The following is a 115,343-nucleotide window of genomic DNA, read 5'->3' as shown; positions in this document are numbered from 1 at the left end:
CCCGGTGACCGGGCTGGACCGCCTCGCCGGCACCCAGCTCGTCGGCCAGGTCGACGACCGGCTCCAGCTGGAGGTCGACCCCGCCCACCTGGACGAGCTGCTCGGTCACCTGGTCCGGTTCGGTGTGCGGTCGCTGACCAGCGCCCCGCCCACCCTGGAGGAGCTGTTCCTGGCCCACTACGGCGACCGGATCACCCCGGCCGCGACCGTGCCGGCGGGGCAGCGGTGAGCGCCCTCACCGGCACCGGCCGCCTGGTCCGGTTGGTGCTGCGCCGCGACCGGGTCCGGCTGGCGCTCTGGGTGCTCGGCACACCGCTGCTGACCGCCGCGCTGGCCGCCAGCGTCGCCGGCCTCTACGCCGGGGAACGGGACCGGATCACGTACGCCACCACCGCGGCGGCCAGTCTGGTCGCCCGCGCGTTCAACGGCCCGGTCGCCGGACCGAGCATGGGCTCGGTGGTCTTCGCCGAGTCGTACCTGACCCTCGCCGTGCTCACCGCGCTGCTGAGCACCTTCACCGTGGTCCGGCACACCCGGCAGAACGAGGAGACCGGGCGGGCCGAACTGCTCGGCGCCTCCGTGCTCGGCCGGTACGCCCCACTCACCGCCGCCCTGCTGGTCACCGTCGTGGCCAACCTGCTCACCGCCGCGCTGGTCGCCGTCGCCCTGGTGGGCGCGGACCTGCCGGCCGGCGGATCGGTCGCCACCGCCGCCGCGATCGCCACCGTCGGGGTCTCCTTCGCGGCGGTCGCCGCGGTGACCGCCCAGCTCTCCGGCACCTCCCGGGGCGCGAACGCCCTGGCCGCGGCGACGGTCGGGGTGGCGTTCGTGCTCCGTGCCGCCGGTGACGTGTTCGGCGACGCCACCCCGGACGGGCAGCGCGTGGTCAGCGCCTGGCCCGCCTGGCTCTCCCCGCTCGGCTGGGCGACCCAGGTCCGCCCGTACGGCGGCGAGCGGTGGTGGGTGCTCGTACTGCCCGTGGCGCTGCTGGTCGCGGCGGCCGTGGCGGCGTACCTGCTGACGAACCGGCGGGACCTCGGGGCCGGTCTGCTCGCCAGCCGGCGTGGGCCGGCGCGGGCGCCCCGGGCCCTGCTCAGCCCGGTCGGTCTGGCGTGGCGGTTGCAGCGCGCGGCCCTGCTCGGCTGGGCGGTCGGTGTCGCGGTGCTCGGCTTCGGCATGGGGCTCGCCGCCGACGAGGTCGAGAACATGGTCGGCGAGAACGCGGCGGCGGCCGAGGCGATCAGCCAAATCGGTGGTGGGGCGAACCTGGTCGACGCGTACCTGACCGCGATGATCGGCATCTTCGCGTTGACGATCGGCGCGTACGTCGTGCAGGCCGTGCTGCGGACCCGTGCCGAGGAGTCCGACGGGACCCTGGAGGTGGCGCTCGCCGCCGCCGTCAGCCGGCGACGCTGGCTGGCCGGGCACCTGTCCACCGCCGTGCTCGGCGCCACCGGCCTGATGCTCCTGGCCGGGGTGACCACCGGACTCGGGTACGCCACCGTCGCCGGTGACCCGCTCGGCCGGGTCGGTGAGCTGACCGGGGCGGCCCTGGTCCGGGTGCCGGCACTGCTGGTGCTGGCCGGGGTGGTGGTGCTGTTCTTCGGGCTGGTGCCCCGCGCGGCGACGGGCCTGTCCTGGGCGACGCTGATCGTGTTCCTGCTGTTCGGGCAGCTCGGGGCGGTGCTGGACCTGCCGCAGGCGGTGCTGGACCTCTCCCCGTACACGCACGTGCCGGCCCTGCCGGCGGCCCGGTTCGCCGTGCTGCCGCTGGCCGTGCTCACCGGGGTGGCGGTGCTGCTGCTCGCCGCCGGTGCGACCGGCTTCCGTCGCCGCGACGTCCCGAGCTGAGCGGACGCGGGCCCGGACCGGGTGGGAGGCGGCCCGCCGCCGGAAACCCGGTCGGCGGTCAGTGGGTGTGGGCGGGGTCGTCCAGGATCGCCCGGAAGCGCTCCTCGGCGAGGTCGAGCTGGGCGAAGATGTGCTCCTTGACGGCGGGCGCGAGCGGCGTGTCGGGCCGGGCGATCAGTTCCCGCAGGATCGGGACCAGCGGGCGGTACTTGCGGGCCGACGAGAGCACCTTTGGCCCGGTCGTGTGGATCACTCCGACGCCGTTGTCGGTGAAGTCGGAGATCTTGATGACCCGCGCCCACGGGTCCCGGTCCAGGCTGGCCGCGACGTGCTCCCGGTACTGGACGTGGCGGTCCCGGTCCGGGTCCCAGGTCGGGTTGGTGACCGCCGCGACCAGCCGGGCGACCCGGTGACCGAACCGGTCGGCCAGCACGGCGAGGGCAGCCGGGACCGGATCGACACCGTCGCCGACCTCGCCGGCCAGGTCGGCCGGATGGTCCTCCACGGCATCGTGCAGCAGACCCGCGACGATCACGTCGACGTCGCGGACCTGGTAGTGGTGCATCAGGCGGATGGCCACCCGCAGCAGGTGGTTCAGGTACGGTTCGCGCACCCGCCGGTCGTCGCGGTGCAGGTCGGCGGCGAGGTCGAGGGCCTCGGTCAGGCGCCGTCGCGCGTTGGCGTCGAATGCGCCGATCTCCAGCCGGAAGCGTTCCAGCAGGCCGGGCTCGCCGTGGATCTCCGTGATCGCGTGCATCGGCATCGTGCCCAGGTACGAGGGGAAATCCATCCGTCACTTATAGCCGATCACCCACCGTCCGTACCGCCCTGACTGTGCGTCCCCGGCCTGCGGGCACGGTGCTCAGCGTCGCCACTCCGGGAGTTGCCGCTCGGACATGCGACGCCAGAACTGGCGCAGCTGCGAGCGGGACGTGTTCTGCCAGGGCGACCGGGCGCTGAGCAGGTAGCGCGGTGAGGTGAGGTCCGCCTGCCGCGCACAGAAGTTCTGGTCCAGCTCGTGCGGCTGCGGTTCACCTTCGGCCGGCAGCGGGCAGAGCCGGAACGGGCAGTCGTCCAGGCAGGTGGCCCCCGGAGAGCAGGACTCGGAGGACTCCAGCGTGCGGTCGGGCCGCAGCGGGCGACGGTCGTTGGTCAGGCAGGGCGGCAGGTCGGCGCGGTCCGCGCGGGTCAGCCGGTCCTCCCGGTCGATGAGCAGGTCGCCCCGGTCGGCGAGGTTCAGCAGCAGCATGACGTCGGCCAGGAGGCGCTGGGCATGCGGGGTGAGGACACTCCAGCCGCTCGAGTCGGGGATCCACAGGGACTGTTCCCGGCGCACCTCCGCCACCGTGCTGCTCGACCCGACCCGGCTGGAGGTCTCACGCTCGTCGATCCAGCAGTACCGTTCCGGCCGGCGACTGAGCAGGGCGCGCACGCAGAGTCGGCCAGCCTCCATCAGGAAGGGGTGCGGCGGACCGGGCGGTCGTCCCCGCACCGCCTGACCGGCGATCCGCAACCAGTGCCGCACCAGGCCGTACGGGTTCGCGCCGTGTTCCCGGCGGGGCAGCGGTTCGGCCGGGTCGACGGGCAGGGAGAAGAGCGTCAGTGCCTGGAGCAGCACCAGTTGGCTGTACCAGAACCGGGAGTGGGCCAACGTCCGCTCCGCCTTCTCGACGAGAAAGCTACGGTTGGACGGGGTGCGACCGACCAGGGGCCGGCGGATGTTCGCGGCCAGCCGGAAACCCTGGGCGAACGCGATCTCCGACGTGATCGGGAAGTAGTGCTCCGGCCGCGCGGGGTGGTACCCCTCCAACGCGCGGAGCCACTTCCGCAGGTCACCCCCCACCTGGGTGATCTCCGGGGTCGGTCCGAGCGGGGTCTCCTCGGTGTCCTGGTGGGCGGACTGGTAGAGCAACGGCAGGATCCAGCCCCGTAGCTGCTGCTCCCAGTAGGTGACATGTTCCGACCGGCGGTCGGCGGTGGTACTGCGCGGCATCTCCTCGGGGCCCAGGCCGCCGACCTGACGCAGGCAGCGCACCGCCTCCCGGCCGCCCAGGCCGATCTCCCGCGCCGCGGCGAGCCGGACCCGGTACGAACCCTCCCGACTGGCCAGTCGGAAGAAGGCGGCGTAGTTGGGTTCGGGACCGGCCCGGTCGGCCCGGACACCCCGTTCGGTCCGGCACGTCCGTGCGCGGTCGACGATCAGTCGCGCGGCGTCCCCGATCCGGCGGACGAGCTGGAGCCGGGCCTGGTTGGCCGGTCGGTTGGGAACGTGCCCGCTCCCGGTGCCCTCCCACTGTTCCGCGATCTCCCGGAGCAGATCGGCGTGCACCGGCCGGCGGGCGCTGGTGTCGCTCTCCACTGCTGCGGCGTACAACTCGAACCGCCAGCAGAGGTCCTTCTCCGACCTCGCCTTCTCCCGCAGGTGCCGGACCAGCCGGGCGACCGGTTCCTCGCGCGGGGCGAGCGGAAGGCGTTCGGCCAGGGGCGGCCGGTCGCTCCGCTGGGCCGCCAGGTGGCGGGAGAGGAGGGTCAACGCGATCAGTGCCTCCGGGTTGCGTCGTGACGTGATCAGGCTCCCCAGCAGCCGGCCCAGCAGTTTCGGGTCGGTGAGGTACCGCATGCCCAGGTAGGCCTGGACGACGCCGTGCAGGAACTGGGCCTCGGTCCGGCGGACGTCCACGACCGCCCACTCCGCGCCCTCGACGAAGGCGTGCGTGATGTGGTCCAGGACGTTGGTCTGCACACGGTTGCCGAGTCCGTCGTGCAGCCGGTCCAGGATCGCCTGATGTTCCGCGTCGTGGCCCCGGGTCATCTCCTGGTACTCCAGGTGACTGGTACCGCGCACCAGGGCCAGACACGCGAAGGCGGACAGCACTTCCAGGGTGACCGCCCGGTCGTCGCGGCTCCGGCTGACGTCCCTCTTGAGGGTGCCGTCGAGCAGTGCGGCACGCCAGGCGTCGAGCAACTGCCACCGGGCCTCGTACCGGTCCATCGGCCGGACCACCCCGCCGGTCTCGGCCCGGGACAGCCGTGGCAACCGGTCGCTGCGGTGCAGGGCGCGGATGACGGTCAGGAAGAACGGGGAGTCGGTGACGTCCGCCGCCTTGATCAGGGCGACGATCCTCGCCCAGGAGGACGGAGCCGCTCCCGGCGTGCCGTCGAGCCCGTGTTCCAGCGCGGCCCCCTCGCCCAGCGGCTCCAACCCGACCAGGATCGCGCGCATGCCCCGCAGCGGGTCGTACGGACGGGAGGTCACGATCAGTGGTAGTCGTGCCTCGGCGGCCTGGCTGATCGCCTCCCGCAGCACGTTCTCCTCCCGCTGTTCCTCGTCCCGGCCGAACGGCTCGTGCAGTCCGTCGGCGAGCACCGCGATCCGGTTGCTCATCCGCAGGTGCCGCCAGATCCGGGTCCCGGAGCCGTCGCTGAACAACTGGGCGTCCACCAGTTCCTGAAACCGTCTCCTGGCCAGTTCCTCGAAGGTGAGGTCCTCGGCGAGCCGGGCGTCGCGCATCCGCACCGGTACCGGCACGATCCCGCGGCGGGCGAGCTGCCGGGTCAACTCGACGATGATCGCGGTCTTCCCGGACCCGACCCCACCGACGAGCACGACGGGCGAGCGCACCTGCGGGTCCCGGATCCGCTCGATGAGCACCTCGCAGAGCTCGTCGCGGCCGACCACCCGGTCGACGCTGGGATCGGCGGTCGCCACCAGAGCGGTCGCCGACGCCCGGGCCCGGCGGTTGTACCAGCGGTGGACCCGTTGCTTGCTGAGCACGTAGAAGAGGGCCAGACCGAGGGCGGCGCCGATCAGGGGACTGAAGAACTGCGCGAGGGTCGTGCAGGGTGTCTGCCGCTCCCCGGCGCAGGGGTTCCCGAGTTCCGGCAGTCGTTCACCGAGCCACCGGCGTCCCTGGGGCGGGAAGAACAGGTGGTAGAGGGGGTTGAGGACCTGGGCGACGAGACAGACGGCGACGACGAGCACGACCACCACGGCCAGGGCGGTCCACCAGGGGTGCCGCGGCCACCGGCGGGAGCGGGTCGGCAGCCTGTCGGCTCGGACGCGCTGCCATTGCTGTTCCTCGCCACTGACCCGGGTTTCGACCGTGCGGGTCAACTTCGCCACCGACATCCGTGGGCTCCACAGGCGTCTGCGCCAGAGCGGACCGCGCATGCCCGTACCCCCGTCAGTCACGGCGAGCGGCTGGTGAGATTTCGTCACGTACCGGTCAAAATTAGGGTAACGCTGATCAGACGGACCTCTGGTGCGGATCGGCGAAAGAGCCCGGCCGGGACACGGAGTGGCCGGGGCCACCGGCGAGCAGGTCGCCGGTGGCCCCGGTGGGGCGGGATGGGGGACGGGAGACCCACCCCGCCGGCGGTCAGACGGTGATCCGTCCGGCGCCCGCGCCGGCCGTGACCGACGCCTTGATCCCGTTGGGGTTCTCCACGGTGTACGGGTACGGGATGGCCGCGACGTCCCCGGCGCTCTCCGGCGTGCCGGAGTTGACGAAGACGTTGTTGCGCTGGACCAGGTCACCCGGGCCCGAGTCGGCGTAGCCCACGGCGGTCGGCCGGGTCACGTTCTCGAAGTAGTTCCCCTCGACCAGCACGCCGGCCCCCATGGTGGAGGCGACGCCGTAGTCCGCGCCGTTGTAGTAGTTGTTGAACACGTGCACCGGGTCGCCGAAGCGCACCCGGGGGTGGCGCTCCTTGCTCCCGTCGAACCAGTTGTGGTGGTAGGTCACCCGCAGGTGGCCCCGGTCGGCGGTGTGCCCGTCGTCGTGACCGAGCAGCATGCTCTTGGTGTGGTTGACGACTCGGTTCCAGGAGATGGTGACGAAGTCGGACTCCCGCTTCACGTCGACCGCGCCGTCGTAGCCGCCATCGAAGGTGTTGTGGTCGATCCAGACGTTCGTCGAGCCCTGGACGTTGATCGCGTCGTCGTCCCAGCCCCGGAAGGTGAGGTTGCGGATGATGACGTTGCGGGCCCCGCTGACGTTGAGCCCGTTGTCGAGCGTGGCGCTGCCGACCCCGAGGACGGTCTTGTTCGACCGGACGTCGTTCATCGCGTCCGGCATGGTGAGCGAGCCCTGCACCCGGATGATCAGCGGGGACGACGACTCCAGCGCGTCGGCCAGGGCCTGGCCGCTGGTGACGGTCACCGTCTGACCGCCGGCCCCGCCGGTGGTGCCGCCGTTCTGGGTGGCCCAACCGACCAGGTCGCCGGTCGGCGGGTTGGTCGGCGGGGGCGTGGTGGCCGGGGGAGTGGTGGGCGGGGGAGTGGTCGGCGGCGTGGTGGTGGGCGGGTTGCTCGGGTCGCCGGGCAGCCCGACCCGGCCCACGCCGGCCTGGGCGGTGACCACGGCCTTCTGGTCGCAGGCCGTGCCGACGGTGTACTGGTACGTCGGGTTGCTGACGCTGCCGCCGGTCTGCCCCTCGTTGGAGTTGACCAGGCAGTTGTTCCGGGCCACCAGGCGGCCGTCGCTGGAGGAGCCCTCGGCCAGGTGGTACGGGTCGTCGACGTTCTCGAAGTAGTTGCCCTCGACGATGACCCCGGCGTTCTCCGTGGAGGCGACGCCGTAGTCCCCGGTGTTCAGGTAGTAGTTGTTGTAGACGTGCACCTGGTCGCCGAAGCGGACCCGGGGGTTGCGCTGGCGGGTGTTGTCGAAGAAGTTGTGGTGGTAGGTGACCTTGAGCCGGCCGACGTCCTGGGCGGCGTTGCCGTCGTCGTGGCCGAGCAGCATGTTCTTGTCGGTGCCGTCGGCGTGGTTGTAGGAGACCGTCACGTACGACGAACCGCGCTTGATGTCCACGCCGCCGTCCGTGCCGGTGGTCCAGGTGTTGTGGTCGATCCAGATGTGGTGGGAGAACATCTGCACGTTGATCGCGTCGTCCGCCCAGCTCCGGAAGTTGAGGTTCCGGATGATCACGTTGTGCACGGCGTTGGCCGGCGGCGAGGTGACCGCGTTGTCGATCGGCAGGCCGATGTTGAGACCGCCGCCGGTGAAGCCGGAGTTCGCCCCGACGCCGACGATGGTCTTGTCCGAGGTGACCTCGTGCATCGGGCCGGGCAGGGCGATCATCCCGCTGACCTGGATGATCTTCGGCCCGGTCGAGGCGGCCTCCGCGATGAACTGCGTCGCGGTGGTCACCGTGACGGTCGGCCCGCCGGCCCCGCCGGTGGTGCCGTTCTGGCCCCAGGCGTCCACGGACGCCCAGCCGTCGGCGACGTTCGTGCCCGGGTTGCCGGTCGGGCCGGGGGTCGGCGTGGTCGGCGTCGGGGTCGGGGTGACGCCGCCCGAGGTGACCTGTACGTTGTCGAACTCGGCGCTGGAGTAGAAGGTGGCCACGCCGATCCGACCGCTGGCGTAGCGGGTGTCGGACGCCTCGGTGAGCAGGTTGCCGTTGACGTAGCCCTTGAGCGAGCTGCCGGCCACGTCCAGCCGGAGGGTGTAGCTGGTCCCGGCGGAGACCGGGACGCTGGCGGTGTCCAGGGTGGTGGAGGAGCCACCGGCCAGGCTCTTCAGCTCGACGGTGTTGTTGCTGCGCAACGCCAGGTAGTAGTAGCTGGTGCTGCTCTGCGCCCGGGCCAGCAGCGCGACGAAGCGGTTGGTGCCGTTGAACGCGGTCGGCTTCACCGTCGCCTGTACGGAGTAGTCGGTCCAGCTCGACGAGCCGGCCAGCGACCGGGCGTCGCTGCTGGTGCCGGTCTGCCGGTAGACCTGCGACGCCACCGACCAGCTCCCGCCGGAGGGGGTCCAGCCGGTGGAGTTGCCGTCGGCGAAGTCGTCGGAGAAGAGGGTGTCGGCGTAGGCGGTGGCGCCCATGCCGAGGGCGAGGGTGACCGCGCCGAGCGCGGACCCGATCGCGAGCAGGAGACCGCGGCGTCGTCTGCGCCGCGTGTCGGTCCGGTTCACGGAACCTCCTAGTGGTGGTGTGACTGCCCAGGACGGGCTATTCATCGATCAAGATCGATGCTTCGGGGTGGGGTGGCCCCGGGTCCGACGGGGGACCGCCGGGGTGGTGCGCCGAGGCCGGGTGCGCCGGGACGGGCGCGGTGGGTCGGATGCGCCGGGCGGGCGCGTGGTGCCGGTGCGCCGGGACGGGCGCACCGGATCCCTAGAAGTTGATTTTTCCGGTGCCGGCGCCGGCCATGACGACCGACTTCACGCTGGCCGGGTCGGTGAGCTGGTACGGGTAGAAGGTGCGCGGCTCGGTCACCGTGCCACCGGCGTCCCCCGGCTCACTGGTGCCGGCCAGGACGTTGTCCCGGGCGACCAGTCGCCCCCGGGAACCGGAGTAGCTGATCGACCAGGGCACCTCGACGTCCTCGAAGTAGTTCCCCTCGACCAGGCAGCCCGAGTTGAGCTGGCAGGCCACCCCGACGTCGGTGTTGTAGACGAAGTAGTTGTTGAACACGTGCACCGGGTCGCCGAACCGTACCCGCGGGTTGCGCTGCGGCGTCCGGTCGTACCAGTTGTGGTGGTAGGTGACCCGGAGATGCCCGGTGTCCTGCGCCCCGTTGTTGTCGTCGTGGCCGAGCAGCATGTTCTTGGTGTGGTGGTGGGTGTGGTTCCACGACACGGTCACGTACGACGACCCGCGCTTGATGTCGATCAGCCCGTCGTAGCCGCTCGACAGGTCGTTGTGGTCGATCCAGACGTGGTGGGAGAACATCTGGACGTTGATCGCGTCGTCGACGGTGTTCCGGAAGTTCAGGTTCCGGATGATCACGTTGTGCACGGCGTCGGCCGGCGGGGTGGTCACGTTGCTGACCGGTAGGCCGATGTTGAACCCACCGCCGGTGATCCCCGAGGTCGCGCCGACCCCGATGATGGTCTTGTCCGAGGTGACGTCGTGCATCGGGCCGGGCAGGGCGATCATCCCGCTGACCTTGATGGTCAACGGTCCGGGCGTGGCGATCGCGGTGAGCAGCTCACCGGCGGTGTCCACGGTGACGGTCGGGCCGCCGGCCCCGCCGGTGGTGCCGTTCTGCCCCAGGGCGTTGACCGAGGCGAAGCCGATCGGCGGTGCGCCCGGGTCGATCGGGGGCTCGGTCGGCGGGAGCGTCGGCGTCGGCCCGCCGGTCGGGGTGCCGGTCGGCGGGGCCCCGGTGGCGGTGGCCACCTCCACGTCGTCGAACGTGGCGCTGGCGTACGCGGTGGCCAGGCCGGCCCGGCCGGCGGCGAACCCGGCGTCGGTGGCCTGCACCACCAGCGCGCCGTTGACGTAGCCGCGCAGCGAGCTGCCGACCGCCTCCAGCCGCAGCGTCGACCAGGAACCCACGGTCACGCCGGCGGTGGCCGAGCCGAGCACCACCGGGTCGCCACCGGCGCGCTTGACCAGTTGCACGCCTCCGCTGGCGGTGGCGACCAGGGCGTAGTAACTGCTGCTGCTCTGCGCCCGCGCGATCACCCCGACGTGCCGGGTGGAGGCGGCGAACGCGGTCGGCTTGACCCGGGCCTGCACCCCGTAGTCGGTCCAGGTGGACTGGCCGACCAGGGCGCGGGCGTCGCTGCTGGTGCCGGACTGCCGGAACGCGGGCGAACCGTCGGTGACCACCGACCAGGTCCCGCCCGAGCGCGACCAGCCGTTGGCGTCACCGTCGTCGAAGGTGTCGGTGAGCAGGGTGTCGGCCCACGCCGACGAGGTGGTGACCAGCACCGTGCCGGCGACCAGGGCACCGGCGGCGAGCGCCGTCGCGAGGCGTCCGGCCGGACGACCCCGGATCGGAAGTCGGTTCATCGGGAACCTCCTGTGGTGGTAGGGGAAGGGTTGCGGTGGGTCGCCTCGTGAGCGCGGACGTGGCGACCCACCTTCCGCAGGCGGCGCGCGGGGACGGACGCGCGCCACCCGTGGCTTCTACAGCGGCAGCCGGTCTGCGCCGGCCAGCGCGCCGACCACGATCGGGACCACCGGGGCCGGCAACGGCCGACCGGTACGCAGCGTCGGCGTCCAGCCCGCGTCGGCGCCCAGGTCAGGGTCGTGGGTGGCGTTGTACGCGGCGACCAGGTCGACCGGGCCGGGCGGAGACCGGTGGGCGTGCACCCAGTTGCCGCGGGCCGTGATCGAGGTGCCGCCCCAGTCGTGGAGCAGGTCCGCGGCGGCGATCCCGGCGCCGAGGGTGAAGTGGTTGTTCTCCGCGTACACCGCGGACTGCACGCCGACGCCGATCGCGTAGTCGAAGCCCGTACCGAGCCGGTACCAGTTGTTGTGGATGTCGACCTGGCCGAAGCGGACCCGGGGCAGCCGCTGGAGCACCTGGTCGAAGAGGTTGTGGTGCAGGGTCACCCTGAGCCGGCCGACGTCCGGGCCGACCGTGTTCGACGAGCCGATCAGCATCAGCTTGTCCCGACCGGTGAACCGGTTGTACGAGGCGGTGACCAGGCTCGCGGTGTGCGTGACGTCCAGCGACCCGTCGTGCACCTGGTAGGGGCGTCCGAAGTGGACGGGCTGGGCCCTGTCCGGGTTGTCGCCGTCGGTGAACGTGTTGTGGTCGATCCAGACGTTCTCGCTACGCCGCACCGAGATCTGGTCGTACTGCGAGTTCCAGTTGCCGGCCGCGCCGTCCGTCGGCGACCACGCCGGGAAGCAGTCCCGGGCGTCGTCGAAGGTCAGGTTCCGGACGATGACGTTGCTGGCCGTGTCGACCATCAGGGTCAGTCCGGTCAGCGTGGCCCCGCGCAGGCCCACGATTGTGGTGTTCGGGCCGACGTTGATCTGCGTCTGCTTCGTCTGGTTGGTCACCGAGCGGACCCGGGCGGCCTCCAGCGGCCCGGTCGGCGGCACCATGCCCCACACCGCCGGGTCGTACGCGGCCAGGTACGCCGGCAGCGAGTACTCCGGGTCGGCCAGGTCGGCGCAGTCGAGCAGGTCGCCGTCGGGGCCCTCGAAGCCGTCGACGACCCCGTCGACCACGATCACCTTGGGGGTGGCGTTGGTGCGGTTGGTGGCGTTGTCCCCGCCGAGCGCGCGGACCAGGTCGGCGCGGCTGCGCACCAGATGCACCTGCTCGGCGGTGGCGGCCGACCCGCCGGTGGTGCCGGGCCCGGCGGCGGCCCAGCCGTCGCCGGCCGGCAGGGTCTGGCGGGCGAACCGCTCCACGTGTCGGGGGACGGAGGTTCCATCCGGTGCGGCGGAGACCACCGCGCCGGGGACGAGGATCAGGGAGAGGGCGACCAGGGCCGCCCCGGTTATGCGAATGCGCATGGGACTCTCCGAAGTGGTCTGTCGTGCGACGGATTCCGCGTCACGTGCGGAATACCGATGATTCGACAGTAAGGAAAATCACTCAAGAGAGTCAATGAATAGAATATGCAGCTATTTTGCAGTTAATTGCGGCAAGCGGTATTCACCCGACCGCTCGTCGTCGGGAACGCGGAGGTCACGCCCATTTTTCGGGTAACCCGGTCACCCCTCGTTTGCAGTCGATTGCGGCTGGGCCCTGCTCCGGGGCACCCGCCTCAGCCGCCCTCCCTCTCCGCCAGCGTGGTCCGCGTCGGCGCGACCGCCCACGGCACCGCCAGCTCCGACAGCAGCGCACCCGTCTCGGCCGCCCGCCGCAGAGCCGCGTTCACCCCACGGATGGTGACCACCCGGTCCGGGCCCGCCCCGGTGGCGGTCACCAGGTCGCCGTCGAGCAACGCCGGCTCCGGGGCGTGCTGGATCACCTCCAGCACCGCGGTGAACGGCGCGGTCCGGGCCAGTGGCGCGATCAGCGGCGCGCCGGTCGCCCGGTGGTCGAGCAGGTTCTCCAGCAGGCCGACCCGGCCGGGCACGGTGCGCGGTGCGCTCTCCCCGGGCAGCAGCAGCCGGTCGGTCGGGTACTCCAGTACCGCCCGGCCGGCGGTGCCCTCCACCAGCACCTCGCCCCGGACGAAGTCCTCCCCGGCCAGGGTCACCGCCGCGACGACGGGCGGCGCGCCCCGGGACTCCACCCGCATCGCGGCGGTGTCGTCCACCTCGATCGGGCGGACCCGGTACCGCTCCAGTTCCACCGCCGTCGGGGTCACCGGCCGCCCGGCGATCGCCTCGGCCACCGCCAGGCACTGCATCCACGCGTGCGCGATCGGGTTGGCCAGCACCCCGTCCAGCACCGGTCGGCCGTGCAGCGTCCGCCGACCGGCCCACGGCGCGCGGGCGTAGTAGCCGTCCGACCGTTGCCAGGCCGCCACCGTCGAGATGCCGAGGACGGTGCCCAGCCGCCCCTCGGCCACCGCCTGGACCAACCGGGCCAGCGCGACCGAACCCAACGCCTGGAAACCGACCTGACAGGCCCGACCGGTTTCGGCGAGCACCGCGCTCAACGCGTCGTGCTCGGCCGGGGAGAGCACCGGCGGCTTCTCCAGCAGGACGTCCGCACCGGCGGTCAGCACGTCCCGGGCGATCGGCAGGTGGGTGTGCGGGGGCGTGCAGACCACCACCACGTCCGGCCGGGTCGCGCGCAGCATCTCCCGGTGGTCGGTGAAGACGCCCGTGCCGTCCGGCACCGGCGCGTCCGGGTCGGGCTCCACCGGGCGGACGTCGACCAGGGCGACCAGCCGCAGCCGCCCCGCCGCGTGCAGCGGGGCGATCACCCGCCGGTGCCAGCGTCCGTGCCCGTTCGCGCCGATCACCGCCACCCGGGGTACGGGGCGGTCCGCGCCGTCCGCCGTGGCTCCGGGCGCGGGGCGGTCCGCGCCGTCCGTGGCGGCCCCGGGCGCGGGGCGGTGCGCAGCGGTCACGCCGCACCCGCCAGGGTCGCCGCCACCCCGTATCGATCCAGGTCGGTCAGCCAACCGGTCACCGCCGTCCGGACCTCCTCGTCGCCGCCCAGCTCGGCCGGGAACACCTCGGTCAGCCCGAACAGCGCGTCGGCCACCCCGGCGGGGGTGTCCGGGTGCGCGGCGAGCGCGGCCCGGATCCGGTCGGCCAGCGGGTCGTCCAGCGGCAGCGCCGCACCGTCGTCGGCCCGACCCCGGACGAACCGCATCCAGGCGGCCACCACGAGCGTCGCCCAGCGGGCGTCCCGCCCGGCCGCGCGCAGGTCACCGATGGTGTGCAGGACGCGCTGCGGCAGCTTCTGCGACCCGTCCATCGCCACCTGGAGGGTGCGGTACCGGATCGCCGGGTTGGCGAACCGGTCGAGCACCTGGTCGCCGTAGTCGACCACCGAGACGTCGTCCGGCGGCGTGAAGCTGGCCGCCACGTCCTCGGCGACCAGCCGGCGCAGCACCGGCTCCAGGTGCGGCAGGGCGAGCGCGTCGGCGATGGTCTCCCGCCCGGCCAGCGCGCCGAGGTACGCGGCAGCCGAGTGCACCCCGTTGAGCGCCCGCAGCTTCAGCCGCTCCCACGACCCGGCGTCGTCGGTGAGCACCGCGCCGGCCGCGCCCCAGTCCGGCCGGCCGCCGGGGAAGACGTCCTCGATCACCCACTGCCGGTACGGCTCGGCGGCGACCGCCGCGAGGTCGGCCACGCCCAGCGCCCGGCGTGCCTCGGCGAGGGTCGCCTCGGTGCTGGCCGGCACGATCCGGTCCACCATCGTGCCCGGGAAGGTGACACACGCGGCGACCCACGCCACCGCCCGCTCCGGCACCCGGGCGTACGCCAGCGACTGCTCCACCAGGCCGCGCAGCCGGTGGCCGTTGGCGGGCAGGTTGTCGCAGCTCACCAGGGCCAGCGGCCCGGCGTCGGCGGCGGCCCGGGCGAGCAGGCCGCGCACCAGCAGCCCCGGCACGGTGCACGGCGGCCGGTCGGTGGTCAGGTCGGCGACCACCTCCGGGTCCGGCCGCAGCCGCCCGCTGACCGGGTCGAGCTGGTACGCCTTCTCGGTCACGGTGAGCGTGACCACCCGGATCCGGGGGTCGGCGAGCAGGGCGACCACCGCGTCCGGGTCGCTGGCCGCGTGCCGTACCCCGGCGAACGCGCCGACCACCTGGGTGTGGCTGCCCTCGGCGGAGGTGGTGGTCACGCTGAACAGCCCGTCCTGCGCGGCCAGGGTGGTGACCAGCCCGGTGCTGCGCGGGGCGACGCCGACGATGCCCCAGTCGCCGCCGGAGTGCGCCACCGCCGCCTCGGTGTAGACCGCCTGGTGGGCCCGGTGGAACGCGCCGAGCCCCAGGTGGACGATGCCGGCCGGGACCGTCCCGGGACGCACCAGGGGCCGGCTCGCCTCGGGCACCCGGCGCAGCGTGCCCAGCCCCAGCTGGGACGTTCCCAGGGTCATTTCCACACCGGGCCTTCCGGGAAGCGGAACTCGGCGATCGACGCCGGCTTCATGGTGGCGCTGTAGCCGGGCTCGGTGGGCAGCAGGTAGCGCCCGCCACGGGTGCGGACCGGGTCGACGAAGTGCTCGTGCAGGTGGTCGACGTACTCGACCATCCGGCCGTCCAGGCTGGTGCCGACCCGCAGGTAGTCGAAGACCGCCAGGTGCTGCACGTACTCGCAGAGGCCGACGCCGCCTGCGTGCGGGCAGATCGGCACCCCGAACTTGGCGGCCATCAGGATCTCGGCCAGCACCTCGTTGACCCCGCCGACCCGGCACGAGTCGATCTGCATCACGCCGATCGCCTCGGCCTGGAGCAGCTGCTTGAAGATGACCCGGTTGGCGGCCACCTCGCCGGTGGCGACCCGGCACCGGCCGCCGGTCAGCTCGGTCACCGCGCGGGCGATCCGGGCGTGGCCGAGGATGTCGTCGGCGTGCGTCGGCTCCTCGATCCAGTACGGGTCCACCTCGGCCAGCGCGGCCATGTTGGTGATCGCCTCGTCGACGTCCCAGACCTGGTTGGCGTCCATCATCAGCAGCGCGTCCGGGCCGATCTCCGCCCGGATGATCCGGGCCCGGCGCAGGTCGTCGGCGGGCGGGCCGCCGACCTTCATCTTCATCGCCCGCCAGCCGGCCGCGTACGCCTCGCGGGTCAGCGCCCGCACCTTGTCGTCGGGGTAGCCCAGCCAGCCGACCGAGGTGGTGTACGAGGGGAAACCGTCCCGTTCCAGCAGGGCGATCCGGTCGGCCATCCCGTCGCGGCCCTTGTCCAGGATGGTGGCCGCCTCGTCCGGGGTGAGCGCGTCGGTGATGTGGTGGAAGTCGACGCTGCCGACCAGCTCCTCGGTCGACATCTCGGCCAGGAACCGCCACATCGGCTTGCCGGCGAGTTTGGCGCGCAGGTCCCACACCGCGTTGACCACCGCGCCGGTGGCCATGTGGATGACGCCCTTCTCCGGCCCGAGCCAGCGCAGCTGCACGTCGGCGCTGAGCGACCGCCAGAAGGTCACCTGGTCGGCGGCGATCTCCTCGACCGTCCTCCCCTCGACGTGGTGCGCGAGCGCGCGCACCGCCGCGCAGGTGATCTCGTTGCCCCGGCCGTTGGTGAAGGTGAACCCGGCCCCGGTGACACCGGCGTCGGTGCGCAGCTCCACGTACGTGGCGGAGTAGTCGCCCTTGTTGATCGCGTCCGAGCCGTCGCCGGTGCGCGCGGTGGGGAACCGCACGTCGTGCACGTCGACGCCGGTGATGGTGACCGTCATGAGTTGACCCCGATCTTGAAGACCTTCTTCGGCAGCCGGTACGCCAGGTCGACGATCGTCTCGGCCGCCTCGTCCTCGGCCAGCCGGTGTTCGGCGACCAGCCGGGCCAGGAAGGCCGCGTCGACCCGACGGGCCACGTCGTGGCGTACCGGGATGGAGCAGAACGCGCGGGTGTCGTCGACGAACCCGGCCGTGTTGTAGAAGCCGGCCGACTCGGTGACCGACTCGCGGAAGCGGCGCAGCACCTCGGGGGAGTCCAGGAACCACCAGGGTGCGCCGAGGTAGAGGGCGGCGTACCCGCCGGCGAGCGGGGCCAGTTCCCGGCTGAAGGTGTACTCGTCGAGGGTGTAGACCACCAGGGTCAGCCGGGGGTCGTTGCCGTACGCGTCCAGCAGCGGCGTCAGCGCGTGCAGGTACTCGGTGGCCTGCGGGATGTCGCCGCCGACGTCCCGGCCGTGGGTGGCGTACAGCCACTTGTTGTGGTTGCGCACCGAGCCGGGGTGCAGCTGCATGACCAGGCCATCCTCCAGCGACATCCGGGCGAACTCCACCAGCATGTGCGCCCGGAACGCCTCCGCGTCGGCCGCGTCGGCCTCGCCGCGTCGGCCCCGGTCGTACAGCGCCGCCGCCTCCGCCTCGCTGAGGTTGAGGGTCAGGGCGGTCGGGTGGCCGTGGTCGGAGGAGGTGGCGCCGGCCGCGATGAAGGCCGCCCGCCGCTGGCGCAGGGCGCGCAGGAACCCGGCGTACGTGCCGGTGTCCTCACCGGAGACCTCGGCGAGCTGGTCGACGTTGGCCGACCAGTTGTCGAACTCCATGTCCACCACGTTGTCCGGGCGGAAGGTGGTGATCACCCGACCGCCCGGTCCGCCCCAGCCGTCGGCGGCGAGCTTGGCGTGCCGGCCCAGGTCGTCCAGGGGCGACTCGGTGGTGGCGAGCACCTCGATGTTGAACCGCTCGAACAGCGCCCGGGGGCGGAATCCCGGCTCGGTCAGCCGGGCGGCGACCGCGTCGTAGACCTCGTCGGCGGTGGCCGGGGAGAGGGTGGTGTGCACGTCGAACACCTCGCGGAAGGTCTGCTCCAGCCAGAGCCGCGACGGGGTGCCCCGGAACAGGTGCCAGTGGTCGGTGAAGCGCCGCCAGATCGTCCGGCCGTCGGTCTCCACCGGGCTGCCGTCGACCGTCGGAACGCCCAGCTCGGCCGGGCGCACCCCCTGGCTGAGCAGCATCCGGGTGAGGTAGTGGTCCGGGACGATCAGCAGCCGCGCCGGGTCACCGAAGGGCTGGTCGTCGGCGAGCAGCGCCGGGTCCACGTGCCCGTGCGGCGAGATGATCGGCTGTCGCGCCGCCAGGGCGTACAGCTCCCGGGCCAGGGCGCGTTGCCCCGGCTCGGCGGGGAAGAGCAGGTCGGTGCGGTTCGTCGGCACGGGTGTCGCTCCTCGGGCGTTCGGCGGGGCGGGTCAGGGCAGGGTCAGCAGGTCGGCGACCCGGACCGGCTGCCCGGTGTCGAAGGATCGGTTGGCGGCCAGGCCGGTGAGCAGCGCCAACGCGCCGTCGTGGGCGGTCGCCGCCCGGCCCATCGGGTCGGGCTCGCCGCCGAACAGGACCCGGTTCATCCGGGCGTCCGCGCCACCGTGTCCCTCCCGGGTGTACCCCTCGACGGGCACCTGCTGCGGCGGGGACCAGAACGGACGCAGGGTGAGGGTGGCCGCCCCCTCCTCGACCGCCGCCTCCGCGCCGTGCAGCGCGGCGCCCTTGAGCGCCCCGGCCGCCGCCGGGCTGACGAAGTGGCTCTCCACGACCTCCAGCTCCAGTCGGCCCCGGCTGCCGTTGACCATCACCCGGTAGCCCTCCCACGGTGCGTAGGCGGTGAGGTGGTAGGTCATGGTCGCGCCGCTGGAGTAGCGGGCCAGCACCGCCATGTCGTCCTCGATGGTGACGCCGGGAGCGAAGACGTTGCGGTCGCGGTGGTAGCCGTCCTCGCCCTCGGCGTCGAGGTACAGCTCGCGCAGCCGGGGATGCTCGGCCAGGTGCAGGGCGAACGGGTCGTCGGACGCGGTGGGGGAGCCGTGCACCCGGTCGTAGTCGCGGGCGTAGCCGTGCCGGCGGCCGTGCTCGCCGTAGAAGAACAGCCGGCCGGCGGCGTAGACCTCGACCGGGGTGGCGTCCAGCCACCAGTTGACCAGGTCGAAGTGGTGACTGGCCTTGTGCACCATCAGCCCGCCGGAGTTGGCCCGGTCGCGGTGCCAGCGGCGGAAGTAGTCGGCCCCGTGCCGGACGTCGAGCAGCCACTCGAAGTGCACCGACCCGATCTCGCCGACCGCCCCGTCCGCGAGCAGTTGCCGGACCTTCTCGTGCAAAGGGTTGTAGCGATAGTTGAAGGCCACCCGCACCTGCCGGCCGGTCCGCGCCACCGCGTCGAGGATCCGCTGGCAGCGGGGTGCGTCGACGGTCATCGGCTTCTCGGTGACCACGTCGCAGCCGGCGTGCAGCGCGGCCACGACGTACTCGTCGTGGGTGACGTCGACGCTGGTCACCAGCACCACGTCGACCCGCTCCTTCACGAGCATCGCGGCGAAGTCGTCGGCGTGGTACGTCGGCACCGTGGGGTGGCCGAGTTCGGCCAGCCAGCGGTTGTGCGCGTCCATCCTGGCCTGGTTGACGTCGGCGAAGGCGACCAGCTCGGCGGTGTCGGCGTGGTCGAGCACCAGCGCCCGGACGAACATCTCGGCTCGGGCGCCGGTGCCCACCAGGGCGTGCCGAACCCGCGTTCCGGTTCCGGATGACATCACGATCGCCTCCCGGCGGCTGCAAAGGTTTGCAGCGAAGTAACCACGCCGGTTACGCCTGCGTCAACGGTCGATGTCAAAGCGGTGTTTTACATCCGTATTTGTCCGTAGATGGGCGGGGGATGGGAGCGCGGCCGAAACAGAACCGACATCGAGGAACCCGTTGACAGCAACACAACCGTTTGCATTAATTGGCGACACCCACGTGACCACAGCCACACACACCCGCAACCAAGGGGTCGCCGTGCCAGCCACCATCCGAGACGTTGCGCGGGCCTCCGGCGTGCACATCTCCACGGTCTCCCGCACGTTCTCGGCCCCGCACCTGGTCAATCCCGAGACCCGGGTCCGGGTCCTCGCCTGCGCCGAGGAGCTCGGCTACCGGCCGAACCGGGCCGCCCGTGCCCTGATCACCGGACGGACCCACAACATCGGGCTGATCATCGCCGACATCGCCAACCCGTTCTTCCCACCCCTGATCAAGGCGGCGGAGAGCCAGGCCCGCCACCGCGACTACCACGTCTTCGTCGCCGACACCAACGAGGACCCGGTCGCCGAGGAGGAGCTGGTCCACGCCCTGGCCAAGCAGGTGGACGGCGTCCTGTTGTGCAGCCCCCGGATGAGCAACAGCCTGATCGAGCAGCTCAGCCGGGAGGTGCCGCTGGTGGTGATAAACCGGCAGGTCGCCGGGCTGCCCTGCGTGATGATGGACGTGGGCCAGGGCGCCCGCGCCGCGATCGAGCACCTGCTCGACCTCGGCCACCGGAAACTGGCCCTGCTCAGTGGTCCGCGTGGCTCGTGGACCAGCCGCGAGATCCGCCGGTCCGCCGTCGCGGCGGCCCGGACCGGGGGCGCCGAGCTGACCGTCCTCGGCCCCAACCCGCCCACCGAGACCGGCGGTGCCGGACTGGCCGACCAGGTCCGTCGCAGCGGGGTCTCGGCGGTGCTCGCCTACAACGACCTGATGGCGATCGGGCTCATCGAAGGGCTCGACGCGTGCGGGATCCGGGTGCCGCAGGACGTCAGCGTCGTCGGGATCGACGACATCGCGCTGAGCCGGCTCACCCGCCCCAAGTTGACGACGGTGGCCACGCCTACCTCGGCCGCCGGCCGGACGGCCGTGGACATGCTCCTGCAACACGACACCGGCGTTCGCGCGCGCGGTGTCCGCAGCGGCACGTCCGACGACCGTCGCACCACCGCACAGGTACTGCTCCAGACCGAACTGGTCATCCGCGACTCGACCGCACCCGCAACCCCGGACGGTCGAAGCCGTTCCGGTGCCGTCGCCGACCCGGACCCGCACTGTCCTGCGGGCCCGGGTCACCCGGTGGCGGCCGCCGGTGGCGTCGTCGCCTCCTAACGCCAAGGAGTGAGCGCACATGCACCCCGCAACCGTCCCCACCGCCGGCCCGCCCCCCGGGCCTGCCCACCGTACCCCGCGCCGTCGGCTGCTCCGCGGGCTGCTCGCGGCGGTCGTCGCCGCGCCGCTGGTGCTCGGCGCCGCGGCCTGCGGCGACGACGAGGCCGCCAGCTCCGACCCGAACGCGCCGGTCAAGCTCTCCATCTTCTGGTGGGGCGGCGAGGCCCGGGCGAAGCTGACCGAGGAGGCGCTCGCCCTCTACACCAAGAAGCACCCGAACGTCACGTTCGAGAAGACCTGGCAGGCCAACCAGGGCTACTTCGACAAGCTGGCGACTCTCACCGCGGGCGGCAACCCGCCGGACATCTTCCAGATCGACGACAACTACCTCTCCGAGTACGCCTCCCGCAACACCACGCTCGACCTGACGAAGTACAAGGACGGCGGGGACCTCGACGTGTCGAAGTTCCCGGAGAGCCTCTGGCAGTACGGGGTCGTCGACGGCAAGCTGGCCGGCGTGGCCGCCGGGGAGAACACCCAGGGTCTGGTCTACAACAAGACCCTGCTCCAGCGCCACGGCCTCCCCGAGCCGACCACCGGCCAGAGCTGGGAGGAGCACATCGCCTGGGCCGAGCAGGTGGCGAAGAAGACCAAGCTCGGCACCCAGGACCCGAGCGCCGACTACAAGGCGTTCTGGGTGTGGCTGCGCCAGCAGGGCAAGGACCTCTACAACGGCTCCGACCTGGGCTTCACCGTCGAGGACGTGACGAAGTGGTTCGAGCTGTGGAAGGGCGCCCGGGACCGGAAGGCGACCCCGAGCGCGGACGTCATCCACGAGGGCAACGCCACCGACATCACCAAGCAGCTCGTGGTGACCGGCAAGGCGGCGACATCCTGGGTGTGGGTCAACCAGATGCCCGAGCTGAAGAAGAACACCAAGGACGAGCTCGGCGTGATCGCGTACCCGGGTGACCCGAGCGCCCAGTGGGCGCGCGCCTCGATGTACTGGTCGGTGTTCCGGGGCAGCAAGCACAAGGACATCGCCGTCGACGTGCTCAACTTCCTGGCCAACGACCCGGAGGCGGTCAAGATCCTCGGCACCGACCGAGGGCTGCCCTCCAACCTCGACCTGCGCAAGCAGGTCAGCGACGCGGTCTCCGACCCGGCCATGAAGCAGTCCATCCAGGTCGAGTCGGAGCTGGCACAGAAGTTCGGCGCGGCGCCGCAGGTGCCGATCAAGGGGCACAGCAAGGTCCGGTCCGAGCTGACCAAGGCCGCCGAGAACGCGCAGTACGGTCGGGCCACCCCGGCCGAGGCGGCGAAGCAGTTCGTCGACGCCTGCAAGTCCGCCATCGCCTGACCCGCCAACGCTCGGAAGGAGTCGGCCCGTGGCCCTGACCACCGCGCCCGACCCGACCCGCCGCGGCACCGGATCCGTCCCGCCCCGCGCCAACCGCCGCGGGGCGGGCGGACTCCGGCACAGCGAAGGTCTGGCCGGATACGTCTTCCTGTCACCCTGGCTCATCGGCCTGATGGCCGTCACGGCGATCCCCATGCTCCTGTCGCTCTACCTCAGCTTCACCAACTACGACATCCTGACCCCCTGGTCGGAGGTCGAGTGGGTGGGCTTCGCCAACTACGAGCGGATGTTCACCAGCGACCCGTCCTACTGGCACGCGGTCCAGGTGACGCTGAAGTTCGCCCTGATCGCGGTGCCACTCAAGCTGGCCGCCGCGCTCGGGGTGGCCCTGCTGCTCAACCACGCCTGGCGTGGGGTCGGGCTGTTCCGGGGCCTGTTCTACCTGCCGTCGCTGCTCGGCGGAAGCGTCGCGCTCGCCATCGTCTGGGTGAACATGTTCAACCGCGACGGCGCGTTCAACTCGCTGCTCGGTCTCTTCGGCATCGAGGGCAAGCCCTGGGTCAACGACCCCGACTGGGCGCTGGAGACCCTGATGGTCCTGGCGATCTGGCAGTTCGGCGCGCCCATGGTGATCTTCCTGGCCGGGCTCAAGCAGGTCCCGACCGAGCTGTACGAGGCCGCCTCGGTCGACGGCGCCGGGAAGTTCCGGCAGTTCCGCAACGTCACCCTGCCGATGCTCTCCCCGGTGATCTTCTTCAACCTGGTGCTGGAGACGATCAACGGCTTCCAGGGCTTCACCGCCGCGTTCGTGCTCAGCAACGGCACCGGTGGCCCGGTCGACTCGACCCTGATGTACACGCTCAACCTGTACATCGCCGGCTTCACCGACCTGGAGATGGGCTACGCCTCCGCGATGGCCTGGGTCTTCCTGCTCGCCATCGCCATCATCACCGCGGTCTTCTTCAGCACCGGGCGGTTCTGGGTGCACTATTCCGACGGGGAGGACCGGTGACGGCCATCGCAACCCCGGCGACCGTCCGGCGGCGCGGTGGCGCCGGCCGGCAGACGGTACGCCTGCTCGTGCTGGTCGCGATCCTGGGGGTGGTGCTCTACCCGCTGTTCTGGATGCTCGGCACCTCGGTCAAGTCCCAGGAGGAGATCGTCAGCAACATCGGCCTCCTGCCGGACGTCTTCACACCGGGCAACTACCGCGACGGGTGGACCAACTTCGACATCAGCTTCGGCCGGTTCTTCCTGAACAGTGCCATGGTCAGCCTGCTCTCGGTGGTCGGCAACGCGGTCTCCTGCCTACTGGCCGCGTACGCCTTCGCGCGGCTGCGGTTCCGGCTGCGGGGCGTCTGGTTCGCCGTGATGATCGGGACGCTGCTGCTCCCCGGCCACGTGCTGATCGTCCCGCAGTACATCCTGTTCCGGAGCATGGGCATGGTCGGCGGTGACTGGCCGTACCTGCCCCTGCTGGTGCCGCAGTTCCTGGCCACCGAGGCGTTCTTCGTCTTCCTGATGGTGCAGTTCATGCGCGGCATCCCGCGCGAGCTGGACGAGGCCGCCAAGATCGACGGGGCCAGCTCGTTCGGCATCTTCCGGCACGTGATCCTGCCGCTGAGCCGGCCGGCGCTGGTCACCACCGCGATCTTCTCGTTCATCTGGACCTGGAACGACTTCTTCCGGCAGCTGGTGTTCCTCTCCGAACTCGGGGACTACACCGTCCCGGTGGCGCTGACCCTGTTCATCGACTCCACCAGCCAGAGCGCGGTCGGACCGATGTTCGCCATGTCGGTGCTCTCCCTGCTGCCGGTGTTCCTGTTCTTCGTCGCCTTCCAACGGATGCTGGTCGAAGGCATCAACACCAGCGGTCTGAAGGGGTGACGTGATGAGCGTCGACGCGCCCGCCCGGCGGGACTGGCGGGACACCGCCCGCGACGCCAGCGACCTGGCGGTGCTCGGCTTCGCCCTGGTCCTGGCCGCGCTGCCGGTGCTGACCGCCGGGGCGGCCGTCGCAGGCGCCAGCGCGGCGGTGCACGACTGGTTGACCACGGGAACGTGGCCGTCGGCGCGGGACAACCTGCGCCGGTACGGCCGGGCGGTGCTGCCCGGCGTGCCGGCGACGCTGCTGGCCCTGGCCGTCGCCGCGCTGGTCGTGGTGGACCTCACCGCCCTGGCCCGGGGCACGGTGCCCGGCGGCACGCCGATGGTGCTGGTCACCGCCGTGGTGGTGGCCGCGGCCCTCGGCTACGCCGCGGTGGCCGTGGTCGAGGTCGGCCGGACGGGCGGCCGGGGCTGGCGGGCGGCGGCCCGGACCGCCGCCCGCGCCTGCCTCGACCGGCCGGCGCTGTGGGCCGGCACCGGGGTGGTGGCTGCGATCGTCGTGCTGCTCACCGCCCTGGTCCACCCGGTCGCGGTGCCGATCCTCGCCGGGTACGCCGTGGCCGCCCTGCACGCCGTGAGCCGACGCCTCCCGGTGACCCGAGGGGAGCACCCGTGACCGAACCGACCGCCGCGCCGGTGACCGACCACCCGTCCGAGCCTGCCCACGCCGGTGTCGACCCGGGGAGCCCGGACGACCCGCGACTGCGGGTGGGGGAGCGGGAGGTGGCCCGGTACGTCCTCGCCCCCGACCTGGACGCCCGGCACGGCCCCCGTCCCTACCTGCACCCGGTGCGGACCCTGGCCGGCACGGCGGTCACCGACGCGCTTCCCGCCGACCACGTCTGGCACCTCGGCGCGTCCCTGACCGTGCAGGACGTCAACGGCACCAACCTGTGGGGCGGGCGCACCTACGTCCGGGACGCCGGCTACACCTGGCGCCACGACCACGGCCGGATCCGCCACGTCGACTGGGAGCGGCGCGACCCCGGCCGGCTGGCGCACCGGCTGCACTGGTGCGACCGCGACGGCGGGATCCTGCTCACCGAGGGACGCCGGTTGGCCGCGCGGGCCCTCGACGACGGTGGCTGGGTGCTCGACCTCGACTACACCCTGACCGCCCCCGACGACACGGACGTCACCCTCGGCAGCCCGGCCACCAACGGCCGTCCCGGTGGCGCCGGCTACGGCGGGTTCTTCTGGCGGGCCGTCGCCGCCACCCCGCCCCGGGTCTTCACCGCCGGTGCGGAGGGGGAGGAGCGGGTCAACGGCAGCGCCGAGCCCTGGGTCGTGCTGGCCGGCACCACGGCGGCGGGAGCGGCGTACACCCTGCTCTTCGCCGGCCTCGCCGACGGCGACCGGTGGTTCGTGCGCAGCAGCATGTATCCCGGGGTGTGCGCGGCGTTCGCCTTCGACACCCCCCGGGTGATCCCGGCCGGTACGTCCCGGTCGGGCCGGCACCGGATCGCGGTGCTCGACGGCCACCTCGACCGGGACGCCGCGACCGCGTTGGCTGCCCGGCTGGACCGGCCGTGACCGGCGGGCCGCCCGGTCCCGAGGCGGTCACCGTCGGGGAGACCATGGTGGTGTTCAGTCCCGACGGGTCGGTCCCGCTGGACCGGGCCGAGCGGATGACGGTGCACGTCGGCGGCGCGGAGTCCAACGTCGCCATGTACCTCGCCGCGCTCGGTCACCGGGCGGCCTGGGCCAGCCGGGTCGGGAACGACCCGTTCGGCCGGATGGTGCTGCGGCACGTCGCCGACGCCGGGGTCGACGTCACCGGGGTCACCGTCGACCCGGACGCGCCGACCGGCGTCTACGTCAAGGATCCGGCCCCCGACGGGACGCGCGTCCACTACTACCGGGCCGGCTCGGCGGCGTCCCGGCTCGACCCGGCGTCGCTCGCCGGTGCCGCCGGTGCCCGGCTGCTGCACCTCAGCGGCATCACCCCGGTGCTCTCCGGATCGTGCCGGGCGCTGGTCGAGGCGGCACTCGTCGCGCGACCGCTGGCCGGCGTCACGGTCAGCTTCGACGTCAACTACCGGCCCCGCCTGTGGCCCGTCGAGCGGGCCGCGCCGGTCCTGCGGCACCTCGCCGACCACGCCGACGTGGTGTTCGTCGGCCTGGACGAGGCGTGGTCGCTGTGGCGGACCCCCGACCCGGCGGCGGTGCGCCGGCTGCTGCCCGGACCGTCCGTGGTGGTGGTGAAGGACGGGGCGGTGGGCGCGACCGCGCTGGCCCGCGAGGGCCGGGTGAGCTTCGTGCCGGCGCTGCGTGTCCCGGTGGTCGAGCCGGTCGGCGCGGGCGACGCGTTCGCCGCCGGCTACCTGTCCGCCCTGCTGCGCGACCTCGGCCCGGTGGCCGCCCTGCGCTGGGGCCACCTGGTCGCCGCGCACGCCCTCCGGGTGCCCGGCGACCACGCCCCGCTGTCTCCGCGGGCCGACCTCGACGACCTGGCGGGCGTGCCGGCCGACCGCTGGCCGACGGTGCGCCTGCCCGACCCCCGCCCCGAAGGGACCTGACCATGACTCCGCACGACTTTGCCCCGGTCTTCGGCCGCGCCCGGGTGATGGTGATCCTGCGCGACCTGCCCGCGGACGAGACCGTCCGGCTCGCCGGCCGGGCCTGGGACCTGGGCATCGAGGTGGTGGAGGTGCCGGTGCGCACCCCGGACGCGCTGCCCGCCCTGCGGGCCGCGGTGCAGGCCGGCGAGGAGCGGGACCGCCGGGTGGGGGCGGGCACCGTCTACTCCGTCGAGCAGGTACGCGCGGCCGCCGACGCGGGGGCGGCGTTCACCGTCGCGCCGGGTTTCGACCCGGCGGTGGTCGACGCCGCCGCCGGGTGCGGCCTGCCGCACCTGCCCGGGGTGGCGACCCCCACCGAGGCGCAGCGGGCCCGGGACCACGGGCTGCGGTGGCTCAAGGCGTTCCCCGCCGTCAGCCTCGGTCCGCAGTGGTTCCGCGCGGTCGCCGGCCCGCTGCCCGAACTGCGGTTCGTGGCCACCGGCGGAATCGACGCCGGCAACGCCGGTGACTTCCTCGCCGCCGGGGTGCGGGTGGTGGCGGTCGGCTCCGCGTTGGCCGACCCGGCGCAGATCGACCGGCTCGCCGAGCTGGCCCGGGGCTGACCGGAACCGGTGGACGGAAACGACGGCCCGCCCGACGCTGTCGGAGCGGGCCGGGGTGGCGGGGCGCGGTGGCCGGTCAGGCCGGGGCGGGGCCGGTGCTGTCGCGCAGGACCACCCCGGCGTCGAGCACCTCGATCCGGTCGCCGGCGGCCTCCGGCTCCAGCGCGAGGGTCATCGCCCGTGCCCCCATCTCGACCAGCGGCAGCCGGACGGTGGTCAGGGTCGGCGTGACGTCGCGGGCGATCGGCATGTCGTCGAAGCCGGTGACCGAGACCTGGCCGGGCACGGCCACCCCCCGGGCCCGCAGCAGCGACAGCGCGCCGATGGCCATGGAGTCGTTGAGCGCCACGATCGCCGTCACGCCGGGCACCTCGTCGAGGAGGGCGGCCGTCGCCCCGGCCCCGCTGTCCCGGTCGAACTCGGCGTAGCGGACGTGCTCCTCGGGCAGGGTCAGCTCCTGCTCGGCGAGGGCGCGGCGCAGCCCGGCCAACCGGTCGGTGGTCGTGGTGAGCAGCCGGGGGCCGGCCACCACCCCGATCCGCCGGTGACCGAGCGCGAGCAGCTCCCGGGCCAGGAGGTACGCGCCGTTCTCGTTCGCCGGCATCACCGCGTCGCCGGCGTGCTCGTGCCGCCCGATGACCGCGACCCGGCCGCCGGTCGCCTCGTACGCGGCGAGCTGTTCGTTGAGCCGGGTGGTGAAGCTGTCGTCGTGGTAGCCGGAGCCGGCCAGGATCATCGCCGCGACCTGTTGGCCGCGCAGCAGGTCGACGTACTCCAGTTCCCGTTCCGGGTCCCGGTAGCTGTTGCAGATGATGAGCAACTTGCCGCGCGCGGTCGCCACCCGTTGCAGCCCTCGGGTGATCTCGGCGAAGTACGGGTCGGAGACGTCGTGCACGATGACGCCGACCACGCTGCGGTGGGGACGGGCCAGGAGCTGGGCGTGGGCGTTCGGGACGTAGCGCAGGTCGGCCACGGCCCGCAGCACCCGGTCGCGCAGCTCCTCGGTGACGGTCTTGCTGCTGCCGTTGATAACCCGCGACGCGGTCGCGGGGGAGACCCCGGCCCGTCGGGCGACGTCGGCCAGCGTCGCCATGGCCACCCCCGAGTGTTCTGCTGATGTGGGCGCGCCGTCGGGCGCGGCCTCAGGCTACCGCAGCGGGCAGGGCGGTCCCAGCCGCCGTGCGGTCCGGCACGCCGGGCGAACAGGCGCAGGAAAGGCCTTGCCCGGCGGGTCGCCGGCCCATACTCTGCTTGGGAAAGCGCTTGCCTGAGGTGGAAGGAAGACCATGACCCGCAGGCCGATCGGCATCATCCTCAACGGCGTCACCGGCCGCATGGGGTACCGGCAGCATCTCGTCCGCTCCCTGCTCGCCATCCGCGAGCAGGGCGGCGTTCCGCTGGACGACGGCACCACCATCTGGCCGGAGCCCGTGCTCGTCGGCCGCAGCGAGACCCGGCTCCGCGACATCGCGGAACGGCACGGTCTGACCGACTGGACCACCGACCTGAGCGCCGTCCTGGCCCGCGACGACGTCCGGATCTACTTCGACTCGCAGGTGACCCAGCAGCGCGAGAAGGCGATCCGCCAGGCCATCGAGGCCGGCAAGCACATCTACACCGAGAAGCCGATGGCCGAGACGAGCGCCGCCGCGCTCGACCTGGCCCGCGCCGCGACCGCCGCCGGCCTGCGGACCGGCGTGGTGCAGGACAAGCTCTTCCTGCCGGGCCTGCGCAAGCTCAAGCGCCTCATCGACGGCGGGTTCTTCGGCCGGATCCTCTCCGTCCGCGGCGAGTTCGGCTACTGGGTCTTCGAGGGCGACTGGCAGCCTGCCCAGCGTCCCTCCTGGAACTACCGCGCCGAGGACGGCGGCGGCATCGTCGTCGACATGTTCCCGCACTGGCAGTACGTGCTCGAGGAACTCTTCGGGCAGGTCAAGGCGGTCACCTGTGTCACCGCCACGCACATCCCCCGTCGGGTCGACGAGGCCGGCAACGCCTACCCGGCCACCGCCGACGACGCCGCCTACGGCATCTTCGAACTGGCCGGCGGGATCGTCGCCCAGCTCAACTCCTCCTGGTGCGTCCGCGTCAACCGGGACGAACTCGTCGAGTTCCAGGTCGACGGCACCGAAGGCAGCGCCGTCGCCGGCCTGCGCGGCTGCCGGGTCCAGCACCGGGCGGTCACCCCCAAGCCGGTGTGGAACCCGGACCTGCCGGTGACCGAGGACTTCCGGTCCCAGTGGACCGAGGTGCCGGACAACGAGGAGTTCGACAACGGCTTCAAGGTGCAGTGGGAGGCGTTCCTGCGGCACGTCGTCGCCGGTGAGCCGTTCGGCTGGGACTTCCTCGCCGGCGCCCGGGGCGTGCAGCTCGCCGAGCTCGGTCTGCTCTCCGCCCGGGAGGGCTGCCGCGTCGAGGTGCCGGAGCTGGACCGGTGACCGCCGAGGTCCGCCTACCCGGCGGGGAGACCTACCGGCTGACCGGCGGCGCCGGCTTCGCCCGGCCGGCCGGCCCGCCCACCGCCCGGATCGCGTACGCCGCCGCGCACGTGGTCGCCGACCCGCGCGCGGAGAACGTCCCCGGTGCCCCGGCCGCCCTGGACTGGGACACCACCCTGGCCTTCCGCCACCACCTCTGGGCCCACGGCTTCGGCGTCGCCGAGGCGATGGACACCGCCCAGCGGGGCATGGGGCTCGACCACACCGCCACCCGGGAGCTGATCCGTCGTAGCGCCGCCGAGGCCCGTAGCGTCGGTGGGCGCATCGTCGCCGGGGTCAACACCGACCACCTCGCCCCGGGGGAGTACCCGGTCGCCGACCTGGTCGTCGCGTACCGCACGCAGTTGGAGGAGGTGCTGACCAGCGGCGCCCGGCCGGTGCTGATGTGCAGCCGCCACCTGGCGGCGGTCGCCTCGGGGCCGGAGGACTACCTCGCCGTCTACTCCGACCTCCTCGCCGCCAGCGACGAACCCGTCGTCCTGCACTGGCTCGGTGACATGTTCGACCCGGCGCTGACCGGCTACTGGGGCTCGACCGACCTGGACCTGGCCGCCGACACGGTGGTCCAGCTGGTCAAGGACCACGCCGACCGGGTCGACGGGATCAAGGTCTCCCTGCTCGACGCCGACCGGGAGATCGCCCTGCGTCGCCGGCTGCCGGCCGGGGTGCGTCTCTACACCGGGGACGACTTCCACTACCCGGAGCTGATCCGCGGCGACGAGCAGGGCCACTCCGACGCGCTGCTCGGCGTCTTCGCCGCCATCGCCCCGGCTGCCGGCGCGGCACTGGCCGCCCTCGACGACGGCGACCTGGCGGCGTACGACCGGATCATGGCGCCGACCGTGCCGCTGGCCCGGCACCTCTTCACCGCGCCGACCTGGCACTACAAGACCGGGATCGTCTTCCTGGCCTGGCTCACCGGCCACCAGGAGCACTTCACCATGGTCGGCGGCCAGCAGGCCGGCCGGTCCCCGGCCCACCTGGCCCGGCTGCTCGTCCTCGCCGATGCCGCCGGGCTGCTGGCCGACCCCGACCTGGCCGCCGCCCGGGCCCGCGCGTACCTCACCGTCGCCGGGGTGGCCCAGTGACCGCCCCCCGGGTCGACCGGTCGGCCGGGCTGGCCCGGTTCTCCTTCAACCAGGCCACCTCGATGAACTGGCCGTTGGAGGAGGCCGTCGCGGCCTGCGCCGACGCGGGCGTGCCGGGCATCGGGCTGTGGCGCGAGCCGGTCGGGGCGTACGGCGTCGAGCGGGCAGCCCGGCTGGTCCGCGCCGCCGGGCTCACCGTCACCTCACTCTGCCGGGGCGGCTTCTTCACCGCCGACGACTGGCGGGCGGAGAACCTGCGGGCCATCGAGGAGGCCGCCACCCTCGACTGCCCGGTGCTGGTGCTGGTCTCCGGCGGCCTGCCCGCCGGCAGCCGGGACCTCGACGGGGCCCGGCAGCGGGTCGCCGACGCCATCGCCGAGCTGGCGCCGCACGCCACGGCGGCCGGGGTGCGGCTGGCCATCGAGCCGCTGCACCCGATGTTCTGCTCCGACCGGTGCGTGATCTCCACCCTCGGGCAGGCCCTCGACATCGCCGAGCGGTTCGAAACGGAGGCCGTCGGCGTGGTGGTCGACGCCTACCACGTGTGGTGGGACGACACGGTCCACCAGCAGATCGCCCGCGCCGGGGAGCGGATCGCGGCCTTCCAGGTCTGCGACTGGATCACCCCGCTGCCCGAGGGGGTGCTGCTCGGTCGGGGCCTGCCCGGCGAGGGCTGCATCGACCTGCGCGGGCTCCGGAGCGCGGTGGACACCACCGGCTACACCGGACCGATCGAGGTGGAGGTCTTCCACGGCGACGTCTGGGCCCGGCCCGGCCGGGAGGTGCTGGCCGCCTCGGTGGAGGGCTACCTGCGACACGTGCTCTGACCACGCGGGTGGTCTTCGTCACCATGACACCCGCGCGCGGCAGCGGCTAGGGTGACGCTGCCGTGGTGCACGGGAAACCGGTGAAGTACCGGTGCGGCCCTCGCCACTGTGATCGGGAGTCCGCGGCCCTCGTCGAAAATGAGGTCACTGGGCGTACGCGCCTGGGAAGGCCGGCCACGGACGCACCTCCCGTCAGCCAGGAGACCGGCCACGGCACTGTGACGACCCGTCCACGAGGTGCTGGAAGGCAATCCCGATGCGCGAGCGCGCTCTGTCCACCCTGTCCCGGCGCGTCGCCGCGCCGCTGACCGTCCTCATCGTCCTCCTCGGCGGCTGCGGCACCGGGGACGACTCCACCCCGGCTGCCCCGGAGTCGGCCGCCGCGGTCGAGATGACCAACTGCGGCACGCCGGTCCGGGTGGCCGCGCCGCCCCGGCGGGCGGTGACCATGAACCAGCCGGCCACCGAGATCATGCTGGCCCTCGGGCTGGCGGACCGGATGGCCGGCACGGCCTACCTGGACGACGCCATCCTGCCGGAGTACGCCGCCCCGTACGCCTCGGTGCCGGTGCTGGCCGAGAAGTACCCCGCGAAGGAGAAGCTGCTCGAGGCCGAGCCCGACTTCGTCTACGGCTCCTTCCACAGTGCCTTCGGCGACGAGGGCGCCGGTGACCGGACCGAGCTGGCGAGGCTCGGCATCGGCACGTACCTCTCCCCGGCCGGCTGTCCCGCGCCGCACCGACCCGCGAAGCTGACCATCGACCACGTGTTCGGTGAGATCCGGGACGTCGCGGCCATCTTCGGCGTACCCGACCGCGCCGAGAAGCTCATCGCCGACCAGCGGACCCGGATCGCCACGGCCGCCGGTCGGGTCGACGGTGCCGGTGATCTCTCCCTGCTCTGGTGGGACGAAGGGACCGACGCGCCGGGTGTGGGCGCCTGCTGCGGCACTCCCGGCCTCATCATGTCCTCGGTCGGGGTCGGCAACGCGTTCGCCGACCTGACCGGCGCCTGGGCCGACAGCGGCTGGGAGACCGTCGCCGAACGCGATCCCGACGTGATCGTGCTGGTCGACGCGGCATGGGACACGGCCGCCGCGAAGAAGGCGTTCCTGACCGGCCACCCCACGCTGCGGCACCTCAGGGCGGTGACCGGGCAGCGCTTCGTCGTCATCCCCTTCTCCGCCACCTCCGCCGGGGTGCGCGTCGTGCGCGGCGTCGAGGCGCTCGCCGAGGGCGTCGTCCGGCTCCCCGACGGGACCGGGCGCTGACCACCGCGACCGCGCCGCCCACCCCGGCCGCCCTCCGGCCGGCCCGGCCCGCCGGCCCGGCGTTGCTCGTGCCCGTGCTGCTGGCCGCCCTGGTGGCGTCGATCGGGGCGGCGGTCACCATCGGGCCCGCCGACATCTCGATACGGACGGTGTGGACCGTCGTGGCCGACCGGCTGGGGCTGCTCGACTCCGACCTGCCGGTGCTGCGCGAGCACATCGTCTGGCGGCTACGGCTGCCCCGGGTGCTCGGCGCGGCTCTGGTCGGGGCGGGGCTGGCGGCGGTCGGCGCGGTGATGCAGACCGTCACCCGTAACCCGCTGGCCGACCCGTACCTGCTCGGCGTCTCCTCCGGGGCGTCGCTGGGCGCGGTCGCGGTCCTGGTCGTCGGTCTCGGCAGCGGCGTCGCCGCGCTGACCGGGGGCGCCCTCGCCGGTGCGCTCGCCGCGTTCGTCGTCGTGATCGCCGTGGCCGGGCGGCGGGGTGCCCTCGAACCCACCCGGGTGGTGCTCGCCGGGGTGGCCGTCGCGCAGCTCTGCGCCGCGGCGACCTCCTTCGTCATCATCTGGGTCGCCGACCCGCACGCCACCCAGAGCATCACCTTCTGGCTCTCCGGCTCACTGGCCCGGGTCGACTGGACCGCGCTGGCCTGGGCCACACCGGTGCTGGCCGCCGTGCTCGCCCTGGTGGCGGCGCACGCCCGCCGGCTCAACGCGTTCGCCTTCGGCGAGGACGCCGCCGCGGCCCTCGGCGTCCCGGTCGGCCGGGTCCGCTGGCTGCTGCTGGTCGCCACCGCGCTGCTCACCGCCGTCCTCGTGGCGATCAGCGGCGCGATCGGCTTCGTCGGGTTGATCCTGCCGCACGCCGTCCGCTTCCTCACCGGGGCGGACCACCGGCGGCTGCTGCCCGCCGTCGTCCCGGCCGGCGCGATCTTCGTGGTCTGGGTGGACACCGCCGCGCGGACCCTGTTCGAGCCCCGGGAGCTGCCGGTCGGCGTGCTGACCGCGCTGCTCGGCGTGCCCGCCTTCGTGGTGCTGCTGCACCGGCGGAGGGCACGGGACTGATGCTCGACGTCACCGGCGTGTCCTGGTCCGTGGCGGCCCGGCGGATCCTCGACGAGGTGACCTGCGCGGTGCCGACGGGCAGTCTCGTCGGGCTGCTCGGGCCCAACGGCTGCGGCAAGACCACCCTGCTGCGGATCGTCGCCCGGCTCACCCGCGCCGACCAGGGCCGGGTCACCGTCGACGGCGACGACCTCGCCAGCCTCTCCCGCTCCACGCTGGCCCGTCGGGCCGCGCTGCTCGCCCAGCACGCCGACACCGACCTCGACCTCACCGTCGCCGAGGTGGTGCTGCTGGGCCGTATCCCGCACCGCCGTTCCTGGTGGTCGGACACCGTCGCCGACCGGGAGGTCGCGACCGAGGCGCTGGCCCGGGTCGACCTGGACGGGTACGCGGACCGTCGCTGGCACACGCTCTCCGGCGGTGAACGGCAGCGGGCGCAACTGGCCCGCGCGCTGGCGCAGCGACCGCGCCTGCTGCTGCTCGACGAGCCCACCAACCACCTGGACATCGGCCACCAGCTGCACCTGCTGCACCTGGTCCGCCGTGCCGGCATCACCACCCTCGCCGCACTGCACGACCTCAACCTCGCCGCCATGTTCTGCGACACCGTGGTGGTGCTGGCCGGCGGTCGGGTCGTCGCCACCGGCGCACCCACCGACGTCCTCACCCCGCGACTGCTCAGTGACGTCTACGGCGTCCACGCCGACGTCGCGACGCATCCGGTCACCGGACGCCCCACCATCACCTACCATCCGCCCGTGTCATGACCCACGTGCTGCTGGTGGCCCGCGCGGTCACCCACGTCGGCGGGCAGGACACCGTGCGCCGGCTCGCCGTCGACGTGGCCGAGGCGCTGGACGTCCCGGTGTCGGCGTGCTTCCTCGACGGTGCCGCGCCGTCGCTGCACGCCGCGCTCGACGACGCCGTCGCCGCCGGTGCCGACGAGGTCCTGCTCGTCCCGACGCACCTGCCACCCGACCGGTACCTGGACACCTGGATCCGCCGGGCGCACGCGCACTGGGCGACCGGTCACGCGCGGCCGCCCCGGGTCTCGGTCACCGGACCCCTGGCCGACCAACCCGCACTGGTCACCGCGATCACGCACGCGGTCACCGGCCCGCGCCACCCGCTGGCCGGCAGTCCCGGCCCGTTCCGCAGCCCCGCCTGGTCACGCCTCACCCCGCACCGCCACCACGTCCTGGTCTGCCGGGGGCCACGCTGCACCGCCTACGGGGCGAACCAGGTCGCCGACCACCTCACCCGGAGGCTCGGCCAGCACGGTCTGGGCGACGACGACGCGCTCGTCACCCCGACGGGCTGCCTCTTCCCCTGCAACCTCGGTCCGCTCGTCGTGGTCCACCCCGACGACATCTGGTACGAGCACGTGGACCCGGAACTCGCCGGGCGGATCGTCGACGAACACCTGCGGCGGGGACAGCCCGTCGACGGCCAGCGACCGAGGAGCCGACCATGACCGACCCGTCCGGCTGTCTGGTCACCGTGTGCCGGGACTGCTGCTGCGGCAGCGCCCGCAAGCACCCCTCGGTCGACCACGACGCGCAGCTGCGCCGCCTGCGCGCCGGCCTCCCGGCACCGCACCGGCTGCGGGTCAGCACCTGCCTCGACCTGTGTACGCAGTCCAACCTGATCGTCGTGCACCCGGCTCCCCGGGCACGCCGGGCCGGCGCGCGGCCGGTCTGGTTCGGGCTGGTCGTCGACGACGCGGTGGTCGACGACATCACCGACTGGGTCCGGGCCGGCGGTCCGGGGGTGGCTCCGCTCTCCGCCGCCCTCGAACTGTCGGTGGTCGCGCCCGGGTTGCCCGAACCGGGCGGCCGTCGCCGCTGAGCCGGCGGGCCACGGCACTAGGCTTGGCTCCCGTGCCCACCGACCTGCCCCGTACGGCGGACCTGCGGGCGGACTGCGCGCGGTGCTTCGGCCTCTGCTGCTACGTACCGGCGTTCGCCGCGTCCGCCGACTTCGCCGTCGACAAGCCCGCCGGTACACCCTGCCCGAACCTGGCCGACGACTTCCGCTGCGGCATCCACGACCGGCTGCGGGAGCGGGGCTTCCCCGGCTGTACGGTCTTCGACTGCTTCGGTGCGGGACAGCAACTCGCCCAGGTCACCTTCGGCGGTCGGGACTGGCGTACCCATCCCGAACTGGCCGCCCCGGTGCGGGCCGTCTTCCCGGTCCTGCGTGCCCTGCACGAGCTGCTCTGGTACGTCACCGAGGCGGTCGCCCTGCGTCCCGGCGACCCGCTCGACACCGAACTGCGGCAGGTGGGGGAGCGGCTCGCCGCCCACACCCGGCTCGGCCCGGACGAGCTGCGCGCGGTCGACGTGGACGCCCTGCGCGGCGAGGTCAATCCGGTGCTGTCCCAGGTCAGCACACGGGTACGCGCCCGGGGCGGCGGACCGGGCCGCGACCACCGGGGCGCGGACCTGGTCGGGGCGGACCTGCGCCGGGCCGACCTGCGGGCGGCCAACCTGCGGGGGGCGTACCTCATCGGCGCGGACCTGCGGGGCGTCGACCTGCACCTGGCCGATCTGACCGGTGCTGACCTGCGCGGCGCCGACCTGCGCGGTGCCGACCTGGCCGGCAGCATCTTCGTCACCCGGGCCCAGCTCGACGCCGCCCGGGGGGACGCCCGGACGGCGGTGCCGGCGTCGCTCGGCCGTCCGGCGCACTGGTCGCCGACCCCGGTCACCATCGCCCGCCGCCCCGACGGCGGGCGCGGCGACCCGGTGCGCCGACGGGGCCGGCGCGGCTGACGACGGGGTGGGCCGGTGGTGCTCCGGGCCTGGCGCGGGACCACCGGCAGCGAGCCCGTGACCGGTCAGGCGGCGTACACCTCGAGTCGGGAGAGCTGCCCGGCGGGCCACCCGGTGTTGCCGGTGACCTGGATCCGGACGTACCGCGTCGTGGTCGTGGCGAAGGTGACGCCCACCTGGTTGCCGGTGGCGGGGTCGAAGACCCGACCGGCCGGGGCGACGATCGTGCGCCAGGTGGTGCCGTCGGTGCTGGCCTGGACGGCCAGGGTCTGGGTCCGCGTCGTCCAGGCCGCCGAGGGCGGCAGACCGAGCACCAGCCGGCCGATCGACGTGGCGGTGCCGAGGTCGACCTGCACCCACTGCGGGAACGCGCCACCGACGCTCTCCCAGTAGCTGTGGGCGTCACCGTCGACGACGTGCCCGCCGACGTACCCCTGGGTGTGGCTGCTCGTCGCGGTCGGCCGACCCCGGGCCAGGTCGGTGGTGGGGGGTGGCGTGCTCGTGGTCGCGTACACCTCGACCTGGGCGAGCTGCGCCGACGGCCACCCGGTGTTGCCGGTGACGGTCACCCGGACGTACCGGGCGGTGGTGGTGGGCACGGTGACGGTGGCGGTGTTGCCGGTGGCCGGGTCGAACCGGACCCCGGTCGGCGCGGCGAGCGTGGTGAAGGTCGTGCCGTCGGCGCTGCCCTGCACCGACACGGTCTGGGTCCGGGCCTCCCAGCCGTTCGGCAGGGCGAGGACGAGCCGGGACACCGGGTGGGCCGTGCCGAGGTCGACCTGCCACCACTGGGGGAGGACGCCGTTGGTGGACTCCCAGTAGCTGAACCGGTCGCCGTCGACCGCGTTGCCGGCGGTGAACGCGCCGTTCTGGCTGCTGGCGCTGGTCGGGCGACCGGCGGCGAGGTTGCCCCCGGGCGGTGGTGGCGTGCCCACCACGGGCGGGGTCGGCCGGACCGGGGTGAGGGCGAGCTGGCCCTTGAGCATCCGGCCACCGTCGGCGGTGATCCGCAGGTAGTAGTCGGCCGAGCAGAAGGTGCCGTCCTCGTCGAGGGACCGGATGCCGACGCCGGCCGGCGTGGTCGCCTGCGTCTCGGTGGTCTTGGCGATCTGGTTGCCCTCGTTGTACTCGTCGAACATCGAGACGTAGAGACCCTGCGAGCCGAGCCGGATCATGTTGTAGAGGTGCCGCCAGTAGAAGTCGCCGTGCCGCCGGTGCCCGGCGGACAGGTCGCCCGGCATCACGCAGGGCTGGTAGTCGATGCCGTGGGCGGCGCAGTCCGCCAGGTCGGGGGTGTTGACGTTGGTGTGGAACCAGTCGAGCCCCTCCAGGGTGCCGGTGCGCCCGACCATCCACGGCGAGATCATGTTGAACGCGTGGTACACCTCGGAGAACCCGGGCCGGGAGTCGTTGATGCCCTGCCGCCAGTACGTCGGCACCCCGCCGATGACGTAGCAGCCCCGGGCCTTGAACCACTGCACCACGTCCAGGCAGGGCGCCGGGGCGAACGGGCGGCCGTCGTCGTTGAAGCCGAACCCCCAGATGCACACCACCGGCCTGCCGTTCTGCCGCGCGTACGCGGGGGAGGCGGTGTGCGCGGACATCCGGTTCGTCCAGTCCTCCTTGATCTGGGACTGCATGGACGTCCAGCCGGTGACGTCGTACATGACGTAGAACTTGCGGCCGTGCCGTTCGGCGGCGTCGCGGACCTTGACGGTCATCGCGTCCCGGGTCGGCCCCTCGTCACCGAACGGGTTGAACCGCTGCAACGCGGCGGTGTCGCAGCCGTGGTCGCGCATCCAGCGGAAGTGGGTGTCGACGGTCTGCTGGTCGTAGGAGGAGAAGAGCTGCGCCGGCTGGCCGTTGCCGAGCGCCGGGTACGCGGTGGTGTAACCGTGCGTGTACTCCCGCATGTCGGGCCAGGACACGATGGTGGTGTTGGCCGGCGACGGTGGCTGGAAGCGGTCCCGGCTCCAGTGCCACCATCCGCCGATCGGCGCGCCGTCGCCGGGGCAGCTGAACCAGCCCTGGTAGCCGACGGTGATCTTGCCGACCACGTCGCCCGGCGGGCTGGCCGCGGCGGCCGACGCGCTGCCTCCCGGCATCAGGTCGCGGGGCGAGACGGCGGCGAGGGCGGTGCCGGCCGCCACGGATCCGATGAGCGTGCGACGGGAGAGTCCCATGGCAATCCCTCCTCGTGAGGGCTGAGAGGAACGGAGGTTTGTCGTGCGGGCAGGTGGGCCCGACGTGGGGTGTCACCGTCGGCGAGCGGGGACACCCCACGTCGGGGGTCGGGGGCTCAGCCGCCGGTGATGGCGAAGGTCGAGCCGGGTTGCGTGACGATGTGCCCGTCGGCCGAGTTGGTGATGGTGACGTTGGTCAGTCGGGCGTTGCCGCGAGCGCCCGCCATCGCCAGGATGCCGGCACCGTTGTTCGACTTGTCGATCTTCACGTTGGTGATCGCGACGTTCGGCATGGTGCCGCCGCCGGTCTTGAACTGGATGCCGTCGTAGGTCGAGTCGTGGATCTCGGTGTCCCGGATGGTGACACCGGTGATGTCGGTGCTCGCCGCGAACAGGGTGATCGCCCCGAACTCCTGGTCCTCGTTCCAGAAGACGCCGCCGCACCGGTGGAGCGCGTTGTTGGCGATCAGCGTCGTACCCGAGAAGGGCAGCGGGCTGTGGTCCGTCGCCAGCATGATGCCCGGGTAGTTCATGGTGTCGGAGATCAGGTTGTTCTCGATGGTGTTGCCGTAGCCGCCGTAGATCGCGACACCGTTCGCGCGCCAGGGCAGCTGGATGGTGTTGTTGACGAAGCGGTTGTCGTGTGCGACGTCCACCGCCGCGTCCCTGACCCGGGGGTTGGCCCAGACCGCCAGGGCGTCGTCACCGGTGGTGCGGAACGACGAGTCGAACACCCGCGAGTTGCGGGTGCCGTTGGAGAAGTTGATGCCGTCGGCGTAGGTGTCGCGGATCCGCATGCCGGTGAACTCGAGACCGTCCCCGGGATTCCAGTACGCGGGGGTGTCCGAGTAGTCCCGGCCGACCCAGGCGCCGACGTTGACGTGTTCGATCCACACGTTGCTGATCTTCGTGTTCCGGCCGAACCGTCCGTTCAGCCCGTGGCCCCGGTGGGCCCGGTTGGTCGTCGCGCCGAAGATGGCGATGTCCGAGATCTGGGTGTTGTCGTCGATGTCGAAGCCGACGTTGCCCTCGTGCGGGTGGTTGATGTTGCCCACCACGTTCTGCGGCTCGGTCTGGGTGTAAAGCTGGGAGTGCCACATGCCGGCACCCCGGATGGTGACGTTCCTGATGCCCTGCTGGTTGTACTGCCCACGGGTCGGGTCCGGCGAGAGGATCTTCTGCTCCTGCCGCCACTGACCGGCCGGGATCCAGACGCAGCTGATGACGCCGTTCTGGTCGTCGGTCACGGCCCGCTGGATGGCGGCCGTGTCGTCGAGCCCGTCGTTGGGGACCGCACCGTAGGACGTGATGGAGGTGCACTCGGCCGGCTTGCTGGCCGCCGGTGCCACCTGCTCCAGGTCGACGACGTCGATGACGTAGAACGACGCCGTGTCGCTCGCGTCCCGCTGGAGCCTGAACCTGGTACCGGCCGGGTAGGACTGCGACAGCAGGGCGTGCGACTCGTCGAACAGCCGTCGCGCGTCGGCCTGGGGGGTGTTCGTCAGGGACTCGGTGTCGTCGGTGGTGCCGTAGAGCCAGCTGTGCTTCGACGAGAGGTTCAGCTTCCGTACGAACGTGTCGTTGACGTAGAGGCTGATGGTGGCGTTGATGCCGCCGCCGTTCGGGGCGTCCGGGATGGAGTTGCGCACCACGATCGAGTTGGCCGGGTTGGTCGAGGTGAACTCGACGAACTGCCCGGTGCTGGTCAGCCGCACCGACCTGCGCCCGGAGGACTCGGTGGCGAAGTTGGTGTGCCCGAAGGTGCGCAGCGGGTCGGCCTCGAGCAGGGTGCCCTGGTAGCGGGCGGCCTCGGCCTCGTACTCGACCCACGGCACCGCCGCGCCCCGGCCCACCACGATCGACCGGGTGAAAGAGTTGTTGCTCTCGCTGGTCTCCGCGATGACGTTGGTGGCGTCGGCGGTGGCGGTGATGGTGGCCCCGCCGGCGGTGGCGGTCCAGCTACCGCTCATCGCCACGTTGACCGTGGCACCGGCGGCCACCGTGGCGGTGGTGCCGTTCAGCGTGGTGCCGCCCACCACGAGCCGGGTGACCGACGTGGCGGTGGTGCCGGTGATCCCACGGTTGCGTACCGCCACGGCGAACGTGACCGCCGCGCCGACGGCCGGGTTCGACGGGTTGGAGGTGACGCCCACGACCTGGAGGTCGGGGCCGGGCGCCTGGGTGACCACCAGGTCGGTGGAGGCGGTGAAGGTGTTGTTGTCGTCGTTCTGCTCGGCGACCGTGTTGGCCGGGTCGACCACCGCCGAGACGCGGTGGCTGCCCATCGGCTGCGTCCCGATGGTCGCCGTGACGGTGGTCGAGGCGCCGGCGGCGAGGGCACCGACCGGAGCGCTGCCGACCACCGTGCCGCCCAGCTTGAAGTCCACCGTCGTCGCGCCCGCGGCTGCGGTGCCCGCGTTGCGGACCGTGGCCGACAGCGTGATCGGGGTGGCCTCGCTCGGCGCGGTCGGGGTCCAGGTCGCCGTGGTGACCACCAGGTCGGGGTTCGGCGCCCAGGTGCCCCGCACCTGGAGGTCGGCGACCTGACCGCCCGGCGCGCCGGTGTTGCCGAAGAACTTCAGCTGTAGGTCGGCCACCCGACCGGTGACCGGGATCGTCACCGTGTTCTGGTTGCCCGACGGGTTGAAGGCGTAGTCGGCGGCGGCCTTCAGCGAGGTGAAGCCGGTGGCCGGGTCGGCGCGGCCGAGGACCTGGAGGTTCTGCGTACTGGGCCCCCAGACCGGGTCCGGGTTGAGCTTGATCACGATGGCGGTGAGGTCGGCGCCCGCGCCCAGCTTCACGGTGAGGGTGGCCGGGAACCCGGCGGACTCCCAGTACGAGGTGAGGCTGCTGTCGTTGGCGTTGGCCGCGACGAAGGAGAACGTCGACGACGACGCCTCGATCGGCTTGCCGGCGGCCAGGTTCGTGCCACCGGGATCGCCGGGGCCACCGCCTCCACCGTCCACGCCGTAGATCTCGAACTCGGCGACCTGGGCGGCGGGCCAGCCGGTGTTGCCGGTGACGTGTACCCGTACGTACCGCACCCGGGCCGGGGCGAAGTCGATGGTGACGGTGTTGGCCGAGGCCGGGTTGAACACCCGCCCGGCCGACGCGGAGAGGGTGCCGAAGCTGCTGCCGTCGGCGCTGCCCTGGACGGTGAGGGTCTGCGTCCGGGTGCCCCAGTCGGTCGACGGCGGCAGCTTCAGCCTCACCTGGTCGATCTCGACGCCGCCCCCGAGGTCGATCTGCACCCACTGCGGGAACGCGTGGGACGGGCTCTCCCAGTAGGTGTGCTGGTTGCCGTCGTTGACATGGGACGCGACGTAGGGGCCGTTGGCTCCACTGGCCGTGACCGGCCGGCCGGCCGACAGGTTGGGCCCGCCCGCCGCGAGCGCCGGGGTGGGCGAGAGCGCCGAGGAGGCGACCATCGCGGCCGCGAGGAAGCCGCTGACCAGCAGCCGGCCGAGTCTTGTGCGTTTCATGACGTCCTTCCTGGAGAACGACGGAGGCCCTGGCGCTGCGGCCACAGACCGGCCCGGAAACGGGCAGCGCGCCGTCAGGTGGCTGCGCGGGAGCCGGGAGGGGAGTTGCGGGGGGCGACGGCACGGACTGCGGCGGCGCAGCCCACGCTTATTTCACTGGTCGACACGGAGATTGCATCCATCCGTCGACTTATTTCACTGCGATGGCCCTCAATGTTTCAGACGTGGTGCGGGTTCGTCAACGGCCGGGTGGGCGGCCGGCGATCGCGGTGTCCCCGCCGCCGTGGCGGACGACCGCCCGCGGCGGCGGGGACACCGGTGGTCACCAGGTGGACGGTGGCGGTGGCGTCACGGCCGGCGGCCGGTCGTCGCAGGTGATGGTGTTGGGCAACTGCCACGGGGCGAGCCATCCGCCGTCGTTGCCACCGAGGTCGGTCAGGGTGAACTCGGACCCGGCGGGGGTGAAGTGGAAGGAGCCGCAGTTGTTGACGCCGACCGCTCCCACGTTCCGCGCGTCGACGTTGGCGAACGACGCCGAGCCCGCCGTCCGGGCGCTCACCACGGAGGTCCCGGTGCCGTCGACCCGGATGTCCGAGAAGCGCACGTTCGTGATCGCGTACCGGTCCTTCACCGCCCACTCGCTGACCAGCATGACGGCGTTGTAGGTGTTGTCCAGGTAGTGGTCGCCGACCACCTGGATGTCGGCGTCGATGCTGCGGTCCAGGGCGTAGAACCAGATGGCGCCGAGGCCGATCTTCCAGTTCAGTTCGTAGGTGCCGGCGCGGACGGTGGTGTTGTCCCGGATCGACAGGTGCCCGGTGAAGGGCTCCGCGCCGAACCGGGAGCCGACCTGGATGGCGCTGCCCTCGCGGACCGGGTCGGCGATCAGGTTGCGCGAGATCGTGTTGTCCGTGCCGCCGTAGAGGGCGATGCCGTTGGCCAGGACCGGCGACTGCACGGTGTTGCGGTCGATGGTGTTGCCGGCGTTGCCGATCTTCTCCGACCACATGGCGAGGGCGTCGTCGCCGGTGTTGCGGACGACGTTGTTCCGCACCACGGAGTTCGTCACGCCGGTGTGGAAGTTCAGGCCGTCGGCGATCTGGTCGACGATGATGGTGTTGGTGACCCGCACGTCGGTCATCGGCCCGTCGAACCACAGCCCCACCTTGGTGTGGCGCAGGTGGAGGCCGTCGATGCTGGAGTGGCTCATCGCGCCGCCGACGCCGTTGACCTGGTCGGTGTCGATCCGCTCGCGGACGTCGCCCTCGATCGCGAAGCCGGACAGGTGGACGTTGCGACTGCCGCCCGCCGACGCGGGTCTGCCGTAGAAGCCGACCCCGGTGTGTACCGAGCCGTCGGGGGCCGGGGCGTCGAGCGCGACCTCGCGTCCCTTGACGACGGTGTACCAGTTGCCGGCGCCGACGATGGTGACGTCGTCCACGACGATGTGCCGGTTCACCTGGTACGTGCCCGGCGGCAGGTAGACCTTGAGCTTCGTCCGGCGGGCGAAGGCGATCGCCCGGTCGATGGCGGCGGCGGAGTCCCGGCGGCCGGTCGGGTCCGCCCCGAAGGCCAGCACGTTCGCCGCGACCGGCACGACGCGGGGCGGGCCGACCAGCTCCGAGTCGACCAGGTCGACGACCGTCCACGCCGCGTTGCTCCGCGCCGGGACCGTGAGCCGCAGCACGCTGCCCGCCGGGTACGTCCGGTCGAGGCGCAGGCGCTGCTCGTCGTAGAAGTGGTGCGGCCGGAACGGCTTGGTGATCGTCGGGGTGGGGGTGGTGGCCGCCGGGACGCAGGAGCACTCGGTGATCCACCAGTCCGGGTGCAGCAGGTCGGCGGTGGGGTCGTTGGAGAACGGGTACTGGTTGTACAGCCAGGCGTACTGCGAGGTGAGCGTCATGCTCCGCACCGGCCGGCGGCCGACCGAGACGTCCAGCGGCGCGGTGATGCCGCCGCCGGTGGGCGCGTCCGGGATGCTGTACCGCACGGTGATGGCGTTGGTGTCGGCCGGCAGGGTGAACTCGACGAACTGACCGGGTGCCAGGCTGACCGCCCGGCGGCCGGAGGCTTCCGAGGCCAGCGTGTACGCCGTGCGGTCCGGGCCGATCAGCGTGCCGTTCGTGGTGGCGTGCTCCGCCTCCTGCTCGACGAAGCCGACGTCGGCGCCCCTTCCCGCGACGAGTGTCGGGTCGAGACCGGCCCGGGTGACCACCGGGGCGGGAGGCGTGGGGGAGGCGGCCGCCACCGGAGCCCCGCCGGTGACCGTGGCGGCCATGACCGCCGCCAGGGCCACCCCGACGGGTCGCCAGCGTGCCGGTCCGCCCGGCCGTCCTGTGGTGCTTCGAGACATCGCGTGTATCCGTTCTTCTGAAGGACCCGACGACCGTCATCGACGCCGCGGGAAGTCCCCCGTCGTGCCGCGGTGGATGTCAGAAGCGAGGCGAGATGGTTGCGGCGATGTTATTTCTATAAGCTGTCCATCTTCAAGCACGTCTTTGTGCGGTGTTTGCAGCGTCCCTTGCCCGGCCTGCGGCGGACGGCGGGTGCCCGTCGCGGAGAGCGGGCGGCCACGCCGGGTCGGCCCGCGCGGCACGGAGCGTGTCCGTGTCCGGTCGAGCGTTGACGTGACACGTCAACGGGCAGCTCATTTCTTGCAGAACCGGTGCAGTACCATCACGGCGTGACGAAGCGACTGACCGAGGTGGCGAGGAAGGCCGGCGTCAGCGAGGCCACGGTCAGCCGGGTGCTCAACGGTCGTGGCGGCGTCTCCGAGTCCACCCGCACGGCGGTGCTCACCGCTCTGGACGTGCTGGGCTACGAGCGCCCGACCAAGCTGCGGGGGGAGCGGGCGCGACTGGTCGGGCTGGTGCTGCCGGAGTTGCAGAACCCGATCTTCCCGGCGCTCGCCGAGGTGGTCACCGGGTCGCTCGCGCAGCGTGGCTACACCCCCGCGCTGTGCGCCCGGACCATCGGCGGCATCTCCGAGGCGGACTACGTCGAGATGCTGCTGGACCACCAGGTCTCCGGCGTCATCTTCGCCGGCGGGTCGTACGCGCTGGCCGACGCCTCGCACGACCACTACCGGCGGCTGACCGACCGGAAACTGCCGGTGGTGCTGGTCAACGCCGGGGTCGAGGCGCTGGGCTTCCCCCGGGTCTCCACCGACGACGCGGTCGCGGTGGAACAGGCGTACGGGCACCTGCGGTCGCTCGGGCACAGTCGGATCGGCATGGTGCTGGGTCCGGAGGGTCACGTGCCGTCCCGACGGAAGCTGGACGCGATGATCCAGGCCGCCGGCTGGGCCGACGACACCGAGTGCGTCGAGCGCTCCAGTTTCTCCATGGAGGGTGCGCGGGTCGCCGCGACCCGGCTGGTCGAGCGTGGGGTGACCGGCATCGTCTGCGCCAGCGACGTGCTGGCCCTGGGCGCCATCCGGGCCGCCCGACGGCTGGGCCGTACGGTGCCGACCGACGTGTCGGTCGTCGGCTTCGACGACTCCGCGTTCATGACCTGCACCGATCCGCCGTTGACCACCGTGCGGCAGCCGATCGAGACGATGGGGCAGGCCGCGGTGGACCTGCTGGTGACCCAGATCGAGGGAGCCGGCGTGCTGCACGACGAGCTGCTGTTCGAGCCCGAGCTGGTGGTGCGCGGTTCCACCGCGCCGGCCCCGGGCCGCTGACCCGGCTCCCTCCGCTCATCCTCTCCCCGGTCGGGCACCGGTCCCTTCTGGGCGCGTGAAATCTCCGTATTTCGGCTGACTGGCACGATCGTCGTGTCCTCTGGCGCCTGTTAGTCGTGATCTTTCAAAACGCTGTCGATACCTTGCTGACATCAGTTCGCCTCGTTACAGTGTCCCCACTCACACCTGACACCACTCAGCTCCAGGGCCCGGTCACCTGCGACAGCGATCAGCAGCAGCACACCGCCACGGTGACGATCCGGCTGGATCGGCAACGGCCATGGAGGCTCACGTTCCCGAAGGGATCCACGGATGTCCGTACCGCAGTACCGGAAGGTCGCGGCGTTGGCGCTCGCGGCCGGCCTGGGGCTCAGCCTCACCGCATGCTCCACGAAGAGCGACGACGACGGCCCGACCGCAGGCGGCAAGGTCACCATCACGGTCGACTGCCAGCCGGTCGGCTCGCAAAAGGAACTTCTGAAGAACTGGAACGACGACGTCGCCGAGTTCCAGCGGCAGAACCCGGACATCATCGTCAAGAGCGTCAGCGTCGGCGAGCAGTGCAACAACCCGCCGGACTTCACCGCCCGGCTGGCCGGCGGCACCGTGACCGACGTCTTCTACGGGTACATGACCGACCTCCAGCAGGTGCTCGACTCCGGTCAGGCGATGGACATCACCGAGTTCGCCAACAAGGACTCGATCCCGACCTGGGACAGCGTCGACCCGGCGCTCAAGGAGGCCTTCACCGACGGCGGCAAGCTCTATGCCGTACCGGTGAAGAACTACTCGATGGGTCTGGTCTACAACAAGGTCCTGTTCCAGCAGGCCGGGCTCGACGTGAACAACCCGCCCAAGACCTGGCCGGAGGTCCGGGCCGCCGCCAAGAAGATCGCCGCACTCGGCAACGGCGTCGCCGGCTACGCCGAGTACAGCGCCGGCAACACCGGCGGCTGGCACTTCACCTCCCTGCTCTACTCCCAGGGCGGCCAGGTGCTGACCGCCGACGGCAAGAAGGCCGACTTCAACAACGCGATGGGCAGGCAGGTCCTGCAGAACCTCAAGGACATGCGGTACGGCGACAACAGCATGGGTGCCCGCCAGCTGCTCCAGTGGGGCGACCTGCTCACCAACGCCGGCGCGGGCAAGGTCGGCATGTTCGTCGGCGCGCCGGACGCCACCCAGGCGATCGTCAGCCAGTTCCAGGGCAAGTTCCAGGACTGGGCGATGGGCCCGCTGCCCGGCCAGGACGGTGCCGCGAAGGGGACGCTCGGCGGTGGCGAGGGCTACTTCTTCAAGAAGGGCCTGACGCCCGAGCAGGTGAAGGCCGGTCTGAAGTGGATCGCGTACCAGAAGCTGACGCCGGGCAAGGGCCAGTTCGACTACGCCCGGGCCAAGCCGCAGAACTACCCGGTCGGCCTGCCCCAGCCGCTGCTGTTCGCGGCCGGCAGCGAGGCGCAGAAGCAGGAGCTCGAACTGCGCAAGGCGAACGCCAACGTGGACACCACGAACTTCGCGGTCTTCGAGGCGAACCCGGTCCCGATCAAGGGGGAGCCGCGTAACGCACAGGCGATCTACGCGGTGCTCGACGCCGCGATGTCCGGTGTGCTGACGAACCCGAACGCGAACATCGACGCGCTGCTCAAGACGGCCGAAGACAAGGTCAACAAGCTCCTCGCCGCCGAGGGCTGATTCGCCGGTGTGGGGGCCGGTGCCCCGGCCCCCGCCCACCGCGCCGCACCGTCGGCGTCACCGACTCACCGCAGGAGTTGCCTTGGCGATCACCACCGTCCCGGCGGTCACGAGAGAACCGGGTCGCCCCGCGCCGTCGTACCCGTCGGGGCCACGGCGGGCGGGCCTCGGCCGCAGGGTACGAGACAACCTCACCGGCCACGCGTTCCTGATCGGCGCGGTGCTCTGCTTCGCGTTCTTCTCCTGGTACCCGATGATCCGTGGCGTCGTGATGAGCTTCCAGCGCACCCGGCGCGGCGTCACGACCTGGGTGGGCTGGGACAACTACGAACGCATCATCGCCGACCCCAGCTTCTGGGCGGCCTGGAGGAACACGTTCTCCTTCACCGTCCTCGCGCTGGTGCTCGGGTACGCGGTGCCGTTCTTCGTGGCGATCCTGCTCAACGAGTTCCGGCACGCCAAGGGTTACCTGCGGATCCTGGTCTACCTGCCGGTGATGCTGCCACCGGCCTCGGCGCTCTTCCTCTTCAAGTTCTACGCCTACGACCCCAGCGACGCCGGACTCTTCAACTCGATCCTCACGGCGCTGCACCTGCCCACCTCGCAGTGGATGCAGAGTGCCGGGATGACGATGCCGGCGATGGTGATCGCGTCGACCTGGATGAACATGGGCGGCGCGGTGCTGATCTACCTGGCCGCGCTGCAGAACATCCCCGGCGAACTCTACGAGGCGGCCGAACTCGACGGCGCCGGGATCTGGCGGCGGATCCGCCACGTGACGATCCCGCAGACCCGGCTGATCCTCGCGCTCCTGGCGATGCTCCAGATCGTCGCCACCATGCAGTTCTTCATCGAGCCGCTGATCCTCGCCAACGGTACCGGCACCGAGGACTCCGCGACCTCGGTGGCGTACCTCATCTACCAGCACGGGTTCTTCCAGAACGACCTCAACGGCGCTGCGGCGCTCGGCGTGATCATGCTCGTGGTGCTGGCCGGCTTCTCCGCCGCCTACGTGCGGCTGAGCGCGAAACAGGACTAGGACGAGAGCGAGCCATGGCACAGGACACCGGAACCCGGACCCTCATCTCCCATGCCCAGCTCACGCGCGGGCGGGGCCGGGTCGTCTACTGGACGCTGCTCACCGTCGTCGTCGTGGGATTCACGCTCGTCTTCCTCGGGCCGCTCTACTGGATGGTCACCGGCGCGCTCAAGTCCGGCCAGGAGATCGCCCAGACCCCGCCCTCGCTCTTCCCGAAGGACCCGCAGCCGCAGAACTACGCCGACGCCTGGCACCACCTGGACCTCGCCAAGCTGCTGTTCAACACGTTCTACTACGCGGCCGGGGCCCTGGTGTTCCAGGTCGTCCTCGACACCGCCGCGGCGTACGCGCTGTCGAAGCTCCGGCCCGCGTTCGGCAACGTGATCCTCGGCCTGATGCTGGCCACGCTGATGATCCCGGCGATGGTGCTCATCGTCCCGCAGTACGTGACCGTCATCGACCTGCCGATCCTGCACGTCAACCTGCTCGACTCGCCGTTCGCCATCTGGCTTCCCGCAGTCGCGAACGCGTTCAACATCTTCCTGCTGAAACGGTTCTTCGACTCCATCCCGGAGGAGCTGATGGCCGCGGCCCTCGTGGACGGGGCGACGCCGCTGCGCACGCTGTGGTCGATCATCCTGCCGATGTCGCGTCCCATCCTGGGCGTGGTTTCGATCTTCGCCGTGACGGCGGTCTGGAAGGACTTCCTCTGGCCGAAGCTGGTCATGCCGTCGCCCGAGACCCGGACGGTCAGCGTCGGCATCTACGCCTTCTCCGGCGGTACCCCGATGAACGTGGTGATCGCCGCCTCGGTGATCGCCGCGATCCCGACCGTCCTCGTCTTCCTGATCTTCCAGCGGAACATCATGTCCGGTCTGACCACGGGCAGCCTCAAGGGCTAGCCGCGAACCCGGGCGCCCCAGCGTCCGGGCGGGCCCGACGACGGCCCCACCGCACCGCCGCACCACCAGCGCAACCCCCGCGCGGCGAACGACGACCGTTCGCCCGACACACATCCAGGTCCGGCGAACCGCCGACGTACCGACGCAGAAAGCAGGGTGCTCGTGACCGCAGCAGACGGAAGTCCGTGGTGGCGTGGCGCGGTGATCTACCAGGTGTACCCGCGAAGCTACGCCGACGGCAACGGCGACGGCATCGGCGACATCGCCGGCATCCGCTCCCGGCTGGACCACCTGTCGGCGCTCGGCGTCGACGCGATCTGGTTCAGCCCGTGGTACCCCTCCCCGATGGCCGACGCCGGCTACGACGTGGCCGACTACCGCGACGTCGACCCGGTCTTCGGCACGCTGGCCGAGGCGGAGGCGCTGATCGTGGACGCACACGCGCTCGGCATCCGCATCATCGTCGACGTGGTGCCGAACCACTGCTCCGACGCGCACCCCTGGTTCCAGGCGGCACTCGCCGGCGGACCGGGCGCGCCCGAACGGGAGCTGTTCTGGTTCCGCCCCGGCCGGGGCCCGGACGGCGACCAGCGGCCCACCGACTGGGTCGGCGAGTTCGGCGGCGAGACCTGGACCCGGACCACCAACCCGGACGGTTCGCCCGGCGACTGGTACCTGCACCTGTTCACCGCCCAGCAGCCCGACTTCAACTGGGACCACCCCCGGGTGCGGGCGGAGTTCGCCGACGTCCTGCGGTTCTGGTTCGACCGTGGCGTGGACGGCATCCGGATCGACTCGGCCGGACTGTTGGTCAAGGACCCGACGCTGCCCGAGACCCGGCCCGACCGGTCGCACCCGTTCCGCGACCTGGACGGGGTGCACGACATCTACCGCGACTGGCGGCGGGTCGCCGACGAGTACCCCGGCGACCGGGCACTGATCGGCGAGGTGTGGATGCCGGACCGGCAGCGGTTCGCCAACTACCTGCGCCCGGACGAGCTGCACGCGGCGTTCAACTTCGACTTCCTCGGCTGCGCCTGGGACGCCCCGGCGCTGCGCGAGTGCATCGACGGGACGCTGAGCGCCCACGCGCCGGTCGGCGCGCCGGCCACCTGGGTGCTGTCCAACCACGACGTCACCCGGCACGTCACCCGGTACGGCCGGGCGGACACCAGGTTCAGCTTCGCCGCCAAGCGCGAGGGGATCCCCACCGACCTGGAACTGGGCACCCGCCGGGCCCGGGCCGCCGCGCTGCTCACCCTGTCGCTGCCCGGTGCCGTCTACGTCTACCAGGGCGAGGAGTTGGGCCTCTACGAGGTCGAGGACATCCCGTACGCGCTGCGCCAGGACCCGATGTGGGAACGCTCCGGCCGGATCGACCCCGGTCGGGACGGCTGCCGGGTTCCGCTGCCCTGGGCCGGTGACGAGCCGCCGTTCGCGTTCAGCCCCGAGGGCGCCACCGGAGCGCCCTGGCTGCCCCAACCGGCCGACTGGAAGGACCGGACGGTCCAGGCGCAGACCGGCGACCCGAGCTCGATGCTGGAGCTGTACCGGACGGCGATCCGGATCCGGCGGGCCGAGCCGGCGCTCGGCGACGGTCGGATGAGCTGGCTGCCCGCCCCGGACGGGGTGCTCGCCTTCAGCCGCGGCGAGGGCTTCCGCTGCCTGGTCAACCTCGCCGACGCGCCGGTCCCACTGCCCGCCGACGGGGAGCTGCTGCTGGCCAGCGGGCCGCTCGACGACGGCCTGCTGCCCCCGGACACCGCCGTCTGGCTGCGTACCGCCGACCCGGCGGACGCGACGGACTGATCGCCCGGGTGCCGGCGGCCCGTCCCAGCCGCCGGCACCCGGGGTCATCCAGCCCGGCCCCGGGGCCACCGGACGGAAGGAGGAACCGGGGACACCGCTCCGCCGCACCGCACGGGGAACCTGGCCACCTGACGAAAGGGAGAGCACCGCTCATGGCCGACCACACCACCCCGCACCACCGTCCACCACGACCCCGCGTCCGCGCCGGCCTGGCCGCCCTCGCCGCGACCGCGCTGGCCGCGGCCTCGGTCACCGTGGTCGCGCTGACCTCCACCGCGACCCCGGCCCGGGCCGCCGGACTGTCCCCGTTCGACATCCCCGGCCGGGGCGCGACCGTCCCCTTCGTCGAGCACGAGGCGGAGGAGGTCGCGCACACCGGCACCCGGATCGGGCCGGACCGCCACTACGGCACGCTGCCCTCGGAGGCGTCCGGCCGGGAGGCGGTCACCCTCGACGCGGTCGGCGAGTACGTCGAGTTCACCCTCACCGCGCCGGCCAACGCGGTGACCTTCCGCTACAGCCTGCCGGACAACGCCGCCGGCACCGGCCGGGACGCCAGCATCGACCTGCGCGCCAACGGTGCCCTGGTCAAGGCCGTGCCGGTCACCTCCCGGTACGGCTGGTACTACGGCGGGTACCCGTTCAACAACAACCCGGGCGACACCAACCCGCACCACTTCTACGACGAGACCCGCACCCTGTTCGGTACCACCTACCCGGCCGGGACGAAGATCCGGTTGCAGGTCTCCTCGACCGCGCAGTCGCCGACCTTCACCGTCGACCTGGCCGACTTCGAGCTGGTCGGCGCACCGATCGCCAAGCCCGCCGGCGTCCTGGACGTGGTGACCGACTTCGGGGCCGACCCCACCGGGGCCACCGACTCGACGGCGAAGTTCCAGGCGGCCGTGGACGCCGGGAAGGCGCAGGGCCGGGCGGTCTGGATCCCGGCCGGCACCTTCACCCTCTGGGACCACGTGGTGGTCGACGGGGTGACCCTGCGCGGTGCCGGCCCCTGGTACTCGGTGCTCGGGGGACGCCACCCCACCGACCGCAAGCGGGCCGCCGGCATCTACGGCAAGTACGTCCCCGGTGGCGGCTACTCCGGCGAGATCCGGCCGCACGAGGCGGGTGGGCCGAGCCGCAACGTCACCCTGCGGGACTTCGCCATCATCGGCGACATCCGCGAGCGGGTGGACGAGGACCAGGTCAACGCCATCGGCGGCGCGATGAGCAACTCCGTGGTGGACAACGTCTGGATGCAGCACACCAAGGTCGGGGCGTGGATGGACGGCCCGATGGACAACTTCACCATCCGCAACAGCCGGATCCTCGACCAGACCGCCGACGGGGTGAACTTCCACTGGGGTGTCACCAACTCCACGGTCACCAACACCTTCGTCCGCAACACCGGTGACGACGCCCTCGCGATGTGGGCGCAGACCGTGCCGAACGTCAACAACTCCTTCACGTTCAACACCATCGGCGTGACCATCCTCGCCAACCACCTGGTCAGCTACGGCGGGCGGGACATCAAGATCACGGACAACGTGACCGCGGACTCGGTCACCAACGGCGGCGGCATCCACGTCGCCAACCGGTACCCGGGGGTGCAGGGCCCGACCGCCGTCCTGGGCACCTGGACCATCGCCCGGAACACCCTGATCCGTAACGGCAACTCCGACTACAACTGGCGCTTCGGGGTCGGCGCGATCTGGTTCTCCGCGCTCAACGAGGCGTTCCAGAACCCCACCATCAACATCACCGACACCGACATCCTGGACAGCTCCTACGCGGCGCTGCACTGGATCGAGGGCCAGACCAACGGGATCAACCTGAACAACGTCCGCATCGACGGGGCGGGGACGTACGCCCTCCAGGTGCAGGCCGCCAGCCAGGTCTCGTTCACCAACGTCCGGGCCACCCGGATCGCCCAGGCCAACCCGATGCACAACTGCGTCGGCAGCGGCTTCCAGATCACCCAGGGCGCCGGCAACTCCGGCTGGTACACCGCCACCCCGTACTGCGGACCGTGGCCCGAGCCGCAGTGGGGGACCGGCCCGACCACCCCGCCGACCACCGGCAACCCGACCACGCCCCCGCCCACCACGCCCCCGCCGTCGGACGGGAACCTGGCCCGGGGCCGTGCGGTCACCGCCACCAGCAGCAACCAGACCTACGTGCCGGCGAACGCGGTCGACGGCAACGCCGGCAGCTACTGGGAGAGCGCCAACAACGCCTTCCCCCAGTCGGTCACCGTGGACCTGGGCGCGGCCCGGCACGTCGACCGGGTGGTGCTGAAGCTGCCCGCCGGTTGGGAGCGGCGCACCCAGACCGTCGCGGTGGCCGGCTCCACCGACGGCGCGTCGTACACCACGCTCGCCGCCGCCGCGGGACGCACCTTCGACCCGGCGTCCGGCAACACGGTGTCGATCAGCGTGCCGGCCGGTGACCGTCGCTTCGTCCGGCTCACCGTCACCGGCAACACCGGCTGGCCGGCGGCCCAGTTGGCGGAGTTCGAGGTGTACGGCGGCTCGACCCCGCCGACCACCCCGCCGCCGACGACCCCGCCGCCCACCACCGCCCCGCCGACCGGCAACCTCGCCGCCGGTCGCCCGGTCGCCGCGACCAGCCACGCCGACGTGTACGTCGCCACGAACGTGGTCGACGGCAACCCGAACACCTACTGGGAGAGCGCCAACAACGCCTTCCCGCAGTCGGTGACCGTGGACCTCGGCACGGCCCGACCGGTGTCCCGGATCGTGCTGAAACTGCCCCCGTCCTCGGCGTGGCAGACCCGCACCCAGACGATCGCGGTGCTCGGCTCCACCGACGGTGCCTCGTACACCACGCTCAAGGCGTCCGCCGGCCACACCTTCGACCCGGCCAGCGGCAACACCGTGTCGATCAGCGTGCCGGCCGGTGACCGTCGCTTCGTCCGGCTCACCGTCACCGGCAACACCGGCTGGCCCGCCGGCCAGCTCGCCGAGTTCGAGGTGTACGCCACCTGACGGTGACTGGAAGGGCCCCTTGCTAACGATTTTTGCCCTGCAAGGGGCCCTTCCTCACACGCCGGCACCGCACGCCGGCACCGCACCGTGCACCCCACCCCCGCACCCCACCCCCGCACCGTCCCCACCCCCGGAGAGAGGTGTCCCCCCACCATGTCCAGACTCCGTACCAGACTGGTCGCGGCGCTCGCCGCGCTCGGCCTGGCCGTCACCGCGGCGCCGGTCCTGTCGGCCACACCGGCCGCCGCGGCCGGCGGCCCCAACCTCGCCGCCGGCCGGCCCGTCGCGGTCAGCAGCACCAACGGCTCGTTCGTGGCGGGCAACCTGACCGACGGCAACCAGGGCACCTACTGGGAGAGCAGTGGCGCCCTCCCGCAGTGGGCCCAGGTCGACCTGGGCGCCAGCGTCGACGTCGACCAGGTCCGGCTCAAGCTCCCGGCGGGCTGGGAGGACCGCACCCAGACGCTGTCGGTGCAGGGCAGCCCGGACGGCGGCGGCTTCAGCACCATCGTCGCCTCGGCCGGTCGGGCGTTCGGCCCGGCCAACGCCAACACCGTCACCATCAACTTCCCGGCCACCACCACCCGGTACGTCCGCGTCGCCATCACCGCCAACACCGGCTGGCCCGCCGCGCAGCTCGCCGAGCTGGAGGTGTACGGCGTCTCCACTTCCTCGACCAACCTCGCGCTCGGCCGGGCGATGACCGCCAGCGGCCACTCCGACGTGTACGGCGCGACCAACGCCAACGACGGCAACCAGGCCACCTACTGGGAGAGCCCGAACAACGCGTGGCCGCAGTGGCTGCGGGTCGACCTGGGCAGCGCCGTCGGCGTCAACCGGGTGGTGCTCAAGGTGCCCGGCGGCTGGGAGACCCGGACCCAGACGCTGACCGTGCAGGGCAGCACCGACGGGTCGGTGTTCGCCACGATCGTCGCCTCGGCCGGGTACGCCTTCAACCCGGCCGGTGGCAACACCGTGACGATCACCTTCGGTGCCACCACCACCCGGTACGTCCGGCTGCTCTTCACCGGGAACACCGCCTGGCCGGCGGGTCAGATCTCCGAACTGGAGGTCTACGGCCCGACGACCGGCGACACGGTCGCGCCGAGCGCGCCGGGCAACCTCGCCTACACCCAGCCGGCCCCGGGCCAGATCCGGTTGACCTGGAACGCGTCGACGGACAACGTCGGGGTCACCGGCTACGACGTGTACGCCAACGGCGTGCTGCGCACCAGCGTGAGCGGCACGACGCTGACCTACACCGACACCCAGCCGACCAGCGCCACGGTCTCCTACCACGTCCGGGCGAAGGACGCCGCCGGCAACCAGTCGGCCAACAGCAACACCGTCACCCGCACCGGCGACACCGGGGACACGGTCGCGCCGAGCGCGCCGACGAACCTGGCGTACACCCGGCCGGCCCCCGGTCAGATCCGGTTGACCTGGAGCGCGTCGACGGACAACGTCGGGGTCACCGGCTACGACGTGTACGCCAACGGTGCGCTGCGGGCCAGCGTCGGCGGCTCGACGCTGACCTACACCGACAGCCAGCCGGACTCGGCGACGGTGTCCTACCACGTCCGGGCGAAGGACGCGGCGGGCAACGTCTCGGCCACCAGCAACACCGTCACCCGGCCCGGGGACACCTCGGGCGGCGGCAGCAACCTGGCCGCCGGCAAGCCGGCCACCGCATCGTCGGTGGTACACACGTTCCAGGCGGCCAACGCCGTCGACAACGACGTGACGACCTACTGGGAGGGCGCGCCCGGGGCGTACCCGAGCACGCTGACCGTGGCCCTCGGGGCGAACGCCAGCATCAGCTCGGTCGTGGTCAAGCTCAACCCGGACCCGGCGTGGGGGCCGCGTACCCAGACCTTCCAGGTGCTCGGTCGGGAGCAGTCGGAGTCGGGGTTCACCACCCTGGTCGGCTCGGCGACGTACTCGTTCAGCCCGACCGGCAGCAACACGGTGACCATCCCGGTCAGCGCCACCGCCGCCGACGTGCGGCTCCAGTTCACCGCGAACTCCGGCTCGTCCAATGGGCAGGTCGCCGAGTTCCAGGTTATCGGCAACCCGGCCCCGAACCCGGACCTGACGATCACCGGCCTGACCGCCGCGCCGTCCGCGCCGGTCGAGACCGACACGATCACCCTGTCGGCCACCGTCCGCAACGCCGGCACCGCCGCCTCCGGTGCCACCGCCGTGGGCCTCTACCTGGGTACGACGAAGGTCGGCACCGCCACCGTCGGCGCGCTCGCCGCCGGGGCGTCGACCACCGTCTCGGCCGCCATCGGCGCCCGCAACGCCGGCACCTACCAGCTCATCGCCAAGGTCGACGAGGCCAACACGGTCATCGAGCAGAACGAGGCGAACAACAGCTTCACCAGCCCGACGGCGCTGACGGTGCGTCCGGTCGACAGCTCGGACCTGGTGGCCTCGGCGGTGACCTGGTCGCCGGGCACGCCGAGCGCGGGCAGCACGGTCAGCTTCGCGGTGACCATCCGTAACCAGGGCACCATCGCCTCGGCCAGCGGCGCGCACGGCGTCACGCTCACCGTGCTCAACGACGCCGGCACCGTGGTCCGGACGCTGACCGGCTCGTACAGCGGCACCATCGCCGCCGGGGCGACCGCCGGCCCGCTGAACCTGGGCACCTGGACGGCGGTCAACGGCCGGTACACCGTCCGGGTGGTACTCGCCGACGACGCCAACGAACTGCCGGTCAAGCGGCAGAACAACACCAGCGACCGGTCGCTGTACGTGGGGCGCGGCGCGAACCTGCCGTACGACATGTACGAGGCCGAGGAGGGCTCGGTCGGCGGCGGGGCTCAGGTGATCGGGCCGAACCGGACCATCGGCGACCTTGCCGGTGAGGCGTCCGGCCGGCGTGCGGTCACCCTGAACACCACCGGCGCGTACGTCGAGTGGACCACCAAGGCCCCGACGAACACCCTGGTCACCCGGTTCTCCATTCCGGACGCCGCCGGGGGCGGGGGGATCAACTCGACGCTGAACATCTACGTCAACGGGACCCTGCACAAGCCGATCAACCTCACCTCGAAGCACATCTGGCTCTACGGCGCGGAAGCCGGCCCCGGCAACTCGCCCAGCGCGGGCGGCCCCCGGCACATCTACGACGAGGCCAACGTGATGTTGAACTCGACGATCCCGGCGGGCAGCCGGATCCGGCTCCAGAAGGACCCGGCCAACAGCACCACGTACGCGATCGACTTCGTGAACCTGGAACTGGTCGCCCCCCGGGCCAACCCGGACCCGGCCCGGTACCGGGTGCCGAACGGGTTCGGCCACGCCGACGTGCAGGCCGCCCTGGACGCGGTCCGGATGGACACCACCGGCACCCTGGTCGGGGTGTACCTGCCCGCCGGCACGTACGAGACCGCGCAGAAGTTCCAGGTGTACGGCAAGGCGGTGCAGGTGGTCGGCGCGGGTATGTGGTACACCCGCTTCCAGACCCCGCAGAGCCAGGAGAACACCGACGCCGGTTTCCGGGTGGAGTCCTCGGCCAGCGGGTCGACCTTCGCGCACCTGGCGTTCTTCGGCAACTACACCAACCGGATCGACGGTCCGGGCAAGGTGTGGGGCGAGTTGAAGGACGTCGACAACCTGACGCTGGACAGCGTCTGGGTGGAGCACACCGTGTGCGCGTACTGGGGGGTCAGCGTCAGCGGGTTGCAGATCCGCAACAGCCGGTTCCGCAACACGTTCGCCGACGCGGTCAACATGACCAACGGCAGCACCAACAACCTGGTCACCAACTCCGAGGGCCGGTCCAACGGGGACGACGCGTTCGCGCTGTTCTCGGCGATCGACCAGGGCGGCGGGACGGCCAACCACGGCAACGTGTTCGAGAACCTGACCGCCACGCTGACCTGGCGGGCGGCCGGGGTGGCGGTGTACGGCGGCTACGACAACGTGTTCCGCAACCTCTACATCGCGGACATGCTGACGTACTCCGGCATCACCATCAGCTCGCTGGACTTCGGCTACCCGTTCATCGGGTTCGGGGCGAGCCCACCGACGCGGTTCGAGAACATCTCGCTGATCCGGGCCGGTGGCCACTTCTGGGGCTCGCAGACCTTCCCGGCGATCTGGGTGTTCTCCGCCTCGAAGGAGTTCCGGGGCATCCGGGTCACCGACGTCGACATCGTCGATCCGACGTACTCGGGCATCATGTTCCAGACCAAGTACAACGGTGGTCAGCCGGAGAACCCGGTCACCGACACGATCTTCACCAACGTGTCGATCTCCGGGGCGCGCAGGAGCGGTGACGCCTTCGACGCGAAGTCCGGCTTCGGCATCTGGGTCAACGAGATGCCCGAGCCCAACCAGGGGCCGGCGGTCGGCTCGGCCACCTTCGTCAACCTGCGGCTGAGCGACAACCACCAGGACATCAGGAACACCACCTCCACGTTCACCATCAACCGGAGCTGACGAGGAACGCGCCGCCCCGGGGAGCCACGTCTTCCCGGGGCGGCGCCGTCGTGGTCCGGTCAGGCGGGCCGGAGCCGGCCGCTGGCCACCAGTTCCATGGTGACGACCACGGCGACGGCCTCCACCGCCAGCAGGCCGATCAGGACGAACAGTTGCGTGACGCCGGCGGTGAGCGGATCGGCGCCGCCGAGCAGGACACCGACGAACGCTCCCGGCAGGGTCACCAGCCCCACCGTGCGGGTCTGGTCCAGCGCCGGGACCAGCGCCTGCCCGGCGGCCGGACGGCAGACCAGCAGCACGGCGTCCCGGGGGAGCAGACCCAGCGCGAGCCCGGCCTCCACCTCGCCCCGGCGGCTCGTCAGCTCGTCCAGGGCGCGGCGGCCGGCCAGGGAGGTGGCGGTCATCGCCCCGCCGATCAGGATGCCGGCCACCGGGACGACCGCGATGCCGCGTGGTGGGAGCAGACCGGCCGCGAGCAGCGCCACCACCACCGGCAGGCTTCCGACCCCGACGGGTACGGCGGCCCACCAGCCCCGCCCGGTGCCGGTGATCCGACGGCCGGAGGTCGCCGCCGCCACCACCCACATGAGCAGGACGAAGCCGGCGGTGGCCGCGACGGACTCGACGATGACGACGATGAGCAGGGACACGGCCGTGAGCTGGACCGCGGCCCGGACCGCGGCCACCACGATCTGCCGGCCGTGTCCGAGCCGGCCGAGCGTGACCACGACCGCCGCGAGGGCGGTCAGCGCCACCAGCGCGACCGCCAGCCTCGGCCCGGTCACCAGCATCGTGGACGTCATGTGGTCATGCCTACTCGACACCGGCCCCGGCGTGGATACCCAGGTGGATCAAGTTAGGTTACCCTCGCCTAACTATCGCGACCGGGAGGACGAGTGGAACACGTACGGGACCGATCGGCGTCGGGCCGCCTGGGCACGCTCACGGCGCTCTACGTCACCCAGTACCTGGGCATCGGTTTCATCACCGTCGGCCTGACCGCGATCCTCCGCGACGGCGGCACGTCACTGGACACCCTGGCGCTGCTGAACGTCGTCGGTCTGATCTGGCCGGTCAAGTTCCTCTGGGCCCCGATCCTCGACCGGTACGGCTCCCGCCGCCACGGCCACTACCGGTCCTGGCTGCTGGTGCTCCAGGGCGGCCTGGTGCTGGCCCTGCTGGCCCTGCTGCCGTTCACCCGTCCCGCCGAGCGGCTCGGTCCGGTCGTCGCGATCTGCGCGGCGTACGTGCTGCTCTCCGCCACTCAGGACGTCGCCGCCGACGCGGTCGCCGTCCGGCTGCTCTCCGCGCGCACCCGGGGCACGGGCAACGGGATCCAGGTCGCCGCGAGCTACCTGGGCAACCTCCTCGGCGGCGGGGCCTGCGTGATCGTCTACGACCGCTTCGGCTGGGTTCCGGCGATCCTGCTGCTGGCCGCGCTGACCGCCGTCGGCCTGCTGGTGGTGTGGCGGTTCCGTGAACCACCCCGCACCGACCGGGTGGCCCGCACCGGCCAGGCGTACCGGGCGCTGCTGTCGACGTTCGGTCAACCCGGCTGCCGGTGGTGGACATTCGTCGTGGTGCCGCTGGTCTACGTGGGTGCCGGAGCGGCGTACGCGCTGGTCACGCCGGCTCTGGTCGACGCCGGCTGGACCCTGGAGCGGGTCGGCCTGGTGACCGGGGTGGTGATCAGCGTGCCGGCGATCCTGGCCGGTCTGCTGGCCGGATCCGGCATCGGCCGGTTCGGCCGCAGTGGCGTGCTCGTCGTCGGGGGAGCGGCGCTGACCGTCTCCACCGTCCTGCTGCTGCCGCTGCTGAACGGTCACGCCCCCCTGGCGGGCACGGTCGTCGCGCTGGGCTGCTTCATGGCCGCGTACACCGTCCTCAACGTGGTGCTCTACACGGTGAACATGGACTATTCCCGGCCGGAGACCGGCGGCACCGACTTCACCGTGCTGTCGTCGTTCGGGTTGATCTGCTCGTTCGTCGCCGCCTCGATCGGCCTGGCCGCGGCCGACCGGGTCGGCTACCCGGCGGTCGCGGTCGCCTCCGTGGCGCTGGTCGCGGCCGGGGTCGTCGCCGGGGTCCGGCACCAGCGGCGGTTCCACGGCCGGATCCGGCCCGACACCGTCCCCGACGGCGCCCCGGCGGTGGCCGTCCCGGGCGAGGGGAGGACCGTGGTGGCGTGAGCCACTCCGGCCCCGGCCGTGGCGCCGGGTAGGCTGATCCCACTGGAGGGCGCCGTGGTGGGCAAGACGGTGAGGGCCGGAACGGCCGCCGAACGAATGCGAACCCTGCTGGCCGGGACGGAATCGCTGACCCTGCGGACCCCCGACCACCGCGCCGAGCTCGCCGGCCGGCACACCGTCGACCCCGCCGGCCGGCTCCGCCTGACGTTACCCGCCGACAGTCGGGTCGCCCGGCACCTCCTCGCCGCCGGCGAGGTGGCCGCGCAGGTCGAGGTCACCGGCCTGGCCCCGGTGCCGATGCGCGACCGGGTGCGGTCCCGCGCGACGCTGTCCGGCTGGCTGACCGCGGCGGACCCCGGCGGTGTCGACGTGAGCGCCCGCCTCGACCTGGTCACCGCCGAGCTGGTCGACGCCGACGGCGACGCTCCGGTCGCCCCGGAGGATCTCGCCGCCGCGCGGCCCGATCCGCTCGCCGCCGACGAGGCGGACCTGCTGCGGCGCCTCGGTGACGACGGCCAGCAGACCGTGCGGACCCTGGCCCAGCTGGTTCCGGGGCCCCTGCGGCGGGAGGCGCGACGCATCCATCCGCTCCGGTTGGACCGGTGCGGGCTCGTTCTCCGGCTGGAGTCCGCGACCGGCCACCGCGACGTCCGGTTGCCCTTCACCAGGTCGCTGCGCGGCCCGGACCAGGTGCCAGCGGAGATCGCCCGACTGCTGGCCCGCTGCGCACCCCGGTGACCACGCCGGTCGGCCGTCGACGGTTCCACGAACCCGTCCGGCGCACACATGTCGAATGGCTCGGAGTCTGCGCGGGGCGTCTCCCTGTCGGTGGCCTCCGATAACGTCCGCCGGGTGTCGGTGACCAAACTGATCGCCCGGTTGGCCCAAGCGGATCCGTCGCGCCGGGGCGCGGCGGTGGAGGCGCTGGTCGAGGCCGGCGGCGCGGCGGTGCCGCCCCTGGTCGCCGTGCTGCTCGACGAGGGCTCCCCGGTCGACTGGTCCGCAGCCGGGGTGGTCCTGCGGCGCATCGGTGAGCCCGCCTTCGCCCCGCTGGTCGAGGCGATCGCCACCGCCCCGGACCGGGAGACCCGCCGCCGCTGCGGCTGGGCCTTCGTCGGCTTCGGCCCGGACCTGGTCGGTCACTACGCCGGGGCGCTCGCCCACCCCAGCCCGCACGTGCGGGCACAGGCGGCGCTCGGCATCCAGTACCGCAGGAAGGACGGGCTGCCCGCCCTGCCGGCTCTGCTGCCGTTGCTCGCCGACCCGGTCGAGGAGGTGCGCCAGCGGGCGCTCTGGGCGCTCGCGGAACTCGGCACCGGGGCGCTGCCCGCCCTGCAGAAGATCCGTGCCGAGGGGCCCGGACGGCTGCGGGCCGGCGCGCTGACCGCGATCGCCGACGTCGCCGGGGAACGGGCGTTCACTCCCGCCGACCGGGCCGCCGTGGAACGGCTCGTCCGGGTGAAGCTGGCCGGCGAGCGGCCGGAGACGATCACCGGTTGCGAGCCGTGCGGGCCCTGGCTGGCACTGCCCACCGGCGACCAGGCCGCGGTCCTCGCCGCGTTGGACCTCTCCGATCCCCGTCCGGCCACCCTGCGGCTCGGGTTCGCCGCCGTCGCCTCCGACAGCCACGGCGGCGCCGGTGGGCCGCAACGCCACGGGCGGGTCTTCGTGACACCCCGGCTGGACGGCTGGACCCTGGTCCTCGGCGCGTGGTACGCGCGTTGGGGCCCGGCCTCGCGCGAGGTCGACGCCGGTCGGGAGCTGAGCGGACGCTTCGGCACCGCCCGGTCATTCTGGTACGACGCCCAGACCGGCTCGTCGTCCTGGCTGCTCTGCGACCGGGGAGAGGTCGTGCGCCGGTACGACGAGGAACAGCCGCGGCGCAGTGTCGGTGACCGCCTCCCTGTCGAGCAGGGGCGGCTGCTGCCGCACGAGGGACCGGACATCCCCGAGGCGGAACTCGACGCCTGGGATCCCTACGCGCCGGACTCCGGCCAGCGCTGGCAGGAGCTGTGCCGGCGGTACGACGTACCGGAAACCTGCGACGCGCTGACCGTCGCGGCGGCGACCTCCGTCTCCCCGGCGGACCTGGGTCCGCACACCGAGCTGCGGGGGCACGGCGGGCTGGCGCTCACCCGGCACGGCCGCCGGTTCGGGGTGCCGCGCGGCGCGCTGCCGGTCTGACCTGCCACCCCGGCGGCGTCGGACCGGCCCGCCAGCTGTCGGCCACCACGGCCGGCGACCGACCGGGCGGGCCCGATCGGCGTCCCCGCGTGGTCGGGCCCGCGCGTCATCACGGTCGCCCCGCACGACTAGGGTCGGCAGGGCGACCATGGTGTGGAGGCAGACGTGACCCAGGAAGAGGACGGCCCCCGGGAGCCGGCGGCCGTCACCCCGACGGCGGAGCCGGCACCGGTCCGGCCACCGGAGCGCGGTCCCCGGGTACGGGCCGCGATCCGCCGCGTGGCGATCGTCGCGGCGCAACTGCTCGTCATCGCCGCCGCGATCGTCGGGCTCGGCTACCTGCTGGGCCGGCTCTGGGTCGTGCTCTTCCCGGTGGTGCTCGGCCTGCTCCTCACCACGGTGCTCTGGCCGGCCGTGCGGTTCCTCCGTGCGCACCGTTGGCCGGCGGCCCTGGCTGCGGCGACGGTCCTGCTGGCCTTCCTCGCCCTGCTGGTGACCATCGGTGTCCTCGTGGTGCCGCCGGTGGTCGGTCAGGTCGGTGAACTCACCGAGCAGGCGACAGCCGGGCTCGAACAGGTCCGCCAGTGGCTCACCGGCCCTCCGCTCAACCTCGGTGAGGACCAGATCGGCGAGACGATCGACAACGTCTTCGCCGCCCTGCAGTCCAACGCGCAGAACATCGCCGGTTACGTGCTGACCTGGGCCACCTCGGTCGGGTCCGGGATCGTCAACGCCGTGCTCGCCCTCGTCCTGTGTTTCTTCTTCCTCAAGGACGGCCCCCGCTGGGTGCCGTGGCTGGCGGCACAGACCGGCCCGCGTGCCGGCGTGCACGTGACGCAGCTGTCCGAGCGGAGCTGGCGGACGCTGTCGGAGTTCATCCGGCAGCAGGCCCTGGTCGGTTTCATCGACGCCTTCTTCATCGGCATCGGCCTGTGGTTCCTCGGGGTTCCCCTCGTGCTGCCGCTGGCGGTGCTGACCTTCTTCGCCGCCTTCATCCCCATCATCGGGGCGTTCGTCGCCGGGGCGTTCGCGGTCCTGGTCGCGCTGGTCGACCGGGGCCCGACCACCGCGTTGATCGTTCTCGGCATCGTCCTGGTGGTGCAGCAGTTGGAGGGCAACGTCCTGCAGCCGCTGATCCAGGGACGTGGGCTGAGCCTGCACCCGGCGGTGGTCATCCTCGCCGTCGCCGCCGGCAGCAGCCTCGCCGGGATCACCGGCGCCTTCCTGGCGGTGCCGGTCGCCGCGATCGTGGCGGTGGCCTACCGGTACGCCCGTGACCACCTCGACAACCACCGCCCGGAGGACGCGCCGGCCGCCACCGTGCCGGACGAGTGACGGGCGCCCGCCGGGACGCGGGGTCGCTGTCGGCGGGGGCCTGCCGGGCGTCAGCGGTGGCTCGGGTCGCTCGGGCGACCCTCGACGGGACGGTCGGTGCCGACTGCCCGTAGGTGCTGCAACACCTGGGCCCACGAGCGCCACAGGGTCGTCTCGTGGTAGGGGACGTCATGCTGGGCGCAGAAGCGCCGGACGAGCGGGCGGACGTGGCGCAGGTTGGGGCGGGGCATGCTGGGGAAGAGGTGGTGCTCGATCTGGTAGTTCAGGCCACCGAGCAGCGTGTCGACGCCCCAGCCGCCGCGCACGTTGCGGGACGTGAGGACCTGCCGCCGCAGGTAGTCGAGGCGGTCGTCGGCGGTGAGGATCGGCATGCCCTTGTGGTTCGGCGCGAAGGAACTGCCGAGGTAGAGCCCGAACAGGCCCTGGTTGACGAGGACGAACGCGACGGCCTGGGCCGGGCTCAGGACGGTCACCACGGCACCGAGGTATCCGCCGAGGTGGACGGCGAGTAGCGCGATCTCGGTGGGACGTCGCGGGACACGTCCCCGTCCGAGGACGGCCTTGACGCTGTTGACGTGCAGGTGGAGGCCCTCCAACAGCAGCAGCGGAAAGAACAGCAGGGCCTGGTGCCGGACGACCAGTGCGCCGAGCCCTCGCTGGCCCCGCGTCTGGCTCCGGGTGAAGGCGAGCGGTGGCACGACGATGTCGGGGTCCCGGCCCTCGGTGTTCGGGTGGGCGTGGTGGCGGTTGTGCTTCTGCACCCACCAGCCGTAGCTGAGGCCGATCAGGAGGTTGCCGTGGATCAGGCCGGCCAGGTCGTTGGCGCGGTGGGTGCGGAAGATCTGTCGGTGACCCGCGTCGTGGCCGACGAACCCGGCCTGGGCGAAGATCACCGCGAGGGCCGCCGCGACGCCCATCTGCCACCAGGACTCGCCGAGCCAGCCGAACAACGCCCACGCCCCGGCATAGGACGCGGCGAGGAGGCCGATGACCGCCGCGTAGTAGCCGCGTCGCCGGTCGAGCAGACCGGCCCGACGGACCAGGCGGGACAGGTCGGCGTACTCGCTGCCGCCGTGCCGTTCGGTATCCAGGGTCGCGTCACTCATGATCACCGCTCCACCAGTGCCCCGGCCGGGTCTTCCCGATGTCCGTCCGGGTACGGACGATGTTCGTCGTCATCGCCCGCTTCTCCCGGACGGCCCGCCGCGCGGACCCGGCATGGGCGCGGACGCTGTCGAGAGTCGTCGTCCCGGTCGCGACCGTCGCGCGGGACATTCCCGGCTCAGCCGGTGGTCGCCACCCAGGACGCGGTTTCGCTGCCCCGACCCACCGCAGCGCCGGCCAGCGCTGATCCCTCCGTGCCCCGACCGGGGACCAGCCGATCCCCGACGGCGGGGGGATTTCCGGCAGAGGCGTCCGCTTCCGTGCGGCGGCGCGCCGCCCGCACCACGGCCACCATGGTCACCACCGCTGCCAGCGATATCGTCGCCGCCTGCACCAGCGGCCCTCTCCTGCTACGTCGACGCCTGATCACCGTTCGCTCCTCGTACCGTCGTGGTCGTCCTGCCTCCATGGTGGGGAGTGCGGCCGGGCGACGCGGGCCGTTCGGCGCATTCGACCCGTCCGGGGGAATCCGGGCCCGGGCGGGTGGCCGACCGGACGGAGGCCCGGAGCATCGTGCTCCGGGCCTCGGACCTGCGTGGGGTGTGGCTAGCAGCGCGGCACGTTCGGGATGTAGCCGTCGTGCCCGGTGTACAGGTAGGCGTCGGAGACGTAGCGGTTGGTGCCGATCCGGTGCCAGATGCTGGAGGTGCCGTAGGGGCCGGTGACGCTGGTGCCGGTGGCCTGGCAGTAGATGCTCACAGTGGTGCCGCCGGTCAGGGTACCGACGATGGAGTGACCGGTGCCGGGCCCGGAGCGCACGTTCAGCACGGCGGTGCCGCTGTCCACGGTGCCGGAGCCGATTCCGGTGACGCCGTTGACCAGCTGCATGTAGTAGGTCCAGTTCCAGTGCGGGCCGGGGTCGGTGTGGGTGGCCCCGGGGACCTCCTTGTGGGCGATGATGTTGCTGCGGGTCTTGGGGATGCCGTACTTGTTGGCGAGGTTGCGGGTGAGCGCGGCGGACGCCCGGTACATGGCGTCGGTGAACCAGGCCGGGTTGTCGACGTAGCCCTCGTGCTCGATGCCGATCGACTGCGTGTTGTAGGTCCAGTTGCCGGCGTGCCAGGCGATGTCCTTCTCCCGGACGGACTGGGTGACCGCGCCGTCGGAGGAGCGGAACGTGTAGTGCGCGCTGACCTTGGACGCCGGGTTCTGGAACCAGTTGATGGCGCTGGTGTACGAGCCCTGCGTCACGTGGATGACGACGTGGGTGATGGGCTGGCCGGTGGGCCGGGTGGCCACGGTGTAGTTGCTCGTGCTGGCCGGGACCCAGGCAGCCGGCCCGTAGTCGGTGCTCAGGATCGAGGTGTCCGTCCCGGCGTCCGCCGACGGCGCGGGCACGGCCGCGTGCGCGGCCGGGGCGGCGCCGACGACGGCGCTCTGCAGGACGACCAGGGCCAGGGATATGCTCGCCCAACGCCGGAGTCGCATCGGTTCTCCCATCGAAGTGAATCAATGAATCTCGATGGGGTGACGATAGGGCCAGCGGTCGAAGCTTGTCTACACGTTCTTCGTCCGGCGTGAAGGAATTTCCCGTCGCTGGTCCCGGTGGGCGTCCTGCGGTGGCCCGGTCGGGTGTCTCGAACCCGCCGCCCGGCGGTCGACGTGGGCGGCGGGCCGTCCGACCTTTGCCGGAATGGCAACGATGTTTGCGATCCGGGCGGGTGCCGCGCATGGTTGCCGCAGAGGTGCCGGTGAACCACGGAGGGAGCGTCATGCCTGCGGACTTCGACGGGGAGTACTGGGACCGGCACTACGGCGGCGGCGCCGCGCACCGCGTCCGGCAGCCCACCGTGCACCTGGTGACCGAGGTGGGGGACCTCGCGCCCGGCACGGCACTGGACGCCGGGTGCGGCGAGGGGACCGACGCCGTCTGGCTGGCCTCCCGCGGTTGGCGGGTGACGGCCGTGGACCTCGCCGCCACCGCGCTCGAACGCGCGCGGGAACACGCCGCGAGCGTCGGCGCCGACGTCGCGGACCGGATCGACTGGGTGCGGGCCGACCTGACCACGTGGACGCCTCCGGGAAAGGGATTCGACCTGGTGTGCGCGCACTACGTGCACTCGACGGCACCGAGCGGGACACTGCTGCGCCGGCTGGCGGCGTCGGTCGCCCCGGACGGCACGCTGCTGGTCGTCGGCCACCACCCGTCGGACCCGCATCCCGGACAGCCGGCGAGGGCGGCCGAGGCGCACGTCACCGCCGAGGAGATGGCCGCCAGCCTCGACGCCGGGTGGGACGTTCTCGTCGCCGGGACCCGCACCCGGCCGGCCGGCGGGCCGGGTGGGCACGGGAGCACCGCCCGCGACGCGGTCCTCAGGGCCCGTCGGCGTCGCTGACCCACCCGGAGCGGGCGGTGCCGGGCGGTCACCTGCCGTCACCGTCGTCGAGGAACTCCTCGACCATCGGGACCAGCCACTCCGCGCGGCCATCAGCAGCGCGTCGGCGGCGTCGGTCTGCGCCCCGGCGAAGGCGGCGGCCTCGTCGTCGAAGTACGGCATGGTCCACGCCGGGTCCTCGACGACGCCGTCGAGGGTGATGTAGGTCGAGTTGATGATCCTGCGCATCGGGTGGCTCTCCTGGTTTCGCGGTCTCGCTGACACCAGGAACCGTGCCAGGGCCCGCTTACGGTTCCCTTCAGATGCGCCTGCGGTGGCCTTCCGCCGGGCTGAGCGGCGAGGCGCGAACCCGCGTCAGCCGGCTCGGCCGTGGGCTCAGTCGGCGATGGTGACCTCGACCGGACCCACCCGTAGCGTGCCGTCGGTCAGCGGGGTGCAGCGGACGCCGCCCCGGCGACGCAACGCCTTCCAGGCCCCCGGGCCGATGGTGGCGTCCATCCACGCGCACGGGTGCGCGGCGCGGTTGACCCGGAGCCGCACCGGTCCCTGGCCCGCGTCGAGGACCAGCACGGACCCGACCAGCTCGTCCACGGCGAGGCCGGCGGTGAGGATGTTGCGTCGCGCCTGCACCAGGTCGGCGCCGGGCGGCAGGGACTCCCGCGCGATCAGGGTGACGCTCGCGTCGCGGTGCGCGGGCCGGCCGAAGTAGCGGTCGCCGACGATGCCGAGCCCGGCCCGGATTCGGACCTCCTCGACGATCTCGTCGGGCGCGGCCGGCGCCGGGCCGTCGGCCGGCCGACCCAGGTAGCGGTGCAGGGGTGAGGCCAGCAGTTGGACGATCTCGGGCACGGCGGCGATTCTACGAGCCCCGGCGCGTGGGACCGCCGACGCGGACCCACCGGTGCGCGGGCTCCAGCGGCAACGATAGTCGAAAGTTTCGGGGATCGTCTGAGCTGTGCCGATCCGGCTCTGCGTCGCCGTGTTCTGGTGTGGAGGGCTGCCCGCCCTGCTGGGGGCGGGGAATCGGCCGGTCGTCCGGTCTCGGATCAGGGGAGGGCGGCGGCGAAGGCTCTTCCTGCGCCGTTGAGGTTTCGAGGCTGTTTCGATACTGTGCGGATACAGGAACTTCGATCAACCCATGGTGGTCGAGCAGCCGAACCGGTCGACGTGGCTTCCGGGCGACCACGCCGACGCCGAGCCGGCCGCCATGGTGGGGCAGTGGTCGACGCGTCCTTCCCATCCGTGCAGCTCAGCGAAAGGCAGCTGTCATGAAAGACCTGTTCGCCCGCGACAGCGGGCGTCCGGTGGCCGGACCACGGCCCCGTACGGCGTGGTTGTCGGCCGCGGCCGGAGTCGCCCTCGTCGCCACCACGGTGGTCGTGGCGTCCTCCAGTGCCAGTGCCGGGACCACCCTGGCCACGGCGGCCGGTGAGACGGGCCGCTACTTCGGCACCGCGGTAGCCGCGAACAAGCTCTCCGACTCCACCTACGTCGGCATCCTCAACCGGGAGTTCAACTCGGTCACCCCGGAGAACGAGATGAAGTGGGACGCGATCGAGCCGTCGCAGGGCCAGTTCACCTTCGCCAACGCCGACCGGATCGTCAACCACGCCCGGGCCAACGGGATGATGGTGCGCGGTCACGCCCTGGCCTGGCACTCCCAGCAGCCCGGCTGGGCGCAGAACATGGGTGGGACCGCGTTGCGGTCGGCGATGGTCAACCACATCACCCAGGTGGCCAGCTACTACCGGGGCAAGATCCACTCCTGGGACGTGGTGAACGAGGCGTTCGCCGACGGCGGCACCGGAGCCCGCCGCGACTCCAACCTCCAGCGGACCGGCAACGACTGGATCGAGGTGGCGTTCCGGACCGCGCGGGCCGCCGACCCGACCGCCAAGCTCTGCTACAACGACTACAACACCGACGACTGGACCCACGCCAAGACCCAGGCCGTGTACAACCTGGTCCGGGACTTCAAGGCCCGGGGCGTCCCGATCGACTGCGTGGGTTTCCAGTCCCACTTCAACAGCCAGTCGCCGGTGCCGGCCAACTACCAGACGACGCTGTCGAGCTTCGCCGCGCTCGGCGTCGACGTGCAGATCACCGAGCTGGACATCGAGGGCTCGGGGCAGACCCAGGCCGACAACTTCGCCCGGGTGGTGCGGGCCTGCCTGGCCGTGGCCCGCTGCACCGGCATCACCGTCTGGGGCATCCGGGACACCGACTCCTGGCGGGCCAGCGGCACCCCGCTGCTGTTCGACGGCAACGGCAACAAGAAGGCGGCGTACACCGCCACCCTGAACGCCCTCAACGAAGGCGGCACCACCCCGCCCACCACCCCGCCGCCGACCACGCCCCCGCCGACCACCCCGCCGCCCGTCGGGGCCTGCTCCGCCACGGTGTCGATGAACTCCTGGACCGGTGGGTTCGTGGCCACGGTCCGGGTGACCGCCGGTGTGGTCGGCCTCAACGGCTGGACCGTCGGCCTCACCCTGCCGGCCGGTAGCACGGTCACCAACGTCTGGAGCGCGCGGAGCAGCGGCAGCACCGGTGCGTTGACCTTCCGCAACGTCGACTACAACGGCCAGCTGCTCCCTGGCGCCAGCACCGAGTTCGGGTTCCAGGGCACCGGTGTCGGTCCGAGCGGCACCCCCACCTGCACGGTGGGCTGACCCGGCGCGTTTCCCTTGCCGGCAGCGGCGGGGCACCAGTTCCGGTGCCCCGCCGCTGCCATCGTGCTCAGCCGGTGGCGCAGGGGGTGCCGTTGAGGGCGAACGAGGTCGGTGCGCCGGTGTTCCCGGTGTGGGTGGCCTGGAAGCCGAGGGTGACCGAGGCGTTCGGGGCGATCGTGGCGTTGTAGGCGACGTTGCGGGCGGTGACCGTCCCGCTCGACGGCGCGTACGTGGCGTTCCATCCGCTCGTCACGGTCTGCCCGGCGGGCAGCGGGAAGGTCAGCTGCCAGCCGTCGACCGGGGTGCCGCCGGTGTTGGTGATGGTGACCGACGCGGTCAGACCGGTGTTCCAGGCGCTGACCGTGTAACCGATCCGGCAGGTGCCCGGCCCGGGCGGGGGAGTGCTCGGTGGCGGGGTCGTCGGCGGTGCGCTCGTGGGTGGGACGGTGGTGTCGATGCCGAAGAAGCGAATCGCCTCCGCGGCGTCGACCGGCAGGCTGTGCGACACGCCCTGCATGCTGATCGCCTCGACCGGTGCGGTCGGGCCGGACCCGCCGTAGCGGGTGCGGGTGTAGCCGGGCTGCGGGGTGTCGGTGTACGTGGGCGTCTGGCTCAGCCCGTGCAGGTTGGTCCACTGCTTGATCTGTTCGGCGAAGTTGGGGTACCGCAGGGTCTCGTCGTTCGTGCCGTGCCAGGTCTGCATCCTCGGCCGTGGTCCGGTGTATCCGGGGTGGGCGTTGCGGACCAGGTCCCCCCACTGCTGGGGTGTCCGGATGACCTGGCCGTTGGCGCACTGGCTGTTCCACTCCGACCCGTCGGTCGTGGCGAAGCATCCGAAGGGGACACCGGAGAAGGCCGCACCGGCGCTGAACACGTCGGGGTAGAGGCCGAGCAGGACGTTGGTCATCATCGCCCCGGACGAGATGCCGGTGGCGAAGATCCGGGCCGGGTCGACGTCGTACCGCTGCCGGACGTGGTCGACCATCGATTTGATGCCCACCGGGTCGCTGCCGCCGTCGCGGCGCAGCGCCTGGGGCGACGACACGTCGAAGCACTTGCTGCTGCGGGTCACCGACGGGTAGACCACGATGTAGCCGTACCGGTCGGCCAGGGCGGCGTACTGGGTGCCGGAGTGCATCGCCGGTCCGCTGCCGGTGCAGTAGTGGACCGCGACCACCAGCGCGGGCCGGGGCGCGACGCGGTCCGGGACGTACAGGTACATGCGCAGGTTGCTCGGGTTGGGGCCGAAGGCGGTCACCTCGGTCAGCGTCGCGGCGGACGCGGGCGCGGGGACCGTCACGGCGGCCACCACGGTGATCGCGGCAGCCACCAGGGCGGCCCCCAGCAACTTGATTCTCGCCGTCATGGGCGGGTTCCTCCTGAGCATCACGTGGGGCAGGGAGGTTCCGATCGGGTACTGCCCGGTGCCCGATCACGTCCGGCTCAGGAACATTTGTCAGTATGGATGGCTTCCGGTGCGGCGGGCAAGCGGTGCGGACGCGGGCGGTGGCATTGACAGTCTTTCCGGAGCCCGGCTACGGTGCGCGAGGAAAGCGCTTTCACCAACGGTTCGCCACCTCCCACCCGTCCCGGAGGTCCCGCCCATGTCCCGTTACCGCCGACGGTCCCTGCTCGCCGTCGCCGCCGCCGTGACCACCGCGCTGATCGCCCTGAGTCCGTTCGGCGGCGCGCAGGTGGCGCACGCTGGCACCCTGTTCAGCGACGACTTCTCCGACCGCGACACCGCCGGCTGGTCGAGGTCCGGTGGCACCTGGTCGGTCGTCGACGACGACAGCCCCGCGTTGCACCAGGCCAGGGCCGACACGGACGACGCCCGCCTCTTCGCCGGCAGCTCGTCCTGGGTCGACTACGCCGTGCAGGCCCGGGTCAAACCGCTCACCCTGCCGACCAACGGCGCGGTGGCCCTGCTCGCCCGGGCCTCCGGTTCGACCACCTACTACCGGCTCGCCCTGCTCCCCGGGGACCAGGTCCGGCTGGAGGCGGTCCGCAGCGGCGCGGTGACCGTCCTCGGTTCGCTGTCCCGCCCGGTCGTGGCCGGCACCTGGCACACCCTGCGGATCGAGGTCACCGGGTCGACGGTGCGCGGTCACGTCGACGGCACCCTGGTGGCCGCCGGCACCGGCACGATCGCCGCCGGGCGGATCGGCGTGCAGACCCGCTACGCCACCGCCCGGTACGACGACGTGACGGTGACCAGCGGCACCGCCACCCCGACCCCCACGCCCTCGGTCACCGCCACCGTGACGCCGACGCTCTCCCCGAGCCCCACCCCGACCGGCACCCCGCCGGCCGGGCGGTCCTCGGTGGTGGCCCAGGACGGTAGCGGGGACTTCACCAGCGTGCAGGCGGCGGTGAACGCCGTTCCCGTCGGCAACGCCAGCCGCCACACCATCACCATCCGGCCCGGCAACTACCGGGAGGTGGTCACCATCCCGGCCGACCGGCCGTACGTCTCGTTCGTCGGCGCGACCGGCGATCCCCGGGACGTCGTGATCCACTACGACAACGCCTCCGGCACGCCGAAGCCGGGCGGCGGCACCTACGGCACCTCGGGCAGTGCCTCGGTGACCATCGACGGCAGTGACTTCACCGCCCGGCACCTCACCTTCGCCAACACCTTCGACGAGGCGGCCCACGACCTCAGCGCCGAGCAGGCGGTCGCCGTGCTCACCCGGGCCGACCGGCTGGTCTTCGACAACGTCCGGTTCCTCGGCAACCAGGACACGCTCTACCACAACAGCGCGAACACCGGCACGATCGGCCGGGCGTACTTCCGGAACTGCTACGTCGAGGGCGACGTCGACTTCATCTTCGGACGGGGCACCGGTGTCTTCGACCGCTGCGAGATCCGGTCGCTCAGCCGGGGCTCGTCCAGCAACAACGGGTACGTCACCGCGCCGTCCACGATGATCGACAACCCGTACGGCTTCCTCTTCGTGAACTCCACGTTGACCACCGACTCGGCCGGGCCGCAGAGCGTGCACCTGGGCCGGCCGTGGCACCCCGGCGGTGATGTCAACGCGATCGGCCAGGTGGTGTTCCGCGACAGCGTCCTGGGCGCGCACATCAAGGGCTCCCCGTGGACCGACATGTCCGGCTTCTCCTGGCGGGACGCCCGGTTCTTCGAGTACCGCAACACCGGGCCGGGGTCGACGGTCACCCCGGACCGTCCACAGTTGACCGACGCGCAGGCGGCCGATCACACCCCGCAGCGGTACCTGGCCGGCCCGGACGGCTGGAACCCGATCTCCTGACCCACACCGTCGGGGCGCGGACGGGCGGCCGGTGTGCCGCCGCCCGCGCCCCGACGGTCGGCCGTCGACGCCGCGTCCCTACCGGTCGAGCGCCTCGGCCAGCCGTCGCGCCTCCCGGACCAGCCGGCTCGACCCGCCCCGGCCGGCGACCTCGGCCAACCCCGGCACCTCGATCCGTACGCCGGTGCGGGCGGCCGTCTCCGCCGCCAGGGTCAGCAGGTCCGGCGTGCCCCGGGGCGCGGTGGGCGCGGCGAGCAGGGCCGGCAGGGCGGCCGCGAGCAGCCGCCACGTGCTCAGTGGGGCACCTGCGGCGGCCGCGTCCCGCAACGGGGCCACCGCCCGGGTGGGCAGCACGCCGCCGTCGGCGATCACCGCGCCGAGGTGCCCGCCGACGGCCGGCGCGTCCAGGGTGCCGGCGGCGGCGCGCAGCAGGAGCGCGTCGAGGGTGGCGATCCGGTCGGCCTCGTGCCGGGCACCCAGCCCGTACGCCAGCGCCAGGTCGAGGGCGGGGCCGCCCTCGCCGCCACTCTCGGCGAGCATCGGCAGGACCGCCGTGGCGTCGCGGACGTCCTGGTCGGCGGCACTGGCGACCTCCGGCAGCGCGTGCGCCGCCACCACACCCGGATGCCAGGGCAGCACCGACGCCCAGAGCACCGCACGGTCGCCCTGGTGGGTCCCGACCGGCGAAGGCGGCACGGTGAGCAGCCCCCACCGGTCGTGGTATCCCTCCGGTGGGGTGAGCCGCACCTGCCGCCGCCGCTCCGGCAGCCGGTCGTACTCCCAATCGGCCGACCAGCGCGCGGCGGGCTTGCGGCGCTCCCGCCGGGACACGGTGAGCACCTCCGGCACCGGACGGGGCAGGCCGCCGTCGCGCAGCCAGGTGGCGAGTCGGTCCCCGGCCGGGCTGCGCAGCGCCGCCGCCTTCGCGGCGAGCGGCGCGTCGGCCCCGGGCGGCAGCCGTAGCAGCGCCTGGGTGAGGTCCCACCGCCACGGGCCGTCCGCGCCGAGGCGGGCGATCCGCTCGTAGAGGGCCACCGGGTCGACCGTCCCGGTGGCCGAGGTCGGGGTGGCGAGCAGTTCCGGGTAGCCGGGCTGGCCGACCCGGCTGCCGACCTCGGCGAGGCGGGCCCGTAGCAGCCGGTGGAGGGCGGGCACCCGGGTCGGTGCGGAGGGCCGGTGGTCCGGCTCGGGGGTCGGACCCACCGCCGCCATCAGCGCGTGCCACCGGCCGCGCCGGTCCTCGGCCCGGGTGGGGTCGGCCGCCGTCCGCAGCACCCCGCCGAGCAGGTCGCAGAGGCAGCACGGGTCCCACTGATGGTCGTACAGGATGTGCCGGTGCCGGTCCAGTACCGGGACGAGCGCCCGGTTCAGGGCGGGCCGGTCGGTGCCGGCGAGCCGGACCAGCCCGTCGAGTACCCGGTCCAGCGGCAGTGCCCGCAGCTGGCCGTCGAGCAGGGCGCCGACCTCCTCGGCCAGTTCGTCCGGGTCGGTGATCGGCGGCGGGGCGGGCAGCGGTGCGGGCGGGGGCGGCAGGTCGTCCCCGACGACGGTGACCACCGCCGGTGCGGGAGCGTGCCCGTGCCGGGCGGTGAGCGCGCCGGCCCGGTCCCGGACGCCGGCCGCCGGGTGGTCGAGCGCCACGGTGAGCACCTCGGCGATCCCGGCGGCCCGGTCGGGCAGCCGGCGGGCGAGCTGGTCCAGCCAGCTCAGCTGGGCCTTCACCAGGGCCTTGTCCGGCCGGGCCAGCACCGCCCGGGACGCGTCGAGCACCTCCTCCACCTCGACGCCGTCGGCCTGCCGCAGTGCCTTCTGCGCCATCGTCGCCACCGGCGTCGGGGCGTCGGCGAGCAGTCGCAGGTAGCCGGCGGCGCGGTCGACGACCTCGTCGGGGGTGGGGGCGAGTAGGTCGTGCAGGGCGACGAAGGCCCGCAGCGACGCCGGACGGTCGTCGCGCAGCAGCCGGCTGAGGCACCCGTCCAGCAGGACCGTCCGGTCCAGCCGGCCGGAGCCGGCCAGTTCGGCCAGCGCCCGGGGCAGGGCCATCCTCTCCCGGGTCCGGAGGTCGTCGAACGCCATCGTCACGCCGATGCCGTCGATCTCGAAGAGCCGGGGCAGCAGGGCGTCGAGGAACGGATCGATGGCCAGCCGCTCCGGCAGCCCGACGCCCCGCCACCGCTCCGGTAGCCAGCCCAGCTGACGGACCCAGCCCGTCACGAAGGTGTCCCCGGTCGGCGGCGCGGCCCGCTCGGCGGTGAGCAGGCCGGCGACGAACTCCCACCCGTCGTCCGGGTCGGTGCGGGGCAGCTTGGCGGCCAACCGGTGGGCGAGGTCGGCGAGCCAGGTCACGCCCCGCTGCCGGGCCACCGCGACCACCGAATCGGCGTGCGCCGCACGTAGCGACACCGCACGCCGGCCGAGCAGTTGGGCGACCTGGGCGGCGCTGGGCAGGCAGCCGACCGCCGCCACCGCCAGCGCGGTCGCCCTCGCCGCCCACCACAACGGGCGTTCCTCCTCGCGGACGTGGGTCAGCAGCGCCTTCGCCATGTCCCGGCGCTGCTCGTCGCTGAGTCCGCGGACGGCTGTCGTGGCGGCCCGGACGTCTCCGGTGGTCAGGTAGTCGAAGCGTCCGTCGGTCACGCCGGCACCTCCACCATGGAGACGGCGAGCGCGTGCTTGCACGGCCCCCGCTCGCCCCGGTGCCGGCTCCACCAGCGGCAGGTGCAGGCGTACCCGCCCTCGGGACGGCGGCGGACCCGGTAGACCTCGGTGCCGTGACGGACCGTGGCGACGTCCCCGTCCCGGCCGACCGCGCCGGCCTCCACCAGGGCCCGCGCGCCGACCAGGCGGGGATTGTCGCGCTCGGCCCGACCGGCGTCGTACGGCAGCACCCGGTGGAAGTACGCCTGCTCGGCCACGTCGTACCCGACCCGGCCGGCGGTGCCCAGCTGCACCAGGGCCGCCCGGACCCGCTCGTCGGTCAGGCCCGCCTGCCCCGCCAGTGTCGGTACGTCGATCGTCGGATCCCAGGACAGCAGCGCGCTGACCAGCGCGGCGTCGTCCGTGACGTCGTCGGAGGCGAGGGACGCCAGCACACCGCCCTCCCCGGAGAAGCCCCGGTACGGCTCGGGGGAGAGGGTCAGCGACAGCCGCATCCCGCCGGTGTCCAGTTCCCAGACGCTGGCCGCCGGGGCCGAACCGGCGGTCACCGCCGGCCCGTACACCCGCAGGGTCCGCGCGAAGCGCAGCAGCCCGCGCAGCGCGGCCAGCCGGCCGGCCCCGGCCAGGCAGACCGCCCCCGGGCCGGGCCGGGACGTCAGCCGCAGCGACCGGCCCGCCGGCACCGCCCAGAGCACCGACCGGTCACCGGCCGGCGGAAGCCGACGCAGGAACGCGGCGGCCTCGGTCGCCGGGATCTCGGCGCGCCGGGCCATCTCCGCCGCCAGCACGTGGACCTCGGCGAAGCCGCGCAGCCAGCGGGCCGGCAGCGGCACCTTCCTCTCCACCACCGGACCGTCCAGCGTGGAGACGGTGAGGTCGTCCGGGCCGACCGACAGGTGCAGGGGGTCGAGACCACCGACCCGGGCCAGCGCCTCCCGCAGCGGCGCGTTCACGTCCACGTTGGTGGTGCCGTGTTCGACGACGTCGCCGTCGAAGCCGGCGGGCGAGACGTCGAGGCGCGCGTACACCCCGCAGCAGCCGGAGAACGACTCGAACCGCAGCCGGTCCCGACTGCCGGTGACCACCGGGTCCAGGCTCGCCGGGTTGACCGGCTGGTGGTAGCGGGTCCGGGCGACCTCGGCGACCGCCAGCAGCCCGGCCGCCCCGGCCCGGGGCGCGGTCAGGAAGCCGGTGAAGAACCGGGGGTTGGCCGAGGGGCCGCCGCTGGTCTGCAACGCCAGGTCACCGTCGCGCAGCGCGGACGGTCGGAGATAGCGGTACGTCTGAAGCGCGTTCACGGTGGCAGACCGTAGCGGGGACCACCGACACGCGAGCACCGCTCGACCGGCCCGTCCCCGGTCACGCCGGCCGGCCGGGTCCCGTGGCCGGTTGCTGTCGGTGGTCGCCGGTACGGTGCCCGCCATGACGACTGTCGACTGGTCCGATGTCCCGTCCCGCCTCGCCCGGCTGGCCGCCGACCCGCGCGCCGGGGAGGTCTTCGGCGCCGGCAGTCACGGGTTCGTCCTCGAACCGCCGCTGGCCGTCGCGGAGCTGGCCGAGCTGGAGGCGCAGCTGCGGGTCGAACTGCCGGCCGAGTACCGGTCGTTCCTGCTGGCGGTGGGCCGGGGTGGTGCCGGCCCGGCGTACGGGCTCTTCCCGCTCCGCCGGGTCGACGAGCGGTGGCGGTGGGAGGGCGACGGCGCCGACCTGACCGACCTGGACACCCTCGACCAGCCGTTCGGCCACATCGAGGCGTTCAACCCGGCCGACGGCCTTCCCCCGCAGCCGGAGGAGGACGACTTCGACTCGCCCGAGGCGCTCGAGGCCGCCGAGGACGCCTACCAGGAGTTGTACGACTCGGTGGTCTACGACGATGCGCACTCCGTCGGTCTGCTCTACCTCTGTCACCTGGGGTGTGCCCTGCGGGAGGCGCTGGTGGTCAGCGGGCCGGCGCGCGGGCAGATGTGGGCCGACGACAGCGCGGACGGGGGCGGGTTCCGGCCGTTGCACGACGCCGACGGCACTCCGCTCGGCTTCGCCCGCTGGTACCGGCGCTGGCTGGAGAGGACGGTGCCGCCCCGCTGAGGCACGGTCAGCGGGGCGTGCCGGGGTCAGTCGGTCTGCCGGGCGGCGCGTTCCCGGTCGGCGGCGGCATCGGCCGAGCCGACCGGAACGCCGTCACCGTCCCGGTTCGCCCCGGTCAGGTCGGTGTCGCCGCCGGCCCGGACGGCGTCGGCCGCGGCGTCGTCCGCGCCGACGATCTCACCGGACGCCTCGGGACCGGTGCCGTCGTCCTCGGTGAACCGGCCGGTGGCCGCCAGTGGCAGGGCCGCGTACCTCGGGTCGCTCATCTCGTCCTCCTCGGCGTCGGTCGTCTCCTGGTGCTACCCAGGGCGGCCCGACCCGAACCGGAACGCGTCACTCACCGACGGCGACGTACCGGTAGCTCTCGCCGTCGTACTCGTCGTCCTCCTGCGCGTCCGACACGTCCACCCGTACCCCGGGCAGGGCGGCGACCAGCGCGTCGGCCACCTCCTCGGGCAGGTAGTGGTGTGCGAGGTCGAGTTCGGCCAGGTGGGTCAGGGACTGCCCGGCCAGCAGTGCGGCCGCGCCCCGCTCACCGAGCGTGCCCAGCGACAGGTCGAGACGTTCCAGCCGGGCCACCACCGTCGCGGTCGACAACGCCTCGGCCAGGTCGTCGGCGATCTCGGCGTTGCGCAACCCCAGCCGACGTAGCTCGGGGAAGCGCTCGCCGGCCAACAGCGGGGCCAGGTCGGCGACCTCGGTGTCGCCGCCGTAGTCCGGGGTGCCGAGCCACAGCTCCAGGTCGGTCAGGGCGGGCAGCTCCGAGTCGAGCACCGCGCGGGTGAAGGCCCGGGACAGTCCGCCGGTCTCCACCGCCAGCTCGCGTAGCCGCTCGTGCCGGACCGGCGAGAACGTGAACTCCGTGCCGCCGCGGACCCGCAGCGTCTCCAGCTTCGGGTACGCGGTGAGCAGTGGACTGACGTCACCCACCCGCATCCAGGAGACCTCGCACTCCTCGGAGGTCATGTCGCCGAGGAAGAGCGCCCGCAGCGCCGGCAGGCGGGGTGCCGCCGCGCAGAGCTGCGCGATCGGGGCGTGGTTGAACGCCGCGTACCCCCAGGCACCGACCACCAGCGACTCGACCGAAGGCCCGGCCTGCGCGACGAACCGCTCGAACGCCTCCCGGAACGGCTCGGAGAGGGTGTAGCCGGCGGACTCGTCGAAGTCCCAGTGGGCGATCCGCCAGGACACCGGGGCGTCCACGGTGGGCAGTGGCCCGTCCGGGGGTACGTCGACCACCGGCCGGCCGGCGAAGGACCGCGCGTAACCAGCGAATGCCATCCCCGGTCACTCCCCGACCGCGGTGAACCGGTACTCGCGGCCACTGTAGACCTCGACCTCGCGCGCCTCGGAGAGGTCGACGTCGACGCCCGGGAGCGCGGCGACCACCCGCTGCTGCGCCTCGTCGGACAGGTAGTGGTGGTGCAGGTCGAGCCGACGCAGGTGGGTCAGCGACTGCCCGCCCAGCAGCGCGTCCAGACCATCGTCGGCGAGCACGCCCATCGACAGGTCGAGCACCTCCAGCCGGGCGACGATCGGCGCGTCGGCGACCATCGGGGTGATCGCGTTGACGATCTCGCTGTTGCACAGCCCCAGATGACGCAGCGCGGGCAGTCCGGCGCCGGTCAGCACCGGGGCGAGCTCGTCGACGCCGGTGGTCGCGCCGTAGTCGGACCGGCCGAGCCAGAAGACCAACTGTTCCAGAGCCGGCAGCTCCGACTCGCCGACCGCCCGGACCACCGCGCCGGGCAGTCCACCGGACTCGAAGCACAGCTCCCGCAGGCCGGTGTGCCGCACCGGGCTCAGCCGCAGCCCGTTCCCACCGCGCACCCACAGCACCTCCAGCGCCGGGTACGCGGTCAGCAGCCCGGTGATGTCGGGCAGGGTCAGCCAGGAGATCTCGCACTGTTCGGAGACCAGGTCGGCGAGGAAGACCGCCCGCAGCCCGGTCCACTCGGCCGCCGCGTCGACCAGCAGGTCGACCGGCAGTTCCCGCTCGTACGCGTTGCCCCACTCGCCGACGACCACCGCCCGGACCGACTCCCCGGGCACCGCCGCGCGGAACGCCGCCACCAGGTCGGCGAACTCCCCGGGATCAGCGTCGAAGTCCTCGACCTCCAGTCGCCAGGCCACCGCCGACGGGTCCCCGGGCAGGACCATCCCCGGGGTGAAGGGTGTCTCCGGTAGCCCGGCGAACGACGACACATGCGAGTTGATCACGACAACCTCCGGTCGGGCGGGTACGCCAGCGGCGCGACGCTAACAGCCGCGGCCGACAACGTGATCAGCGGTGGTGCACTCGACGGCCCCCGTTCGGCCGGTGCGGCTCCGGCACGGTGACCTGCCGTGCGTACGGGTGCACCCGCCGGCCGACCGATCGCCGCGCCGCCGGACGACCTCCTCGGGCGGGGCGTCGGTGGGAGCGCGCCCATGGAGAGGTTGACACGACTGAATGCCGTTCGTACCGTCGGCGGGGAAAGCGCTTTCATCCTCCGTAACCGCCCCCGTCCCCGGAGGTACGTCCACATGCGTCCGTCCCGCCAGCGTCGACTGGGCCTCCTCCTGTCCGCGGTGCTCGCCCCCGCCGCCGCGTTCGTGGTCGGGCTCGCCGCGACCGCCTCCGCCGCCACCGTCTTCAGCGACGACTTCGCCGACGGCGACACCTACGGCTGGTCCAGGTCCGGCGGCAGTTGGGCCGTCGTCGCCGACGGCTCCCCGGCCGTCCGGCAGTCCAACGCCACCAGCGAGAACGCCCGCCTCTTCGCCGGCAGCACCAGCTGGACCGGGTACACCGTGCAGGCCCGGGTGAAGCCACTCAGCCTCGGCGCGAACGGCCACGTCAGCCTGCTGGCCCGGGCCAGCGGGTCCACGGTGTACTACCGACTCGCCCTGCTGCCCGGCAACCAGGCACAGTTGCAGGCGGTCAGCGGCAGTGCGGTGACCGTGCTGGACACCGCCGCCCGTACGGTCACCCCGGGGACCTGGTACACCCTCGCCGTCGAGGTCGAGGGCACCACCGTCCGGGGCAGCGTCGACGGGACGGTGATCGGCCAAGGCACCAGCACGCTCTCGGGTGCCGGCCGGATCGGTCTCCAGACCGCGTACGCGTCGGCGTCCTTCGACGACGTCGTGGTCAGCACCGGCGGCACCACCCCGCCGACCACCCCGCCCGCGACCACCGCCCCACCCACCAGCGCTCCACCGACCAGCGCTCCACCGACCACGCCGCCCGCGACCACCCCGCCGCCGACCACGGCACCGCCGCCCTCCGGCGCCCTGATCGTGGCCACCGACGGCGACGACGCCAACCCGGGCACCCTGGCCCAGCCGCTGCGGACCATCCAGCGCGCCCACGACCTCGTGCAGCCCGGCGGCACCATCGCCGTCCGGGGCGGCACCTACGCCCCGGCCGTCACCATCAAGATCCTCAAGGACGGCACCCCGGCCCAGCCGATCACCCTCACCACCTACGACGGCGAGCGGGTGGTGATCGACGGTGAGAACATGCCGTACACCCCGGGTGCGGTCGGCTCCAGCATCCCGCGTGCCGACCGGGGCGCGCTGCACGTCGAGGGCGACTGGTGGCGGTTCGTCGGGCTGGAGATCGTCAACGGTCCGTACGGCATCTTCGGCGTGGACACCAACAACGGCCGGTACGAGCGGCTGACCACCCGGGACAACTACGAGTCCGGCCTGCACATCCAGGGCGCCTCGTCCGGCAACCAGATCATCGACCTGGACAGCTACGGCAACCGCGACCCGCGCAAGAACGGCGAGAGCGCGGACGGGTTGGCGATCAAGGAGGGTTCCGGCAGCGGCAACGTCGTCCGGGGCGCCCGGCTCTGGCGCAACGCCGACGACGGCTTCGACGCGTGGTTGTTCCTGTCGCCCATCCTGATCGAGAACAGCGTCGCCTACGACAACGGCTACAACTTCTGGAACCTGCCCGACTACACCGGTGACGGCAACGGGTTCAAGAACGGCGGCGGCACCGACCCCCGTCCGGCCGTCAACCACGTCACCCGCAACAGCATGGCCTGGGGCAACTCGGCCGGCGGGTTCATCGACAACGGCAATCCGGGCGCGCTGGTGTTCGAGCGGAACACCGCCTGGGACAACGGCAAGGCCGGGTTCGACGTCTCCCGCTCGACCTCCACGGTGAACCGGAACCTGTCGGTCGGCAACGCCGCGAACGTGTCGCTGGGCAACTCCACCGGGTCGAACAACTCGTGGAACATCGGCGGCACGTGGAGCTTCGTGAGCACCAACCCCGCCACCATCACCGGCCCCCGGGCGGCGGACGGGTCCATCCCGACGTCGACCTTCCTGCACCCGGCCAACGGTGCGGACGTGGGCGCCCGGCTCTGACCGCGCGGCGCGTCCCCCGGCGGCGGGCCGGGACCTCTACGGTGGTCAGCCGGAGCCGTTTCCTTCAGCCGAGGAGAGCCGATGGCCGACCCCCGCCACCGAGGCGTCCCCGCCCCGCGCCGCACGTCCACCATGGACGGGGTGCGGCGATGAGCGGACCGGTGCCCGTGGTGATCGTCGGTGCCGGTCCCACCGGGGTGACCGCCGCGCTGCTGCTCGCCGGGCACGGCGTCCGGTCCGTGCTCCTCGACCGGTGGGCGGACGTCTATCCCCGACCCCGTGCGGTGCACCTCGACGACGAGGTCCACCGGATCCTGCACCGGGTCGGGGTGCACGAGCAGTTCGCGGCCATCTCCCGACCGGCCGAGGGGCTGCGGCTGCTCGCCCCCGACCACCGGGTCCTCGCCGAGTTCAACCGGGGCACGACCCCCGGCGTCCACGGCTACCCCCAGGCAAACATGTTCGACCAACCGGAGCTGGAACGCCTGCTGCGGCACCGGCTGGCGGCGGAGCCCCTGGTCACCTTCCGTGGGGACGTCGACGTCACCGGCGTCGACCGGGACGGCGACGGACCGGTACGCGTGCACCTCCTCGACCGCGCGTCGGGGGAGCGGGAGGCGCTCTCCGCGCGGTACGTGCTCGGCTGCGACGGCGCCAACAGCACCGTCCGGCCGCTGATCGGCTCCACCATGCGCGATCTCGGCTTCGCCCAACGCTGGTTGGTCGTCGACGTCGACACCGACGCGGACATCGATGCCTGGGAGGGTGTGCACCAGGTCTGCGACCCGCAGCGCGCCGCCACGTACATGCGGGTGGGGCGGCGGCGGTACCGGTGGGAGTTCCGCCTGCTGCCCGGGGAGACGGCCGCCGGTCTGTCCGCGCCGGAGACCCTGCACCGGCTCGTCCGACCCTGGACCGGGGACGTGCCGTTCACCGCGCTGACCGTGACCCGCTGTGCCGAGTACACCTTCCGTGCCCAGGTCGCCGACCGGTGGCGCGACGGCCCGGTCCTCCTCCTGGGCGACGCCGCCCACCTCACCCCGCCCTTCATCGGCCAGGGCATGGGCGCCGGCCTGCGCGACGCGGTCAACCTCACCTGGAAGCTCGCCGCCGTCCTCGCCGGGAGCCTGCCGGATCGCGTGCTGGACAGCTACGAGGCGGAACGGCGGCCCCACGTCACGTCGCTGATCCGCCTCGCCACGGTGATCGGCCGGGCGATGACCGAGGGAGGCGAGGTCGGCAACCTGCTCCGTCGGGTCGTCGCTCCACGCCTGGCGTACCTGCCCGGCTTCCGGGCGAAGGTTCTCGACAGCGCGACCCCGCCGTTGCGGCGGTCGGCTCTGCGGGACCGCCGTTCGTCGCCGCGCAGCCTGCACGGCCGGCTCTGCCCGAACGCGCCGACCGGTGACGGCGGTCGGTTCGACGACGTCGTCGGGCCCTGCTTCGCCCTGGTCACCGTCCGGCCGCTGGCGGCGGAGGCGGCCGAGACGGCGCGGCGACGCGGTGTGGTGCCGGTGCCGGTCGATCCGGCCTCGCCCCTCGGACGGTGGTTGGGACGGGCCGGGGTCGGTGCGGCCCTCGTCCGCCCCGACCGGACGGTGATGACCTCGGGAGACGACGTGTCCGTCCTGCTGGACCGCGCCCCCTCCCTCCGCTGCGCCGACCTCCCTCCGGTCGCCTCCTGACGTCCCCCTTCCCCTCCCGGTGGGCAGAAGGACCGGCCGCCCCACCATGCAGGCCATCCTCCTAGGATGCCTTACGGATCGTGGCCTTCCTCGCGGCCACCGGGGTTCGCGGAGTCGGGCCGGAGGAGTTCATCCGTCGGTGCACCCGAGCGGCGGTTTCCTTCCGTGGCCTACCGTGCGCGCGCCCCGACCGGACACATATCGAATGAGGGGTGAGCGTCAGGGCTGCTAACGTTGCCGTCGTGGCACGAGGTATCTGGTCGCAGAAGGTCCGCTCCGCCCGCTGACGGCGGCGCGTCCCTTTTTGCTGAATCCGCGCTCGCCGTCCCGGTTCCTGCCGGGCGGTCACGTGTTGCTGCCCGGCTCCACTGCGAGCTGCGGAGCACCGTTGAACCCCATTCCGAACGTCGAACCCATGTCCCTGCCCGTCGAGGCAGGCCAGAGCGCACACGTCCGCGCCGAGAACGTCACCGTCGTCCGCGGGGCGCGGCGCGTCCTGAACGATGTTTCGGTCACCGTCTCGGCCCGGTCGCGGGTCGCCGTCGTCGGCGAGAACGGCCGCGGCAAGACGACGCTGCTGCACGTTCTCGCGGGCCTGATCCCGCCCGACGAGGGCACCGTGCACCGGGCCGGCACGATCGGCCTGGCCCGTCAGGAACTTGCCGCACGCGACGGGGAGAGCGTCGGCACCCTCACGTCCGAGGTGCTCGCACCGTCACTGGCGGCCCTCGACGCGCTGGAGCAGGCGACCGGTGCCCTGGCCGCCGGCGATGACCCTGCGGTCGGGGAGCGTTATGCCGCTGCGCTCGACGCTGCCGTCCGGCTCGATGCCTGGGACGCCGAGCGCCGCGTCGACGTCGCTCTCGAATCCCTCGGCGCCTGCACGGACCGGGACCGCCCCCTGTCGACGCTGTCGGTCGGACAGCGCTACCGGGTGCGGCTGGCATGCCTGCTCGGCGCGCAGCACGACGTGCTGCTGCTCGACGAGCCGACCAACCACCTCGACGCGGGCGGGTTGGATTTCCTGACCCGCCGGCTGCGTGAGCACCAGGGCGGCCTCGCTGTCGTCAGCCACGACCGGGCGCTGCTACGCGACGTCGCCGACCGGTTCCTCGACCTCGACCCGAGCCGTGACAGCAGACCGCGCCTGTACGCCGGGGGTTATGACGCCTGGCAGGACGCACGGGGCCGCGACCGTGCGCGCTGGCAGCAGGACTACGAAGGTCAGCAGACTGAGCACCGGCGGCTGCAGGACGCGGTGTCGAAGGCCCGTGACCGGCTCTCCACCGGCTGGCGGCCGGACAAAGGGACCGGCAAGCACCAGCGCCAGTCCCGCGCGCCGGGCGTCGTGCAGGCGCTGAACCGTCAGCAGGAGGCCTTGCAGGCGCACCGGATCGACGTGCCGGAGCCGCCGCCGATGTTGTGCTGGCCCGACCTGGGCATCCGGCCCGGTGCGCCACAGGTGCGGGCGCGCGGCGTCGCCGTGGACGGGCGCTTGGTCGATCCCGTCGACCTGGCCCTCGACGGCGGTGACCGGCTGCTCGTCACCGGAGCGAACGGCGCCGGCAAGTCCACGTTGCTGTCGGTGCTGGCCGGTGCGCTGCGCCCGACACAGGGACACCTCTGGACGGCGAAGGAGGCACGGGTCGTCCTGATCACCCAGGAGACCGCTGAGCACAACCCCGGCCTCACCGCCCGCGAGGTGTACGCCCGCCATGTCGGGCGGCTGGTGGCCCGCCGGGCGCTGCGCGACGCCGACGCCATCCCTCTCGGGGCGCTCGGGCTGCTGGACTCCGATGTCATGGCCAGCCCGGTCGGGCGGATGTCGCAGGGGCAGCAGCGGCGCCTCGACCTGGCGCTCGCGCTGGCAGGGCGCCCCAGCACGATCCTGCTCGACGAGCCGACCAACCACCTGTCGTCGGTACTGGTTGACGAGCTGACCGATGCGATCCGCCACACGAGCGCCGCCGTCGTGGTCGCCACGCACGACCGGCAACTGTTGCGAGATCTCGCCGACTGGCCGCGCCTGGAGATCGAGGGTCGGCGCGGGTGGACGATGCCAGGAAAGTGAGTGCCCGTGCGGCGCCGCGTCCGCCCGGCGCTCGGCTGGCCTGCGTTTCCGTGTCGCCACGCTAATTGGCAACAGTGTTGACAAAAAAGCCAACCATCGACATGCTTCGCTGGAGAGCGCTCTCTCGCTCCGCCGGGTGGAAGCGGCGTCAACCGGTGTCCGCCGTCGACCGCGCCTGGCGTCGTCCGGCCGGACGCCGCGCCGCGCCGGGCGGCGGCCTCCGGTGCGCCGTGCGCGCCGCCCGGACCGCTCCACCACGCGAAGGAGATCCCCGTGCCCCGATTCCGACTTCCCTCGCGGGCCCGCCCGCTCGCGCTCCTCCTCGCTGCGGTCGTGGGGTTCACCGCGGCCCCCGTCCTGCCCGCCGCCGACGGGCCCGCGCAGGCCGCGATCGGCGGCATCACCTGGCAGGACGAGTTCAACGCGCCGGCCGGCACACCCGTCGACCAGAGCAGGTGGCGGTTCGACATCGGTGGCCACGGCTGGGGCAACAACGAGTTGCAGTACTACACCAACAGCACCAGCAACGCGGTGCACGACGGCCAGGGCAACCTGGTCATCACCGCCCGGCGGGAGAACCCGAACAACTACCAGTGCCACTACGGCCGGTGCGAGTACACCTCGGCCCGCCTGCTGACCGCCGCGACGTTCACCCAGGCGTACGGCCGCTTCGAGGCCCGGATCAAGATTCCCCGGGGCCAGGGCATCTGGCCGGCGTTCTGGATGCTCGGCAACGACTTCGGCAGCGTGGGCTGGCCGAACTCGGGCGAGATCGACATCATGGAGAACATCGGCCGGGAGCCGAACACCGTGTACGGCACCATCCACGGGCCCGGCTACTCCGGCGGAGGCGGCATCACCGGCAGCCGGACCATCGGCGCCCCGCTCGCCGACGCCTTCCACACCTACCGGGTGGACTGGGAACCGAACTCGATCATCTGGTACCTCGACGGGGTCGAGTTCCACCGGGTCGACCCGGGGCGGCTCGGCGGCAACCGGTGGGTCTTCGACCACCCGTTCTTCATGATCCTCAACGTGGCGGTCGGCGGGAACTGGCCCGGCTACCCGGACGGCAGCACCCAGTTCCCGCAGCAGATGCTGGTCGACTACGTCCGGGTCAACGGCTACACCTCCTCCCCGCCGATCGGCACCACCCGGATCCGGGGCGTGGGGAGCGGGCGCTGTGTCGACATCCCCGGTGCCAACCCGGTCGAGGGCGCCAAGCTGCAGATCTGGGACTGCAACACCACCGTCGCCCAGCAGTGGACGTTCGCCACCGACGGCACGGTCCGGGCGATGGGCAAGTGCATGGACCCGGCCTGGGCCGGCACGGCGAACGGCACCGAGGTCAACCTGGTCACCTGCAACGGCAACCCGGTGCAACGGTTCACCCTGAACGCCGCCGGTGACCTGGTCAACCTCAGTTCCAACCGGTGCGTGGACGTCCGGGACAACGTGACCGCCAACGGGGGCAAGCTCCAGCTCTGGGACTGCGCGGGCACGCCCAACCAGAAGTGGACCCGGTACTGACGTGACACCCGGCTCCGGTCGGCCGGTGGACAGGCCGGCCGGAGCCGCGCCACCGCGATGGTGGTCGACCGGCAAGTAGCTTCCTTATCCTTCCGTATCCAGGGTAGGTTTAGGGAACGATGAGTGAAGAAATGTACTCGGTCGATCAGGTGGCCGAGCGGCTCGGCCTGCACGTGCGCACGGTGCGCGGTTACATCCGCACCGGCCGGCTGCGCGCGGTCCGGATCGGCAAGCAGTACCGGATCACCCGGGCCGACCTCGCCGCGCTGACCGGGCAGCCGGCGCAGCCGTCCGGGGCGCCCGTGGTCGAGGTGTCGAGCATCGTGCAGGTCGACGGCGTGGACCGGACCGCCGCCGACCGGCTCAGCACCCTCCTCCTGGCCGGGGCGCAGACCGCCCACGACCCCGGGCGCCCGCTGCGTGTCCAGACCGTGCACGACGAGGAACGGAACCGCATGAAGATCGTGATACTCGGGGGCGTCGCCGCCACCGCCGAGGTGCTGCACCTGGTCGGGGCGGTCCTCGACGGCGGCAACGGCCTGCTGGTCGGGAAGGCCGACGATGCCTGACGAGGTGCGGGACCGGGCCGGGGTGCGGGTGCTGGTCTGTGATCCGGACGGCCCGCCGGTGGTCACCGTACGGGACGCGCTGGACCTGGTCGGCGCGGCCTTCCTCGGTGCCCAGGTGGTGGCCGTTCCGGCCAGCCGGCTCGACGACAGCTTCTTCTCCCTGGACACCGGCTTCGCCGGTGAGGTCATGCAGAAGTTCGTCAACTACCAGCTGCGGCTGGTGGTGCTCGGCGACATCTCCCGGCATCTCGCCGCCAGTTCCGCGCTGCGTGCCCTGGTGCACGAGTCGAACCGGGCCGACCACGTCTGGTTCCTGCCCGACCTCGAGGCGCTCGACGCCCGGCTGGGCGCCACGGCCTGACCCGCGTGGCCGGGCCCGCCCCCGAGGCAGGCGGTCGTCGGCAGGATCGCGGGCGGCGGCGCGCCCGGTACGGTGCGGGCATGACCGTCGCACGCTCCATCCTGCTGTTCGTCGTCGCCGCGCTGTTCGAGATCGGCGGGGCGTGGCTGGTCTGGCAGGGCTGGCGCGAGCACCGTGGACTGTGGTGGATCGCCCTCGGGGTCGTCGCGCTCGGCGCGTACGGGTTCGTCGCCACGTTCCAACCGGATCCGAACTTCGGACGCATCCTCGCCGCGTACGGCGGCGTGTTCGTCGCCGGCTCCCTGGCCTGGGGGATGGTCGTGGACAGGTTCCGCCCGGACCGGTTCGACGTCGTCGGCGCGTTGATCTGCCTGGCCGGTGTCGCGGTCATCATGTACGCGCCCCGTGCGACCGGCTGACGCCGGTCCCGGCGGCACGACGGTGTCCCGACCCCGGGGTCGGGACACCGTCTCGGATGGTGCGCGTCCAAGGGTCAGCTGGTGGGGAAGTTGTCCGGGGTGCGGATGCGGTTGCGCATGAAGGCGCCGGACTCGGTGAGCACCGCCGTACCGGCGTAGGTGCCGCCGTAGCAGGTGCCCGGTCGGAACGCCGCGCTGCCCTCGGCCTTGTCGGAGTAGGTCCAGTTGGCGTAACTGATCTTCAGCCGGTCCAGCAGGTCCAGCCAGGCGGCGCTGCTGGCCAGGTCGACGCCGCCGTCACCGGTGTAGTCGACCGTGCCGAACTCGGTGACGAACATCGGCAGCCGGGCGGCGGCCCGCTCCAGCTCGGCCCGGTAGTTGTCCCGGTGCGAGGCGGCGTAGAAGTGGAACGCGTACATCACGTTGCTCGCGTTCACCGGGTTGTTGACGATCTCGGTGGAGTTGCCGCCCTCCGACACGCCCAGCGACGACCAGGCCCGGGTGCCGACGACCACCACGGCGTCCGGGTCGTTGGCCCGGATGACCGGGATGACCTGCTCGGCGTAGTTCTTGATGGTCGACCAGCTCACGCCGTTCGGCTCGTTGGTGATCTCGTAGATCACGTTGTTCTCGTTCGCGTGCCGGGCGGAGACGGCGGCGAAGAAGGTCTTGGCCCGCTCCAGGTTGAACATCGGGTCGCCCGGAGTGAGGGTGTGGAAGTCGACCAGCGCGTACATGCCGCGCTCGGTGGCCTCCTCGACCAGGGTGTTGACCCGGTTCGTGAACCCGGCCGGGTCGGTCTCGTAGCCGTCCTCCTGCACGTACATGGAGATCCGGAAGAGGTCCGCCAGCCAGTCCTTGGCGAGCGCGTCCAGGGACGCGTCGTTGTAGCAGTGCGGGAACCACTGGATGCCGTGACTGCTCATCCCGCGCAGCTGGATCGGCTTGCCGTACTGGTTGCAGAGGTTGGCGCCGCAGACCTGCAGTTGACCGTTGACGGCGACCGGCGTCTGCCCGCCCGGTGGCGGGGTGGTCGGCGGCGGTGTGGTCGGGGGTGGGGTGGTGGGCGGCGGGGTGGTCGGACCGGCGCCGCCCGTGCAGACCGTGCCGTTGAGGGTGAACGACGTCGGCGTCGGGTTGCTGCCGGTCCAGGTGCCGTTGAAGCCGATGTTCGTGCTGGCCCCGGTGGCCAGCGCGCCGTTGTAGCTCAGGCTTCGTGCGGTCACCGCGGCACCGGTCTGGCTGTACGTCGCCGACCAGCCCTGGCCGACCCGCTGGCCGGCGTCGGGGAAGCTGAAGCCGAGGGTCCAGCCGTCGACCGGGTCGCCGAGGTTCGTGATGGTGATGGAGGCGGTGAACCCGCCGGTCCAGCTGCTGGCGGTGTACGTGACCGCACAACCGGCGGCGGCGACGGCGTCCTCGGTCGGCAGGACCGCGGTCGCGCCCATGGCCAGCGCACCGATCGCGCCGGCCACGGCGAGCTGTCGCCGGAACGGACGTGGGATGTCTGTCATCGGAACCGTCTCATTCTGTTCGGGGGTGGGGGTGGGGTGGTCGCGCCGGGTCGCCGGTCCGTTCTCCGGTGCGCGGCACCGTGCTGACGAGGCGTCCCGGGTTGCCCACACCCGTCCCGCCGGCCCGGACGGCGCTGACCGTCACGACCGTGGACGGCGGCACCGTCCCCTCCGTCGCGGGAGCGCTCCCACGGCAGCGTACGGGGGTGCGTAACCTCCATGCAACATGTGCATGTGTCGAAGTGTGCGATCAGGGCAGCTGTCGGGTGCTGTGCCGGACCACCAGCGGAGTGGCGAGTTCCAACCGGTGACTGCCCAGTTCCTCGCCGCCCACGAGGCTGAGCAGCATCCGGGTGGCCATCGCGGCCATCTCGGTCAGCGGCTGCCGGACGGTGGTCAGGGGCGGCACGGCCCACCGGGCGGCGTCCAAGTCGTCGAAGCCGACGATGCTGAGGTCGTCCGGCACCCGCAGCCCCCGCTCGTAGAGGGCCTCGTACGCGCCCATGGCCATCTCGTCGGCGCAGGCGAAGACGGCGGTGGGCGGTCGGGCCAGGTCGAGCAGGGCGTTGGTCTCCCGGTAGCCGGAGGACGCGGTGAAGTCACCGGTACGGACGTAGCCGGACGGCACCCGGAGCCCGGCGGCGTTCATCGCGGCCCGGTAGCCGTCGACCCGGGCGCGGCTGCACGGCACCGTCGGCGGGCCGCCGATCACGGCGACGCGTCGGTGGCCCAGGCCGATCAGGTGATCGGTGGCGGTCAGCCCGCCGGCCCAGTTGGTCGCGCCGACGCTGGGGATGTCGACCGGAGGGTGCCCGGCCGGGTCGATGATGACCACCGGGATGCCCAGTTCGTCGAGCTGGCCCCGCTGGCTGGTGGAGAGGTCGGAGAGCACCAGGAGCACCCCGTCGCAGCGGCGGTCGGCGAGCTGCTCGGTCCACCGGCGGTCGGGGCGGCTGCGGTGCCGCCCGTGCACCGCCGAGACGACCACGCCGAACCCGGCCCGGTAGGCCAACTCCTCCACCCCGTCGATGATCTGCATCGCCCAGGGGCTGCCCAGGTCCCGCAGGACCAGGTCGATCAGGTGGGCCCGGTGGGCCGGTCGGCTGCTGCGGCGGGCGGTGTACCCGCGCTCGTCGAGCAGGGTCTGCACCCGCTGCCGGGTCGCCGGTGCGACGTCCGCGCGGCCGTTGAGAACCTTGGAGACGGTCGGGACCGACACGCCTGCGGCCTGCGCGATCGCCGCCAGCGTCGCCCGTTGCTGCTCCACGCCATCACCCCGCGATTCGTCGGCACCCGCAGCATATCCCGAAACTTTCGAGATTCGTCGTCGACCTCCGTCGTGTGAGCGCATCCACCCGGCCGTCGTGGTGGTGGTCCGGCTTTGGTTCCCAGCATCTTGACGGTTCTCTATGTGAGCGCTAACACTGTTTCCCGACGGGTGAGTGGAGGGGTGTCATGAAGGTCTCGGCGGGCTCGGGCGACCGGTACGTGGTCGGCATCGACTTCGGCACGCTGTCCGGCCGGGCGCTGGTGGTCCGGGTCGACGACGGCGCCGAGCTGGGCACGGCGGTGCACGCGTACCGGCACGGCGTCATGGACACGGTGCTGGCCGCCGATGGTCGACCGCTGCCCGCCGACTGGGCGCTCCAGGATCCGGAGGACTACCGGGACGTGCTGCGGCACGCCGTCCCGGCCGCGCTGGCGGCCAGCGGTGTCGACCCGGCCCGGGTGGTCGGCGTCGGCATCGACTTCACCGCCTGCACCGTGTTGCCCACCCTCGCCGACGGCACCCCCCTCTGCGAACTGCCCGACCTGCGCAGCCGCCCGCACGCCTGGGTCAAGTTGTGGAAGCACCACGCCGCCCAACCCCAGGCGGACCGGATCAACGCCCTGGCCCACGAACGCGGCGAACCGTGGATCGGCCGGTACGGCGGCAGGATCTCCGCCGAGTGGCAGTACGCCAAGGGGCTGCAACTGCTGGAGGAGGACCCGGAGGTCTACCACCGGGCCGACCGGTGGATCGAGGCCGCCGACTGGATCGTCTGGCAGCTCTGCGGTGTCGAGACCCGCAACGTCTGTACCGCCGGCTACAAGGGCATCCACCAGGACGGCCGGTACCCGTCCCGCGACTACCTCGCCGCGCTGCACCCCGACTTCGCCGATTTCGTCGCCAAGCTGGACGGTCCGCTGGCCCCGCTGGGCGCGCGGGCCGGCGGCCTCACCGCCCGGGCGGCGGCCTGGACCGGCCTGCCCGAGGGGATCGCCGTCGCGGTCGGCAACGTCGACGCCCACGTCACCGCCGCCGCCGCGCAGGCCCTCGAACCGGGTCGGCTGGTCGCCATCATGGGCACCTCGACCTGCCTCGTGGTCAACGGGACCCGGCCGGCGGAGGTGACCGGCATGTGCGGCGTCGTCGACGGTGGGATCAGCGCCGGCTCCTGGGGCTACGAGGCCGGGCAGAGCGCGGTGGGCGACATCTTCGGCTGGTTCGTCGCGCACGCCGCGCCAGCCGGGTACGCCTCGCACGAGGCGCTGACCGAGGCTGCCGCCGCGCAACCCGTCGGCGCACACGGCCTGGTGGCGCTGGACTGGTGGAACGGCAACCGGTCCCTGCTGGTCAACCACGACCTCAGCGGCGTGGTCGTCGGGCTGACCCTGGCCACCCGCCCGCCGGACGTCTACCGCGCGCTGCTGGAGTCCACCGCGTACGGCACCCGCATGATCATCGAGGCGTTCGCCGAGGCGGGAGTGCCGGTGCGGGAGCTGATCGTCGCCGGGGGGCTCACCGGCAACCGCCTGCTCATGCAGATCTACGCCGACGTCACGAAACGCCCGCTGGGCATCATCGGGTCGACCCAGGGGCCGGCGCTGGGCTCGGCGATCCACGCGGCGGTCGCCGCCGGGGCGTACCCCGACGTGCCGGCCGCCTCGGCGGCGATGGGCCGGGTCGACCGGGACGTGTACCGGCCGGACCCGGAGCGGGCCCGCGCCTACGACGCGCTGTACGCCGAGTACCGGCGGCTGCACGACCACTTCGGCCGGGGCGCCGAGGACATGCTGCTGCGCCTGCGTGCCATCCGCAACGCCGCCCGCCGGGCGGCGGACCCCGACCCGGCCGACCCGGCCGCAGTTTCCCTGGAGGTGGTGGCATGAGCGAGCGCGGCCTCGCCGCACGCGGTGAGGTGACGGCAGGCCCCGAGCTGGGCGTCGAGGTGGCGCGGCTGCGTGAGCAGGTCGCGGCCCTGCACGGCGAGCTGGTCCGGTACGGCCTGGTGGCCTGGACGGCCGGCAACGTCTCGGCCCGGGTGCCGGGGCGGGACCTGATGGTCATCAAGCCCAGCGGGGTCTCCTACGACGACCTCCGCCCGGACAACATGATCGTCTGCGACCTGGACGGAGCCGTGGTGGCAGGCGACCTGTCGCCGTCGAGTGACACCGCCGCGCACGCCCACGTCTACCGGGCGATGCCGGAGGTCGGCGGCGTCGTGCACACCCACAGCGGGTACGCCACCGCCTGGGCCGCGCGCGGCGAGCCGATCCCGTGCCACCTCACCGCGCAGGCCGACGAGTTCGGCGGGGAGATCCCGGTCGGCCCGTTCGCCCTGATCGGCGGCGACGACATCGGCAAGGGCATCGTGGCCACCCTCTCCGGGCACCGCTCCCCGGCGGTACTGATGCGCAACCACGGGGTCTTCACCATCGGCCGGGACGCCCGCGCGGCGGTCAAGGCGGCGGTGATGTGCGAGGACGTGGCCCGCACCGCGCACCTGACCCGGGCGCTCGGCGAGCCGGTGCCGATGGCGCGGGCGGACATCGACGCCCTCTACGACCGCTACCAGAACGTGTACGGGCAGCCCGGCCGGGCCGCCACGAACCCCTGACGCGTCCGTCCCCCTCGCCGGTTCCGGCCCGACGGGCCGGCCGGTCCACCGCACCCGTCGCGGCCCGGTGACGGCTGCCCCCGGGCCGGGCCCCGGCAGTCACCCCACCCCACCCCTGAATGGAGTCACCTCATGTCGACGCCCCACACGATGATCACACGGCGCGGGTTCGGTGCCGTCCTGGCCGCCGGCCTGCTGGCCACCTCCCTTGCCGCCTGCGCCAACAGCGACACCGGAGCCGACGCCGGCGACGGCCCGATCGTCCTCGGGTTCTCGCAGGTCGGCGCGGAGAGCGGCTGGCGTACCGCGAACACGAACTCGATCAAGGAGGCCGCCGCCGCGGCCGGGATCGAGCTGAAGTTCGACGACGCCCAGCAGAAGCAGGAGAACCAGATCAAGGCGATCCGCAACTTCATCCAGCAGAAGGTCGACGTGATCGCCTTCTCGCCGGTGGTGGAGTCCGGCTGGGACACCGTCCTCAAAGAGGCCCGGGACGCCAAGATCCCGGTGATCCTCACCGACCGCAGCGTCGACTCGGCCGACAGGAGCCTCTACAAGACCTTCATCGGGTCGGACTTCGTCAAGGAGGGTCGCCTCTCCGGTGAATGGCTCATCGAGCAGACCAGGAGCGCCACCGGCCCGGTGACCATCGTCGAGCTCCAGGGCACCACCGGCTCGGCCCCGGCCAACGACCGCAAGAAGGGCTTCGCCGAGGCGATCGCCGCCAACCCCAACCTGAAGATCGTCGCGTCGCAGAGCGGTGACTTCACCCGGGCCGGCGGCAAGCAGGTCATGGAGCAGTTCCTCAAGGCCAACCCGGACATCGACGTGCTGTTCGCACACAACGACGACATGGGCCTGGGCGCGCTGGAGGCGATCACCGCGGCCGGCAAGGTGCCGGGCAGGGACATCACCATCATCACCATCGACGCGGTGAAGGACGGCATGCAGGCCCTCGCCGACGGGAAGTTCAACTTCATCGCCGAGTGCAGCCCGCTGCTGGGCGACCAGCTCATGGAGCTGGTCAGGAAGGTGCACGCGGGCGAGGAGGTGCCGGCCCGGGTGGAGACCCAGGAGACCACCTTCACCCAGGAGCAGGCCAGGGCCGCGCTGCCCAACCGGAGGTACTGACCGACCCGGGGTGCCGCCACCGTGCGGCACCCCGGCCGACCTCCCCGCCGGCCGACGGACCGGCCGGGGCGCGGTGACCCGCCCCGCCGGCCCGGACAACCCACGCGCCGTGCCCGCCCGACCGCCGTGGCCGGTCGCGGTGGCCCCTCACTCGCAGCGAACCACGAAAGGTCTGGTGGGATGTCGCAGCGGCTTCCGGTCCTGACGATGACCGCGATCAGCAAGTTCTTCCCGGGAGTACGCGCCCTCGACGGCGTCGACTTCCGCCTGTTCCCCGGCGAGGTGCACGCCCTGATGGGCGAGAACGGCGCCGGCAAGTCGACCCTGATCAAGGTGCTCACCGGCGTGTACGGCACCGACGGTGGCACCGTCACCCTCGGCGGCGCGCCGGTGTCCTTCACCGGCCCGAGGCAGGCCACCGCGGCCGGCGTCAGCACCGTCTACCAGGAGGTCAACCTCTGCGCCAACCTCTCGGTCGCGGAGAACATCTTCATCGGCCGGGAACCCCGGCGGTTCGGTGCGGTGAACTGGCGCGAGATGCGCCGCCGCGCCCGGGCCCTGCTCGCCCGCCTCGACCTGCACGTCGACGTCAGCGCGCTGCTCGGCAGCTACTCCCTGGCGGTGCAGCAGATGGTGGCGATCGCCCGCGCGGTCGACATCGACGCCCGGGTGCTGATCCTGGACGAGCCCACCTCCAGCCTCGACGCCGACGAGGTGGCGCAGCTGCTGCGCATCATGCGCCAACTCCGTGACCAGGGCATCGCGATCCTCTTCGTCACCCACTTCCTCGACCAGGTGTACGGCATCGCCGACCGGATCACCGTACTGCGCAACGGACGGCTCGTCGGCGAGTACGCCACCGCCGACCTGCCCCAGCTCGCCCTGGTGGAGAAGATGATCGGCAAGGAACTCGACGCGCTGGAGCGCCTCGACGAGCAGACCGGCCGGGACCCGGCCGCCGTCGCGCGGGGCACGCCGGTGGTGGCCGCGACCGGGCTGGGCCGCTCCGGTTCGGTCGCGCCGTTCGACCTCACCATCGGCCGGGGCGAGGTGGTCGGGCTGGCCGGGCTGCTCGGGTCGGGGCGTACCGAGGTGGCCCGGCTGCTCTTCGGCGCCGACCGGGCCGACCGGGGACAGCTCACCGTCGACGGCACGCCGGTCGCCATCCGCAACCCGGTCGCCGCGATCGACCGGGACATCGCGTTCTGCTCCGAGAACCGCCGCACCGAGGGACTGGTCGGCGAGCTGTCGGTGCGGGAGAACATCATCCTGGCCATGCAGGCGGCCCGGGGCTGGCTCCGGCCCGTCCCGCGCCGACGGCAGGACGAGCTGGTACGACGCTGGATCGAGGCGCCGAGCATCCGGCCGGCCGACCCGGAGCTGCCGGTGCGCAACCTCTCCGGCGGCAACCAGCAGAAGGTCCTGCTGGCGCGGTGGCTGATCACCGAACCCCGGCTGCTCATCCTGGACGAGCCGACCCGGGGCATCGACATCGGCGCGAAGACCGAGATCCAGCGCCTGGTGGCCCGGCTCGCCGACGGCGGGATGGCGGTGCTGTTCGTCTCCGCCGAGCTGGAGGAGGTGCTGCGGCTCAGCCACAAGGTGGTGGTGATGCGGGACCGGCGGATGGTCGCCCAGCTCGCCAACGACGACAGCCTCGACGCCGAGCGCGTCATGCGGGCCATCGCCAGCGGCAGCACCCAGGACGGACCGGTGGCGGCATGAGCACGGTGCGGACACGTCTCGCGGGGGCCACCGGCCACCGGCTGTTCTGGCCGATCGTGGTGCTGCTGGTGCTGCTGGCCGCCAACGCGGTCCACCGACCCAGCTTCCTGGCCGTCGAGGTCAAGAACGGTCACCTGTACGGCAGCCTGATCGACATCGTCCGGCTCAGCGCCCCGCTCATCCTGGTCGCCCTGGGCATGTCCCTGGTCATCGCCACCGGTGGGATCGACCTCTCGGTCGGCTCGGTGGTCGCGGTCAGCGGCGCGGTGGCCTGCCTGCACATCAGCCGGCAATCCGACCAGGACAGCCTCGCCGGGGTGCTCACCGCACTGGCCCTCGCCCTCGGTGTCGCCCTGCTGCTCGGGGCGTGGAACGGGGTGCTGGTGGCGGTGATCGGCATCCAACCCATCATCGCCACGCTGATCCTCATGGTCGCCGGCCGGGGCCTGGCCCAGCTGATCACGTCCGGTCAGATCATCACCGTCAACAGCGGGCCGTACCGGACGATCGGGGTGGGGCACCTGCTCACCCTGCCGTTCGCCATCGTCGTCGCCCTCGCGGTGACCCTGCTGGTGGCGGTGCTGACCCGGCGCACCGCCCTCGGCACGATCATCGAGGCGGTCGGTGGCAACGCCGAGGCGAGCCGGCTGGCCGGCATCCGGTCGGCCCGGATCACCTTCCTGGTGTACGTGGTGAGCGCCGCCTGCGCGGCCGTCGCCGGCTTCATGATGACCGCGAACGTCTCCAGCGCCGACGGCAACGCCGCCGGGCTGTGGGTCGAACTCGACGCGATCCTGGCCGTGGTCATCGGCGGCACCGCCCTCGCCGGTGGCCGCTTCCACCTCGGCGGCACCATCGTCGGCGCGCTGATCATCCAGACCCTGACCACGTCGGTGTACGCGATGGACATCGACCCGCAGACCGCCCTGCTGTTCAAGGCGGTGGTGGTGATCGCGGTCTGTCTCATCCAGGCCCCGGCGTTCCGCGCGCGGTTCCGCCGGCGGTCGTCCACCCCGGCGGTGCCCCCGGTGGCGGGCGCCGAGACGCAGAAGGAGCAGGTCCCGGCATGACCACGAACCACCTGGCCGCGCGGGCCGGCCGAGCCCGGCGGTGGCGGGTGCCGCAGCGGCAGGTACCGGTGCTGGCGACCCTCGCCCTGCTGCTGGTCATGTACGGCGTCGGCGTCTCGCAGTACCGCGCCTTCTCCGACATCCAGGTCGTCCTCAACATCTTCATCGACAACGGCTTCCTGCTCGTGGTCGCGGTCGGCATGACCTTCGTGATCCTCACCGGCGGCATCGACCTGTCCGTCGGTTCGGTGGTGGCGATGACCGCGATGGTGTCGGCGTCCCTGCTGCGCGCCGGCCTGCCCCCGGCGCTGGTGCTGCTGATCGCCCTGCTGATCGGCCCCACCCTCGGGTTCGCGATGGGCTGCGTCATCCACCTCTTCGACATCCAGCCGTTCATCGTGACGTTGGCCGGGATGTTCTTCGCCCGCGGCATGTGCACCTGGATCAGCGCGACGTCCGTCCCGATCACCGACGGGTTCTGGACCGGCGTGGCCCAGGAACGCATCCGCGTCGGCGGGAACTTCGTGACGTACAGCGTCCTGATCGCCCTGGCCGTGGTGCTGGTGGCCGCGTACACGCTGGCGTACACCCGGCTGGGCCGCAACGTGTACGCCGTCGGCGGCAACCCGCAGTCCGCGCTGCTCATGGGCCTGCCGGTGGGCCGCACGAAGATCGCCGTCTACACCATCAGCGGGCTCTGCTCGGCGATCGGCGGCATTTTGCTCTCGTTCTACACCCTCTCCGGGGCCCCGCTGATCGCCGTCGGGATGGAACTGGACGTCATCGCCGCGGTCGTCATCGGCGGCACCCTGCTCACCGGCGGCTCCGGCTACGTGTTCGGCACCGTGCTCGGTGTCGGGGTGCTCGGCGTGATCCAGACGTTGATCACCTTCGACGGCAGCCTCAGCTCCTGGTGGACCAAGATCGTGATCGGTGGCCTGCTGTTCGCGTTCATCCTGCTCCAACGCCTTGTCGGCATCCGCAAGAAGTGACCCGACCAGCTCACCGGAAGGCAACCCCATGACCAACCCATCCCCGGCCGCCGAGGTCTGGTTCCTCACCGGCAGTCAGGGTCTCTACGGCCCGGACACCCTGCGCCAGGTGGCCGACCAGTCCCGCCGGATCGCCGCGCAGCTCGACGCCGACCCGGCCATCCCGGCCCGGGTGGTCTGGAAGCCGGTCCTCACCTCCAGCACCGACATCCTGGCGGTCTGCCGCGACGCCGCGGTGCGGGGCGCGGTCGGGGTGATCGCCTGGATGCACACCTTCTCCCCGGCCAAGATGTGGATCTCCGGCCTGGACGCGTTGCGCACCCCGCTGCTGCACCTGCACACGCAGGCCAACGTGGCGCTGCCCTGGTCCGAGATCGACATGGACTTCATGAACCTGAACCAGGCCGCCCACGGCGACCGCGAGTTCGGGTACGTGCAGACCCGGCTCGGGGTGGCCCGCAAGACGGTCGCCGGGCACGTGAGCGATCCCCGGGTCGGCGCCCGGATCGGGGCGTGGGCCCGGGCCGCGATCGGGTACGCGGCGATGCGGTCGCTGCGGCTGGCGCGATTCGGCGACAACATGCGCGACGTGGCGGTGACCGAGGGCGACAAGGTCGAGGCGGAGCTGCGCTTCGGCGTCTCGGTCAACACCTACGGCGTCAACGACCTGGTGGCCGCCGTCGACGCGGTGCCCGACGCCCGCGTCGACGCCCTCGTCAGGGAGTACGACGACAGCTTCCGGCTGGTCCCGGCGTTGCGGCCGGACGGGGACCGGCACACCTCCCTGCGCTACGCGGCCCGGATCGAGGCCGGCCTGCGCGACTTCCTCGACGCGCACGGGTTCCGGGCGTTCACCACCAACTTCGAGGACCTCGGCGGGCTGCGCCAGCTCCCCGGCATCGCCGTGCAGCGGCTGATGGCCGACGGCTACGGCTTCGGGGGTGAGGGGGACTGGAAGACCTCGGTGCTGGTGCACACGCTCAAGGCGATGTCGGTCGGCACCGACGGCGGGACGTCCTTCATGGAGGACTACACCTACGACCTGACCCCCGGTCGGGAACTCGTCCTCGGCGCGCACATGCTCGAGGTCTGCCCCAGCATCGCCGCCGGGACGCCGACCGTGGAGATCCACCCGCTGGGCATCGGCGGGCGGGAGGATCCGGTCCGGCTGGTCTTCGACGCCCGGCCCGGCCCGGCGGTGGTGCTCGGCCTGGCCGACCTGGGGGAGCGGTTCCGCCTGGTCGCCAACGAGATCGACGTGGTCGCCCCGCCGGAGCCCCTGCCGAAGCTGCCGGTGGCCCGGGCGGTGTGGCGGCCCCGGCCGAACCTGGCCGCCTCGGCGGAGGCGTGGCTCACCGCGGGCGCGCCGCACCACACGGTGCTGTCGCAGGCGGTCGGGGTCGAGGAACTGCACGACCTGGCCGAGATGGTCGCCACCGAGCTGGTGGTCATCGACGCCGCGACCACGACCCGGAGGTTGGCCGACGAACTCCGGTGGAACCAGGCCTACCACCGTCTGGCCCGGGGGTTCTGAAGCACCACACCCGCCAGCGGCTCGAATTGATCACGGCCGGCTACGATCTCGAGAAGGGGGGTGTCATGGGACAGCAGCCGGCCGCGCGCGCCGCGGTGATGAGTGACGTCGCACGACTCGCCGGTGTGTCGCACCAGACCGTGTCCCGGGTGCTCAACAACCACCCGAGCGTCCGCCAGGAGACCCGGGAACGGGTGCTGCGCGCGGTGCGCCAGCTCAACTACCGGCCCAACGCCCTGGCCCGTGGGCTCGCCGGCCGGCGCTCCCGGGTCATCGGCGTGGTCAGCTTCGACACCATCCTGTACGGCCCGGCGGCCACCCTGCTCGGCATCGAGCGCGCCGCCCGGGCGGCCGGCTACGGCATCAGCATCGTCACCCTGGAACGGCTCGACCGGGCCGGGATGAGGTCGGCCCTCGACGCGTTGACCGAGCAGTCGGTGGCCGGGGTGGTGCTGATCGCCCCGATGCTGACCGCGGCGATGGCCGTCCACGGGCTGCCGACCGGCGTACCGGCCGTGGTGGTGGAGTCCGGCGGGGCCGGCGAACTGCCCAGCATCTCGGTCGACCAGGTCGCCGGGGCCCGGCTGGCCGTCGAGCACCTGCTCTCCCTCGGGCACCCGACGGTGTGGCACATCGCCGGCCCCCGGGACTGGCTGGAGGCCCGCGACCGGGTCGACGGCTGGCGGCTGGCCCTGGAGGTGGCCGGTCGTCCGGTCCCGCCGGTGCTCCAGGGGGACTGGAGCCCGCGTGCCGGCTACGAGATCGGGCAGTCCCTGGCCGACCGGCCGGACGTCACCGCGATCTTCTGCGCCAACGACCAGCAGGCGCTCGGCCTGCTCCGCTCGCTGCACCAACGGGGCGTACGGGTCCCGGAGGACGTCAGCGTGGTCGGATTCGACGACATCCCCGAAGCGGAGTACCTGTCACCACCGTTGACCACCGTCCGGCAGGACTTCGACGAGGTCGGCCGCCGGTGTGTCGCCACCCTGCTGGAGCTGTTCGGTCAGCCGGCCGGACACACCACGGACCCCCAGGTCGAACCGACGCTCGTCGTGCGCGCCAGCAGCGGCGCCTCCCGGGGCTGACCGGACACGCGCCCGGACCGGCCCGGACGGCTGGCCGACCCGTGGGTGTCGGCCAGCCCGACACCCACGGATCAGACGGATCAGCCGACGTCGAAGACGCCCTGCCGGACGGCCTCGTTCCAGGTGACCTGGGCGATCTTGTTCTGTCCGCTGATCGACGGGTGGAAGCCGTCGAGGACCGACAGGTCGGATGCGGTGAACGGGGCGTTGTGCACCGCGCCGTTGTCGTAGAACACGTTGGCCCGCTCCGCGGCGAGCTTGGCCAGCCGCTGGTTGTACTCGTCGACCCGGGCCTCCACCGCGGCGCGCCGCGCGTTCGCGGCGGACGAGGTGTCGGTCGGGTTGGCCAGCATCACCTCGCAGATGCCGATCAGGTTCCAGCGCGTCCGGATCAGGAAGTTCTGCTGACCGATCCGGTAGAGCGACATCATGCTCGGCACCGAGGCCAGCAGCACCCGGGTGTCCGGGTTCTCGGCCCTGATGATGTCGAGGGCCTTGCGCACGTTCGCCTCGAAGGTGTCGGGCGCGGTGGTACCCGACGGGGTCGAGGCGTAGCAGATGTCGTTGCCGCCGATCAGGATGGTCACGTAGTCGGCGTCGGCGTTGGCGAGGGCGTTGGTCGCCTGGGTGGCCAGGTGGACCGAGCGCTCGCCACCCTTGGCGTAGTTGCCGCCGGTCATGTCGACCCCGTACGCCTCCAGCCGCCGCAGGTGCGATTCGACGGACGTGCTGGTGCCGGTGGACCAGGAGTTCTGCGGCTGGGTGTTCTGGGTCCCGTCGGCGACGGCGGCCCGGGTGATGGAGTCGCCGAGCGCGACCATCCGCGCGCTCGTGGGCACCGCCGCGACGGCGGTCGACGGGGCCAGGACCGAGGCGGTCACCACGGCCGCGACGCTGAGGAGGAGGGTCCGGTGGGAGATCACAGGGGCTCCGGAAGGTGGGTCGGGAGGCTCGCCGTCCGCCGGACCGGACCGCTGGTCCGGGTACGGGCGACGACTGACACCCGCGAGCGTAGAACTTGACGATCATCACTGTCAGCAGTCGACGGCGATCGTCCGGCCACGTTACGGAATCGACGCCGACCCGGGCGTCCGGGTTCCTCGGGCCGGTCCCGGTGAGCCGGACGGTCCGGACCGGGGCGGTGGACCCGGGTGCCTCCGGTGGTCGACCTCTGACATGATCCTCGCCGTGTGGTCCCCACGTGTCGCCCCGTCCGGCAACCACGACCCGGACGGTGCCCGATGACCGCCGAGCTGACCGACCGACTGGTCGACGAGCACACGATCCTCCAGGTGGTCGTGGGTTCCCGCGCCTTCGGTCTGGCCGGTCCGGCCTCGGACACCGACCGGCGTGGTGTGTACGCGCTGCCGGCGGCGGCGTTCTGGCCGCTGACCAAGCCGGCGCCGCACCACGAGGGGCCGTTGCCGGAACAGTTCCGCTGGGAGGTCGAGCGGGTCTGCGTTCTCGGGCTGGCCGCCAACCCGAACGTCCTGGAGGTCCTGCACTCGCCCCTGGTGGAGACCTGCACCCCGCTCGGCGGGGAACTGCGCGACCTCACACCGGCGTTCCTGTCCCGCCGGGTCGCCGACACCTACCTGCGCTACGCCACCGCACAGTTCGCCAAGGCGCAGCGTGGCGTCGAGCGCGACGGCACGCCCGTGTGGCGGCACGTGACCCACCTGGTCCGACTGCTCGCCGCCGGTGGACACCTGATCCGGACCGGGGAACTGGTGCTCGACGTGGGCGCCGACCGGGACCGGCTGCTGGCGCTGAAGGCGGGTGCCCTGCCCTGGCCCGAGGTGGTGGCCTGGCGGGACCGGCTCACCGACCGGCTGACCGCCGACCTGGAGCGCAGTCCGCTACCGGAGCACCCCGACACCGACCGCGTCGAACGGTGGCTGGTGTCGGTCCGCCGCCGGTCGGTCGGGGGTCCGGCATGACGGCGCTGGCGGCGGCGGGACTGCCGCCGGGTGTGGACCTCGCGGCCGTGGTGGGGGAGCAGCCGTACCCGTTGCTCTTCGCCACCGTCTCCGGCGCGCACCTGTACGGTTTCCCGTCCCGGGACTCCGACGTGGACCTGCGCGGTGTGCACCTGCTGCCGGTCGCCGACCTGGTCGGGTTGGGCGAGCCGGCGGAGACCCGGACCGCGATGTGGCACGAGGACGGTGTGGAGCTGGACCTGGTCACCCACGACCTGCGCAAGTTCGTGCGGTTGATGCTGCGGCGCAACGGCTATGTGCTGGAGCAGCTGCTGTCGCCGCTGGTGGTGCGGACCTCACCGGTGCACGCCGCGCTGGTCGAGCTGGCGCCGGCGGTGCTGACCCGGCACCACGGCCACCACTACCGTGGCTTCGCCGCCACCCAGCGGCGGCTGTTCGAGCGGACCGGCGAGCTGAAACCGCTGCTCTACACCTTCCGGGCCCTGCTGACCGGCGTCCACCTGATGCGCACCGGCCGGGTCGAGACGCACCTGCCGACCCTGCTCGACGCCGAGCCGGCCCCGGCGTACCTGGCCGACCTGGTCACGGCGAAGCGCACCGCCGAACACGGCCCTCTCGGCGACCTGGTCCCGCACGACGTCCTCGCCGGGGACCTGGACGCGCTGGCCGCCCGGCTGGAGCGGGCCCAGCAGGACAGCGCACTGCCGGACCAGCCGTCCGGCACCCGGGACCTCGACGCGCTCGTGACCCGGGTCCGGCTGGCGGAGTACGCCGGATGACGCCGGCCCGGGCGACACTGCCCGGGCCGGCGACCGACGGTCAGCGGATCACACCGCCGCCACCCGGTTGTCCACGATGGACGCGAAGGTGGACTGCGGCTCGATGAGGCCCCACTTCACCATCCAGCGGTGCGTCCGCTCGAACTCGCCCTCCGGGTACGGCTCCGGGTCGGCGTAGCGCAGCCGGCCGAGCCGGAAGTCCGCCGGCTCCAGCTTCACCACGTCCTCGGGCACCTCCTCGACGAAGTGGTGCAGGTACGGCCGGATGTCCTCGTTGATCTTCCGTACCGCCCGGCGGACGGCGCGGTCGACCGCGGCGAAGGTCTCCGGGTCCAGGTCGGCACTGGCGATCTCCGAGCCGACGTAGAACGCCTCGGTGATCAGCACGTAGCCGAGCTTCTCCGCGGCCGTGGTCCACGGCTCCATCAGCGCGACCGCGTCGATCTCGCCGTCGCGCAGTTTGCGGAACCGTTCGGCCGGTCCGCCGGCGTGCACCACCTTGATCTCGTCCGGTTCGAGGAAGCCCTCCAACGACTGGATCGCCAGGTAGTGCGAGCCGTGGTGGAAGTTCACCCCGACCGTCCGGTTGGCCAGGCTCTGCGGGTGCAGGATGCCGGAGTCCGGCCGGACGAAGATCGCCTGGCTGGCGACCGCCGCCCGCTTGGCGATGATCTGGCCGCCCCGGGTGCTGTCGTGCGAACGGCGGATCTGCCCCCACTCGCAGGCGCGGTAGAGCGAGACGTCGCCGCTCTCGAACGGCGTGGAGATACCGCCGAACGAGCTGACCAGTTCGTGCTCCTCGATCGGCTTGAGCACGGCGTCGTACGTGCCGGCAGCGACCAGTTCCAGGTCGATGCCCTCCTCGGCGAAGTAGCCGTGCTCCAGCGCGACGAGGTAGGGGAGGGTGAAGATGGCGCCGCTGCGGACGCTCCTGACCTTCTTCAGTGCCACCGTGGTGGTCCTTTCCGTGGGTGTCGTCATCGGGTGGGTGTCGTGACGGGGGTTGTCGCGGACAGGCGGGCGTTCGTCACCACCTCCGTCCGGGCCGGCGGTGGGCGGAACAGCCGCCACGTCGCCCCGGCGGCGAGCGCGGCGATGACCGCCACCAGCCCGTACGCGACGCGCAGGGCGGTGACGTACTCCTGCCCGGAGTCGGCGGCGACCCGGGCGAGGTCGTCGGTGGGCTGGCCGGACGCGGCGAGGACCGACACCAGGACGGCGCCGAGTCCGGCGACGCCGAGGTTGGTGCCGACCTGCCGGGCGGCGCTGGTGATGGCGCTGGCCACGCCGGCCCGGTCGCCGGGCAGGCTGGTCACCGCCGCGTTGGTGGCCGGCGGGTTGACCAGCCCCATGCCCGCCCCGAGCAGGAGGTAGCCGACCAGCAGCAGGGGCAGCCACGCGTCGGTGGCGACCACCAGGGCGAGCAGGGTCATGGACGCCACGAAGCACAGGTGCCCGACCGTGGCGGGGAGCCGGCCCCCGTGCCGGCCGACGACGCGACCGGAGACGTTGGCCAGGATCAGGGTGCCGACCGTGGTGGGCAGGGTGAGCAGCCCGGTGGCCAGCGGGCTGAACCCGAGCACCTGTTGCAGGTGGAAGGTGTTGACGAAGGTGAACCCGCCCAGCGCGAGGTAGGCCACGACCGCGCTGAGCACCGCGCCGCGCAGTGCGGGGACGGCCAGGTGCGCCGGGTCGAGGACCGGGTCCGCCCGCCGCCGGGCGGCGGGGGCGTACCCGAGTGCGGCGGCCAGGCCGACCGCGCCGGCGACCAGGACCGCCCCGCTGGTCCAGCCCCGGCTCGGCCCGTCGATCAGCGTGAACGTGAAGCCGACCAGGGCCAGGGCGGCCAGGGCGTTGCCGACCGCGTCCAGCCGGCGCGGCGGGCCGTCGACCCGCCCCTCGGGCAGCAGCCAGGTGCCCAGGTACAGCAGTGCCGCCCCGCCGACCCCGACCCAGAACACGCTGCGCCACCCGGCCGCCTGCACCAGGACCCCGCCGACCAGCGGGCCGCAGGCCGCCGAGACGCCGGCCGTGGCGCTCCAGGTCCCCAGTGCCCGGCCGCGCTGCCCGGCGTCGGGGAAGAGGCTGGTGATCAGGGCCAGCGCCGGCGGCGCCATCAGGGCACCGCCGGCTCCCTGGAGACCCCGGCTGCCGACCAGCCAGACCGCGTCCGGCGCGACGCTGCACGCCAGTGAGCCGACCACGAAGACACCCAGGCCGAGCCGGAAGATCCGCCGTCGCCCGTACCGGTCGGCGATCGCGCCGCACAGCAGGGTGAGGCTGGCCCGTACCAACGCGTTGCTGGCCGCCACCCACTGGAGTTCGGCCGTCGCCAGCCGCAGGTCACGCTGAAGCGAGGGGAGGGCCAGGTTCAGCGCGGCGCCGTCCAGGACGCCGAGGAACAGCGTCCCGCAGCAGACCAGCAGGGCGGCGCGGCTGCGCCGGGGCAGGGCCATCTCAGAGCTTCTCGTACACCGGCCGGTCGGCGCGCCGTTTCAGCACGCCGGCCTCCAGGGCCACGTCGATCTGCTTGTCGATGTTGGCGAAGACGGTGTCGTCCCAGACGTCGCCGTAGACCGGCACCAGGCGGCTGGGCAGCAGCTCGATGGCCTTCTTCTCGTCCGCCGGGATGCCGTAGTCGGCGTGGTACCGGGCGGTCAGCGTCGGATCCTCCTTGATCAGCCGCCAGGCCTCCGCGGTGAGGTCGACGTACGCCTTCGCGGTCTCCCGGTTGGCGGCCAGCCAGTCGCGGCGTACCGCCGTGCCGTTGAGGAAGAGGGGACTGCGGTCGCCGGTGCCCCGCTGCCAGAGTTCGCTGACCGAGGCGAGCTGCCGGTTGCCCTTGGCGACCAGCCGGGTGGCGTTGGGCTCGATCGCGATGATCGCGTCGAGGTCGCCGCGTTCGTAGAGCGCCAGGTTGGCGATCGGCTGGCCGGTGAAGAGCCGGTACTCCCGGGCGAAGTCGATCCCGTTGACCGCCGAGGCGAGCGCGGCGGCCCGGTAGGTGTCGCTGCTGGGCGGCTGGACGCCGACCTTTCGGCCCTTCAGGTCGGCCACCGTCCGGTACGGACTGTCGGCGGGCACGATCCAACTCCCGTGGTTCCACAGCGACGGCCCGACGATCACGATGTCGTGGCCGCTGGTGTTGACCTCGGTCGCGCCCAGCGGGCCGAACGCGTAGATGTCCAGCACGCCGGTGAGCAGTTGCTCCTGCCCCGCGCCGGGGCCGCCACCGGCCTTGCGGTCCAGGCTGAGCCGGTGCTTGGCCTCCAGGCCGAACTGCTCCACCACGGAGTCGCGGATCGCTCCGGCCGTCCCGGGGCTGCGGGGCTGCACCTTGGCGCGCAGCGGGCCGCCGGTGCCGGCGGTGGCCGGCTCGTCCCGGCCGCAGGCGGCCAGCAGCGCGGTCGCGCCGGCCCCGCCGACGAGCAGGCCGGCGGCACGGAGCAACGAACGTCGGTCGAGTTGAGACACGGGGTGTTCCCTCCGGATGGTCATGCGATTTCCGCCACGATCTGGCGGTGGATGTCGAACAGTTCGGGGTCCTCGGGGGTACGCGGGCGGGGCCGGTCGATGCGGTACTCCCACACCACCCGGGCCGGTCGGCCGCCGAGCACCAGCACCCGGTCGGCGACGAACGCGGCTTCCAGGGCGTTGTGGGTGACCAGCAGCCCGGTGCGGGGTCGGCGCAGCCACAACTCCTGGAGCAGCAGTCGCAGCCGGCGGGCGGTCAGTTCGTCGAGGGCGCTGAACGGCTCGTCGAGCAGGAGGAGTTGGGGCTGGACGACGAAGGCCCGGGCCACCGCGACCCGTTGGCGCTGCCCACCGGAGAGCACCGACGGGTAGGAGCGGGCGTAGTCGGTCAGGCCGACCGCGTCGAGGATCCGGGCCACCTCGGCGGTGTCCACCCCGGCGGCGCGGGCGGCCAGCCGGACGTTGGTCTCGACCGGGGCCCAGTCGAGCAGCCGGGGCTGCTGGAACACCATGCCGACCCGGGGTGGCGCGTCGCCGGTGTCGATCCGACCGGTGTCGGGGCGTTCCAGGCCGGCGACCAGGTGCATCAGGGTGGTCTTGCCGGTGCCGGACGCCCCGACCACGGCGACGAGTTCGTCCGGGGCGAGGGTGAGGGAGAAGTCGCGGAAGATCTGCTGCCGCTCACCGGTGCGCCGGTCGGTGTAGGTCTTGTCGACCCGGTCGAGCCTCACCCGGACGCTCATCGCACGGCCACCCTCCGCCAGCGGGTCGCCCGGCGTTCCAGCACCTGCACCAGGCCGTACTCGATGGCCGCCATGACCAGGGCGAAGGCGATCGTCCAGGCGAGCACACCGGCCACGTTGTGCTGGGAGAACTCCAGGTTGAGCTGGTAGCCGACGCCGTCGGCGAGGCCGAAGATCTCCACCAGGACGATGACCTTCCAGGCCATCGCGACACCGAGCCGGGCCCCGGTGAACAGATCGGGGACGATCGCCGGGATCCACACGTGACGTAGCCGGGTGAGCGCGTCGAAGCGGTAGACGTGTGCCATCTCGCCCAGGGCCGGGTCGACCGCGCGCACGCCCTGGGCGACGTTGAGGGTGAGCGCCGGGGCGGCGGCCAGGGCCACGGTGAGGATCGGGTTGAGCAGGCTCACCCCGAACCAGATGACGCAGAGCAGCGCCTTGACCAGCCCCGGGGTGGCCAGTCCGATGAGCACGGCGGGTTCGAGGAAGCGGCGGAGCCACTCGTTGCGGCCCATCGCGATGCCGGCGGCGACCGAGACGACGAACGCCACCGCGAAGCCCAGCCCGACCCGGGTGAGCGTGACCCGGGTGTTCTCCCACAGCGTGCCGCTGGTGGTGATGTCGGTCAGCTCGCGGGCGATGTCGGTGAGGCCCGGGATCAGCGCGCTGTCGGAGGTGTCCGCCATCAGCTGCCAGCCGGCGGCGAGGAGACCCACCAGCAGCAGCGCGGGCAGCGGACGGGTCAGGCGGGCCCGCCGGCCGGGGGAGGGCGGCCGGTCGGGGGGTGTGGCGGAGGTCCCGGAACGGGCGACCTCATCGGCGCCGACGGGGTGCGTGAGGGTCATCGCCATCCCATCTATCGGTACACGGCCGCAGTCACGGCAAGGGGTGGACCGCCTTCGACAAGGGCGATCTTCGGATTCCCTATGGTGTCGATAGGATTAGTGGGTTAGCAAGAAATCTCTCGTATTCTGGGATTTGCGGAGGGGTTGTCGGCGCTCGGTGGCCGGGGTCCTACGCCGGGTCGACCGTGCGCAGGCACCGGGCCGCGTGGTCGTGCGGGGCGGCGGCCGGGTCGGGCGGGCCGTCGACCACGCCCGTGCCGGGCCCGAAGTCGCGCGTCGGTTGCTTGAACGTCGGCGGGTGGGGGTGGATGCTGTATCGACATCTACCAATATCGATCAGCGGAGGTCCGTATGCGTCGTTCCCCGTTCCCCGCCATCCTCGCGGCGGTGCTGCTCCTCGCCGCGCCGGCGGCCGCCCACGCCCGACCCGCCGCCCCCGACGCCGTCGACCCGGCCCGGGCGGCGGCGGTCCTCGCCGAGGTGCGTACCGCCGGCACGGCCTGGGGTCACGACCCGGCGACCGGGCGGATGACCCTCACCGTCGACGACACCGTCGGGGCCGCGGAGGTGGCCGCGTTGCGCGCGACCGCCGCCCGGGTCGGTGCCGTGCTGCGCCACGAGCCGGGCCGGCTGACCACTCTCATCGCCGGCGGCGAGGCCATCTACGCCGGTGGCGGCGGTCGCTGCTCGTTGGGTGCGAACGTCCGCAGCGGCAGCACCTGGTACTTCGTCACCGCCGGACACTGCACCGCTGCCGGCAGCACGTGGTATGCCAACAGCGGCCAGAGCACCGTGCTCGGCAGCCGCGCCGGCAGCAGCTTCCCGGGCAACGACTACGGCATCGTCCGGTACACCAACACCTCGATCGCCCACCCGAGCGCGGTCCACACCTACCCCGGCCTGCTCACCATCAACGGCGTCGGCAGTCCCTACGTCGGTCAGCGGGTCTGCCGCAGCGGCTCGACCACCGGCGTGCGGTGCGGCTACGTCCAGGCGCTGAACGCGACGGTGAACTACGCCGAGGGCTCGGTGTTCGGGCTGATCCGGACCAACATCTGCGCCGAGCCGGGTGACAGTGGTGGTCCGCTCTACGACCCGGCCACCGGTCGGATCCTCGGCATCCTCTCCGGTGGCAGCGGCAACTGCGCCACCGGTGGCGTCTCCTACTACCAGCCGATCGCGGAGATCCTCTCCGCGTACGGCGTGACCCTGCCCTGACCGGCCCGCCTGCCCTGCTCCCCGGCCGGGGAGCAGGGCAGGCGGAGTGGGGATGGGCGACAGTGACGCTCCCGGGTCAGCAGAACCAGCCGTCCTGCACCCAACCGCGCCGGTTGATGTCGCCGTAGGCGAAGCCGTAGATGTAGCCGCCGCTGCGGGGACCCTCGACCAGGAACGTCTGTCCCCGGTAGAGGGTGCCCATCCAGGCGCCGTTCGGCTGGGTACGGACGAACAGGTCGTTGGCGCAGACCGTCTCCCGCTCGCCGATGGTGCCGTAGGCGGCCGAGGCGGCGGTGGGGGTGAGCGCGACCGTGGCGACCACCGCCGTGACGGCCGCGCCGATCCGGCGGGCGACGGGGTTCACCATGAGTCGTACCCTCCGATGCACTCGTACCGCAGGTAGCCCCAGTCGTTGGGGCCGAAGTCGAAGGACGCCGCCCAGCCGTTGTAGACCGGGTGCGCGCCCGGCGTGTGGCCGATCTTGTCGCCGTAGTAGAGGACGCGCTTGAGCCCGGACGGGCCGGTGGAGGAGTTGTAGTTGGCGTAGAAGCTGGCGCTCTGGCACACCACGATCGCGTGCCGGGGCACCACCGTGTCGGCCTGGGCGGCGGTGGCGCCGAGCGGGATGGTCAGTGCGCCGGCCGTCAGGGCGGCGGCGAGTCGCAGCGTCGGTCGTCGTCTTTCCACGGGGCCTCCGATCAGCGGCGAAGGGGTGGTCCCAGGCTACCAATCAAATTGACGGCCATAAATAGCCTCGGGTGGCCCGGAGGCGTCGCCACCTCCGGACCACCCGGCCGGTCACGAGTCCCGTCCCGCTCCGCGCGCCCGTCCCACCTGCCGACGGGCCTCCTGCCGGGCCTGCGCCTGCCGTTCCGCGACCGTCGGCCCGGTCCCCGACGACCCGCCGGCTCCGGTGGCCAGCGGCGCCAGGTGGGCGGCCATGTCCCGGATCGTCGGCAGGCGGAAGAGGTCCACCACGTCGACATCCCGGTCGAACGCCCGACGGAGCACCCCGCTCAACCTGATCATCAGAAGGGAGTCCCCGCCCGCGTCGAAGAAGTTCCGGTCGGCCCCGACCGACCGTCCCAGCACCGCCGTCCAGGCCTGCGCCACCAGCCGTTGCGCCGCCACCGCCGGATCGGCCCGGTCGGACGTCCGCTCCTCCTGCGCCACCGCGTCGGCCCGTTCCGCCCGTGTGACGGCACCGAGTACGGCCCGACGGTTCACCTTGCCCGACGGCAGCAGCGGCAGCGCGTCCACCAGTGCCAGCCGGTCGGGCCGAAGCCGCGCCGGAAGCAGCCCCGCCAGGTGGGACCGCAACCCGACGACGGTGGTCCCGGCCCCCGGGACCGGCACCGCCGCCGCGACCAGGTCCCCGGTGGGGGAGCAGACCACGACAGCGTCGGCCACCCCCGGGTGCCGGCACAGCGTGGCCTGCGCCTCGACCGGTGGCCTCGGCTCCCCGTCCCGCCGGGGGCACTCGTCGACCCGACCCACCCACCGCAGCACGCCGTCGGCGTCGCGGCGGACCAGGTCGTCGGTGACGACCATCCGGCGACCGGGTGTGACGGAGAACGGGTCGGGCAGGTAGCGCTCCGCCGTCAGCGAGGGCTGCCCGTGGTAGCCCCGGGTCACCGCCCCACCGCCCAGGTGCAGGCGACCGACCACACCCACCGGTACCGGCCGCAGCGCGTCGTCCAGCACGTACGTCGTGGTGTCCGGACGGGGCTCGCCGAGCGCCCGGGGGTCGTCGTCGAGGCACGCGCCGGCCAGCGCCGGCCCGCCGACCTCGGCCGCGCTCCACGCCGACCAGCAGGCCGCGACGGTCGGCACGGGCCCGGTGAGGGGCCCGCCGGTGAGCAGCACCGCGGCGGTGTCCCCGGCCGGTCCGGGCGGGCCGATCCGGACGCGGGGACCGCCCGCCGCGCCTCCCGCTGTGGCCGCGCCTCCCGCCGTGGCCGCGGCGACACCGCGTGCGGCGCTGCCGGTGTCCACCAGCACCGTCCCACCGACGGCCAGCGGCGCCAGGAGCTGGCAGAGGGCGAGGTGACCGTCCGGCGGCGCGTCGACCCGCACCGCCTCGAAGGTGCCGGCCGGCCAGCCGTCCACCAGCCAGTCCACCAGGCCGGCGAGGTTGCCGTGGGTCACCACCACCGGCCTCGGCTCCTCCTCCAGCCCGGCCGAGTGCACGACCACCGCCGCACGCTCCGCGCACCAGCCGGGCGGCGGGACGGCGGGAGTCGCCGGCACCGCGTCCACCAGGATCGTCGGCACGCCGACCGACGCCCCGCACTCGGCCGTCGCCGCCGTCACCAGGAGGGCCACCAGCTCGGCGTCCGCCGCCTGGAGGCGCAACCGCATCCGCGCCGCCGCCGGGTCCAGCGGCACCGCCACCCCGCCCGCCCACAGCACCCCGAGCAGCGCCGCCACCAGGTCGGGCGACGGGGGCAGGCAGATCCCCACCGGTGACTCGACAGCCATCCCGCGTGCCCGCAGCGCCCCGGCGACCGCCCCGGCCCGTGCGACCAGGTCGCCGTAGTCCAGACTCCCGGCCGTGGCGCGGACCGCCACCGCGTGGGGCGTCCGCTCGGCGTGGGCAGCGACGCGGGCGAGCAGGCCGGGCCCGGTCGGAGAGGACACCGGCGTCCCGTCGCCCGGAGCGCTGCCGCCGGTCACCGCTCGGCTCCGTCCCCGGTCGGCGTCGGCAGCTCCGCCATCGGCCGGTCAGGCGTCGCGACCGCCCCGTGCAGCAGCAGGTCCAGCTGCTGCCACATCCGGTCGATCGTCGCGACCGTGAAGAGGTCGGCGTTGTACTCGATCATGCCGTAGACGCTGTCCTCGCCGGCCTCGTCGAAGTAGCCGATGCTCAGGTCGATGGTGACGGTCTGCTTCTCCAGCATCAGCGGTTCCAGGTCGAGGCCCGCCATCGACAGGGGAGCCTCGTGCCGGAAGTCGACCATGATGAAGGCCGCCCGGTAGAGCGCACCGAGTCCCACGCCCCGTCCGATGTTCAGCTCGTCGAGGATCACGCCGATCGGGATGTCGTGGTGGTCGAGGGCGCCGGTCATCGTCCGGCGCGTCGCGGCCACCAGCTCCCGGAACGTCAGCTCCGACCGGACGGTGGTCCGCAGCGGCAGCATCGTCAGGAAGAGCCCCATCAGCGGTTCGGTCTCCGCCCGCCGCCGGGTGGACGAGTTGGTGCCCACCACCACGTCCTCCGCGCCGGTGAGCCGGTGCAGGAGGAACTTCCAGACCGCGAGGAGCACCACGTTCAGCGTGGTGCGCTCCTCGTGGGCGAACCGCCGCAACGCCCCGGTCAACTCCGGCGACAGCCGGAAGTAGTGCTGGCCGGACCGGTTGGTGGCGCCCCGCCGCTCCGGGTGGTCGGTCGGCAGCTCCCGGGCCGGCGGCGTGCCCGCCAACTGGCGCCGCCAGTACGGCAGGTGCCGGACCCGGACCTCCCGCTCGATCCACTCCGGCTGCCACTCGGCGTAGTCGCCGTACTGGATCGGCAGCGGCGGCGGGTCGTACGTCCCGCCCTCGACGTAGGCGCGGTAGAAACCGGCCACCTCCTGGCCGAAGATGCCCATCGACGCCCGGTCCCAGATCATGTGGTCGAAGATGCGGACCAGCACGTGCTCGTCGTCGGCCAGCCGGATCGCCAGCATCCGCAGCAGTGGGCCGGAGTGCAGGTAGAACGGACGGTTTCCCTCCGCCCGCGCCTCCTGCCACATCTGTTCCTCCCGCCGCTCCGGTGGCAGGTCGCTCAGGTCGATCGTCCGGACGGCGAACGGCAGGTGCGGGTGGATCACCTGGACGGGCTGGTCGCCGTCCAGTTCGAACGTGCTCCGCAACACCTCGT

General features: G+C 72.6%; 89 protein-coding genes and 1 riboswitch (2 of these 90 running past the window's edge). Of the genes, 52 read left to right on the top strand and 37 right to left on the bottom strand.

All coding sequences use genetic code 11. The features are described from left to right. Window positions 1-229: the final stretch of an ABC transporter ATP-binding protein gene (locus IGA62_RS29035; protein ID WP_145817484.1), read on the top strand. It extends 689 nt beyond the left edge of the window; 229 of the gene's 918 nt are visible here — the last part of the coding sequence; the start codon falls outside the window, past its left edge; the stop codon is at window positions 227-229. Beyond that, window positions 226-1,851 carry an ABC transporter permease gene (locus IGA62_RS29030; RefSeq protein ID WP_145817485.1) on the top strand — a complete coding sequence of 542 codons (1,626 nt, stop codon included), beginning with the start codon at window positions 226-228 and terminating at the stop codon, window positions 1,849-1,851. Before IGA62_RS29035 ends, IGA62_RS29030 begins: the two co-directional genes overlap by 4 nt. A gap of 58 nt (window positions 1,852-1,909) precedes the next feature. Here the strand turns inward: IGA62_RS29030 and IGA62_RS29025 are convergent, their stop codons facing one another. The 10 genes from IGA62_RS29025 to IGA62_RS28975 form a co-directional block, all read right to left on the bottom strand. Continuing rightward, window positions 1,910-2,641, bottom strand: a complete 732-nt coding sequence (locus IGA62_RS29025; protein WP_145817487.1) for an HD domain-containing protein — start codon at window positions 2,639-2,641, stop codon at window positions 1,910-1,912. Window positions 2,642-2,713: 72 nt separating this feature from the next. After that, the gene (locus IGA62_RS29020; RefSeq protein ID WP_145817489.1) at window positions 2,714-5,980 is read right to left on the bottom strand and encodes a hypothetical protein; all 3,267 of its coding nucleotides are present in this window, start codon (window positions 5,978-5,980) and stop codon (window positions 2,714-2,716) included. A 250-nt stretch (window positions 5,981-6,230) separates the two neighbouring features. Then, complete coding sequence (locus IGA62_RS30450) at window positions 6,231-8,768, bottom strand: pectate lyase family protein (protein ID WP_232624817.1); 2,538 nt, start codon at window positions 8,766-8,768, stop codon at window positions 6,231-6,233. Window positions 8,769-8,970: 202 nt separating this feature from the next. Further along, a complete protein-coding gene (locus IGA62_RS29005) occupies window positions 8,971-10,596 on the bottom strand; it encodes a pectate lyase family protein (RefSeq protein ID WP_145817493.1) in 1,626 nt (541 codons plus the stop codon). A 117-nt stretch (window positions 10,597-10,713) separates the two neighbouring features. Next, a complete protein-coding gene (locus tag IGA62_RS29000) occupies window positions 10,714-12,060 on the bottom strand; it encodes a pectate lyase family protein (protein ID WP_145817495.1) in 1,347 nt (448 codons plus the stop codon). A 254-nt stretch (window positions 12,061-12,314) separates the two neighbouring features. Continuing rightward, entirely contained in the window at window positions 12,315-13,574 is a 1,260-nt protein-coding gene (locus IGA62_RS28995) for a Gfo/Idh/MocA family protein (RefSeq protein ID WP_332838452.1), read from the bottom strand. Further along, window positions 13,571-15,055 carry a mannitol dehydrogenase family protein gene (locus IGA62_RS28990; protein ID WP_145817497.1) on the bottom strand — a complete coding sequence of 495 codons (1,485 nt, stop codon included), beginning with the start codon at window positions 15,053-15,055 and terminating at the stop codon, window positions 13,571-13,573. Before IGA62_RS28990 ends, IGA62_RS28995 begins: the two co-directional genes overlap by 4 nt. Next, complete coding sequence (locus tag IGA62_RS28985; protein WP_145817499.1) at window positions 15,052-16,356, bottom strand: enolase C-terminal domain-like protein; 1,305 nt, start codon at window positions 16,354-16,356, stop codon at window positions 15,052-15,054. Before IGA62_RS28985 ends, IGA62_RS28990 begins: the two co-directional genes overlap by 4 nt. Continuing rightward, the gene (gene uxaC / locus IGA62_RS28980; protein WP_145817501.1) at window positions 16,353-17,780 is read right to left on the bottom strand and encodes a glucuronate isomerase; all 1,428 of its coding nucleotides are present in this window, start codon (window positions 17,778-17,780) and stop codon (window positions 16,353-16,355) included. Before uxaC ends, IGA62_RS28985 begins: the two co-directional genes overlap by 4 nt. A 33-nt stretch (window positions 17,781-17,813) precedes the next feature. After that, a complete protein-coding gene (locus IGA62_RS28975) occupies window positions 17,814-19,142 on the bottom strand; it encodes a Gfo/Idh/MocA family protein (RefSeq protein ID WP_145821933.1) in 1,329 nt (442 codons plus the stop codon). Between the two features lie 244 nt (window positions 19,143-19,386). Between IGA62_RS28975 and IGA62_RS28970 the strand changes: the two genes are divergently transcribed. Genes IGA62_RS28970 through IGA62_RS28935 form a run of 8 tightly spaced genes read left to right on the top strand, consistent with a single transcriptional unit; the run spans window position 19,387 to window position 26,876 of the window. Next, window positions 19,387-20,505 (top strand): LacI family DNA-binding transcriptional regulator, encoded by a 1,119-nt coding sequence (locus tag IGA62_RS28970; protein WP_145817503.1) that lies wholly within the window; start codon window positions 19,387-19,389, stop codon window positions 20,503-20,505. Window positions 20,506-20,524: 19 nt separating this feature from the next. Further along, entirely contained in the window at window positions 20,525-21,865 is a 1,341-nt protein-coding gene (locus IGA62_RS28965; protein WP_190289232.1) for an ABC transporter substrate-binding protein, read from the top strand. Window positions 21,866-21,893: 28 nt separating this feature from the next. Next, window positions 21,894-22,877 (top strand): carbohydrate ABC transporter permease, encoded by a 984-nt coding sequence (locus IGA62_RS28960; protein WP_145817505.1) that lies wholly within the window; start codon window positions 21,894-21,896, stop codon window positions 22,875-22,877. Continuing rightward, entirely contained in the window at window positions 22,874-23,752 is an 879-nt protein-coding gene (locus IGA62_RS28955; RefSeq protein WP_186499819.1) for a carbohydrate ABC transporter permease, read from the top strand. The genes IGA62_RS28960 and IGA62_RS28955 overlap by 4 nt, the downstream gene beginning before the upstream one ends. 4 nt (window positions 23,753-23,756) lie before the next feature. Beyond that, entirely contained in the window at window positions 23,757-24,368 is a 612-nt protein-coding gene (locus IGA62_RS28950; RefSeq protein ID WP_145817507.1) for a hypothetical protein, read from the top strand. After that, window positions 24,365-25,285 carry a DUF6807 domain-containing protein gene (locus IGA62_RS28945; protein ID WP_232624816.1) on the top strand — a complete coding sequence of 307 codons (921 nt, stop codon included), beginning with the start codon at window positions 24,365-24,367 and terminating at the stop codon, window positions 25,283-25,285. The genes IGA62_RS28950 and IGA62_RS28945 overlap by 4 nt, the downstream gene beginning before the upstream one ends. Continuing rightward, a complete protein-coding gene (locus tag IGA62_RS28940; protein ID WP_232624815.1) occupies window positions 25,282-26,271 on the top strand; it encodes a sugar kinase in 990 nt (329 codons plus the stop codon). The genes IGA62_RS28945 and IGA62_RS28940 overlap by 4 nt, the downstream gene beginning before the upstream one ends. A gap of 2 nt (window positions 26,272-26,273) precedes the next feature. Further along, window positions 26,274-26,876 (top strand): bifunctional 4-hydroxy-2-oxoglutarate aldolase/2-dehydro-3-deoxy-phosphogluconate aldolase, encoded by a 603-nt coding sequence (locus IGA62_RS28935; protein ID WP_145817509.1) that lies wholly within the window; start codon window positions 26,274-26,276, stop codon window positions 26,874-26,876. Window positions 26,877-26,952: 76 nt separating this feature from the next. On the opposite strand, the gene IGA62_RS28930 is transcribed toward IGA62_RS28935, so the two are convergent. Beyond that, window positions 26,953-27,969: a LacI family DNA-binding transcriptional regulator gene (locus IGA62_RS28930; RefSeq protein WP_145817511.1), complete on the bottom strand. Its 1,017-nt coding sequence runs from the start codon at window positions 27,967-27,969 to the stop codon at window positions 26,953-26,955. Window positions 27,970-28,162: 193 nt separating this feature from the next. Between IGA62_RS28930 and IGA62_RS28925 the strand changes: the two genes are divergently transcribed. The 9 genes from IGA62_RS28925 (at window position 28,163) to IGA62_RS28885 (ending at window position 36,394) form a co-directional block, all read left to right on the top strand. Then, window positions 28,163-29,314, top strand: a complete 1,152-nt coding sequence (locus IGA62_RS28925; protein ID WP_145817513.1) for a Gfo/Idh/MocA family protein — start codon at window positions 28,163-28,165, stop codon at window positions 29,312-29,314. After that, on the top strand, window positions 29,311-30,462 hold the full coding sequence (locus tag IGA62_RS28920) for a dihydrodipicolinate synthase family protein (protein WP_145817515.1): 1,152 nt from the start codon (window positions 29,311-29,313) through the stop codon (window positions 30,460-30,462). The genes IGA62_RS28925 and IGA62_RS28920 overlap by 4 nt, the downstream gene beginning before the upstream one ends. 62 nt (window positions 30,463-30,524) lie before the next feature. Continuing rightward, entirely contained in the window at window positions 30,525-31,289 is a 765-nt protein-coding gene (locus IGA62_RS28915) for a sugar phosphate isomerase/epimerase family protein (RefSeq protein ID WP_145821937.1), read from the top strand. 46 nt (window positions 31,290-31,335) lie between these two features. Beyond that, window positions 31,336-31,516, top strand: a riboswitch (cobalamin riboswitch). A 29-nt stretch (window positions 31,517-31,545) separates the two neighbouring features. After that, the gene (locus IGA62_RS30445) at window positions 31,546-32,559 is read left to right on the top strand and encodes an ABC transporter substrate-binding protein (RefSeq protein ID WP_145817517.1); all 1,014 of its coding nucleotides are present in this window, start codon (window positions 31,546-31,548) and stop codon (window positions 32,557-32,559) included. Between the two features lie 68 nt (window positions 32,560-32,627). Continuing rightward, on the top strand, window positions 32,628-33,620 hold the full coding sequence (locus IGA62_RS28905; RefSeq protein ID WP_232624814.1) for an iron chelate uptake ABC transporter family permease subunit: 993 nt from the start codon (window positions 32,628-32,630) through the stop codon (window positions 33,618-33,620). Then, a complete protein-coding gene (locus tag IGA62_RS28900) occupies window positions 33,620-34,387 on the top strand; it encodes an ABC transporter ATP-binding protein (protein ID WP_145817522.1) in 768 nt (255 codons plus the stop codon). The genes IGA62_RS28905 and IGA62_RS28900 overlap by 1 nt, the downstream gene beginning before the upstream one ends. Continuing rightward, window positions 34,384-35,094: a (2Fe-2S) ferredoxin domain-containing protein gene (locus tag IGA62_RS28895; protein WP_145817524.1), complete on the top strand. Its 711-nt coding sequence runs from the start codon at window positions 34,384-34,386 to the stop codon at window positions 35,092-35,094. Before IGA62_RS28900 ends, IGA62_RS28895 begins: the two co-directional genes overlap by 4 nt. Then, window positions 35,091-35,468, top strand: a complete 378-nt coding sequence (locus IGA62_RS28890) for a hypothetical protein (RefSeq protein ID WP_145817525.1) — start codon at window positions 35,091-35,093, stop codon at window positions 35,466-35,468. Before IGA62_RS28895 ends, IGA62_RS28890 begins: the two co-directional genes overlap by 4 nt. Before the next feature lie 32 nt (window positions 35,469-35,500). Continuing rightward, window positions 35,501-36,394, top strand: a complete 894-nt coding sequence (locus IGA62_RS28885) for a pentapeptide repeat-containing protein (protein WP_232624813.1) — start codon at window positions 35,501-35,503, stop codon at window positions 36,392-36,394. Between the two features lie 65 nt (window positions 36,395-36,459). Here the strand turns inward: IGA62_RS28885 and IGA62_RS28880 are convergent, their stop codons facing one another. The 3 genes from IGA62_RS28880 to IGA62_RS28870 all read right to left on the bottom strand — a co-directional run bounded on the left by IGA62_RS28880 (window position 36,460) and on the right by IGA62_RS28870 (window position 44,412). Beyond that, window positions 36,460-38,577: a discoidin domain-containing protein gene (locus IGA62_RS28880; protein WP_190289231.1), complete on the bottom strand. Its 2,118-nt coding sequence runs from the start codon at window positions 38,575-38,577 to the stop codon at window positions 36,460-36,462. 116 nt (window positions 38,578-38,693) lie between these two features. After that, window positions 38,694-42,059 (bottom strand): CARDB domain-containing protein, encoded by a 3,366-nt coding sequence (locus IGA62_RS28875; protein ID WP_145817529.1) that lies wholly within the window; start codon window positions 42,057-42,059, stop codon window positions 38,694-38,696. A gap of 322 nt (window positions 42,060-42,381) precedes the next feature. Further along, window positions 42,382-44,412, bottom strand: coding sequence for a glycosyl hydrolase family 28-related protein (locus IGA62_RS28870; RefSeq protein WP_145817530.1), 2,031 nt, complete (start codon window positions 44,410-44,412; stop codon window positions 42,382-42,384). Window positions 44,413-44,742: 330 nt separating this feature from the next. On the opposite strand from IGA62_RS28870, the gene IGA62_RS28865 reads away from it, so the two are divergent. The 7 genes from IGA62_RS28865 (at window position 44,743) to IGA62_RS28835 (ending at window position 58,646) form a co-directional block, all read left to right on the top strand. Continuing rightward, on the top strand, window positions 44,743-45,744 hold the full coding sequence (locus tag IGA62_RS28865; RefSeq protein ID WP_145817532.1) for a LacI family DNA-binding transcriptional regulator: 1,002 nt from the start codon (window positions 44,743-44,745) through the stop codon (window positions 45,742-45,744). A 312-nt stretch (window positions 45,745-46,056) separates the two neighbouring features. Beyond that, the gene (locus IGA62_RS28860) at window positions 46,057-47,436 is read left to right on the top strand and encodes an ABC transporter substrate-binding protein (RefSeq protein ID WP_145817534.1); all 1,380 of its coding nucleotides are present in this window, start codon (window positions 46,057-46,059) and stop codon (window positions 47,434-47,436) included. Between the two features lie 82 nt (window positions 47,437-47,518). After that, entirely contained in the window at window positions 47,519-48,475 is a 957-nt protein-coding gene (locus tag IGA62_RS28855) for a carbohydrate ABC transporter permease (RefSeq protein ID WP_145817536.1), read from the top strand. Between the two features lie 14 nt (window positions 48,476-48,489). After that, window positions 48,490-49,377: a carbohydrate ABC transporter permease gene (locus IGA62_RS28850; RefSeq protein ID WP_145817538.1), complete on the top strand. Its 888-nt coding sequence runs from the start codon at window positions 48,490-48,492 to the stop codon at window positions 49,375-49,377. A 162-nt stretch (window positions 49,378-49,539) separates the two neighbouring features. After that, complete coding sequence (locus tag IGA62_RS28845) at window positions 49,540-51,186, top strand: glycoside hydrolase family 13 protein (protein ID WP_145817540.1); 1,647 nt, start codon at window positions 49,540-49,542, stop codon at window positions 51,184-51,186. A gap of 152 nt (window positions 51,187-51,338) precedes the next feature. Next, a complete protein-coding gene (locus tag IGA62_RS28840) occupies window positions 51,339-54,194 on the top strand; it encodes a discoidin domain-containing protein (protein ID WP_190289230.1) in 2,856 nt (951 codons plus the stop codon). A 153-nt stretch (window positions 54,195-54,347) separates the two neighbouring features. Further along, window positions 54,348-58,646 carry a discoidin domain-containing protein gene (locus IGA62_RS28835; protein WP_145817542.1) on the top strand — a complete coding sequence of 1,433 codons (4,299 nt, stop codon included), beginning with the start codon at window positions 54,348-54,350 and terminating at the stop codon, window positions 58,644-58,646. A gap of 59 nt (window positions 58,647-58,705) precedes the next feature. Here the strand turns inward: IGA62_RS28835 and IGA62_RS28830 are convergent, their stop codons facing one another. Beyond that, on the bottom strand, window positions 58,706-59,449 hold the full coding sequence (locus IGA62_RS28830) for an ABC transporter permease (protein ID WP_145817544.1): 744 nt from the start codon (window positions 59,447-59,449) through the stop codon (window positions 58,706-58,708). Between the two features lie 93 nt (window positions 59,450-59,542). On the opposite strand from IGA62_RS28830, the gene IGA62_RS28825 reads away from it, so the two are divergent. From IGA62_RS28825 to IGA62_RS28810, 4 genes are all read left to right on the top strand, one after another. Beyond that, window positions 59,543-60,835: an MFS transporter gene (locus IGA62_RS28825; RefSeq protein ID WP_145817546.1), complete on the top strand. Its 1,293-nt coding sequence runs from the start codon at window positions 59,543-59,545 to the stop codon at window positions 60,833-60,835. Between the two features lie 96 nt (window positions 60,836-60,931). Then, complete coding sequence (locus IGA62_RS28820) at window positions 60,932-61,573, top strand: DUF2470 domain-containing protein (protein WP_145821939.1); 642 nt, start codon at window positions 60,932-60,934, stop codon at window positions 61,571-61,573. Between the two features lie 120 nt (window positions 61,574-61,693). After that, window positions 61,694-63,019 carry a HEAT repeat domain-containing protein gene (locus IGA62_RS28815; protein ID WP_232624812.1) on the top strand — a complete coding sequence of 442 codons (1,326 nt, stop codon included), beginning with the start codon at window positions 61,694-61,696 and terminating at the stop codon, window positions 63,017-63,019. Between the two features lie 165 nt (window positions 63,020-63,184). After that, a complete protein-coding gene (locus tag IGA62_RS28810; RefSeq protein ID WP_145817550.1) occupies window positions 63,185-64,354 on the top strand; it encodes an AI-2E family transporter in 1,170 nt (389 codons plus the stop codon). Window positions 64,355-64,404: 50 nt separating this feature from the next. Here IGA62_RS28810 and IGA62_RS28805 read toward each other — a convergent pair whose 3' ends face one another. The 3 genes from IGA62_RS28805 to IGA62_RS30440 form a co-directional block, all read right to left on the bottom strand. Then, window positions 64,405-65,460, bottom strand: a complete 1,056-nt coding sequence (locus tag IGA62_RS28805; RefSeq protein WP_145817551.1) for a fatty acid desaturase family protein — start codon at window positions 65,458-65,460, stop codon at window positions 64,405-64,407. Then, window positions 65,453-65,629 carry a hypothetical protein gene (locus tag IGA62_RS28800; protein ID WP_186499821.1) on the bottom strand — a complete coding sequence of 59 codons (177 nt, stop codon included), beginning with the start codon at window positions 65,627-65,629 and terminating at the stop codon, window positions 65,453-65,455. Before IGA62_RS28800 ends, IGA62_RS28805 begins: the two co-directional genes overlap by 8 nt. Before the next feature lie 435 nt (window positions 65,630-66,064). Further along, complete coding sequence (locus IGA62_RS30440; protein WP_232624811.1) at window positions 66,065-66,946, bottom strand: peptidoglycan recognition protein family protein; 882 nt, start codon at window positions 66,944-66,946, stop codon at window positions 66,065-66,067. A gap of 284 nt (window positions 66,947-67,230) precedes the next feature. Here IGA62_RS30440 and IGA62_RS28790 point away from each other — a divergent pair, with 284 nt between their 5' ends. After that, window positions 67,231-67,854 (top strand): class I SAM-dependent methyltransferase, encoded by a 624-nt coding sequence (locus IGA62_RS28790; protein ID WP_145817556.1) that lies wholly within the window; start codon window positions 67,231-67,233, stop codon window positions 67,852-67,854. Window positions 67,855-68,229: 375 nt separating this feature from the next. Here the strand turns inward: IGA62_RS28790 and IGA62_RS28785 are convergent, their stop codons facing one another. Continuing rightward, window positions 68,230-68,703: a molybdenum cofactor biosysynthesis protein gene (locus tag IGA62_RS28785; RefSeq protein WP_145817558.1), complete on the bottom strand. Its 474-nt coding sequence runs from the start codon at window positions 68,701-68,703 to the stop codon at window positions 68,230-68,232. Between the two features lie 419 nt (window positions 68,704-69,122). Between IGA62_RS28785 and IGA62_RS28780 the strand changes: the two genes are divergently transcribed. Beyond that, on the top strand, window positions 69,123-70,526 hold the full coding sequence (locus IGA62_RS28780) for an endo-1,4-beta-xylanase (RefSeq protein WP_145817560.1): 1,404 nt from the start codon (window positions 69,123-69,125) through the stop codon (window positions 70,524-70,526). Between the two features lie 67 nt (window positions 70,527-70,593). Here the strand turns inward: IGA62_RS28780 and IGA62_RS28775 are convergent, their stop codons facing one another. After that, window positions 70,594-71,892: an extracellular catalytic domain type 1 short-chain-length polyhydroxyalkanoate depolymerase gene (locus tag IGA62_RS28775; protein ID WP_145817562.1), complete on the bottom strand. Its 1,299-nt coding sequence runs from the start codon at window positions 71,890-71,892 to the stop codon at window positions 70,594-70,596. Between the two features lie 238 nt (window positions 71,893-72,130). On the opposite strand from IGA62_RS28775, the gene IGA62_RS29765 reads away from it, so the two are divergent. Next, window positions 72,131-73,801: a pectinesterase family protein gene (locus IGA62_RS29765; protein WP_198501146.1), complete on the top strand. Its 1,671-nt coding sequence runs from the start codon at window positions 72,131-72,133 to the stop codon at window positions 73,799-73,801. Window positions 73,802-73,879: 78 nt separating this feature from the next. On the opposite strand, the gene IGA62_RS30700 is transcribed toward IGA62_RS29765, so the two are convergent. Both IGA62_RS30700 and IGA62_RS28760 read right to left on the bottom strand, forming a co-directional pair. Continuing rightward, the gene (locus IGA62_RS30700) at window positions 73,880-76,438 is read right to left on the bottom strand and encodes a DUF6493 family protein (RefSeq protein WP_269780472.1); all 2,559 of its coding nucleotides are present in this window, start codon (window positions 76,436-76,438) and stop codon (window positions 73,880-73,882) included. Beyond that, window positions 76,435-77,757 (bottom strand): SWIM zinc finger family protein, encoded by a 1,323-nt coding sequence (locus tag IGA62_RS28760; RefSeq protein ID WP_190289229.1) that lies wholly within the window; start codon window positions 77,755-77,757, stop codon window positions 76,435-76,437. Before IGA62_RS28760 ends, IGA62_RS30700 begins: the two co-directional genes overlap by 4 nt. Before the next feature lie 124 nt (window positions 77,758-77,881). Between IGA62_RS28760 and IGA62_RS28755 the strand changes: the two genes are divergently transcribed. After that, entirely contained in the window at window positions 77,882-78,544 is a 663-nt protein-coding gene (locus IGA62_RS28755; protein ID WP_145817564.1) for an SMI1/KNR4 family protein, read from the top strand. 26 nt (window positions 78,545-78,570) lie between these two features. On the opposite strand, the gene IGA62_RS28750 is transcribed toward IGA62_RS28755, so the two are convergent. From IGA62_RS28750 to IGA62_RS28740, 3 genes are all read right to left on the bottom strand, one after another. Beyond that, window positions 78,571-78,810 (bottom strand): hypothetical protein, encoded by a 240-nt coding sequence (locus IGA62_RS28750; protein ID WP_145817566.1) that lies wholly within the window; start codon window positions 78,808-78,810, stop codon window positions 78,571-78,573. Between the two features lie 67 nt (window positions 78,811-78,877). Beyond that, complete coding sequence (locus IGA62_RS28745) at window positions 78,878-79,825, bottom strand: STM4015 family protein (protein WP_145817568.1); 948 nt, start codon at window positions 79,823-79,825, stop codon at window positions 78,878-78,880. 6 nt (window positions 79,826-79,831) lie between these two features. Next, window positions 79,832-80,764 (bottom strand): STM4015 family protein, encoded by a 933-nt coding sequence (locus IGA62_RS28740; RefSeq protein ID WP_145817570.1) that lies wholly within the window; start codon window positions 80,762-80,764, stop codon window positions 79,832-79,834. A 306-nt stretch (window positions 80,765-81,070) separates the two neighbouring features. Here IGA62_RS28740 and IGA62_RS28735 point away from each other — a divergent pair, with 306 nt between their 5' ends. From IGA62_RS28735 to IGA62_RS28705, 7 genes are all read left to right on the top strand, one after another. Beyond that, window positions 81,071-82,912: a right-handed parallel beta-helix repeat-containing protein gene (locus tag IGA62_RS28735; RefSeq protein WP_145817572.1), complete on the top strand. Its 1,842-nt coding sequence runs from the start codon at window positions 81,071-81,073 to the stop codon at window positions 82,910-82,912. Between the two features lie 149 nt (window positions 82,913-83,061). Next, window positions 83,062-84,597 carry a bifunctional 3-(3-hydroxy-phenyl)propionate/3-hydroxycinnamic acid hydroxylase MhpA gene (gene mhpA / locus IGA62_RS28730; protein WP_145817574.1) on the top strand — a complete coding sequence of 512 codons (1,536 nt, stop codon included), beginning with the start codon at window positions 83,062-83,064 and terminating at the stop codon, window positions 84,595-84,597. A 415-nt stretch (window positions 84,598-85,012) separates the two neighbouring features. Next, window positions 85,013-86,668: an ABC-F family ATP-binding cassette domain-containing protein gene (locus IGA62_RS28725; RefSeq protein ID WP_145817576.1), complete on the top strand. Its 1,656-nt coding sequence runs from the start codon at window positions 85,013-85,015 to the stop codon at window positions 86,666-86,668. Between the two features lie 273 nt (window positions 86,669-86,941). After that, window positions 86,942-88,198: a glycoside hydrolase family 16 protein gene (locus IGA62_RS28720; RefSeq protein WP_198501145.1), complete on the top strand. Its 1,257-nt coding sequence runs from the start codon at window positions 86,942-86,944 to the stop codon at window positions 88,196-88,198. A gap of 119 nt (window positions 88,199-88,317) precedes the next feature. Then, window positions 88,318-88,767: a helix-turn-helix domain-containing protein gene (locus tag IGA62_RS28715; RefSeq protein ID WP_232624810.1), complete on the top strand. Its 450-nt coding sequence runs from the start codon at window positions 88,318-88,320 to the stop codon at window positions 88,765-88,767. After that, a complete protein-coding gene (locus IGA62_RS28710) occupies window positions 88,760-89,128 on the top strand; it encodes a DUF4180 domain-containing protein (protein ID WP_145817577.1) in 369 nt (122 codons plus the stop codon). Before IGA62_RS28715 ends, IGA62_RS28710 begins: the two co-directional genes overlap by 8 nt. Window positions 89,129-89,208: 80 nt before the next feature. Further along, complete coding sequence (locus IGA62_RS28705) at window positions 89,209-89,547, top strand: YnfA family protein (RefSeq protein ID WP_145817579.1); 339 nt, start codon at window positions 89,209-89,211, stop codon at window positions 89,545-89,547. Between the two features lie 74 nt (window positions 89,548-89,621). Here the strand turns inward: IGA62_RS28705 and IGA62_RS28700 are convergent, their stop codons facing one another. After that, the gene (locus tag IGA62_RS28700) at window positions 89,622-91,061 is read right to left on the bottom strand and encodes a cellulase family glycosylhydrolase (RefSeq protein ID WP_145817581.1); all 1,440 of its coding nucleotides are present in this window, start codon (window positions 91,059-91,061) and stop codon (window positions 89,622-89,624) included. Window positions 91,062-91,311: 250 nt separating this feature from the next. Further along, window positions 91,312-92,328, bottom strand: a complete 1,017-nt coding sequence (locus IGA62_RS28695; protein WP_145817583.1) for a LacI family DNA-binding transcriptional regulator — start codon at window positions 92,326-92,328, stop codon at window positions 91,312-91,314. A 188-nt stretch (window positions 92,329-92,516) separates the two neighbouring features. On the opposite strand from IGA62_RS28695, the gene araB reads away from it, so the two are divergent. The 8 genes from araB to IGA62_RS28655 all read left to right on the top strand — a co-directional run bounded on the left by araB (window position 92,517) and on the right by IGA62_RS28655 (window position 102,479). Then, a complete protein-coding gene (gene araB / locus IGA62_RS28690) occupies window positions 92,517-94,214 on the top strand; it encodes a ribulokinase (RefSeq protein WP_145817586.1) in 1,698 nt (565 codons plus the stop codon). Next, window positions 94,211-94,942, top strand: coding sequence for an L-ribulose-5-phosphate 4-epimerase (locus IGA62_RS28685; RefSeq protein WP_232624809.1), 732 nt, complete (start codon window positions 94,211-94,213; stop codon window positions 94,940-94,942). The genes araB and IGA62_RS28685 overlap by 4 nt, the downstream gene beginning before the upstream one ends. A 132-nt stretch (window positions 94,943-95,074) precedes the next feature. Then, complete coding sequence (locus tag IGA62_RS28680; RefSeq protein ID WP_232624808.1) at window positions 95,075-96,073, top strand: ABC transporter substrate-binding protein; 999 nt, start codon at window positions 95,075-95,077, stop codon at window positions 96,071-96,073. Between the two features lie 180 nt (window positions 96,074-96,253). Further along, complete coding sequence (locus tag IGA62_RS28675) at window positions 96,254-97,798, top strand: sugar ABC transporter ATP-binding protein (protein WP_145817589.1); 1,545 nt, start codon at window positions 96,254-96,256, stop codon at window positions 97,796-97,798. Beyond that, entirely contained in the window at window positions 97,795-98,868 is a 1,074-nt protein-coding gene (locus tag IGA62_RS28670; protein ID WP_145817591.1) for an ABC transporter permease, read from the top strand. The genes IGA62_RS28675 and IGA62_RS28670 overlap by 4 nt, the downstream gene beginning before the upstream one ends. Beyond that, window positions 98,865-99,860 (top strand): galactofuranose ABC transporter, permease protein YjfF, encoded by a 996-nt coding sequence (gene yjfF, locus IGA62_RS28665; RefSeq protein WP_145817593.1) that lies wholly within the window; start codon window positions 98,865-98,867, stop codon window positions 99,858-99,860. The genes IGA62_RS28670 and yjfF overlap by 4 nt, the downstream gene beginning before the upstream one ends. Before the next feature lie 28 nt (window positions 99,861-99,888). Continuing rightward, on the top strand, window positions 99,889-101,394 hold the full coding sequence (gene araA / locus IGA62_RS28660) for an L-arabinose isomerase (RefSeq protein WP_145817595.1): 1,506 nt from the start codon (window positions 99,889-99,891) through the stop codon (window positions 101,392-101,394). A 65-nt stretch (window positions 101,395-101,459) separates the two neighbouring features. Next, window positions 101,460-102,479, top strand: a complete 1,020-nt coding sequence (locus tag IGA62_RS28655; protein ID WP_145817597.1) for a LacI family DNA-binding transcriptional regulator — start codon at window positions 101,460-101,462, stop codon at window positions 102,477-102,479. An 80-nt stretch (window positions 102,480-102,559) separates the two neighbouring features. Here the strand turns inward: IGA62_RS28655 and IGA62_RS28650 are convergent, their stop codons facing one another. After that, window positions 102,560-103,402: an SGNH/GDSL hydrolase family protein gene (locus IGA62_RS28650; RefSeq protein ID WP_145817599.1), complete on the bottom strand. Its 843-nt coding sequence runs from the start codon at window positions 103,400-103,402 to the stop codon at window positions 102,560-102,562. A 318-nt stretch (window positions 103,403-103,720) separates the two neighbouring features. Here IGA62_RS28650 and IGA62_RS28645 point away from each other — a divergent pair, with 318 nt between their 5' ends. Next, the gene (locus IGA62_RS28645; RefSeq protein WP_145817601.1) at window positions 103,721-104,419 is read left to right on the top strand and encodes a nucleotidyltransferase domain-containing protein; all 699 of its coding nucleotides are present in this window, start codon (window positions 103,721-103,723) and stop codon (window positions 104,417-104,419) included. Beyond that, the gene (locus tag IGA62_RS28640; RefSeq protein ID WP_145817603.1) at window positions 104,416-105,198 is read left to right on the top strand and encodes a nucleotidyltransferase domain-containing protein; all 783 of its coding nucleotides are present in this window, start codon (window positions 104,416-104,418) and stop codon (window positions 105,196-105,198) included. The genes IGA62_RS28645 and IGA62_RS28640 overlap by 4 nt, the downstream gene beginning before the upstream one ends. Before the next feature lie 48 nt (window positions 105,199-105,246). Here the strand turns inward: IGA62_RS28640 and IGA62_RS28635 are convergent, their stop codons facing one another. From IGA62_RS28635 to IGA62_RS28615, 5 genes are read right to left on the bottom strand one after another with little or no spacing between them, the layout of a single operon-like run. Next, window positions 105,247-106,149, bottom strand: coding sequence for an ABC transporter substrate-binding protein (locus IGA62_RS28635; RefSeq protein WP_198501143.1), 903 nt, complete (start codon window positions 106,147-106,149; stop codon window positions 105,247-105,249). Between the two features lie 26 nt (window positions 106,150-106,175). After that, window positions 106,176-107,654, bottom strand: a complete 1,479-nt coding sequence (locus IGA62_RS28630) for an MFS transporter (protein ID WP_145817607.1) — start codon at window positions 107,652-107,654, stop codon at window positions 106,176-106,178. A gap of 1 nt (window position 107,655) precedes the next feature. Continuing rightward, a complete protein-coding gene (locus tag IGA62_RS28625; RefSeq protein ID WP_186499822.1) occupies window positions 107,656-108,672 on the bottom strand; it encodes an ABC transporter substrate-binding protein in 1,017 nt (338 codons plus the stop codon). 20 nt (window positions 108,673-108,692) lie between these two features. Then, entirely contained in the window at window positions 108,693-109,415 is a 723-nt protein-coding gene (locus tag IGA62_RS28620; RefSeq protein ID WP_145817611.1) for an ABC transporter ATP-binding protein, read from the bottom strand. Continuing rightward, the gene (locus IGA62_RS28615) at window positions 109,412-110,263 is read right to left on the bottom strand and encodes an ABC transporter permease (RefSeq protein WP_198501142.1); all 852 of its coding nucleotides are present in this window, start codon (window positions 110,261-110,263) and stop codon (window positions 109,412-109,414) included. Before IGA62_RS28615 ends, IGA62_RS28620 begins: the two co-directional genes overlap by 4 nt. Before the next feature lie 351 nt (window positions 110,264-110,614). Here IGA62_RS28615 and IGA62_RS28610 point away from each other — a divergent pair, with 351 nt between their 5' ends. Continuing rightward, window positions 110,615-111,481: a S1 family peptidase gene (locus tag IGA62_RS28610; protein WP_190289228.1), complete on the top strand. Its 867-nt coding sequence runs from the start codon at window positions 110,615-110,617 to the stop codon at window positions 111,479-111,481. A 76-nt stretch (window positions 111,482-111,557) separates the two neighbouring features. On the opposite strand, the gene IGA62_RS28605 is transcribed toward IGA62_RS28610, so the two are convergent. The 4 genes from IGA62_RS28605 to IGA62_RS28590 form a co-directional block, all read right to left on the bottom strand. Continuing rightward, entirely contained in the window at window positions 111,558-111,848 is a 291-nt protein-coding gene (locus IGA62_RS28605; RefSeq protein WP_145817613.1) for a hypothetical protein, read from the bottom strand. Beyond that, window positions 111,842-112,168: a hypothetical protein gene (locus IGA62_RS28600; RefSeq protein ID WP_232624807.1), complete on the bottom strand. Its 327-nt coding sequence runs from the start codon at window positions 112,166-112,168 to the stop codon at window positions 111,842-111,844. Before IGA62_RS28600 ends, IGA62_RS28605 begins: the two co-directional genes overlap by 7 nt. A 111-nt stretch (window positions 112,169-112,279) precedes the next feature. After that, on the bottom strand, window positions 112,280-114,157 hold the full coding sequence (locus IGA62_RS28595; protein ID WP_145817615.1) for a non-ribosomal peptide synthetase: 1,878 nt from the start codon (window positions 114,155-114,157) through the stop codon (window positions 112,280-112,282). Continuing rightward, window positions 114,154-115,343: the 3' portion of a condensation domain-containing protein gene (locus IGA62_RS28590; RefSeq protein ID WP_145817617.1), read on the bottom strand. 280 nt of this gene lie beyond the right edge of the window; only the last 1,190 of its 1,470 coding nucleotides appear in the window; its start codon lies off the right edge, out of view; the stop codon is at window positions 114,154-114,156. Before IGA62_RS28590 ends, IGA62_RS28595 begins: the two co-directional genes overlap by 4 nt.

It is taken from the genome of Micromonospora sagamiensis (assembly GCF_014680085.1).
Classification (GTDB): Bacteria; Actinomycetota; Actinomycetes; order Mycobacteriales; family Micromonosporaceae; genus Micromonospora; species Micromonospora inyonensis.
Note: the sequence above shows the minus strand (reverse complement) of the source record. Positions and strands in the feature narration are given on the sequence as shown.

What these genes read in the sequence shown, in the direction of transcription:
- IGA62_RS28745 (WP_145817568.1), bottom strand. Translation starts at nt 79,825, where the DNA reads ATGGCATTCGCTGGTTACGCGCGGTCCTTCGCCGGCCGGCCGGTGGTC.
- IGA62_RS28780 (WP_145817560.1), top strand. Translation starts at nt 69,123, where the DNA reads ATGAAAGACCTGTTCGCCCGCGACAGCGGGCGTCCGGTGGCCGGACCA.
- IGA62_RS28835 (WP_145817542.1), top strand. Translation starts at nt 54,348, where the DNA reads ATGTCCAGACTCCGTACCAGACTGGTCGCGGCGCTCGCCGCGCTCGGC.
- IGA62_RS29005 (WP_145817493.1), bottom strand. Translation starts at nt 10,596, where the DNA reads ATGAACCGACTTCCGATCCGGGGTCGTCCGGCCGGACGCCTCGCGACG.
- IGA62_RS28870 (WP_145817530.1), bottom strand. Translation starts at nt 44,412, where the DNA reads ATGTCTCGAAGCACCACAGGACGGCCGGGCGGACCGGCACGCTGGCGA.
- IGA62_RS29765 (WP_198501146.1), top strand. Translation starts at nt 72,131, where the DNA reads ATGTCCCGTTACCGCCGACGGTCCCTGCTCGCCGTCGCCGCCGCCGTG.
- araA (WP_145817595.1), top strand. Translation starts at nt 99,889, where the DNA reads ATGACCAACCCATCCCCGGCCGCCGAGGTCTGGTTCCTCACCGGCAGT.
- IGA62_RS28830 (WP_145817544.1), bottom strand. Translation starts at nt 59,449, where the DNA reads ATGACGTCCACGATGCTGGTGACCGGGCCGAGGCTGGCGGTCGCGCTG.
- IGA62_RS28655 (WP_145817597.1), top strand. Translation starts at nt 101,460, where the DNA reads ATGGGACAGCAGCCGGCCGCGCGCGCCGCGGTGATGAGTGACGTCGCA.
- IGA62_RS28990 (WP_145817497.1), bottom strand. Translation starts at nt 15,055, where the DNA reads ATGACCCTGGGAACGTCCCAGCTGGGGCTGGGCACGCTGCGCCGGGTG.
- IGA62_RS28710 (WP_145817577.1), top strand. Translation starts at nt 88,760, where the DNA reads ATGCCTGACGAGGTGCGGGACCGGGCCGGGGTGCGGGTGCTGGTCTGT.
- IGA62_RS28800 (WP_186499821.1), bottom strand. Translation starts at nt 65,629, where the DNA reads ATGTCCCGCGCGACGGTCGCGACCGGGACGACGACTCTCGACAGCGTC.
- IGA62_RS28680 (WP_232624808.1), top strand. Translation starts at nt 95,075, where the DNA reads ATGTCGACGCCCCACACGATGATCACACGGCGCGGGTTCGGTGCCGTC.
- IGA62_RS28840 (WP_190289230.1), top strand. Translation starts at nt 51,339, where the DNA reads ATGGCCGACCACACCACCCCGCACCACCGTCCACCACGACCCCGCGTC.
- IGA62_RS28925 (WP_145817513.1), top strand. Translation starts at nt 28,163, where the DNA reads ATGACCCGCAGGCCGATCGGCATCATCCTCAACGGCGTCACCGGCCGC.
- IGA62_RS28735 (WP_145817572.1), top strand. Translation starts at nt 81,071, where the DNA reads ATGCGTCCGTCCCGCCAGCGTCGACTGGGCCTCCTCCTGTCCGCGGTG.
- IGA62_RS28985 (WP_145817499.1), bottom strand. Translation starts at nt 16,356, where the DNA reads ATGACGGTCACCATCACCGGCGTCGACGTGCACGACGTGCGGTTCCCC.
- IGA62_RS28700 (WP_145817581.1), bottom strand. Translation starts at nt 91,061, where the DNA reads ATGACAGACATCCCACGTCCGTTCCGGCGACAGCTCGCCGTGGCCGGC.
- IGA62_RS28670 (WP_145817591.1), top strand. Translation starts at nt 97,795, where the DNA reads ATGAGCACGGTGCGGACACGTCTCGCGGGGGCCACCGGCCACCGGCTG.
- IGA62_RS28715 (WP_232624810.1), top strand. Translation starts at nt 88,318, where the DNA reads ATGAGTGAAGAAATGTACTCGGTCGATCAGGTGGCCGAGCGGCTCGGC.
- IGA62_RS28630 (WP_145817607.1), bottom strand. Translation starts at nt 107,654, where the DNA reads ATGGCCCTGCCCCGGCGCAGCCGCGCCGCCCTGCTGGTCTGCTGCGGG.
- IGA62_RS28610 (WP_190289228.1), top strand. Translation starts at nt 110,615, where the DNA reads ATGCGTCGTTCCCCGTTCCCCGCCATCCTCGCGGCGGTGCTGCTCCTC.
- IGA62_RS28900 (WP_145817522.1), top strand. Translation starts at nt 33,620, where the DNA reads ATGCTCGACGTCACCGGCGTGTCCTGGTCCGTGGCGGCCCGGCGGATC.
- IGA62_RS28875 (WP_145817529.1), bottom strand. Translation starts at nt 42,059, where the DNA reads ATGAAACGCACAAGACTCGGCCGGCTGCTGGTCAGCGGCTTCCTCGCG.
- IGA62_RS28675 (WP_145817589.1), top strand. Translation starts at nt 96,254, where the DNA reads ATGTCGCAGCGGCTTCCGGTCCTGACGATGACCGCGATCAGCAAGTTC.
- IGA62_RS28820 (WP_145821939.1), top strand. Translation starts at nt 60,932, where the DNA reads ATGCGAACCCTGCTGGCCGGGACGGAATCGCTGACCCTGCGGACCCCC.
- IGA62_RS28950 (WP_145817507.1), top strand. Translation starts at nt 23,757, where the DNA reads ATGAGCGTCGACGCGCCCGCCCGGCGGGACTGGCGGGACACCGCCCGC.
- mhpA (WP_145817574.1), top strand. Translation starts at nt 83,062, where the DNA reads ATGAGCGGACCGGTGCCCGTGGTGATCGTCGGTGCCGGTCCCACCGGG.
- IGA62_RS30440 (WP_232624811.1), bottom strand. Translation starts at nt 66,946, where the DNA reads ATGCGACTCCGGCGTTGGGCGAGCATATCCCTGGCCCTGGTCGTCCTG.
- IGA62_RS28880 (WP_190289231.1), bottom strand. Translation starts at nt 38,577, where the DNA reads ATGGGACTCTCCCGTCGCACGCTCATCGGATCCGTGGCGGCCGGCACC.
- IGA62_RS28775 (WP_145817562.1), bottom strand. Translation starts at nt 71,892, where the DNA reads ATGACGGCGAGAATCAAGTTGCTGGGGGCCGCCCTGGTGGCTGCCGCG.
- IGA62_RS28755 (WP_145817564.1), top strand. Translation starts at nt 77,882, where the DNA reads ATGACGACTGTCGACTGGTCCGATGTCCCGTCCCGCCTCGCCCGGCTG.
- IGA62_RS28860 (WP_145817534.1), top strand. Translation starts at nt 46,057, where the DNA reads ATGTCCGTACCGCAGTACCGGAAGGTCGCGGCGTTGGCGCTCGCGGCC.
- araB (WP_145817586.1), top strand. Translation starts at nt 92,517, where the DNA reads ATGAAGGTCTCGGCGGGCTCGGGCGACCGGTACGTGGTCGGCATCGAC.
- IGA62_RS28915 (WP_145821937.1), top strand. Translation starts at nt 30,525, where the DNA reads ATGAACTGGCCGTTGGAGGAGGCCGTCGCGGCCTGCGCCGACGCGGGC.
- IGA62_RS28645 (WP_145817601.1), top strand. Translation starts at nt 103,721, where the DNA reads ATGACCGCCGAGCTGACCGACCGACTGGTCGACGAGCACACGATCCTC.
- IGA62_RS28705 (WP_145817579.1), top strand. Translation starts at nt 89,209, where the DNA reads ATGACCGTCGCACGCTCCATCCTGCTGTTCGTCGTCGCCGCGCTGTTC.
- IGA62_RS28725 (WP_145817576.1), top strand. Translation starts at nt 85,013, where the DNA reads ATGTCCCTGCCCGTCGAGGCAGGCCAGAGCGCACACGTCCGCGCCGAG.
- IGA62_RS28605 (WP_145817613.1), bottom strand. Translation starts at nt 111,848, where the DNA reads ATGGTGAACCCCGTCGCCCGCCGGATCGGCGCGGCCGTCACGGCGGTG.
- IGA62_RS29020 (WP_145817489.1), bottom strand. Translation starts at nt 5,980, where the DNA reads ATGTCGGTGGCGAAGTTGACCCGCACGGTCGAAACCCGGGTCAGTGGC.
- IGA62_RS29025 (WP_145817487.1), bottom strand. Translation starts at nt 2,641, where the DNA reads ATGGATTTCCCCTCGTACCTGGGCACGATGCCGATGCACGCGATCACG.
- IGA62_RS28620 (WP_145817611.1), bottom strand. Translation starts at nt 109,415, where the DNA reads ATGAGCGTCCGGGTGAGGCTCGACCGGGTCGACAAGACCTACACCGAC.
- IGA62_RS28890 (WP_145817525.1), top strand. Translation starts at nt 35,091, where the DNA reads ATGACCGACCCGTCCGGCTGTCTGGTCACCGTGTGCCGGGACTGCTGC.
- IGA62_RS28750 (WP_145817566.1), bottom strand. Translation starts at nt 78,810, where the DNA reads ATGAGCGACCCGAGGTACGCGGCCCTGCCACTGGCGGCCACCGGCCGG.
- IGA62_RS28615 (WP_198501142.1), bottom strand. Translation starts at nt 110,263, where the DNA reads ATGACCCTCACGCACCCCGTCGGCGCCGATGAGGTCGCCCGTTCCGGG.
- IGA62_RS28790 (WP_145817556.1), top strand. Translation starts at nt 67,231, where the DNA reads ATGCCTGCGGACTTCGACGGGGAGTACTGGGACCGGCACTACGGCGGC.
- IGA62_RS30445 (WP_145817517.1), top strand. Translation starts at nt 31,546, where the DNA reads ATGCGCGAGCGCGCTCTGTCCACCCTGTCCCGGCGCGTCGCCGCGCCG.
- IGA62_RS28935 (WP_145817509.1), top strand. Translation starts at nt 26,274, where the DNA reads ATGACTCCGCACGACTTTGCCCCGGTCTTCGGCCGCGCCCGGGTGATG.
- yjfF (WP_145817593.1), top strand. Translation starts at nt 98,865, where the DNA reads ATGACCACGAACCACCTGGCCGCGCGGGCCGGCCGAGCCCGGCGGTGG.
- IGA62_RS28805 (WP_145817551.1), bottom strand. Translation starts at nt 65,460, where the DNA reads ATGAGTGACGCGACCCTGGATACCGAACGGCACGGCGGCAGCGAGTAC.
- IGA62_RS28850 (WP_145817538.1), top strand. Translation starts at nt 48,490, where the DNA reads ATGGCACAGGACACCGGAACCCGGACCCTCATCTCCCATGCCCAGCTC.
- IGA62_RS28895 (WP_145817524.1), top strand. Translation starts at nt 34,384, where the DNA reads ATGACCCACGTGCTGCTGGTGGCCCGCGCGGTCACCCACGTCGGCGGG.
- IGA62_RS29000 (WP_145817495.1), bottom strand. Translation starts at nt 12,060, where the DNA reads ATGCGCATTCGCATAACCGGGGCGGCCCTGGTCGCCCTCTCCCTGATC.
- IGA62_RS28685 (WP_232624809.1), top strand. Translation starts at nt 94,211, where the DNA reads ATGAGCGAGCGCGGCCTCGCCGCACGCGGTGAGGTGACGGCAGGCCCC.
- IGA62_RS28640 (WP_145817603.1), top strand. Translation starts at nt 104,416, where the DNA reads ATGACGGCGCTGGCGGCGGCGGGACTGCCGCCGGGTGTGGACCTCGCG.
- IGA62_RS28965 (WP_190289232.1), top strand. Translation starts at nt 20,525, where the DNA reads ATGCACCCCGCAACCGTCCCCACCGCCGGCCCGCCCCCCGGGCCTGCC.
- IGA62_RS28930 (WP_145817511.1), bottom strand. Translation starts at nt 27,969, where the DNA reads ATGGCGACGCTGGCCGACGTCGCCCGACGGGCCGGGGTCTCCCCCGCG.
- IGA62_RS28975 (WP_145821933.1), bottom strand. Translation starts at nt 19,142, where the DNA reads ATGTCATCCGGAACCGGAACGCGGGTTCGGCACGCCCTGGTGGGCACC.